Below are 113615 nucleotides of genomic sequence, written 5' to 3'. Positions count from 1 at the left end.
ATCGCGCACGGTGAGGCCCACCTCTTCGGCGATCTCCCGAGTAACGCAGGTCTCGAACGACTCCCCCGCTTCGACGAAACCCGCCAGCAGCGAGAACATCCGGTCGGGCCACACCGTCTGCCGGGCCAAGACCACACGGTCGGCACCGTCGTGCACCAGGCAGATGACCGCCGGGTCGATGCGGGGGAACTCCTCGTGGCCGGTGATCGTGTTGACCCGTGACCATCCACCCTTGATCGCCTTGGTGGGTGATCCGTCGATGGCACTGAAGCGGGCACTGTCATGCCAGTTGAGCAGCGCCGTGGCCGAGGCCACCAGCTGAGAACTGACATCGTCGAAAACCGTTCCGGCGCGGCGCAAATCGAGCACATGGGCATCAGAGCCGTCATCCGGTGGGGCGAGCTCGGCGCGCATGGCCCACACGTGACGGCCGCCCTCGATGCGGCCCAGGAACACCGCATCCTCCGGCGGGGTGTCACCCAGTCCGGCAGTGGAGCTCAGCACCACACGCCCGTCGGCGATCAGAACCTGGCCGCGGCCGTCGACGCGCAGGACCGCGGCCTCCGGCCAGCCCGCGACGCCGGCGTCGATGTCGGTACGCAACTGGTCGGAGCGATCCGCACCGACCCGGGACAGCAGTGGAACGTTCCGGAGTTGGAAGTCAGCCACGGTCTTCCTCTGCGTTGCGCACGTACAACAGCCTGTCTGTCGCCTCGATGGCGTCCACCTCCGGATCGCTGACCTGCTTGAGCTTGCCGTCACGCACCACGCCCAACACGATGTCCTTGAGGTGACGTGGTGAGCCGCCGACCTCCTTGGGTTCGACCTCGCGCTCGGCGATTGCGAAACCGGCGTCCGGGGTCAACAGATCTTCGATGAGCTCAACCACGTTGGGGGTGGTGGTGGCGATACCGAGCAGCCGGCCGGCCGTCTCAGAGGACACCACCACCGAGTCCGCACCGGACTGCTGCAGCAGGTGCTGATTCTCCGACTCCCGGATCGAGGCGATGATCTTGGCCTTGGGCGCCAGCTCACGGGCAGTGAGGGTGACCAGCACCGCCGTCGGATCACTGTTGGTGGCCACGATGATGGCCGCGGCATGCTGGGCGCCGGCCAGTCGCAGCACGTCGGACCGGTTGGCGTCACCGCGGACGGTGACCAAACCAGCCTGGCTGGCCCGGTCCAGCGACGCCTGGTCGGTGTCGACCACCACGATGTCGCCGGGTTTGACATTGTCACCGACCATCGCGGTGACCGCGGTCTTGCCCTTCGTTCCGTAGCCGATGACGATGGTGTGATTGCGCACGGAGTTCCTCCAACGCTGGATTTTGAGGGCTTGGCGTGACGCGGCGGTGAGGGTCTCGACGGTGGTGCCGATCAGCACGATCAGGAAGGCGACCCGCAGCGGCGTGATCACCAGGACGTTGACCAGCCGCGCTGTCTCGGTGACCGGGGTGATATCGCCGTAGCCCGTGGTCGACAGGGACACCGTGGCGTAGTACAGGCAGTCCAGGAACGACAGACCGCCCGGGACGGGCGCGCTTTCGATATCGCGGTACCCGTCGCGGTCGAGGTAGACGATGAGCACCGCCGCGAACAGCGCTCCCAGCGCGTAGAGAACGCGCATGAAGATCCTGCGGGCCGGGCTGACGAAGTTCTCCGGGATGTGGAGATACTCGACCAGCTCGGCATCCGGCCTGGCCGTCAGCGCCTCGTCGAGTCGTCGAAGCCTGCGCCGCAACCTATTTTTGGCCACGGTGCCCTATCTTCGCGTCCGATACAGGAATTTCCGGACCGAAATCCGGCTCTCTCATCGGGTCATCCCGGCGCACGACATCATGTAACCATGAGACTGGAGACATCATGACGTCGAACACCCTCGAGAGCACCGCCGGCAAGGCAAACCAGAACCGCGCCTACCGGATGGCAGCGATGCTGACCGGTATCGGGGTGCTGCACTTCGTGGCTCCCAAACCGTTCGATTCCATCATTCCCACCGAGCTGCCGGGCAGCCCCCGGTTCTACACCTACGCCTCCGGGGTGGCCGAGGTGGGCACGGCGGCGCTGCTGATCCCGCCGAGCACCCGCCGCCTGGGTGCGCTGGCCGCCGTGGTGCTGTTCCTCGGGGTGTACCCCGGGAACATCAACATGGTGCGGCTGTGGTGGGACAAGCCCTGGCCGATGCGGCTGCTCGCCATCGCCAGACTGCCGCTGCAGTTCCCGATGATCACTCAGGCCCTGAAGATCCGACGGGAATCCTGACCTCGCCGGGCCCGGGTTCCGACCCGGGCCCGGCCAGCAACGCACTCAGCTCCTCGCGCCCGGGCAGCACGTCCGGAGTGACGGTTCGGCCGCTGCGGACATAGTGGAACACCGCCCGCACCGAGGACTCCGGGCAGCCGTGCAACGCCGCGACCGCCAACCGGTACACGCCGAGCTGAATGGCGGCCTGCCGCTGGGCGTCCTCTCCCGCCGGTGGCGCACCGGTCTTCCAGTCCAGCACCGTCACGCCGCCGTCCTTGTCGGCGAAGACGGCATCGATGCGTCCTCGCACCACGTGCTCGCCGAGCGCCATCTCGAACGGCACCTCGACGTCGACCGGGGTTCGGGCCGCCCACTGCGAAGCCATGAACGCCGCCTGGAGTTCGGCGAGTTCCTCGGCCTCGGCGGCAGCCATCTCACCGTCGACCGCACCGGGCAGATCCTCCAGGTCGAAGAGCCGCTCAGCGCCGTAGAACCGTTGCACCCAATCGTGAAAAGCGGTACCGAGCAACGCGTTCGGGTCGGGCCGTACCGGCAGCCGGCGGTGGAACCGGCGAAGTGCGGCGGCCCGGTCACGTCCCAGCTCCACGAGGTTGCTGACCGAGAGCTGGCCAGGCAGCGTCGTGCTGGGCTCTTCGGGAGCACGCTCGCGTTCTGCCAGGAGTGCATCGACATCGGCCGACCAGGCGTCGTCCTCGTCGGCGGCTGGACCGTCACCGCGTAGGGCGGCCTGGACCAGCGCCGCTCCCCGCTCGATGTCTCCCCGGCGCAGCGAAGCCGGGTCCGCCGGCCACACCGCTTCGATCACCTTGTCGCGCAAGGGGTTCGACTCACCTTCGGACGGGGCCGGCGCCCAGTGCTCGACCACACCACAGGGTGCACCATCAGCGGCGGCGGCCTCGATGATGTCTTTCAACTCGACCAGGAAGTCCGAAGGGCCGCGAGGCTTGCTTTCGGTGGCGCCCCAGTGGTGCCCGGACAGCAGCAGGGTGTCCTCGGCGCGGGTGATCGCCACGTACAGCAACCGGCGTTCCTCGTCGACCCGGCGCTGATCGAGCTGCTTACGGTGTTCAGTCACCGTATCGGACAACTGCTTTCGGTCCGTCACCGTCGAGGTGTCCAGCACCGGGACACCATGCTCACCCAGGCCCGCCCGGTCACCGCGCAGCAGCGGCGGCAGTTCACCGGCGTCGGTGAGCCAGGTGCTGCGCGCCGCGGTGGAGGGGAAGACCCGACCCGCCAGGTGCGGCACCGCGACGACCTCCCACTCCAGCCCTTTGGCTGCATGCACCGTCAGGATCTGCACCCGGTCGGCGGCCACCGTGACCTCGGCCGGAGCCAGACCGTTCTCGACCTCCTGGGCCACGTCCAGATACGCCAGGAGGCCCGCGATGTCATTACCCGCACCGGTGGCCCCGCGGGCCGCATAGGCATCGACGACGCCGGCGAAAGCGTCGAGCTGTTCGGCGCCCGACCATCCGTCACCGCCGGTGGGCACCGCCCGGGCCTCGATGTCGATGCAGGTGATGCGGCGCACCTCGGCCACCAGGTCCGACACCGAATAACCGAGGTGGGCCCGCAGTGTCGTCAGCTCGTCCCCGAGCGCGCAGATGCGCTGGAACCCCGCCGCCGAGTAGGCCTCGGCGGGGCCGGGGTCGCAGATGGCGTCGGCGAGGCAGGCGGTGTCAGCCTCGGGTGAGGCCTGCGCGACAACGGCTTGCGGGCCCTCCGGTGCTGAGGTGGCGGCCGACCGCGGCCCCGCGTCGAGCTGGCGGGCCCGGCGCCACAGCGCGGCGATATCGCTGGCCCCCAGCCGCCAGCGCGGCCCGGTCAGCACCCGCATCGCCGCCGCACCGGCGACCGGATCTGCGATGAGTCGCAACATCGCCACCACGTCGGCGACTTCGTCGATCGCCAGCAGACCGGCCAGTCCCACCACCTCGACCGGCACGCCGCGGGCGCGCAGCGCGGTGGCCATCGGAACCGCATCGGCGTTGCGGCGAACCAGCACCGCGGCCGTGGGCGGGGGTGCGCCCAGATCGGCCGCCGCCTGATACCGCGCCGCGATCTGGTCGGCCACCCAACCTCGTTCGACCTCCACATCGGTGAACAGTGCGCACCGCACCGTGCCCTCGTCGGCGCCGGGTCGCGCGCGCAGCTCCCGCACCGCCACCGAACGGCGCCGGGCTTCAGCAGAAATCGCGTTGGCCACCCGCAGGGTGCTCGGCGGGTTACGCCAACTGGTCCGCAGTTCGAGCGACGGCGCCGGGGTGCCGTCGGCGTACGGGAAATCGGTGGTGAACCGCGGCAGATTCGTGGCCGAGGCGCCACGCCAGCCGTAGATCGACTGGATGGGGTCCCCGACCGCGGTCAGCGCCAGACCGTCGTCGGCGCCACCACCGAACAATCCGGACAGCGCCACTCGCTGGGCATGGCCGGTGTCCTGGTATTCGTCGAGCAGCACGACGCGGAAGCGCTGCCGCAGCTGCACCCCGACCTGCGGGTGCTCCGATGCCAACCGGGCCGCGGCAGACATCTGCATTCCGAAATCCATGGCTTTCTCGGCCCGCAACCTATCGTGCAGCGCCTCGATCAGGGGTACCAGCTCGGCCCGGTCGGTCTGGGCGGCCAGCAGACGCAACAGCCACTGACTGGGGCCCCGGTCACGCTGGTACGGCGCCGCGGGCAGCGTGTGCACCAGTCGCTCGAGCTCGAGGTGGGTGTCGCGCAGCTGGTCTGTGCTGACCAGGTGCTCGGCCAGCTGGCCGGACAACCGCAGCACCATCGCCGTCACCGCGGCCGGAGTCTTGCCGGTGTCCAGGTCACCGGGGTGACTGCACACCACGTCGTAGGCCAGCTGCCACAGCTCGGTCTCGGACAACAACCGGCTGTCGGGTTCCACCGGCAACAGCAGACCGTGCTCGCGCAGCAGCGTACCGGCGAAGGCGTGGTAGGTGCTGACGGTGACGGGTTCAGCGGATTCGACTGTGGCCAAACCGGTTCCGGCCAGCCGGCTCAGCCGGGAGCGGACCCGGCGCAGCAGTTGACCGGCCGCCTTACGGGTGAAGGTCAGGCCCAGCACCTGACCCGGTTCGGCGAAGCCGTTGGCGACCAGCCACACCACCCGGGCCGCCATGGTTTCGGTCTTACCGGCACCGGCACCCGCGATGACCACCAGCGGGCCAGGAGCCGCCGAGATGACCGCGGCTTGCTCGTCGGTGGGTTGCGGAAGGCCCAGGGCAGCAGCGAGTTCGGCGGGACTGAACCGGACGCCGACCGGCGACGACACCGTCATCAGGACTCCTGTCCACCGTTGTGGGCCGGGCAGAACGAGCGCACCGGGCAGTGCCCGCATCCGTCGTTGACCCGTGCAACATACTGCGGACCCGCAGTCGCGGCCGCGGCCTGGCGGATCTGGGTCCGCCATTCTTCACGACTCTGCGGTGTCATCGGGTCCTGGCTGCGCTCGGTGGCGCCGCCGGAGCTGGACTTACCGACATAGACCAGACGCGCTCCCCCGGGCTGTGCGCCGTCGGGTAGCACCCCCTCGGCGATGGCGAGCTGATACAACGCGAGCTGCGCATGCCGCTGCGCGTCATCCTTGCTCACAGGCGTCTTGCCGGTCTTGACGTCGACCACCACCAGCCGGCCTTCGGCATCACGCTCCAATCGGTCGACACGACCACGCACCCGCACACCCGGACCGTCGTCACCGGGGTTGACCACCACACCGTCGACATCCACCTCGACCCCGACCTCGGTCAGTTCATGACGGGTGTCGGCGTGCCACTGGGTGAAGGCGCTCACCATTTCCCGGTGCCGTGCCAACTCATTGCGGGCGAACCACTGAGCCTCGAACGGCAGTTGCTGCCAGATGGCATCGAGATCGGCCGTGAGCTGCGCCTCGGTGCGGTTGGGCTGGGCGACCAAGGCGTGCACGAGAGTGCCTATGGTGGAACGCAATTCACGAGCGTCACTACCCCCGTGGCGTTCCAGCAGCCACCGCAGCGGGCAGTCCTGCAGGGTCTGCAGCGTGGAGGGCGACAGCGTGACGGTGTGGCCGTCACCGCTCCACAGCGGAGCGTCGGTGCTCACCGGCGTCATGCCGTACCAGCGTCCGGGGTCCGCACCGGGCACCCCCGCCCTGGCCAGACGGGCGAGCTGCGCCGCAGCCCGGGTACGCAGCTGTGCGTCGACCACACCGTCGGGAGCGCAGACCACCGCACGCAGTTGCCCGACCACCGCGGGTGCCGACAACACCCGCGGCGCCACCACGGGCTCCGGGGGCGGCGCCGCGGTGTCCTCACCGGCGCCGAATGCGGCGATGTCGGTGAAGAACGGCGACGGGATGGCCAGGCCGTCGGAGTCCGCGCCATCACCTTCGACCGCGGTGACGACCAACCGGCGCCGGGCCCGACCCATCGCGGTGATCAGCAGCCGCCGCTCCTCGGCAACCAGCGGTGCTGTGGCCGAGACCTCCGCGCCGAGCCCGTCGAGGGTGTCCAGTAGCCGCTGGGTGCCCAGGATCCCGCCGCGCGGAACGGTGTTGGGCCACAGACCTTCCTGCAGCCCCGCCACGATGACGAGGTCCCATTCACCGCCGATCGCCTGGTGCGGACTGACGATGGTGACCGCTTCGGGCGTCTCGACGGGCTCGGGAGTGCGGACCGGAAGACCCAGGCCTTCAACATGATCGACCAGGCCGGCCAGCGACGCGCCCGCGGTCCGGGACACATAGCCGTCGGTGACGGCGAACAGCTCGGTCACGTGATCGAGATCGCGTTCTGCCCGGGCGCCGCCGGGGCCGCCGCGTTCACTGAGGGTCAGCAACCGCCGTTGCAGGCCGGACCGGTGCCACGCTTCCCAGAGCACTGAACGCGGATCCTGGCCATGCCCACCCGACACTGCCTGGAGCACCGCAGCAACCCGGCGCAGCGGGCGGGCGTGGGCCGGAGCGAGCCCGGCGGGAACGCCGTCGCGCAACGCGGTGGCGAGCAGCTCACCGAAGTCTGCCGTCGCGTCTCCACCGAGCCTGCGCAACGTCCGCCTCAACTGGCGCAACGACACTGGATCGACCCGGCCGATCGGGCCGGTCAGCAGGAATTGCGCACGTTCGCCGGTGAGTCCGTCGGATCCGGCCACCAAGGCCGTCAACAACGCCCGCACGATCGCGTTGTCCGGCAGCGGAGCGTGGCTGGACGGGGCCGCGACCGGCACGCCTGCGGCCATCAGGATCCGCGGCAAGCCCGCCGCGCGCGGTACCGAACGCACGATCACCGCCATCTGCGACCACGCGATGCCGTCCACCAGGTGTGCGCGCCGCAGGGTGTCGGCGATCAGCCCCGCCTCGGCGTGCTCGGAGGCCGCCAACCGCGTGGTGACCGAACCCGGTTCAGCGCCGCTGCCGGCGATGGCCCGCGCGGGCCCCGCTCCCGGTAACTGGGCCGCCACAGCACTGACCGCCGCCGCGATGGCCGGTGCGCACCGGTGGCTGGTCTCGAGGATGATGGCGGGCGAATCGCCGGCCAACAGCAGCGCCGGGTCGGCGCCCCGGAACCCGAAAACCGCCTGGTTGGGATCGCCGGCGAGGACCGTGAGCCCCACCCCGGAGGCCAAGGCGCGCACCAGACGCGCGGCTTGCGGGTCCAGATGTTGCGCGTCGTCGACAAGCAGAGTGCCGATGCGGGCGTGTTCGGCGGCCAGCAGGTCAGGGTCGGTGGCGAAAGCCTCCAGCGCCGCACCGACGAGTTCAGCGGCACCCAACGCGGGAACGGTGGCCTGGGGCGCGGCCATGCCCACCGCCGAACGCAGCAGCATCACCTGCTCGTACTGCTGCGCGAACTTGCCTGCCGCAGTCCATTCCGGGCGGCGCGACGCGCGGCCCAGCCGCTGCAGCTGCTGCGGGTCGATGCCACGTTCAGCGCAGCGCGCCAACAGATCACGCAGTTCGGTGGCGAAACCGGCGGTGCCCAGTGCGGCGCGCAACTGCGGTGGCCACCATTGCGCACCGTCTTCGATGTCTCCTTCCAGCAGCTCCCGGATGATGCCGTCCTGCTCGGCGCTGGTGATCAGGCGCGGCGGTGGGTCACCGGCGCGCTGCGCGGCCAGACGCAACACCGCGAACGCGTAGGCGTGCACCGACCGCACCAGCGGCTGGCGCACCACCGACTGGTGCTGCTCATCGGCGCCGGCAGCGAGCAACGCCGAGGTGAGGGCGGCTCTGGCCCGGGCGCCCGGACGGCCGGAACCGGTGAGCAGCAGCACCGATTCGGTGTCGGCGCCCGCAGAAATCCGTGCCACCGCGGTGTCCACCAACAGGCTGCTCTTGCCGGTGCCCGCACCTCCGAGCACCCGGACCACCCCGCCGCACTGCGGATCGAACAGTGCCGAGGCCTGGGTGGGCCACCGGGTGACGCTGTGCAGCCGCGCGGTCGAGGTCGGTGTGGTCATGACCGGAATGACACCACGGGGGTCCGACAAGTCGGTGCGAGCTGGCACCATCTAGAGCTGTGAGCGCAGAACTACACCTTCACCGCTACGGACCCGCCACCGCCCCCCAGGTCCTGGCCATCCACGGCTTGACCGGTCACGGTCGTCGCTGGGAGCACCTGGCCACCCGGCATCTGCCTGAGGTGGCGGTGGCGGCTCCGGACCTGCTCGGCCACGGGCGCTCACCGTGGCGGGCGCCCTGGACCATCGACGCCAACGCCGCTGCGCTGGCTGCAGCACTCGCCGAACCTGTTGTGGTGGTGGGCCACTCGTTCGGCGGCGCCATTGCACTGCACCTGGCCGCCACCCGGCCCGAACTGGTCGCCGGGCTGGTGCTCCTGGATCCGGCGGTGGGGCTCGACGGAGACTGGATGCGCGAGATCGCCGACTCGATGTTCGCCTCACCCGACTACACCGACAGGGCGGAAGCCCGCAACGAGAAGCGCTCGGGTTCGTGGGGCGACGTCGACGATGCCCAACTCGACGCCGAGCTCGACGAGCACCTGGTGGACCTGCCCAACGGCCGGGTGGGCTGGCGCATCGGGGTTCCGGCGATGATGTCCTACTGGAGTGAGCTGGCGCGGCCGATGTCGCTGCCTCAGAAAGGAACTCCGACCATCGTGGTGCGCGCCACCCGGACGTCACCGCCGTACGTCACCGGTGCGCTGCTCACCGGTCTGCAGGAGCGCCTGGGTGACGACTTCGAATTGGTGGACCTGGACTGCGATCACATGGTGGCCCAGGCCAAACCCGAGCAGACCGCCGCAGTCATCCGCAGCATCCTGGGCCGTAGATGATGGCGCCGATCACCGACGACCAGGTGGAGCGGGTACGCGCGCTGGTGGCGGCCATCCCGGCGGGCCGGGTGTCCACCTACGGTGACATCGCCTCTGCCGCTGAGCTTTCCAGTCCACGCATCGTCGCGTGGATCATGCGCACCGATTCCTCGGATCTGCCCTGGCACCGCGTGATCAGGAGTTCGGGCCGGCCGGCCCCGCATCTGGCCACCCGCCAACTCGAACTGCTGCGCGCCGAGGGAGTGTTGGCGACCGACGGGCGCATCCCGTTGGCCGACGTACGTCACGTGTTCTAGAGCGCCAGGCGAACCAGTGCCGCGGTGCGGGCCAACCCGGGGAACGCGGCCGCCGTCGACCGCGGATGCAGTGCGTGTACCGCGAGACGGAACATCAATGCCCGCAACAACATCTGCGGCCATTCGGGCAAGGCATTCCAGCGTTCGATCAGACCGTCGTCGGCTTCCCCCCAGGCCAGTGCGTCGACGACGGCGACGCCGGCCGCCCATGACGTCGGGCGCCAATACGGGGTGATGTCGGTGATCCCCGGCGCAGCGGTACCGGCGAACAGCACCGTGCCGTACAGATCCCCGTGCACCAACTGGTTCGGGCTCTTCGTCGGCTTGCGCAGTGTCGCCAGCTGATTGATGAGGTCGACCGACCGCTGTCCGTCCGCCGAGCCCGGCGACACCCGCGCACCGGCGGGCAAGGAGTGCAGCGGGCGTTCTTCCCACGCGGCGCGGTCCGCGGCGATGAACACGTCGACATCGGCCCACGGCGCCACCGGCGGTTGTGTCAGGAATCGCGGACGCTCCAGCGTGGCCGTGGCTTCGTGCAGACGCACCGCCGCCGACACCACTTCGTCATGCCGTGGTTCCGGAGTGCCCGCGACGAAGGTGTCGCCACGCCAGCCGGACACCACGTACCGGCCATCGGTCGAACGCACGGGCCGGGCCAGGCGGACTCCGTCGACGAACAGCGTCTCGCGCACTTTGGCCGACCATGCCGCACGTGCGTGGTCGGCGACCATGGAGAGCACCACTTCGCCGCAGCGCCAGCCACCTTCCCAGCTCGAACCCAGCGGCGTTGGCCGAACTCCCCCGAGCCCGAACGCCGCCAACACATGATCCGGCGGCGCATCGACAGTCATGGCGTCAGCCTATCGTCGCCGACCCGGCTAACCGGGTCGCTGATCAGCGTGTGCCGTGTTGTGTCGCAGTGATCTCCGTCAGTACGTCACTGCGCCGCCGGCCGGCCAAGGCACACCGTGCGTCCCAGATCGCCACTTACGTCAGTACGTCACTGCGCAGCCGGCCGGCCAAGCACACCGTGCGTCCCAGATCGCCACTTACGTCAGTACGTCACCATGTCGGGCTCGATTTGTTTTGCCCACGCCGCGATTCCACCCTGCAGATGCAGCGCGTCGGAGAACCCGGCCTTCTTGATCACCGCCAGCGCCTCCGCCGAACGAACACCGGTCTTGCAGTACAACACCGGCGTGCGGTCGTGCGGCAGCTTGGCCAGCCCGTCGCCTGCCTCGATGGCCGACTTGGGCACCAACTCCGCACCCTGGATGTGGTTGATATCCCACTCGACCGGTTCGCGGACGTCGATCAGGGCGATGTTCTTGCCCGAGTCCAGCAGCTCTCGAAGCTCACGCGGAGTGATCGTCGAGCCCGCAGCGGCATCGGCGGCGGCATCGGAGACCACACCACAGAACGCCTCGTAGTCGATCAGTTCAGTGATCTTCGGCGTCGCCGGATCCTTGCGGATCTTGATGGTGCGATAGGTCATGTCGAGTGCGTCGTACACCATCAGCCGGCCCAGCAGCGTGTCACCGATACCGGTGATCAGCTTGATGGCCTCGGTGCCCATGACCGACGCGATCGACGCACACAGGATGCCGAGCACGCCGCCCTCGGCGCACGACGGCACCATTCCGGGTGGTGGCGGTTCGGGGTACAGGTCGCGGTAGTTCAGCCCCAGGCCGTCCGGCGCGTCTTCCCAGAACACCGAGACCTGGCCTTCGAACCGGTAGATCGAGCCCCAGACGTAGGGCTTACCGGCCAGGACCGCGGCGTCGTTGACCAGGTACCGCGTGGCGAAGTTGTCGGTGCCATCGAGGATCAGGTCGTACTGCTTGAACAGATTGACCGCGTTCTCGGGTTCCAGACGCAACTCGTGCAGGCGCACCTCGACGAGCGGATTGATCTCGCGCACCGAATCCCGGGCGCTCTGCGCCTTGGACCGGCCGATGTCGGACTGGCCGTGGATGATCTGGCGCTGCAGATTCGACTCGTCAACCACGTCGAATTCGACAATGCCGATGGTGCCCACACCCGCGGCGGCGAGGTAGAGCAGCGTCGGCGAACCGAGGCCACCGGCGCCGATGACGAGCACCCGGGCGTTCTTCAGCCGCTTCTGTCCGTCGACACCCAGGTCGGGAATGATGAGATGCCTGCTGTAGCGCGCGACCTCGTCGCGGGTCAGCTCGGCTGCTGGCGCTACCAGCGGCGGTAACGACGACACCGTTGTTCTCCTCGATTGCATGGATGATGCGCCCGACTCGTGTCGAGTCCTAGGAACAACCGTAATCGCCCCTGGCAGCTTCCCGACAGTCCGGTGATGCGTCGAAACCGGCGTTCCGCCCGATCGCACTCGGGCGGATTCATACGGTCAGAGAAACATTTCTGAGCGTGGGGGTTTGCTGTGCCGAGTGGGGTTCCTGCGTCGCGGTCGTTGAAGCGGGCGTTGTTTGATCGGGTGTGTGCAGGACAGTCGGTGTCGGCGGCGTCGAAGGTGTTGGGCGTGTCGCATGGGACTGGTCATGAGTGGTGGCACAAAGCTGGCGGGATGGCGTTGGCAGCGGGCAAGCGTGGCGGTATCGGTGATGCTGTCGGTGGTGGCGGGCCGGGTGGGTCGGGGCACCGCCTCAATCTCGACGAGCGAGTCGCGATCATGCGGGGCCTCGACGATGGACTCAGTTACGCCGAGATCGGGCGGCGGATCAACCGGGACCGCTCGGTGGTGTGGAAGGAAGCCACCCGCAACCGCGGCGCCGACGGTGACTATCACGCGTTGATGGCCCATGCCCGCGCACACCATAAAGCCAGGCGCCCCAAAGCATTCAAGCTCAATGACCCCGACTTGTGCGCCGTGGTCGAGTCGTGGATGGATGACGGGTGGAGCCCCCGGTTGATCGCACAGGTGTTGGCCCAAGACCATCCCGATGACAAGCTCAAACAGGTGAGCCACGAAACGATCTATCAGTGCCTCTACGTGCAGACCCGTGGCCAGCTGCGCGCTGATCTGCATCAGTGCCTGTCGACCAAGCGGGCCACCCGCAAGACCCGCGGCGCGGCCGGCGGGCCGCGCGGGGTTTATGGCAGCGGCGACGAGTTCACGATCAGCGACCGGCCCGCCGAGGTCGCCGACCGGGCCGTGCCCGGGCACTGGGAAGGAGATCTCATCGTGGGGGCCGGCCACCAAAGCGCGATCGGCACGCTGGTGGAACGCAGCACCCGGTTCACCATCTTGTTGCACCTTCCGCTCGACCACACCGCCGAGTCCGTGGCCACCGCGATGATCGAGGCGATGAGGGAGCTACCTGAGCATCTGCGCCGATCGATTACCTGGGATCGCGGCTCGGAGATGGCTCAGTGGCCCCGGATTCATCTCGAACTCAAGGCCCCGGTGTACTTCTGCAACCCGCATTCACCCTGGCAGCGGGGCACCAACGAGAACACCAACCGCCTGCTGCGGTTCTGGTTCGAAAAGGGCACCGACCTGGCCGTGCACACCAAAGCCGACCTCAAACGCGTCCAAGACAAACTCAACTCCCGGCCCCGACCCACCCTGGACCTCGACACCCCAGCCCAACGCTTAGCCGCACTCGTTAGCCAAACCGCGTAAATGTTTCTTCAACCACTTGACTATGAGTCGATCTTTCGGGGCCCGTGTGTCGGTTTCGGCGGGATCAGGCGATCGGATACGGCCAGGGGTTGAACCGGCACGTCAATCCGTTGGCCGGGATCTGCCCCGGGTCGAACAGGGCGTTGTCGTTGTTCGCCGTCGAGAAGGTCTGCTGCATCATGATCGGCGCCAGATCGCCGTTGCCGGGACACGCTTCGTGCTGCTGGTAGCCGATCGCGTGGCCGACCTCGTGATTGATCAGATACTGACGGTAGGACCCCACGTCACCCTGGAAGGGCACCGCGCCGCGCACCCAGCGGGCCTCGTTGATGAACACCCGCGGCTCCGGGGCGGCGCCGGCGACGGCGCTGTAGGCCGGGTTGAAACAGGACGTCTCGATCTGGATCTCGTAGCCGCAGCCCTGCCGGATCGTCATCGGTGACGTGAGCGAGACCCGGAAATCGGGGGGTGCGCTGCCGTCGCTGCGGATGAACGCGAACTGCGGGTTGTGCACCCAGCTCTTCGGATTCGACAGCGTTTGGCTGACCATCTGCGCGAAGCCGTCGTCGCCGCCGAACGATGTGGTGTCCAGCCCGTCCTCGATCTCGACGGTATAGGTGAACACCTTCGCGGTGCCCTGCCCCACCTGCGGTTCCACCCCGGGTACGACGTGCCAGGTGTTGGCGCCCGCCTCGGTGAAGGGTCCGCCCGCCGGCAGGATCCCGGTGGGCAGGTTGGCGTCGAACTGCGTGAGTCCTTTGGGCGGCGCCCCGATGATGGCGGTGGATTCCACCCCGATGGTCGGTGGGCCCTGCACGGGTTCCTCGACGGCGGCGGGCGCTTCGGTTTCGGCCCCGGTGATGGTCTGGTAGACCACCAGCACGGTCACCACCATCAGAATGGGCAGTGCATACGCGCGCCATCCATAGGTGGACACGAACCGGCCGAGCCAGGTCTGCTTGCGCCAGCGCTGCCGCTCGTCGCGGTTGGATCTGACCCGCCCGGAATCCCCGGCCAGCGGGTCGCGTTGCGCGCGAAGGGGCTCCCGCCACTCGCTACGCAACTCAGGCGCGCGACTCGGCCCGCGACGCCCTGGGTCGAAGGTCACCGACCAAGAATGGCACAAACGTGCACCCAGCCGGTTCTCGGCGCGCCCGAGATGACGTGCCGGGCGATCGATTCGTGGGTTCAGCGGCAACGGGTAGTAATGTCGTCGCGATGGGCCTTCGCGGAACACCCGCGATGCGGCCTTGCACGAAATCAGATTGAGGAATTGATGAGCGAGCTCGCCAACAGAACCGAGCGGCGGGGCGCCAACGCGGGCGAGGGGAACCGACCGACGAGCGGGTCAGCAGGCACGAACCGACGCGGCAGCAGGCTCCCCCGGGACGAGCGCCGTGGCCAGTTGCTGGTTGCCGCCAGTGAGGTGTTCGTGGACCGCGGGTACCACGCGGCGGGCATGGACGAGATCGCCGACCGCGCCGGGGTGAGCAAACCGGTTCTCTACCAACACTTTTCCAGCAAGCTCGAGCTGTATCTGGCGGTGCTGGCCCAGCACGTCGACAACATGGTCTCCAGCGTGCGGCAGGCGTTGCGCACCACCACCGACAACCGGCTTCGCGTCCGGGCCGCCGTTGCGGCGTTCTTCGAGTTCATCGAGCAGGACGGCCAGGGCTACCGGCTGATCTTCGAGAACGACTACGTGACCGAACCGCAGGTGTCATCTCAGGTCAAGGTGGCCACCGAGGCGTGCACCGACGCGGTGTTCGATCTGATCAGCCACGACTCCGGCCTGGATCCGCACCGGGCCCGCATGATCGCCGTCGGACTGGTGAGCATCAGCGTCGACTCAGCGCGCTACTGGGTAGACAATGACCGCCCCATTTCCCGGGAAGACGCCATCGAAGGCACCGTCCAGTTCATCTGGGGCGGTCTGTCACACGTGCCGCTTACTCGCTCGTAGCCGGCGGGGTCACCGGACCGCTGCCGATTCCGAAGCCCACGCGGCGGCTGTCGGCGGCGCCGAGCTCCACGTAGGTGATCTTCGAGGCCTGGATCAGGAACCGCCGGCCCTTCTCGTCGGTGAGGCTCACCACACCGTCGCCCTGCGACAACGCGCTGGTCACCTGCTTCTCCAGCGCATCAGGTGTCTCCGCGCTGACGAACGCGATTTCGCGCGGGCTGTCCGTGACACCGATCTTGACCTCCACGCTGGACCCTTTCCTTCGAAGCAGTTACGTCAAGAAGGCTAGTGGACGCGCGGCCCCGGCTTCACATCACGGCGTTCGCGGTCAGCGAAGCGGCCGCCGACCAGCTCCGATAGTGACCCAATCGCAATCAAGGCCATACGCTTTCGTAGGCCAACAGGGGCATCCCCGCCGATACGATGCTGGTAAGCAAGTGACGTATGTGGCGTGCGTGAAAAGGATGGCACTGGCGGTGACCCGATGAGCAAGCCGTATTGGAGCGGTCAGGGCGGCCGCACGGGCAGTAGCTATGTCGACGATCACGACGACACCCCCACCCGCAGGATCAGCAGCTACGACAGCGGCGACCATGACCCTGGATACGGCAGCGGTTTCTACAGCAGCGGCGGGTACCGCAGCACCGAGGAGTACCGCTCCTCGCTGCGGGCGCACGACGACGAGTTCGATGACGACGAGGACTACGAGTACTACGAGCGCGACCTGCGCTGGCGGTGGATCGCCGGCTTGGCGGTCGCCGTGTTGTTGGCCGCGGTGATCGCCATCGTGGTGGTGACGCGCAGCGACAGCGCCACCCCGACGGCCCAGACCGAGACGCCGCCGGCCACCTCGACCACACCCCGGACCGTCATCGCCACCATTCCGCCGAGCCCGGCCGCGCCCCCGCCGCCGCAGCTGTCCCCCGAGACCGTCGTCACCATCACCACCACCCCGTCGGCCGTGGCCGCACCGCCGCCCGAGGTGGCACCGCCGCTGGCCCCGGAAGCGGCCCCCCCAGCACCGGCAGCGGTGGTGGACCCGCGCACCGTGACCTACACCGTCACCGGCACCAAGCAGATGTTCGATCTGGTCAGCGTCATCTACACCGACGAGCAGGGCCTGCCGCGCACCGATGTCAACGTGGCCTTGCCGTGGAGCAAGACCCTGGTGCTCTGGCCCGGCGTGGACTTCGAATCGGTGACCGCAACGAGCATCACAGGCCAGTTGAACTGCGCCATCACCGACGCAGCCGGCGCGACCCTGGTGGCGCAGACCAACAACTCGATGATCGCGACCTGCACCGGTTAGGCCGCGTCAAGCCAGTCCGAGCTCTGTCATGCGCTCGGCATGCGTGCGCTGCAGACGTTCGAAGAAATCCGCCATCTGCCCGAGTCCACCGGTGCTGGACAACACCAGGTCGACGAGCTCGTCACGGTCGGCGAGGACGTACTGCGCCTGCGTGATGGCCTCGCCGAGCAGCCGACGCGACCACAGCGCCAGCCTGCTGCGCTGCATATCGCTGGCCGCGACCGCCGCACGCACCTCGTCGACGACGAACTGCGAATGCCCGGTCTCGGACAGGACTCCACGGACCACCTCGGCGATCTCGTGCGGCAGGACATCGGCGATCTCGAGATAGAAATCGGCGGCCAAGGCGTCGCCGACATAGGTCTTGACCAACGCCTCGAGCCACGTGCTGGGCGTCGTCAGGCGGTGGTAGTTCTCCAGCGCCGACGCGTACCGCGACATCGCGGGCACCACGTCGACACCCCGGCGCTCCAGCGCGTCGCGCAGCAGCTCGTAATGGCCCATCTCGGCGGCGGCCATGCTCGCCATGTTGATCCGGCCGTTGAGGTTGGGCGCCATCCGCGCCTCTTCGGAGAGGCGGTAGAACGCGGCCACCTCGCCATAGGCGAGCAGCGCGAACAGTTCGTTGACCCCCGGATGATCGACCGACAAACCCGGCGCCGGCGGGCTGGACGCCAGGTCACCAGCACCCGTGGCGGGCTGCATCGAGCTCATGCGCACACTGTAGTTCGTGACACAGTGCCGGCCACGCCGGAGACGGTTTCCACCGGATTCCCGACGTGGCGACCAGCACTATTTGCGTAACCGGCTACCATGGGTACAGGAAGCGGTGTTTTCTCGCCGCTTCTAGGTAATGTGCGTGCACGCAGTTGGCCCACCCCGGTGACCCACTGTCATCGCACTGGGCCCAGCGAATCGGCTCGTGGTTTTCCCGCGGCGCCCGGTCTCGTTCCTCTCAGAACTCGTGCGCGCGTGACGACACGCCGTGATCCAACGAGCACTGATCTCGGACGAGACTTTGAAAGGCTGCACCCCTACCGTATGACTCTCATCACAAAAACCTTCGCCGACCTGGGCGTTCGCGACGAAATCGTGCGCGCGCTCGATGAGCAGGGCAAATCCCACCCGTTCGCAATCCAGGAGCTCACCCTCCCCATGGCCATGGCCGGCGACGACCTGATCGGTCAGGCCCGCACCGGCATGGGCAAGACGTTGGCCTTCGGTGTGCCGCTGCTGCACAAGATCACCAGCGACACCGAGCGCCCGCTGACCGGCGCCCCGCGCGCTCTCGTGGTGGTTCCCACCCGTGAGCTCTGCATCCAGGTGTACGGCGACCTCTCCGGCGCCGCCAAATACCTTCACGCGGGCCCCGGGACAGACACGGCCAGGCCGCTGTCGGTCGTATCCATCTACGGTGGCCGTCCCTACGAACCCCAGATCGAGTCGCTGCAGAAGGGCGCCGACGTCGTGGTGGGCACCCCCGGGCGCCTGCTGGATCTGGCCCAGCAGGGCCACCTGCAGATCGGCGGCCTGTCGGTGCTCGTCCTCGACGAGGCCGACGAGATGCTGGACCTGGGCTTTTTGCCCGATATCGAGCGCATCCTGCGGCTGACTCCCGACAACCGCCAGGCGATGTTGTTCTCGGCCACCATGCCGGACCCCATCATCACGCTGGCCCGCACGTTCATGAACCAGCCGACGCACATCCGGGCCGAGGCCCCGCATTCGGCGGCCACCCACGACAGCACCGAGCAGTTCGTCTACCGCGCGCACGCCCTCGACAAGGTGGAGATGGTCACGCGGATCCTGCAGGCCGAGGGCCGCGGCGCGACCATGGTCTTCACGCGCACCAAACGCACCGCCCAGAAGGTGTCCGACGAACTCGCCGAGCGCGGTTTCAAGGTCGGCGCCGTGCACGGCGACCTCGGGCAGATTGCGCGCGAAAAGGCCCTCAAGTCCTTCCGCACCGGCGCCATCGACGTGCTGGTGGCCACCGACGTCGCGGCCCGCGGTATCGACATCGACGACATCACGCACGTCATCAACTACCAGATTCCCGACGACGAGCAGGCGTATGTGCACCGCATCGGCCGTACCGGCCGCGCCGGTAAGACCGGCATCGCCGTCACGCTGGTCGACTGGGATGAGTTGGCGCGGTGGACGCTGATCGACAAGGCGCTGGGTCTGGACACTCCTGATCCTGCCGAGACCTATTCCAGCTCGCCGCATCTCTACGAGGAACTGCACATCCCCAGCGACGCCACCGGAACCGTCGGCACCCCGCAGAAGGTGTCGTCGAAGCGTCCGGAACGCAAGGAGCGCTCCGACAGCGACGGCGAGGACGACAAGCCGCGCACCCGTACCCGCAGCCGTCGTCGGACCCGGGCCGGCAAGACCGCAACCGGACACGTCGAGCAGCAGGCCGAGGTCGCCGAGTCCGGCACCGACACGGAGGCCGAGTCGGCCACCGGAGATTCCGCGCACGCCGGGCGGCGCCGTCGCCGGCGTCGCCCGCGCAAGGCCGCGGACACCGCCACCTCCACTGACGCTTCGGTCAACGCCGGCTGACCCACAGCGCCCGCCATGGTCAGACCCGAGCGCCGGACCAGAGGTGATGTGATCGCCGCCGTGGCCATCGCCGCGGCGGTGATCCTCACCGCAGGTGTCATCTGGTGGACGAGCGACGCCAGAGCCACCATCAGCCGACCGGCCGACAACGTGTCGACGGCACCGGCCGCCGCAACCGTCCTGCCGTCGCGATTGCAGGAGCTGTGGACTGCGCCCAGTCCCCACACCACCGTCCCCGTGGTGGCCGCCGGCACGGTGGTCACCGGCGACGGATCCACGATGGACGGGCGTGACCCGGCCACCGGCGCGGTGCGCTGGACGTACGCGCGGGATCGCGAATTGTGCGGCGTCACATGGGTTTACAACTACGCTGTCGCGGTGTATCCCGACGACCGAGGCTGCGGACAGGTCAGCACCGTCGACGCCTCGACGGGTGAGCGCGGCCCGGCACGTTCCGGTGTGGCCAGCCCCCACGTCGACCTCTCCGCGGACGGCACCACCATCCTGTCGGTGGGTGGGTCGAGGCTCGAACTCTGGCGCTCGGACTTGGTCCGGGTGATCGGGTTCGGCGAAGTGGATGCCCGCGTCAAACCGGTGCACGTGGGCACCGGGGCCGGATGCGCGCTGTTGTCGGCAGCCTCCAGCACTGACGCGGTGTCGGTGTTGCGGTTCTGCCCCGGCGAGACCGACCTGAAACTCTCACTGGTGCGGGCGTCCGACGAGGACGACGAACCCGAAGTGCGCGACGTCGCCGAACCCGGTGTCCTGGCGGACTCCGGAGCGCAGGTGCTGGCGGTGTCCGGATCCACCACCGCGGCCTACATCCCGGTTCCCGAACCCCATGTGCAGGTGGTCGATGACACCGGCAACGAGATCGGCAACTACCCACTGGCCAAGCCGCCGTCGTCCGCGTTTCCCGAGGGATCGGTGTCCAAGACCGGCGATCTGATCACGTGGTGGACCGGCGACTCCGTCATGGTGTTCTCCAACACCGATATCGCATACCGGTACACCATCGAGCGATCCGGTCCCGTGGTGCCGCTCGGACCCGGCGTCATGATGGCCGAGAAACTCCTGGTCCCCGTCACCGGCGGACTCGGGGTATACGACCCGGCCACCGGCGCCCGGGAGAGCATCCTCGCCGTTGATCGGCCACCTGCTGATACCGCCATCGTGCCTGCCGTCGTCGGGAACACCATCCTGGAACAACGCGGCCGCACCCTGGCGGCGCTCGGCGAGTAGCGGGCCCTTTCCTCGATGACTGCACTCGTTCTGGCTCTGTGCGGCCTGGCGCTGCTGGATTCTCTCAACGTGCTCAACATCGGCGCGGTGTCGGCGATCGTCTACGACAGCCGGTTGAACCGCCGCTCCCCTGTCCCCGGGGGGCTGAGCTACATCACCGGAGTTTTCGGGGTGCTGATCACCTTCGGCATCTGCGTGGTGCTGGGGCTGAGCTTCCTGACCGATCTCATCGACCTCGAGATCAGCCCGACCATGCGCTACCGGGCCGAACTGCTGCTCGGGATCGGGTTGATCGCGTTCGCCTTCTTCCCGCTGACCGCCCAGACCACCGCGCCAGGCTGGGCGTTGGGAGCCCTGGGCACCATGCGGCGACGGCCCTACCTGCTCGGCTTCGTCGGGTCCGCCGTCGGCCTGGGCCAGGCGCCGACCGCTGTCCCCTACCTGACCGGGCTGGCCATGATCGTGGCCTCAGACCCGCGGCCCATGTTGTGGCCGCTGCTGGTGGTCGGCTACTGCTCCATCGTGGTGTTGCCGTGCGCGTCGGTACTGGCGTTGTCGACCAGCCGAAACATGCAGGCCCAGCGGGCGCAGCGCTGGGTGGTGCGCAACGTCACCCGTTACGGCCCGATCGGTGTGCGTGCGTTGTTCCTGGTCGCCGGCGTCGCGCTCCTGGTCGACGCCGTGATCCATCACAGTGCGCTGTGGTGAGCTCAGAGCTCCGGGGTGAAGGTGGCCAGCTTCTTGCCCGATTTCCAGTGTTTGAGCAGGGCATCGGCGAGCTCCCGGTACGCCACGGCGCCCTTGTTCTTGCGGCCCGCGATCACCGAGGCCCCTGACGCGCTGGCCTCGGCGAACCGCACGGTCCGCGGGATCGGCGGAGCCAGCACCGGCAGGTCGTAACGGTCGGCCACATCCAGCAGCACGTCGCGGCTGTGCGTGGTGCGCGAGTCGTACAAGGTGGGCAGCGCGCCCAGCAGCTTGAGCTCCGAGTTGGTGATCTGCTGCACGTCGGTAACGGTGCGCAGGAACTGGCCGACCCCGCGGTGCGCCAGCGTCTCGCACTGCAGCGGCACGATCACCTCGTCGGCGGCGGTGAGCCCGTTGAGCGTCAGCACCCCCAGCGACGGAGGACAGTCGATGATCACCACGTCGAAGTCGTCGTTGACCTTGGCGAGCGCCCGCTTGAGCGCGTACTCGCGGCCGGCCCGCATCAGCAGCATCGCCTCGGCACCGGCCAAGTCGATATTCGCCGGCAGCAGCGTCATACCTTCGTCGGTCTGCACCAGGGCGGCGTTCGGTTCCACGTCGCCGAGCAGCACCTCGTGGACCGATACCGGCAGCTTGTCCGGGTCCTGCCCCAGCGAGAACGTCAAACAGCCCTGCGGGTCGAGATCGACCAGCAACACCCGCTTACCATTTTGGGCAATCGCCGCGCCCAGCGACGCCACCGTTGTGGTCTTGGCCACCCCGCCCTTTTGGTTGGCCACAGCCAACACATGTGTCACCACGGGTCCATCCTGGCATGTGAGACGGCTCTCGTCCTGGAGGCCGTCACTTGGAGGGCGCCATCTCCGGGAAAAGCGTCGGCATGGGGCAGAATCGACGAGCGTGAGCGTCGGCATGCATCGCCTGGTCCTGCTTCGGCACGGCGAAACCGAATGGTCGCTGTCCGGGCAGCACACCAGCACCACCGACCTGGAGCTCACCGACAACGGCCGAGAGCAGGCCGCGCTGGCCGCGCGGGCCCTCGACCACCTGGGGCTGAAGAACCCCATGGTGTTCTCCAGCCCACGCAAACGCGCACTCGACACCGCCGAGCTGGCCGGTCTGACGGTCGACGAAGTCACTCCGCTGCTGTCGGAATGGAACTACGGCGACTACGAGGGCGTCACCACCCACGACATCCGCAAGGATGTGCCCGGGTGGCTGCTGTGGACTTACGGATGCCCCGGCGGCGAAAGCGTCGATCAGGTCAGCATGCGCGCCGACCAGGCCGTGAGCTTGGCGCTCGAGCACATGGCCGAACGGGACGTGGTGTTCGTGGGCCACGGCCACTTCTCCCGCTCGGTGCTGACCCGCTGGGTGGAACAGCCGCTGCGGGAAGGGGCCCGCTACGGGTTCGGCCCCGCATCGGTTGCTGTCTGCGGATTCGAATACGGCCTGCGTCAACTCAAATCGCTGGGCCTGACCGCCCACCGCGAACCGGTCGCGACGTGAGCCCGGGTTTCACCGATCCCTCCTTCGTGTTGTCCGGCCCCACCGGCACGGTACTGGCCGACGGTATCCGCACCGGCTACGCCGACGTTGCCGCCGCCGACGCCGCACTGCGCACCGGTTCTGCACAGATTGTTTTGGGCGCGTTGCCTTTTGACGTATCCAACCCGGCCGCGTTGCACACCCCCGAACGGGTGGTGTTCACCGACGGGCTGCCCGAGTGGCCGTCCTCGGCGCCCACCGGTGTCCGGGTCGACGAGTCGGTGCCGTCACCGCAGGCGCACCGCGACCGGGTGGCCGAAGCGGTCCGGCGGCTGCGTGCACCGGGGTCGACCCTCGACAAAGTGGTGCTCGCCCGCGCCCTGCGCATGGTGGCCGACACCGGCTGGGACGTCCGCGCGGTGCTCACCCGGCTGCGCGCCGCCGACCCGGCGGCGTACGGCTACCTGGCCGACCTGGCACCGGCCGGCGCGCCCCATGCCGGGACGGTGTTGGTGGGAGCGAGCCCGGAACTGCTGGTGGCCCGTTTCGGAAATCAGGTGCGCTGCAGGCCGTTTGCCGGCTCGGCGCCCCGCTCGGCCGACCCCGACATCGACCGCGCCAACGGCGCGGCACTGGCCGCGTCAGGCAAGAACCGGCACGAGCACCGACTGGTGGTGGAGGCGATCCGTGACGCGCTGACACCGCTGTGCACGTCGCTGGACGTCGACGACGAGCCCCAACTGCACCGCACCGACGCGCTGTGGCACCTGAGCACTCGGCTCACCGGCACGCTCCGCGAGGAATCCACCACCGCACTGGATCTGGCGTTGGCGTTGCATCCCACCCCGGCAGTGGGCGGCTACCCCACCGCGGCCGCCATGGCGGCGATCACCGAACTGGAAGGCGACCGGGGTTTCTACGCCGGCGCCGCCGGTTGGTGTAACGCCGACGGTGACGGGCGGTGGGTGGTGTCGATCCGCTGCGCGCAGTTGTCCGCCGACCGTCGCACGGCGATCGCCCATTCCGGCGGCGGGATTGTCGCCGAGTCCGACCCGAACGACGAACTCGACGAGACCACAACGAAATTCCACACGATCATGACCGGGTTGGGAGCGCCGTATGAGTGAAGGGATCCGCCGGGCCCGCCCCGGTGACGAGGCCGAGATCGTCGCGATGATCCATGAGCTCGCCGAGTTCGAGAAAGCCGCCGACGAGTGCACGGTCACCGAAGAGCAGTTGCGGACAGCGCTGTTCGGCGAACAGCCCACCGTGCACGGCCACATCGTCGAGGTCGACGGGCAGGCCGCCGCGACCGCGCTGTGGTTCCTCAACTTCTCCACCTGGGACGGGGTGGCGGGGGTCTACCTCGAGGATCTGTTCGTACGCCCGGCTTTTCGCCGTCGCGGCCTGGCCGCCGCATTGCTGTCCGCATTGGCCCGCGAATGCGTCGACCACGGTTACAGCCGATTGAGCTGGGCGGTACTGAACTGGAATGTCGACGCGATCGCGCTCTACGACGGGGTGGGCGGCAAACCGCAGACCCAGTGGACCACCTACCGGGTCTCTGGACCGGAGCTCACGGCGCTGGCCGCCGGTTCGCCGAAGCGCTAGCGGCACAACTCATCCGCGCGTGGCGTACCAGTGCACGGCGGGCGGGCTGAACAGCAAGCCGAGGACCAGCAGTGCGAACAGCGCGACGAGGACGCCGTAGACCTCGTGGTGAGACGTGAAGACGTACCACGCCACGGGCAGCAGGAGCAGGTTGGTGGGGACGCCGATACCCCGGCCCCACCGGCGGCCCGAGATGAGCGCCCACCCGCCGGTGACCACTCCGGCGCCGATCAGCAGGAACCACAACGCGGTGCCGAATCCGCTGACGATGTGCTGGTCGGCGCCGCCGAGTCCGCGGATCAACAACACCGCGGCCATGATCAGGGCCGCGAGGCCCTCTGCTGCCACCAGAAAGCCGGCATAGCGCACCGCGGCGGGCTGTGTCGTGCTCATCCGTTGGTGCTCAGCCTGTCGGCAAGGAAGCGCACCGCCAGCTCATAGCCCAGCGGGCCGGCGCCGGCGATCACCATCTCGGCGACCGGTGAGACGTAGGAGTGGTGCCGGAACGCCTCACGCTTGTGGATGTTGCTCAGGTGCACTTCGGCCACCGGCAGCCCGACGGCCGACAGTGCGTCGGCGATGGCCACGGAGGTGTGGGTGAAGGCGGCGGGGTTGATGACGATGCCGACGCAGTCCGCGGCCGACTGGTGAATCGCGTCGACCAGGACACCTTCGTGGTTGCTCTGCACTGCCCGGACGGCGAACCCGAGCGCCGCGGCGGCGGCGGTGACCGCTTCTTCGATCTGCGGGAGCGTGGTGGACCCGTAGATCTCCGGCTCGCGGGTGCCGAGCAGGTTCAGATTCGGCCCGTTGACGAGAAGCAGACGGCGTTCGGTCACGCTCGTACCGTACCGATGCCCACCGCGCCCGGCCCAGAAGGCTGGAGCGGGCACTGCGCAATCCCTTATAGGGTTGGGGCTCGTGCGTGCCGTGCTGATCGTGAACCCCAATGCGACTTCGACGACGCCGGCGGGCCGCGACCTGCTGGCCCATGCGCTCGAGAGCCGAACCCGGCTGACGGTCGAACACACCAATCACCGCGGCCACGCGATCGAGATCGCCGAGCAAGCCGCACTCGACGGCGTGGACGTCGTGATCGTGCACGGCGGCGACGGCACGGTGAACGAGGTGGTCAACGGCCTGCTCGGTAAACCGGGCCCACTCCCCCTGGGGAACTTGCCCGCGGTGAGTGTGGTGCCCGGCGGCTCGGCCAACGTCTTCGCCCGGTCGCTGGGAATTCCCCAGGACCCGATCGACGCCACCAATCTGCTCGTGGACTTGCTCAGCGACTACCAGCGCACCCGGACCTGGCGCCGGATCGGCCTGATGGACTGCGGCGAGCGGTGGGGCGTGTTCACCGCAGGGATGGGCGTCGACGGCGAAGTGGTCGCAAGCGTGGAGGACAAGAGGAACCGAAGCCGCAAGCACACCGGGGTGACCGCCATGCGTTACATCAGCGCCGCGGTGCCGACCGTGCTGCGCAGCGCCCGCAAGGAACCGCGCCTGACCCTGCAGCTCGACGGCCGGGACGCGATATCCGGGGTGCATTTCGTCTTCGTCTCGAACTCCAGCCCGTGGACCTACGCCAACACGCGGCCGGTCTGGACCAACCCCGACACCGGCTTCGACACCGGCCTGGGTGTGTTCGCCACCACGAGCATGAGTGTGTGGCGGAACCTGGGCCTGGTGCGACAGATGCTCGCCAAGCGCCCCAAGTTGTCGGCGTCCCACCTGATCCGTGACGACGACGTCGCCTCGGTGCGGGTGACGAGCACCACGCCGGTGGCCAGCCAGATCGACGGCGATTACATCGGTCTGAGGGACGAGATGACGTTCCGGTCGGTTCCCGACGCCCTCGGCGTGGTTGCGCCACATCCTTGATTTCAGAAAAAAATCGCGACTACCTGCAGCTTCCCCCGGTGTGACGAACTCACGGGCCAGAATTTAGGGCGCAGGTGAGTTGATCGTAGTACAAACGAGTAAGGGGTTAGGAAACGGCCCTCGTGAGTGACATTGCACACGTGTTAACTCACGCTATTGACTTCTGTTGTGGCTCTGGAACGATCAGATGCAACAGTGCAGAAACATTTCGTGTGCACGCGTTAACAGCCGAAAAACAAAACCCGGCGCGCATCGCTGCGCGCATTAGTAAGGAGTCTGACTTATGGATTGGCGCCACAAGGCGGTCTGTCGCGACGAGGATCCGGAACTGTTTTTCCCCGTGGGAAACAGCGGCCCGGCCCTCGCGCAGATCGCCGACGCGAAGCTCGTGTGTAACCGTTGTCCGGTTACCACCGAGTGCCTGGCCTGGGCTTTGGAGTCCGGTCAAGACGCGGGCGTATGGGGCGGTATGAGCGAGGACGAGCGCCGCGCGCTCAAGCGTCGTAACGCTCGGACAAAGGCCCGCAGCGGAGTCTGATCGACTCGCAAGAGGACGTCGCGGCCCCGGCAGAAATTGCCGGGGCCGACTTTTTTGTGCGCAATTCGGTCATCGATTTCGTTATTGTGCCAATCTGGAGCGCCGCCCAATTGGCACCCGTAACACCACATCGGTGCCACCCCCGGGCGCTTCGTGCATACCCAGCGAACCGTCCAATTCCGCCGAAACCAGTGTCCGCACGATCTGCAGTCCGAGACGGTCGGACTTCTCCAGGCTGAACCCGTCGGGCAGCCCGCGACCGTCATCGTGAACGGTGACATCCAACCAGCGCGCCGACCGTTCGGCACGGATGCTGACACAGCCCTGCTTCGCGCCCGGGCCGAAGGCGTGCTCGATCGCGTTCTGCACCAGCTCGGTGACAACCATGATCAGGGCGGTGGCGCGGTCGGCGTCGAGCACACCGAGCGCACCGATCCGGCTGATCTTCATAGGACTGTCCACGGCGGCGACGTCGTTCATGATCGGCAGGATCCGGTCTATCACCTCGTCGAGGTTCACCTGCTCGTCGACGGACATCGACAGCGCGTCGTGCACCAGAGCGATGGACGACACCCGCCGCACCGACTCGATCAACGCCTCCCGACCCTCGGCGTTGGTGGTACGCCGCGCCTGCAGGCGCAGCAAGGCAGCCACCGTCTGGAGGTTGTTCTTCACCCGGTGGTGGATCTCCCGGATGGTGGCGTCCTTGCTCAACAGCGCGCGGTCGCGTCGTTTGATCTCGGTCACGTCGCGAATCAGCACGGCGGCGCCGACGGGGGCGCCATGTACCACCAGCGGGAGCGTGCGCAGCAGCACCGCGGCGCCACCGGCATCGACTTCCATGCGCATGCTGGAACCGCCCGACAGCGACTCCTTGACGTGCTCGGCGAGCTCCTGGGCCTCGAAAGGGTCGGAGATCAGCGGACGGGTGATGGCGACGAGGTTGTGGCCCTCGAGCTCGGAATTCAACCCCATCCGGTGGTACGCCGACAGCGCGTTGGGGCTGGCATATGACACCACCCCGGTGACGTCGAGCCGGATGAACCCGTCACCGACCCGCGGGCTCGACCGCGACATCGCGATGTCGCCGACGTTCGGGAAGGTGCCCTCCGACAGCATGTTCACCAGGTCCCCGGCACACGCCAGATAGGCCGTTTCCAGGGGCGAGGATTTCCGTAGCGCCGCCAGCGCAGTCTGGTGGGTCAACACCGCGACCACCTGGCCTGCGTGGCGTACCGGCACGGCTTCGACATTGAGGCCGGTCCGCTGGTCGGCCTGGTCGCCTTCCCGGGCGATGGCACCGGACCGGAAGGCTGCGGTGACCAGGGGCAGGTCGTCGGCGTCCGACATGGTGGCCACCGCGTCGCTGAGGAGCCCGGTGGGGGCGGTGTTGGGACGGCATTGCGCGACACAGACCAGCACACCGTCATCACGCCGGACCCACATCAAGTAGTCGGCGAAGGACAGATCCGCGATCAGCTGCCACTCCCCGACCACGGCGTGCAGGTGATCGACGGCCTCACCCGGCAGAACGGTGTGCTCGGCAAGCAGATCACCGAGCGTGGACATGAACCGCCTAGCTGATCACGGCAATGAGGTCGCCGGCCTGGATGACATCACCGACGGAGACACTGACCTTGCTGACGGTGCCGGCGACTTCGGCCAGCACCGGGATCTCCATCTTCATCGACTCCAAGAGCACCACGGTGTCGCCTTCACCGATCTGATCGCCCTCGTGGACCACGACTTCAAGCACGCTGGCCACGATTTCCGCGCGAACATCCTCGGCCATCTTCACCCACCTCTTCTGGTACTGCCGCTCTCTGAGGCTCTATCGAACCACAAAGGTGGGTGGACAGAGCACCATCTTCACCGTGAGACACTGGTATGCGACCGTCTGCCGGCGATTCGCCGAGCGGGCAACCCATCAGTTCACGACTACGGAGGTACACCATGGCCAAGCGTGGCCGTAAGAAGCGCGATCGCAAGCACAGCAAGGCCAATCACGGCAAGCGGCCCAACAGCTGACTAGCCCCTGATGATGGTGGTGCGGCTGATCTCCAGCCGTAACCGCTGTCGCAGGCTCTCAGGCGCTCGTTCGCCACTGCATTTGGTGGCGATGAGCGCCTTTATGCGTTCTTCGACCCCGTAGTGGCGCAGGCAGGCCGGGCATTCGTCCAGGTGCTGCTGCAACTTCTCCCGCGTGTCGACGGTGCATTCCCCGTCGAGCAGGGTCCAGACCTCCGCGATCACCGCCGCGCATTCCGGGTGCTCCGGATCCACCGGTCCTACCGGCGGACGCCAGGTGCGTTCGTCCTCGCTCATGACGACACCTCCTCGGGCTCATCGAGCTGCTGACCACGGATGAACCCGCGGTCTCTGGCCACGTCGGCCAGCAACTCCCGCAGCTGACGTCTACCTCGGTGCAGCCGGGACATCACGGTCCCGATCGGCGTATCCATGATCTCGGCGATCTCCTTGTAGGGGAAGCCCTCGACGTCGGCGTAGTAGACCGCCATCCGGAATTCTTCCGGAAGCGCCTGCAGGGCTTGTTTGATCTCGGTGTCCGGCAGGGCCTCCAGAGCCTCGACCTCGGCGGAACGCAAGCCCGTCGAGGAATGCTCGGCGTTGGACGCCAGCTGCCAGTCGGTGATCTCGTCTGTCGGATACTCCGCCGGCTGACGTTGCTTCTTGCGATAGCTGTTGATGTAGGTGTTGGTCAGGATCCGGTACAGCCACGCCTTGAGGTTGGTGCCCTCACGGAACGACCGGAAGCCCGCATATGCCTTGACCATGGTTTCCTGCAGCAGGTCTTCGGCATCGGCGGGGTTGCGGGTCATCCGCAGAGCACCGCCGTAGAGCTGGTCCAACAGTGGAATCGCATCGCGTTCGAAGCGCGCCGTCAGTTCGGCGTCGGTCTCCGCAGACGGGGCCGGCGAGGTTTCCTCGCCGCGCTCCACACCTGTGCTGTCTTCTATGTCGGTCATCTTGGTTGACACAGTCCCTTCCGTCGCGGAGGTCCAGATGATCAACGGTAGGTGCAGTGGCTGCAATGCCACCGACACTGGTCCTGACACCGGACGCTCCAGGCATACCGTCGACACCAAGTTCCCCTCTCGCAATCCTAAGGCTGTGACCGACAAACCCATGTCCATGGGCTGACAGTGAACTCAACAGCGGTGATGACCGCGCTATTTCCCGAGGTTCCCCCGAGGCTAGGCTGACCCGGTGGCGCGAGCGGCAACCCCGGCAATCGCGGCGTTGGTCGCCGCGGCAGTCCCCCATGAGGTGTTCCAGTACCACCACGACCCCCGCAGCCAGGCCTATGGCGACGAAGCCGTCGCCGAACTGGCCGCCGCCAAACAGGCCGAAGCAGAGCAGATCTTCAAGACGCTGGTGGTCGCCACACCGACGGGTTTGGCCGTGGCCGTGGTACCGGTACCGGCCAAGCTGTCGTTGAAAGCCGTGGCGGCGGCGCTGGGGGTGCCCAAGGCCGGGATGGCGGACCCGACCGCCGCCCAGCGATCCTCGGGCTACGTCCTGGGCGGCATCTCGCCGCTCGGTCAGCGCAAGCCGCTGCCCACGGTGATCGACGAGACGGCGCTGCTGTGGGACCGGGTGTGGTGCAGCGCCGGTAAGCGCGGCCTCGAGATCGGGGTGGCCCCGGCCGACCTGATTGCCTTGACCAGCGCGGTCACCGCTGACATCCAGGCCGACTGAGACCCATCACGGCCAGCGCCTCGGCTTCGAGCACGGGGCCGCACACCTCCACGCCGGCATCGCTGGCCGCGAGCACCTGCGCGCACGTCAGCCGGAAATGCGGCCCGTCCGGGAGAACAGCCGAGAACGCCGCGGTGGAGGCAGCGAACACGATCCGCGTGACACCGGCCCACACGCAGGCCGCCGCACACATCGGGCAGGGTTCGCCGCTGGCGTACACGACCGCCCCGGCCAGCCGGTCCGGGTCGGCGTGCCGGAGAGCGACCAGTTCGGCGTGCGCCGTCGGGTCGCCGCTGGAGGCCACCTCGTTGCGGCCCTCCGCCAGAACCTGGCCCGTGACACTCACCAGAACCGATCCGAACGGCCGGTTGCCGAGTTCGGCGGCCTCACCGGCCAGGACGATGCTGCGTTCGAGGAATCCGAGTTCCTGCGCTCTCATGCGCTCATCTCCACGACGGTGCCGATGCCCCGGGCCCGGGCGGCGTCCACCAGGGCGGCGGCGGTGACGAGGTCCTGCAGCCCGATGCCGACGGAGTTGAACAGTGTGACGTCGTCATCGCTGCGGCGGCCGCGCGACGCATCGGCGACCACATCACCGAGTTCGACCGCCACCGCCGACTCGCGCAGCCGCCCTTCTTCGATCGCCAGCACCACATCCCCGGACTTGGTGAGCGCGGTCAGCCTGCTGTCGACCACCAGACGCGCCGATGCCATACCCGCGCCGTCGATTTCGCGGTGGTCTGGACGGGGCGGCGCGCCGACGGCGTTGACGTGCAGGCCGGGCCGGAACCAGGCTCCCTCGACGATGGGATCCCTGGATGGGGTGAGGGTGCACACGACGTCGGCGGCCCCCACCACGTGCCGTGGCGACTCGGCGCGTTCGACCCCGAGATCCAGATCCTCGATGCGGCGGCGGAACTGGTCCACTGTGGCATCACTGCGCGACCACACGAACACCTTCTCGATCGGCCGGATCCGGGCGATCGCCCGGGTGTGTTCCACTGCCAGCGTGCCCGCGCCGATCAGTCCGAGTGTGGAACTGCCCACGCGTGACAAGTGCGCGGTGGCGACGGCACTGGCCGCCGCGGTGCGGATCGCGGTGACGAGCCTGCCGTCGAGCAGGGCTTCACATTCGCCGGTGTCGGCCGACATCAGCATGATCGTGGAACGTTGTGTGGGCAGGCCGGTCTCGCCGTTTGCGGGCATATCGGAGAGCATCTTGACCACACTGGAGCGCTGACGGGTGGCCGCGGCCACCATCGGCAGCGCGGCGGCTCCGCGTTCCAGGGGCATGACCGGGGGCGCCGGGTTCACCGCGGCGCCGGCACTGAGGTCGGCGTGGGCCTGTTCGACGACGGTGTAGACGGTGGGCCGGTCGATGAGGGCGGCGATATCGGAATGGGTCAGCACGAGTGTCATGGTTGTTGCCTTTCAGGTTTCGTCAGACGCGGCCGACGTACGGGACGGTCAAGCAGGTCGGCGCGCTGCGGCCGCCGACGAAACCGCTGATGGCGACGATCGCGATCACGTACGGCAGCATCACCAACACGGCATAGGGAATTTCGACACCCACCGCGGGCAGTGCGAACTGCATGGCCCTGGCGACACCGAAAAAGACCGCCGCCCAGAGGATTCCGACCACCTTCCAGCGCCCGGCGATCACCGCGACGACGGCCAGATAGCCCATCCCCGCGGTCATGTTCTCACTGAACGAGCGGACCTCCGACAGGGCGAGTTGAGCACCGGCCAGCCCGCCGGCACCGGAAGCGATCAGAACCCCGATCACCCGGGTCTTGTTGACGGCCAAGCCGGTCCAGCCCGCGGAGGTGGCGTCCTCCCCCACCGCATCGACCCGGATACCGGCCATGGTGCGCGGCGAGAACACGAGCGCCAGCGCCACCACGACCGCCAGGCACAGATACCCCAGAAATGTCTGGCCGAAGACAGCCGGGCCGATGATCGGCAGTTCGCCGAGCACCGGAATGTGCACGTCGGCGAAGGCCGGGACGTTCTGCCCGCGACCACCGTCGAGAAGGATCCGGGCCCCGAAGGTCGTGAGCCCCAGCGCAAGCGCGTTGGCGGCGATGCCGACGACGATCTGATCGGCGCGAAACCGGACCGACAGCAGCGCCTGAGCGATACCGAAGATCAGTCCGGCCAGCACGCCGGCCACCGCACCCAGGACGGCGGAACCGGTGCTCACCGAGGCCAGGACGCTGGCGAACGCCCCGGTGAGCATCATGCCCTCCATGCTCAGATTCAGCACGCCGGCACGTTCACTGATCGATTCACCACTGGCGGCAACCAGCAGCGGGATGGCGAAAGCGATTCCACTGGAGACTATTTCGGTGATCATGGAAAGGTTCATGCCGGCACTTCCTCACGGGCGGGCTTGGTGGAGACGGGTCGTGCGCTGGTGGTCCACCAGGCTGCGCCGGCGATCACGATGATCAGGACACTCTGCACGACGGTGACGGTGGAGGCCGGCACGCCGGCAGCCAGTTGCAGGTTGATGCCTCCGGAGACCAGGAAGCCGAACAGTAGGGACACCGCGGCGACGGCGGTCATGGACCCACGGGCGAGCAGTCCGACGACCAGGCCGGCGAACCCGAAGCCGGACGAGAAGCCGTCGACGAGGATGAACGGCGCCGAGGTGACCAACAGTCCGCCGGCGAGACCGGAGAAGCCACCGGCGGTGGTCAGAGCCAGGAACCCGGTGCGGTCGACGGAGACCCCGAGGCGTGCCGAGGCGGTGCCCGAAAGCCCGACGGCACGCAGCCGTAGACCGGTTGCACTGTTGCGCAACATGATTCCCACCAGCGCCACAGCCAGCACGGCGACCACGATGGCGATGGTGGCCGGGTTCTTGGAGAGACCCAGCAGCGGCAGGTGCGCCGACGCTGCGAGCGCTTCGGACTGCGGCAGCGTCTCCGAGGAGGTCATCGGCTGCCGTAGCAACGACGGCTCCTGCACCATCAGCACCACGAGGGCGAGTCCGACGAAGTTGAGGAGCAGGGTGGTGATGATTTCGCTGGTACCGCGGTGCACGCGCAGCCAGGCGGCGATTGCGGCCCAGAAAGCCCCGGCGAGCACCGCGGCTCCCAGGGTCGCCACCAGACCGATCGGCAGCGGCATCGTCTCGGGCATCGCGACACCCACTGCGGTGGCGGCGATTCCGCCCAGGCACATCTGACCCTCACCACCGACGTTGACCAGACCTGCCCGGTAGGCGATGGTGAAGCCGGCGGCCACCAGCATCAGCAGGGCGGCGTTGTTCAGCGAGGTGCCGATGGCAAACGGCGAGCCCAGGGTTCCCTCGATCAGGGCGTCGATGACCTCGACCGGGCCGGCGCCGGCTATTGCCGCCAGCGCCAGGCCCACGCTCGCCGCGACCACCAGGGCAGCCAGCGCCACCACCAGTGGATGACGGGAATGCAAGCGGGTGATCATCGGGGCACTCCTGTCATCAGGGCGCCGATTTCTGTTGCGGCACTCGGTGAATCGGTTCGGACGGAGCCCAGCAGGGTTCCGCGGTAGGCGACCACGATGCGGTCGCAGACGGCGATCAACTCGTCGATTTCACTCGAGGTGATCAGTACTGCCGCGCCGGCATCAGCAGCGGCACGCAGCCGGTCGAGCACGAAGGCGACGGCCCCGGCGTCGAGGCCGCGAGTGGGCTGGGCCGCCACCACGGCCCGCAGGCCCGGCGTCGACAGTTCTCGGGCGAGCACCACCTTCTGCTGGTTGCCGCCGGACAGCGATCCGATCGGCGCGTCGGGTCCCGGTGCCCGGATGGAGTACTCGGAGATGGCGGCCTCGGCGTCGGCCCGCATACGGCCGCGGTCGAGCAGGCCCCAGCGGCGGTACTGCCGCAGCCGGGGCATCGCGATGTTCTCGGCGATCGACAACTCGCCGACCATTCCCTCGGCATGGCGGTCCTCGGGGATCACCGCCAGGCCGGCCGCGGTGCGTGCAGCCGGCGTCGCGGTGGTGAGGTCGGTGTCTTCCAGGACGACGGTGCCGCGGTCCGGTGCCAGCGCCCCGGACAGGACGGAGGTCAACTCGGATTGCCCGTTGCCCTCCACGCCGGCGACACCCACGATCTCACCCCGACCGACCACGAGTTCCACCTGTGCGAGTGCGGTGCTGCCGTCGGCCCGGGTCACGGTGAGGCCGTTGACGTTCAGACCCTTCGAGGTCGGTGGTGCGGTACGTCGTCGGGGTGCGGCGCTCAGTGGCTTGGTGTCGCCGAGCATCAGCTCGAGCAGCGACGGCAGCGACACCTCGGCGAGGCGGCCGCCGCCGACCACAGTGCCGGCGCGCAACACCGTCGCCTCGTCGGCGGCGCGGGCCACCTCACCGAGCTTGTGGGTGATGAGCACCACGGACTTGCCGCCCTCGGTGAGGGCCGCGCAGGTGGTGATCAGTGCGTCGATCTCTTGCGGGTCGAGCACGGCGGTGGGCTCGTCGAGCAGGATCAGCTGCGGGTCGCGTAACAGCGCCTTGACGATCTCGACGCGCTGCCGGGCACCCACCGTCAGTTCGCGGACCGTGGCGGCGGCGTCGACCGTCAAACCGTAGCTGTCGGCGATCCGCTCCAGATCGGACGTGAGTTGCTTTCGCGGAGGACGGAATCCGTCGCGGCCCAGCAGCAGGTTGTCGGCCACTGTCATGGTGGGCACCAAGGAGAAGTGCTGGTGCACCATCGCCACCCCGGCCCGCAACGCGTCCGCCGGATTGCGCGGCTGGTAGGTCGTGCCCGCCAGCGTCATGCTCCCGGTGTCCGGGGAGACCGTCCCGTAGATGCTGTTGCACAGTGTCGACTTGCCGGCTCCGTTCTCACCGAGGATGCAGTGCACCGAACGAGGTTTGACGTTCAGCGTCACCGCATCCAGGGCGCGCACGGATCCGAAAGACTTCCCGATCCCGTCGAGTGTGAGCAGCGCTGTGTGACTGGGCTTTTCAGCGGTGGTCATTGGGTCAGCAGCGATCGTCATCGGTCCGGGTCCTCAGTACGGTGTGATGGAACCGGCGATGATGGCCGCCTCGGCCTTGTCCACTGCAGCGGCCACGGCGGGGTCGTCGCCGCAGACGGTGAAGTCGCTGCCGCCCTTGTCGGTGGTGACCCCGAAGGGCACCTGCTCGGCCGTCCAGGTCCCGTCGAGCACGGAGGACACCGCGTATTCGATCTCGGTGCCGATGTCGGTGCGGACGTAGCCGGCGTAGACGCCGTTGGAGCAGTCACCCGGGATCGGGCCGCCGATCATCCGGTTGCCCGACTCGGCGGCCGCCTGCTCCATTCCCTGCTTGCCCAGGTTGACGATCTGGCCGAGTACGTCGGCACCGCTGGCGTAGGCGGTGCCGGCGGCCTGCTTGGCCTTGGCCGGGTCATTGAAGTCGCCGACGTACTGTGGCGCGAGCACGGTCACGTCCGGGCGGGTGAAGCGGGCTCCGTTGGCGAAGGCCTTGGCCGCGTTGACGATAGCGGGCAGTTCGACTCCGCCGACGAATCCGACGGTGCCGCTCTTGGACACCGTGGCCGCGGCGGCGCCGGACAGGAATTCCGCTTCGGCCTGCTGGGGGTCGTAGTACGCCAGGTTCGGCAGCGGTTCCGCATCCGAGGGTCCACCGATCTCGACGAACTTGACCTCGGGGAACTGCGGGGCCACCTTGCGCACGTCGGCGTCGGTCTGCCCCCCGACCGAGATCACCAGGTCGTTCTCCGAGGCGAAGCGCTGCAGGGCCTGCTGATAGTCGGCAGCGGCCACCTGCTCGACGTAACTGGCGTCGACCTGATCGCCGTACTTCTCCACGACCCGCTGGTAGCCGAGAAAACCGGACTGCATGAAACCGGTGTCGTTGATGGAGCCGGGCAGGAACACACCTACCGACAGTGCGTCACCTGCGCCGGGGTCGTCGTCCGCTGAGCCGCATGCGGTCAGGCCCATGGCGATCGCGGTCGCCCCGAGCAGCGCTGTTGAAGTTTGAAAACGTGGGAGTCTCATCGAGCTTCCTCCTGGGGTCAGTGGCTACCACTTAGCGGTATACCGTTAGAAGGAGCATCGGCTCGAACTATTACCAACGCATTAACCGACCGTAAGGATCGAGTTACTGGTATACCGTTAACTCGCCTGTCGCTATGCTGGGCGAAGCCGCACAACAAGAAAGGTCGACGTGACCACCGCCGCGACTGAGGACGCCCCGAAATCTCTGCGCGAACGCGCGTACGACGAACTGCGGGCCCGCATCGTCGGACTGGAGCTGGCGCCGGGCACCCGGCTCATCGAACGCGATCTCGCCGAAGAGCTTGCGGTGTCGCGGATTCCGCTGCGCGAGGCCATGCAACGCCTACAGCAGGACGGGCTGGTGGTGATGGTCCCGCGGCAGGGCGCGATCGTCTCCCCGTTCACGGTGGACGATGTGCGTGACCTGTTCGACGTCCGCGAGAGTCTGGAGGTGCTGGCCGCCCGCCTGGCCGCTGAGCGTGCCGATCAGGCGGGCCTCGCCGCGCTCGAAGCGCAGCTCGACACCGCGCGCACAGCCACTGAGCGCCAGGACAAACCGGCCATCGCCGCCGCGAACGCCGGTTTCCACACCATCATCGTCGACCTGGCGGCCAATCCCCTGCTCGAGTCGATCCTCCGCCCCCTGGAAGCCCGTACCCAGTGGTTGTTCCATCTGACCGGTGATCGCGATCCCGGTGTGCAGTGCCTCGAGCACGAGGACCTGTTGGCCGCCATCGCGGCGCACGATCCGGACCGGGCCGCCGAATCGGCGTTCCACCATGTGCATTCAGGGCGAGACGCCAGCCTGGCCATGGCCGCGGAATGGTCCGGCGGCGACATCGATCCGATCCAGCTCACCAAGAGCCGACGCCGCGGGACGGCGTGAGGCTGTTACGTTGGGGCCATGTCGACGATCTGGGCCGCGGGCCGCTATGAGGCGGTAGCCGAACGCATCGCCGGGATCGCCGACGTCGTGGTCACCGCCGTGGACCGGCGCCTGCCCCTACGCGACCAGGCGGTGGTGGACCTTGCCTGCGGTACCGGCAGCGCCGCCCTGGCCGCCGCCCGCCGGGGTGCGGACGTCACCGGCATCGACATCACACCGGAGCTGGTGGCCATCGGTGAGCGCCGCGCCCGTGACGAGGGCCTGGACGTCGACTGGCGCACCGGCGACGCCGCCGCGACGGGCCTGCCGGACGCGGCGTTCGACGCCGCTGTGTCGAACATGGGCATCATCTTCGTCGAACCGGTCAGCCAGGTCGCCGAACTGGCACGAATACTGAAATCCGGTGCGGTGTGCGGCTTTTCATCGTGGGTGCGGGATGCGGTGAACCCGTTTTACGATCCCATCCTGAGCGTTCTCGGCCCGCCGCCGGCGCGTGGTTTCTCGCCGGATCAATGGGGCGATCAGAGCACCGCAGCACAGCGCCTCGGCGCTGACTTCGTCGACCTCGAATTCACCCCTGGGTCGTTGACCTGGCGGTTCGACTCCCCTGCCGACGCGTTGACCTTCATCACCAAGGAATCACCGATGCATGTCGACGTCCTGGCCCGCGTCGAAGGTCCGCAGCGCGATGCGTTGCTGTCCGCCTTCGACAAGGCGCTCACCGCCCAGGCCGACCAGGAAGGCCACGTGGCCTTCGACGCGTCCTACGTGGTGGTGACGGCCGTCCGGCGCTGAGTCATCCCCACGCCGCGGTAGCCGAGGCGTGGACACCGTTGCCGGAGATCACCGCCAGCTTCGCGGCAGGCCCGTCCAGTGTGCCCTGCACCTCGATGGGGTCGCCCACGAAAACCGGCTGACTGAGCCGGAATTCGAAGGACCGAAGCATGTGCCCGCGGCACCTTGCCAGCTCTGCCATGTACATCGCCAGCAGCGGCCCGTGCACCACCAGCCCGGGGAAGCCCTCGACGCCACCGGCGTACTCCTGGTCGTAGTGGATCCGGTGCGCATTGGCGGTCAGGGCGCTGAACCGGAACAACAACGCCGGATGGGTGTGAGGGTGCGTCGACCAGGGCACCGACGAGACCGGCAACGGGTCGGTCGCGCGACTGAACGCGGTGGCGGACCCGTCATCGCTGCGGTAGACGATGTCCTGTTCCTCGATCAACCGCAGTTCACCGTCCTGGTGAAATTCCTGGCGTACGGTCACGAACAACAGCTCACCGGTGCGCCCGGACTTGACCCGGATGTCGGTCACCGCCGCGTGCCGTTGCGCGGTCAGCCCGAGCCGCAGCGGCGCGGTGACGGTCAGCCGGCCGCCGGCGAACATGCGCCGGCGATTCGGGACGGGCGGCAGGAAATGCCCGGCCAGCGGGTGACCGTCGGGCCCCAGCGCGGCGGTGACCGGCCACTCGGTGAAGTACACCCAATGCCACAACGCCGGCAATTCCGTTCCGGCGCTGAAGTTTTCGTTGATGTCGAGGGTGGCGGCCAACCGCGCCGCGGTCTCCGGCACCAGCGGGTCATCGGTGTGCAGCGGTTGCGGGCGCCAGTCTGCGACGTACTGCTCGAGGCCCATCAGAGATCCAGCCCTCCGCGCTTCACCAGTTGTTTGGCGATCACACCCTTCTGGATCTCGTTGGTGCCCTCACCGACGATCATCAGCGGCGCGTCACGGAAATACCGCTCGACGTCGTACTCGGTGGAGTAGCCGTACCCGCCGTGGATGCGTACCGCGTCCAACGCGATTTCCATCCCCACCTCGGACGCGAACAACTTGGCCATGCCGGCCTCCATGTCGACACGAGCACCGGAATCGAACTTCTCCGCGGCGCTGAGCAACAGGGCCCGGGCGGCGGCCAGCTTGGTGCCCATCTCGGCCAGCATGTTGCCCACGGACTGGTGCTGCCAGATCGGCTTACCGAAACTCTCGCGCTCCTGGGCGTAGCGCAGGGCGTCGTCGAAGGCTGCGCGCGCCACCCCGGTGGCGCGGGCGGCGACCTGCAGCCGCCCCACCTCCAGGCCCTTCATCATCTGTGCGAAGCCGACACCTTCCTCCGTGCCGAGCAGCGCGTCGGCGGGCACCCGGCAGTTGTCGAAGTTCAGCTCGCAGCTCTCGACACCCTTGTAGCCCAGCTTGGGCAGATCCTTGGAGATGGTGAATCCGGGGCCCTTCTCCACCAGCAGGATCGACACACCTCTGTGCGGCGGCTGTGCGCGTGGATCGGTTTTGCACAGCAGGGCTATCAGACCGGCGCGGCGGGCGTTGGAGATCCAGGTCTTGCTGCCGTTGATCAGATAGCCGCCCTGGTCGGGGCGTGCCTCGGTGCGCATGGCTTGCAGGTCGGATCCGCCGCCGGGTTCGGTGAGCGCCATGGTGGCGCGCAACTCCCCGGTGGCCAGGGCCGGCAGGTACTTCTGTTTCTGCTCGTCGGTACCGAACAGCAGGATCAACTTCGACACCACGGTGTGCCCACCCATGGCACCGGCCAGGCTCATCCAGCCCCGCGCCAACTCCTCGGTCACCTGTACGTAGCAGGGCATGGACACCGCGCCGAAACCGTAGGGCTCAGGGATCGCCAGTCCGAAGATCCCGATCTGCTTCATCTGCTCGATCAAGGCCTCGGGGTAGGTGTTGGCGTGCTCCAACTCCCGTACCACCGGCCGCACCTGCTTGTCGACGAAGTCGCGCACTGTCGCGACGATCGCGTCTTCCTCAGCTGTGAGCCCCATTCGAAGCAACGTACATTCACAGCGACGGAGCCGACTACAACAGCACGCCCTGTTCGGGTTGCGGTTCGGCCGGCTCGATGAGCTCGGGGCCGTTGTTGCGGATGCTGTTGACCAGTGTGGAGACCTCACGGATGGCGATGCGGTCCAGATCGCCGTGGCCGCGCAGCAGTCCCTCGTCGATGGGGGCGTCGGGGTCGAGCCACCGGTCCCAGTCCGCTGCGCTGATGGTCAGCGGCATTCGGTCGTGGATCTCGGCCAGCGGGCCGGCGGAGTCGGTGGTGATGATGGTGCAGCTCACCAGCGGTTTGGCGTCCTTCGGCGCCCCCTTGGGCCGCCAGGTGGACCACAGCCCCGCCATGAACAGCATCTCGCCGTCCTCGCCGTACATGTAGAACGGCGTCTTCGGCGCTTTCTTGCCGGAGGCGAGCTCGGGGTTGGGCCGCCACTCGTACCACCCGTCCATCGGAACCAGGCAGCGCTTGCTCTTGGCCGAATTCCGGAACGCCGGCGACTCGCTGACCTTCTCGGCGCGGGCGTTGATCAGCAGCGGGCCTTTGTTGTCGGGGTTGCCGTCCTCGGCGGTCTTCACCCAGGGCGGGATCAGCCCCCAGCGCATGGCCCGGACCCGCCTGGTCGACTGGTCATCGGGTTCGGAATGCCGTTTCACCACGGTGGTGATGGTCTGCGTCGGCGCGGTGTTGTAGTTCGAGCCGGACTTGGCACCTTTCTCCGCACCGGATTCACCCGTGGCTTCGTCGATGGCCTTGATCTTCTCGGCCAGCAGGGCCGGGTCGGTGGTGACTGCGAAACGTCCGCACATATCTCCCATGGTTCCAGAAGTGGCTGACACCCGAAATCGAGGACAGGGCAGGATGGAGCCGTGACGACATGGACGGCCCCCTGCACCCCGATGCCCGTGCACGCGACCGTCGCGATCCCGGGCTCGAAATCACTGACCAACCGCACCCTCATCCTGGCGGCGCTGGCCGCCGCTCAGGGCCAGGGCAGCTCGACCATCAGCGGGGCACTGCGCAGCCGTGACACCGACCTGATGATCGGTGCGTTACGGACCCTGGGCCTGTCCATCGACGGGGACGCCGCCGAACTCACTGTCGGCGGCAGCCTGTCCCCCACCGACGGCGCCACCATCGACTGTGGCCTGGCCGGTACGGTGCTGCGCTTCGTGCCTCCGGTGGCGGCGTTGAGTACCGCAGCGGTGGTGTTCGACGGCGACGAGCAGGCCCGCTCGCGCCCCATCGCACCCCTGCTGGGTGCACTGCGCTCCCTGGGCGTCGACATCGACGCCGACGCCATGCCGTTCCGGGTGAGCGGAGCCGGCGCCGTCAAGGGCGGCACCGTCGAGATCGACGCCTCCGCGTCCTCTCAGTTCGTGTCCGGGCTGCTGCTCTCGGGTGCGGCCTTCGATGACGGCCTGACGGTGGTGCACACCGGGGACTCACTGCCGTCGGCGCCGCACATCTCGATGACGACGCAGATGCTCGAGCTGGCCGGCGTCGAGGTCGACGCGACCACACCCAACCGCTGGCGGGTGGCTCCGGGGAAGGTCGCGGCGCGGCACTGGGATGTCGAGCCCGATCTGTCCAACGCGGTGCCCTTCCTGGCTGCCGCGGTGGTGTCCGGCGGCAGTGTCCGGATCACCGGCTGGCCCACCCCCAGCCTGCAGCCCGCCGACACCATCCTCGAGCTACTCGAGATGCTCAATTCGACTGCCACGCATGCCGATACACACCTGGAGATCCACGGTTCGGCGAACTACGACGGGTTCGACGTCGACCTGCGCGCGGTCGGCGAGCTGACACCGGCGGTGGCGGTGCTGGCCGCCTTGGCCACCCCGGGCTCGGTCTCGCAGTTGCGCGGTGTCGCGCACCTGCGCGGCCACGAGACCGACCGTCTGGCGGCGCTGAGCACCGAGATCAACGGCCTGGGCGGCGACTGCCAGGAGACCGAGGACGGGTTGCGGATCACCGCCACCGAGATGCACGGCGGAACGTGGCGCTCCTACGCCGACCACCGGATGGCGACCGCAGGTGCGCTGATCGGACTGCGGGTGCCGGGCGTCGAGGTCGACGACATCGAGACCACCGCCAAGACGCTGCCCGAATTCCCCGAGCTGTGGGCGGACATGCTCGCCGGGCAGGACTTCTAGCGGTCATGAGCGCGCGTTGAGCGGTCGCCAGTACGACGAGTCCGACGTCCGGATCCGACCGGGCAAGGGCTCGCGGCCGCGCACCAAGACCCGCCCCGAACACGCCGACGCCCGGGCGGCCATGGTGGTGACCGTGGACCGCGGCCGCTGGGGGTGTGTGCTCGACGGCGACCCCACCCGGCCCGTCACCGCCATGCGCGCCCGGGAACTGGGCCGCACGCCCATCGTCGTCGGTGATGACGTCGACGTGGTGGGCGACCTCTCGGGACGCCCCGACACCCTGGCCCGGATCGTCCGGCGTGGCGAACGACGAACGGTGTTGCGCCGCACCGCCGATGACACCGACCCCACCGAGCGGGTGGTGGTGGCCAACGCCGATCAGCTCCTCATCGTGGTCGCGCTCGCCGACCCACCGCCACGGACCGGTTTCGTGGAACGGGCATTGATCGCCGCGTACGCCGGTGGGCTGCAACCGATTCTGTGCTTGACGAAGAGTGACTTGGCGCCGCCCGAGCCGTTCGCCGCCCAGTTCGCCGATCTGGATCTGCAGGTGGCGATCGCCGGGCGCGACGACCCTCTCGACACGGTGGAGCCCCTGCTGGTCGACAAACTCACGGTGCTGTTGGGCCACTCCGGGGTGGGTAAGTCGACTCTGGTGAATCGTATTGTCCCCGAGGCAGATCGAGCCATCGGCGACGTGTCGGGGGTAGGCAAGGGACGGCACACGTCCACTCAGTCCATCGCGTTGGCGCTGCGCGACGGCGGCTGGGTGATCGACACCCCGGGCATCAGGTCATTCGGGCTGGCGCACATCGCACCCGACGACGTGCTGCTGGCGTTCTCCGACCTGTCCGAGGCCATCGCGGACTGTCCTCGCGGGTGCGGGCACATGGGTCCGCCCGCTGATCCCGAGTGCGCCCTCGACGAAAAGACGGGAGCCGCCGCGGCGCGGGTGAACGCGGCGCGACGGCTCCTGTCAGTGTTGCGTGAGGGCGCTGGGCCCGGTAATTCCTAGGCGGTACGACGCTCCTGCACGGCGGCAACCGGAGCCGACGGGCGCGAGCCCGACCGGCGCCACTTGCGCACCGTCGCGATGGCCGTCTTGAGGCCGCGGCGGCGACCCGACGTGTTGTCGACGCCGGCGAAATCGGGCCCCAGGTCACTGAACATCCGCTCGCTCCGGGTCTCCGGTGCGTTGTCGGCGGTGTCGCGGAGGTACTTGTTCGGCAGCGACAGCTTGGCGATGGTGCGCCAGGCCTTGCCGTACTGCAGCAGGAACGACCCGGTGGTGTACGGCAGGTCGTACTTGTCGCAGATCTCCTTGACCCGGAACGAGATCTCGTGGAGCCGGTTGCTGGGCAGGTCCGGATACAGGTGATGCTCGATCTGATAGCACAGGTTGCCGCTCATGAAGCGCAGCACCGGACCGTTCTCGAAGTTGGCACTGCCCAGCATCTGGCGCAGGTACCAGTGGCCCTTCGATTCACCCACCATGTCGGTCTTGGTGAATTTCTCAGCGCCGTCCGGGAAGTGGCCACAGAAGATCACGGCGTTGGCCCAGACGTTGCGGATGACGTTGGCCACCGCATTAGCCTTCATGGTCTTCGTGAACGTCGCACCCGGGGACAGCGACGTCAGCGCCGGATAAGCGACATAGTCCTTGACCAGCTGGCCGCCGGCTTTGGCACCGAACTCGCGCACCCGCACCAGGGTGGCGGCCCGGTCGTCACGGCCCTTGGAGATCTTGCCGAGCTCCAGGTGCTGCAGGCCGACGCCCCACTCGAATCCGGCGGCGAGCACGGTGTTGTAGAAGAGGTTGCCGAGGTTGAACGGCTTCCACTTCTGGTCCCGGGTGACGCGGATCAGGCCGTAGCCCACATCGTCGTCCATGCCCAGGATGTTGGTGTACTTGTGATGCATGAAGTTGTGAGTGAAGCGCCAGTGCTTGGAGGCGCCACTCATGTCCCACTCCCAGCTGGAGGAGTGGATCTCGGGATCGTTCATCCAATCCCACTGGCCGTGCATGACGTTGTGGCCGATCTCCATGTTCTCGATGATCTTGGCCACGCCGAGGGTGACGGTGCCTGCCCACCACGCCGATCGCTTCGAACTGGCGGTCAGCATCAGGCGGCCGGCCAACTCCAACGCGCGCTGTGCAGCGATGGTGCGCCGGATGTAGCGCGAATCGCGCTCCCCGCGGGAGTCTTCGATGTCCTGCCGGATGGCGTCGAGCTCAACGGCCAGGCTCTCGATATCCGCGTCTGTCAAATGGGCGAACTCTGGGACGTCTGTGATTGCCATTGTTTCCCTCCTTCCGGGGGTTCCTACGCTAGCGTAACCTACGATGCCGTAGGTTACTAGTCAGTAAATCTCACACGTCCAGTGTGCAATCACCCGAAGCGGCCGAAACACACGTCTGGATCCTGGTGCCGGGCTCGTGCTCGACACCCGTGCGCAGGTCCCGCACGTGGCCGTCGACCAGGCTGACCACACAGGACTGGCAGATGCCCATCCGGCAGCCGAATGGCATCTGCACCCCGACCTGCTCACCCGCATCCATCAGCGGGGTGGCGCCGTCGACTGCCAATGTCTTGCCGGTGCGCTCGAACGTCACCGTGCCCCCGCTGCCATGCGGTGCGGCACGGGTGACGGCGAAGCGCTCCAGGTGCAGCCGCTCCGGGATGCCCGCGGCGGCCCACACCTTCTCGGCCTCGGCGAGCAGTCCCTCCGGACCGCACGCCCAGACCTGCCGTGACCGCCAGTCGGGCACCACGGCGTCGAGGCTGTTGAGATCGAGCCGTCCTTCGGTCCGGGTAGCCCGAACGCTGAGCCGGTAATCAGGATGCCTGTGTCCCAGCGCGGCGAGTTCTTCGGCGAACATCAGGTCACCGGCCGTCGGCACCGAGTGCAGATGGGCGATGTCGGTGATCTGATCTCGGCGCTCCAGCGTCCGCAGCATCGACATGATGGGGGTGATCCCCGATCCCGCTGTGAGGAACAGCACCGAAGCGGGCGCCGGGTCCGGCATCACGAAATTGCCCTGCGGGGCGGCCAATCGGACGATCGTGCCGGGCGTCACCCCTCCGACGAGGTGGCTGGACAAAAAGCCTTCCGGCATCGCCTTGACCGTGATGGTGATGGTGCGCGCTCCCGTGAGCGCCGGCGAGGTCAGCGAGTACGACCGCCAGCGCCACCGGCCTTCCACCATGACCCCGATGCCGATGTACTGGCCAGGTTGGTAGTCGAAGGAGAAACCCCAGCCCGGCTTGATCACCAGGGTGGCGGAGTCCTCGGTCTCGCGACGGACGTCGACGATCCGCCCGCGGAGCTCGCGCGCTGACCACAGCGGATTCGCCAGGTGCAGGTAATCGTCGGGCAACAGCGGATGGGTGATCTTGCTGGCGAGGGTGCGCAGCGCGTGCCAGCCCGGATGTTTGTCGGCACCGGCCACGGTCGGACGTATGGTGTCGACGACCTTGGCACCGGTCTTGATCTGATTCTTGGCCATGGCTCTCCTACCCGAGTCGCGGCATGCCTAACCTACGGTACCGTAACTTACGGTCGCGTATCCAGTCTTCAGAGCAATTCGAGTAGGAACGGCAGTTCTTGGGTGGCGTACCACGCAAGGTCATGGTCTTGGGCGTCGCCGACCGCCAGTTCGGCGTCCTCGTCTCCCAGATCCGCGGCGTCGATGACCTCGACCGCGGCGCGTACCGCGGCCTCCGCGGCTGCGGTGTCCACGTACACCGCCACCACGTTGTCGAGTGTCACCGGGTCACCGACGCGGACCACCGCGTCATCGAGATCCGGTCGGGCCTTTGCATTTTCAACGTCAGCCACCAGGACGGACCGGCGCAGCGGCAGGTCGTCGTCCGAGTCGGTGGGGTCGTCGGCGGCGAGCAGGCGCAGCGACCCCAGCGCGGCGTCACGCAGCGCCACTTCGGCGAGTTCGTCGTCGTCGCCCTCGGCGTACGCCTCACGCAGAGTCGGCGTGACGGCGAATGCGGTTCCGCTGACCGGGAACAGTGAACCGTCGGCGACGAGTCGCTGGAGCATCGCCAGCGTCGCCGGGATGTAGACCCGCATAGTGGACGAGGCTAACAGCGGGTCGGTCGCGGAGCCCGAGGCACGAGGGCGACAGCGGGCCGACCCCCGGAGACAGCGGTCGGTCGCGGAGCCCGAGGCACGAGGGCGACAGCGGGCCGACCCCCGGAGACAGCGGGTCGGTCGCGGAGCCCGAGGCACGAGGGCGACAGCGGGCCGACCCCCGAAGACAGCGGTCGGTCGCGGAGCCCGAGGCACGAGGGCGGGCCCCGCTATTCGCGGTCGCCGATCAAGGTGGCGACGTGGTCGGGGACGTAGGTGGACAGTTCGCGGGGCGGTCGTTCATAGTTCCCCGAGAACACGGGCCGCTCGGGCAGTTCAACCTTGGGGTGGCCCACATCGTGGTAATCGATGCTCGACAGCAGATGGCTCATCATGTTGAGCCTGGCGTGCTTCTTGCTGTCGGACTCCACCACGAACCACGGGCTGAATGTCGTGTCGGTGTGCACCATCATCTCGTCCTTGGCCCGCGAGTAGTCCTCCCAGCGGTACACCGATTCGAGGTCCATCGGCGAGAGCTTCCACTGCCGCACCGGATCGTTGAGTCGCGACCGGAACCGGCGCAGCTGCTCGTCGTCGGACACCGAGAACCAGTACTTGCGCAGCTGGATGCCGTCGTCGATCAGCATCTGCTCGAAGATCGGGGTCTGCCGCAGGAACAGTGAGTGTTCCTGCGGGGTGCAGAACCCCATCACCTTCTCGACGCCGGCCCGGTTGTACCAGGACCTGTCGAACAGGACGATCTCCCCTTTGGTGGGCAGATGTTCGATGTAGCGCTGGTAATACCACTGGCCCCGTTCGCGGTCGGTGGGCGCGGGCAGCGCGGCGATCCGCGACACCCGTGGGCTGAGGTACTCGGTGATCCGCTTGATCGTGCCGCCCTTGCCCGCCGCGTCACGACCTTCGAAGATCACCACGATGCGAGCGCCGGTGTGTTTGGTCCACTCCTGCAGCTTCACGAATTCCGTTTGGAGACGGAACAACTCAGCTTCGTAGACATCCTTCGACAGCTTCGGTCGTGCTTTGCCCATCCAGGAATCGTAACGCTCAGCGCGCGTCGGGATCCTTTTCGACCGAGATCACGAAGTCGTCACCGTGCTGCTTGACACCCGTGACCACCGCCGCCTCCACGGCTTCCACCGCGTACTTGCGGCGCACCACCAGCGGATCCAGGCGCAGGTCCTTGACTAGCGCCACCGCCATCGCCACCATCACGGCGGCAAAAGGCACCGCGGCGATGATGGTGATGGTCTGCAGACCCGTCAGGGCGTCCTCTCCCCCGACCAGCAGCATCACCAACGCCACCGCACCCATCGCCACACCCCAGAAGATGACCGTGCCCCGCGACGGCTTGAGGGTGCCTCGCTCCGACAGCGACCCCATCACCACGGAAGCGGCGTCGGCGCCCGAGACGAAGAAGATGGCGACCAGCACCATCACCAGCACACTGGCGACCGTGGCTAGGGGGTAGTTGCCGAGCAGGCCGAACAGCTGTTCCTCCTGGCTGCCCTGATCGGCCAGGTCCACGCCCTCCTGTTGCGCCCTGATCGCCGCGCCGCCGAAGATCGCGAACCACACCAGCGACACCAGGCTGGGCACCAGCAACACGCCCGCGACGAACTGGCGGATGGTGCGGCCGCGCGAGATCCGGGCGATGAACATCCCGACGAACGGGGTCCAGGAAATCCACCACGCCCAGTAGAAGATGGTCCACGACTGCAGCCAGGTGTTGACCACATCGCCTTCGGCTCCGGTGCGTGCTGCCATGGCGCCCAGCTCGCCCGCGAAGCTGCCCAGCGTGGTCGGCACCAGGTTGAGAATGAAAACCGTTGGGCCCAGCACGAATACAAACAGCGCCAACAGGACCGCCAGCACCATGTTGATGTTGGACAACCACTGGATGCCCTTGGCCACTCCGGATACCGCCGACAACACGAAGGCGATGGTCAACACGGTGATGATCACCACCAGGATGGTGTTGCCGGTCTGTCCAATACCGCCGACGATCTGCAGCCCGCTGCGGATCTGCAGGGCGCCCAGCCCCAGGGACGCCGCTGAGCCGAAGAGGGTGGCGAAGATCGCCAGCATGTCGATGACCTTGCCCCAGGGGCCGCCGGCCCTGGACCCCAATAGCGGCTCGAACGTGGCGCTCACCAGCTGCAGCCGGCCCTTGCGGTAGACGCCGTAGGCGATGGCCAGACCCACCACCGCGTAGATGGCCCACGGATGCAGCGTCCAGTGAAACAGCGTGGTGGCCAAGGCATTCTGAACCGCGGCCGGGTTGCCTTCCGGTCCCGTTCCGGGCGGAGGCGTGACGAAGTGCGTCAACGGTTCGGCCACACCGAAGAACATCAGTCCGATGCCCATCCCGGCGCTGAACATCATGGCGATCCACGACACGCCGCGGAACTCCGGCTCCTCGTCGTCGCGGCCCAGCGGAATGTTGCCGTACCGACTCAGCGCCAGCCACAGCACGAACACCACGAAGCCGCTGGCGGTCAGGACAAAGAACCAGCCGACGTTGTCCATCACCCAGGTCAGCGCCGTGCCAGAGGCTCCGGCGAGGGAGTCGGTACTGAGGAAGCCCCAGAGCAGGAATCCGACCGCGATGGCCGCGGTGACACCGAACACCACCCAGTCCATGCTGCGGCGCTGCAGAGCTGCCTGGTCATCGACGGGTTGGTCCAATACGGGGTGCACGACGGTCTGCGCCTCGGCGATCGCGTCGGCGGCCTTGACTGCTCGTCGCACCGGCCGCTGGGGTTGGTTTTCTGCTGTTGCTTCATCATCGGAGCGCACACTCATGGTGCACCAATTCGAACCGTTGTCGACTTATCGAGTCAACTCCGCCGGTCAGGGGTTCACTGGGCAGCGTCCAGCAGTTCGTCGAGCGACTCTTGCAGTAGCGCGGGCAGCACGTCCACATCGCTCATGGCGTCGCGGTCGGCGTTGATGCCGAAGTAGAGGTTGCCGTGGTAGGACGTGATGCCGATGGCGAGCACCTGGTTGGTCAGCAGCGGGGGCACCGCATAGGTCTCGAGCAACTTCGTGCCCGCCACGTACATCTGGGACTGCGCACCGGGAACGTTGGTGATCAGCAAATTGAACAGTCGCGCCGAAAAGCTGGACGCCACCCGGATGCCCATCGCGTGCAGCGTCGGTGGCGCGAAACCCGACAGTGTCACGATGGTGCGGGCATCGACCAGGCTCGCGGCGGTCGGATGCGTTTCGGTGGCATGGGCGATCTGTGACAGCCGCACCACCGCGTTGCCCTCGCCCACCGGCAGATCCACCAGGAACGGCGCCACCTCGCTGATCGCCTGCCCCGGCCCGGCACTGGAGTCGAGGTCGGGGTCGGTGTACACCGACATGGGCGCCATGGCCCGGACCGTCGAGCTGGGCGTGACGGGTTCGCCGCGTGAGAGCAGCCAGTTGCGCAGCGCGCCCGCGATGACGGCCAACACCACGTCATTGACATCGCAGTCGTAGCGGGCCCGCAGATGCCGGTAGTCCTCGAGCTTGCCGCTGGCCACGGTGAAACGCCGGTTGCGGGACACGGTGGTGTTCAGGGGGCTGTTGGGCGCGGTGCCCCGCGCGACAGTGCGGGCAAACTCCAATGCGCGCCGGCCCGCCTCGGCCAGCTCACCGGAATTGGTCACCACACCGGTGATTGCGGACTGCACCACTCGCGCCTGCTGGCGCGGTCGCGACACCCAGTCACCGACAGCGCCCAACAGCAGGCCGGCGGTGCCCGGTTCGCGCGCGGGAATCCAGATGTCCTCCCCGAACACCGGCGGCTTCTGCGTCCGGTCGGCGATCACATGCCCGATCTCCAGCGCCGTCATGCCGTTGACCAGCGCTTGATGCGATTTGGTGTAGATGGCGACGCGGTTCTTGGTCAGCCCCTCGACCAGGTACATCTCCCACAGCGGTCGCGACTTGTCCAGCGGCCGCGACCCCAGCCGGGCCACCAGGTCGTGTAACTGGGCGTCGCTTCCCGGCGAGGGCAGCGCCGACCGCCGGATGTGATAGGTGATGTCGAAGTCGCGGTCGTCGATCCAGACCGGGCGCCCCAGCCCCCAGGTGACCTCGCGGACCTTCTGGCGGTACCGCGGGATCTGCGGTAACCGCTGCTCGACAGTGGCCAGCAGGGTCTCGTAACTCAACCCAGCCCGCGGCTTGCGCAGGATGGACAAGGTGCCCACGTACATCGGCGTCGACGTGTTCTCCAGCTGATAGAACGACGCGTCGGACGCCGACAACCTAGCCACCATGTCGACTCCCCCCTCGAGCCCCTCCCTTGCCCCTGAGGGCCGAGGTCACCGTAACCGGCCGCCCTGTGAGCGCGCAGCGCGGGTGCACACGCAAACCTGGCCGCTGTGCCATGATCACCGCGTCTGTCACTCTCCAGCAGGCGAGTCCGTAGCGTCGCGTCCCCTGGAGGTCGAGCATGACCGCACCACCGAGCCCTGTCGTCATCCCGGTCGTCGACTACGAACCGCCGGCCCGAAGTCAACCGACCGACCCGGCCGCTGCACGAGTGAAGAGTGCCCCCGCCCGCGAACGACATCTGCACGCGGTGCCCGCCGTCTCACCGCAACGGCAGGCCGCTGCCGCGTTCACCGACGCCGCGCTGCGCAGCATCCTGGAAGTGATCGACCAGCGCCGCCCGGCGACACAACTGCGTCCGCTGCTGGCCGGTGGACTGGCCGACACCGTGGTGGCCTTGAGCCGAGCCCATACCGACGCCAAGGGCCACAGCCGGGCCGCCGCGGTACTACGCCGGGTCCGGCTTCAGTCCGCCGAGCCTGGCGACACGTCGTTCGAGGTGGCGGCGGTGTACTCCCGTGGCACACGCGTGCACGCGCTGGCATGCCGGGTGGAGCTGACGACGACGCCGCGGGGCTCACGCTGGCAACTGGTCGCGCTTCACCTGGGGTGAGCGGTGCGGTGGAGTCAGCCCTTCCGGGACTTCGCCGCGCGGCGAGCGGCCTCGCGACGTTCACGCCGGGTGGTGCCGCCCGCGCCGGCTGCGGCGCCGTCGCCGTTGTCGCGACGCTGCACCTCGGCGCTGCCGTCCTCGGACGGACCGACGTAGGTCAGCGGCGGCGCCTTGTCCTCGATCCCCTTGGCGCGCACCGCGGTTCCCGCCGACGCGCGGGCCCCGGCCGGCGCGTCCTGCTTGCGGGCCGCGGCTGCGGCGGCGAATTCGGCCAACCCTTCCGGGGCGGCCTGTGTCGCCACGGCCGGCGCCGTCGGAGCCGCCTCGACCTGCACGTTGAACAGGAAGCCGACCGACTCCTCTTTGAGGGCGTCGAGCATGCCGCGGAACATGTCGTAACCCTCGCGCTGGTACTCCACCACCGGGTCACGCTGCGCCATGGCGCGCAGGCCGATACCTTCGCGCAGGTAGTCCATCTCGTAGAGGTGTTCGCGCCACTTGCGGTCGAGCACATTGAGCAGCACATTGCGTTCCAGCTGGCGCATCGCACCCTCGCCGGCGATCTCCTCCAGTTGCGCTTCCCTTGCCGCGTAAGCCTTTTCGGCGTCCTCGAGCAGAGCGGCCAGCAACTCTTCCCTGGTCAGCTCACCGGCCTCGCCCACCGCATCGGAGTCGATCAGGTCGTGATGGTCGATGGACACCGGGTACAGCGTCCGGAGCGCTTCCCAGAGCTTCTCGAGATCCCAGTCCTCCGAATACCCTTCGGCGGTGGCGCCGTCGACGTAGGCGGTGATCACGTCGACCAGCATCTGGTGCGCCTGGTCGGCCAGGTTCTGCCCTTCGAGGACCATCTTGCGCTCGGCGTAGATCACCTTGCGCTGCTGGTTCATCACCTCGTCGTACTTGAGGACGTTTTTACGGACCTCGAAGTTCTGCTGCTCCACCTGCGTCTGAGCACTCTTGATGGCGCGGGTGACCATCTTGGCTTCGATCGGCACGTCGTCGGGCAGATTCAGCCGGGTCAGCAGGGACTCCAGCGTGGCGCCGTTGAAGCGCCGCATCAGTTCGTCGCCCAACGACAGGTAGAACCGGGACTCCCCCGGGTCACCCTGGCGGCCGGCGCGACCACGCAGCTGGTTGTCGATACGTCGGGATTCGTGGCGCTCGGTACCCAGCACGTACAGACCGCCGACGTCGCGGACGTCCTTGGCTTCCGCGCTGGCCTCGTCCTTGATCTTGTTGAGCGTGTCGTCCCAGGCGGCTTCGTATTCCTCGGGCGTCTCCACCGGGTCGAGGCCCTGTTCCCGCAGTCGCTTGTCGGCCAGGAAGTCGACGTTGCCACCGAGCACGATGTCGGTACCGCGGCCGGCCATGTTGGTGGCCACGGTGACCGCGCCCAGGCGACCCGCCTCGGCGATGATGTTGGCTTCCTGCTCGTGGTACTTGGCGTTGAGGACGTTGTGCGGGATCTTGCGCTTGGTGAACTGGCGCGACAGGTACTCGGAGCGTTCCACGCTGGTGGTACCGATCAGGACCGGCTGCCCCTTCTCCCACCGCTCGGCCACATCGTCGACGACGGCGATGTACTTGGCTTCCTCGGTCTTGTAGATCAGATCCGACTGGTCCTGGCGGATCATGTCCCGGTTGGTCGGGATGCTGACGACACCCAGCTTGTAGATCTCGTGCAGCTCGGCGGCCTCCGTCTGCGCGGTACCGGTCATCCCGGACAGCGTCTCGTAGAGGCGGAAGTAGTTCTGCAGCGTGATCGTGGCCAGCGTCTGGTTCTCGTTCTTGATCTCGACGCGTTCCTTGGCCTCGATGGCCTGGTGCATGCCTTCGTTGTAGCGGCGGCCCACCAGCACGCGGCCGGTGAACTCGTCGACGATGATGACCTCACCGTTGCGGACGATGTAGTCCTTGTCGCGGGTGAACAGCTCCTTGGCCTTGAGGCAGTTGTTCAGGTAGCTGACCAGCGGCGAGTTGGCGGCTTCATACAGGTTGTCGATGCCGAGCTGGTCTTCGACGAATTCCACGCCGAGCTCGTGCACGCCGATGGTGCGCTTGCGGATGTCCACCTCGTAATGGACGTCCTTCTCCATCAGGGGCGCCAGCCGCGCGAACTCGGTGTACCAGCTCGAGGCGCTGTCGGCGGGGCCGGAGATGATCAGCGGGGTCCGGGCTTCGTCGATCAGGATGGAGTCCACCTCGTCGACGATCGCGAAGTTGTGGCCGCGCTGCACCAGGTCTTCGAGACTGTGCGCCATGTTGTCGCGCAGGTAGTCGAACCCGAATTCGTTGTTGGTGCCGTAGGTGATGTCGGCGGCGTAGGCGGCGCGACGCTCGGCGGGTGTCAGCCCCGAGAGGATGACACCGACGGACAGGCCGAGGAACCGGTGTACGCGGCCCATCCACTCGGCGTCACGTTTGGCCAGGTAGTCGTTGACCGTGACGACGTGCACACCCTTGCCGGAAAGCGCGTTGAGGTAGGACGGCAGCACCGCGGTCAGGGTCTTGCCCTCACCGGTCTTCATCTCGGCGACGTTGCCGAAGTGCAGCGCGGCGCCGCCCATCACCTGGACGTCGAAGTGTCGTTGCGAGAGCACCCGCCAGGCCGCTTCCCGGGCGACGGCGAACGCCTCGGGCAGCAGGTCGTCGAGGGTCTCGCCGTCGGCGATCCGCTTCTTGAACTCGTCGGTCTTGGCGCGCAGCTCCGCGTCGGAGAGTTTCTCGACGTCGTCGGACAAGGTGTTGACGTAGGCAGCCACGCCCTTGAGGCGTTTGACCATGCGACCTTCACCGAGTCGCAGCAGCTTCTGCAGCACTGATATATCCCCTACAGGATTGGAGTCTTAGTGCGGTCCATCGTAGGTGACTCTGCTGTAAGCCCTGAGCGCGCTGCGGTGAGTCGGGCCCTGCGGAGGCGCAACGTGGGCGGGATCCCGGTTGGAATCCCGCCCACGGCGTCGTGTTGTCAGGCCAGCCGGATCAAGCCGTAGTCATAGGCGTGACGGCGGTAGACCACCGTCGGCTTGTCGGTTTCCTTGTCGTGGAAGAGGAAGAAATCGTGGCCGACGAGCTCCATCTCGTAGAGCGCGTCGTCGACGGTCATCGGCCGATCCGGATGCTCCTTGGTGCGGACCACCCGCCCGGGGACGTGTTCGTCGGCGGCCGCCGCGGCGACGGCCGGGTCGGTTTCGCCGGCCGACGTCGTCGGCGGGTCGAAGTCGGGCGGGATGGCCGCGGTGGCCTCGGCGACGGAGACCGGTGTCTTGTCGCCGTAGTGGATCTTGCGGCGGTCCTTGCCGCGGCGCAGACGAGCCTCGAGCTTCTGCACGGCCGCTTCGAGTGCGGCGTAGAAGCTGTCCGCACACGCCTCGCCGCGGACAACCGGGCCACGGCCCCGTGCCGTGATCTCGACGTGCTGACAGTTCTTGCGTTGTCGACGGTTCTTCTCGTGGTCGAGTTCGACGTCGAACATGTAGATGGTTCGGTCGAAGCGCTCCAGCCGAGCCAGCTTCTCCGCAACGTGTATCCGGAAGTGATCCGGAATCTCCACATTGCGACCCTTCACAACCACTTCAGAGCGCGGCTCCGGTGCGGGTTGTTCCTCGGTATCGGCCAGCATTTGGGCGGATTGGCTTGTCATGCTTGACAACTCGTTACTCCTCTGCGTCGAACGCAAGCGCGTGTCTGGCGAGTAGATACATGCGCCGAGGGGATAAACGAATTCGCACACCCGCCGGCGCTAGGGGTCGGATATCACCTCCCTACCGCCTCGGGCGACGTGGCTCGAGGCTGTCGAGAATGGCTCTGGCCTTCGAGTCCGGCTGCGAGTGCTTCACAGCGTGTTGTTCCCGAAGGTAGTCCGAGTTCACCCAAACGTGCCACCTTTTTCTCGCACCTGTTGCCAGTTCTTTCGACCCCCGTTACAAGGACCTTCGTCGGTTGCGGGCCGAGAGCCGATCAGGCGTGGGCCAGGGCGAGAACACCCGCCACCCGGGCTCCGACCGACTGCAACATGCGCACTGATTCGCAGGCAGTGGCACCGGTGGTCACGATGTCGTCCATAAGGAGTACGTCGGCACCTTCGCCGAGTTTGCTGGAAGTGACTCGGATGCGCCCGGCCAGGTTCCGCTGCCGGGCACTGCTGCTGAGTCCAACGGAGTCTCTGGCCGCGCCCTTGAGCCGGAGCACGGGCGCGACGGTGATCTCGGGATGGGCGGCCACCGCAGCGGTGAGAAGCCGGGTCACCGGGTCACCGCCGCGGCGTCGGGCGGCGAGCCGTCGGGTAGGTGCGGGGACGACGGCCAGGGGCAGCTCCAGCACTCCCCACGCCAGCAGGCGGTGGATGCCCACCGCCATGGCGTGCGCCAGCGGCGGGATCAGATCGGTGCGGCCGTCCTCCTTGAGCGCGACGATGGCGTGTCGGCGGATGCCGGCGTGGCGGCCGAGCACGAAGACGGGGACGCCGGGGTCCAGCCGCGGGGAGATGACATGCGGCTCGTCGGTGGCCACGCTGAGCACGCCCGCGCACGTGGCGCACCAGCGGGTGGCCGGGGCGCCGCAGCCGCCGCACTCCAGCGGCAGGACGAGATCGAGCATGGCTGCAGTGTGGCGGGAGGGGGTGACAGAAGGGGATCAGCCCGGCACCGGTTCAGCCGCCGCGCGGCGAGAACCGGCCCGGCGAATGGATCGGCACGGCCGGGGCCCGCAATGCGGCACCGACTTGCTGCGTGACCACCTCGCGGAGTTCAGCGGGGCCGGCTGGGAGCTGAGGCGCTTCGCCGGGTTCGGCGAAGAGCGCCACCGCGTTGTCCAGACCGTCGACAGTCACCGACCCGACCGGCAATAGCACCGTCCCGGGAAGCAGCGCGATCTCCTGCTCGTCGGGGTGCTGGGACAGCGGCGCAATGTAGCGGCCCGTGATCGTGACGATCGCCGTCAACCGCTCAGCGGTGAAATTCTCACTGGCAACCCGCGGACTCAGAGAAGTGGGTAGGACGTTCGACAGCGTGATCGCATGCAGTGATGGCTCCCCGGTCAACCCGCGGTAGGTGATGGCCGGAGTGGCCGGCAGCTGCAGGAGGGCTTGCTCGAGGCCCGCGGTCATAGATTCCTCTTCCTTGCATCGATGGCATCGACGATGGCATGTGCGGCAAGCCGAACGAATTCTGGTGTGCGCGCCTCGCTGTGGATGTCCCACTGCCAGCTGCCTATGTAGGTGATGTCACCGGTTGGCTGGCCGGGAAATCCGATCTGCACCACGTCACACTCCGGTAGGGACGCTGGCGGCTGCCCCAGCTTTTGAATGATCTGAGCCAACACCTCCGACGAGTTCGTGACGTAGGCCGGCAGATCTTCTGTTCCCACAAAAAGCGCGTACTCCGTAGGGGGTCCGTCCCCCAAGTCCGTTCTGCCGGCGGCAACGATGACACCCTGATCTCCCACCCCGACATGCACTCCACGGGGCGAAGCTCTCACTTCGAAGCCGGAGGCGTGCAGATCAGACCCGAGCTTTCCCAGGCGATCCGTCGGCCAGGTGGCCAGAAAATGGGTCGGCTCACATCCCCCCAAGGACCACCGTCGACGGTATGGAGCACTCAGAGAGAAGTCGGAGCGGATGTGTTGGCGCAGCCAGCCAGCGATCTCTTCTCCGGATTCCAATAGCTGCGGGGTCATTCCTTCTGCCTCAAAACAACTCTCATAACACCATTTTCATCGAGTTGAGCCGAAATCACCTCGAACCTCGACGACCTTGGAAACAGGATCTCCGACTCATCGGCATACTTTGACAACTGCGTGACGTCAACCCCAGTGTGTCCCTCCACCCTCAAGAGCAAGGGCGTCTCGTCGGCCGCTGCGCCCCTTGCAAATGACTCAGCGACGAACTGATCTTTACTAGTGCTAAAGAAGGCCTGTTCAGAGAAGGTTTTCCCAACGTCGAACTTTTCGAGGAGCTCATCAGAAGCGCGCAATCCGCGCCATGTGGTGGACGTAGCATCAGCTGCATCAGCGCGATATGGGGGTAGGGACGCCAAGCCCTCGTCCGCCTTCTGAATCTGTGCCTCGAGCACCGAGCGCTGCTCAGAGGTTAAGTCAGCGACAGACCGTGCTCCGAGGCTGTACTTCTGCGACTCGGACAATTCGTCAACATCACGCAAGTACGCGTTGAACGCGTTGTAGTCCTGAGTTGTGTATCGATAGATTCCCTCAACTCCCTCCTTCGAGATAGTTGGGTAGGCCTCCGAAACTTTCGTCGCCCACTCATCGAATCGATTCGGATCGACAGGCCCGTTCGGCAACCGATACTCGTTGTTGATCTCGGTGAGGTCAGGAAACTCGACGCCGGGCGGCGCGTTGTTGGCCGGCGGATCGCTCAAGCCGGTGTGCGGTGGATTGTTGGTACCGTCCCCTGGAGAACCGTTAGCCCCATGGGACGTGCCGTCAGGCGACTGCCCGTCGGGTCCGCCACCGGATGCGCCGGAGGGCGTCTGCCCGTCGGTTGGATCAGCCGGGCCAGAACTGTTCCCGCCACCGAAGGGGCTGTCGGCACGGGTTCCGTTGTGACCGGGTTCGAACGGGGCTCCTCCTGGCGCCGGTGAGCCGCCTCCCGAAGGCGAACCTCCTCCGACGGACGGGCCTGCACCGCCCCCTCCCGATCCGAGCCCACCTGCCGGACTCGAAGGTGGCGACGGCGGAGCGGCGCCTGAGCTTGCCGGCGCCGGCGCGGACGCGGCAGCACTGTCGGAGGCAGAGGCCGACCCGGCTGGAGCGGGCTTGTGTTCGGTAGGACCGAGCGGCGTCTGCGGCGGAAGTGGCGCCGAGACCGGGGCACCCGGCTTGAGCTCGGGTGCCTTCGGCGGTTCAGGTAGCGGTGCCGGTGTGCCGCCGGCGGGAACTTTCGGCGGTTCCGCAACCTTGGGAAGATCGAGAGGTTTCGGCAGCTCTGACGGTCTCGGAACGGCGAGATGAGGCGCCGCGCGGGTTACCGCCTCGGCAGTCTCTGCGACACCATGACCCACCGTGCCGATCTTGGTCAGGCCACCTCCGGGCACGAAAAACGTGGCGACGTCGAACACGCTGCGCCCCAGGGCTTCTGCAGGATTGGTCTTCCACAGTTCCCAGTGCAGAGTCTCCTTGCCCACCTGCAACCACGCGTCACCTGTTCCGGTCCAGCCGTCTTCGTCGGCCCCCACCAGCGGCGCCATGCCGCTGATCAGTTCGCGATAGTCGTTGAAACTTCCTTGCGGGTCGACGACAGCCCGTTGCGGACTATAGGTCCACGCGCCCTCCACAAGCTCCCATGCCTGCAACCCGAAACCCTTGGTGACCTGGGACATGTCGTCGATAATCTGACCGACAGGGTTGCCTTGAAGAAACTGTTCCCACTCTTTGTCAGCGAACTTCAGCATGCCCTCCGCGATGGTGGCGGCCGCATCCACCATGGGTGCGAGCCCTGCCATCAGCGCTGACACCTGTGCGGCGAAGTTGTCCACCACGGTCTTGATGTCGTCGGCTATCTGCTTGATCTCGGACTCGTCCTGGTCGGTCAGGAAATCCCAGACGATCTTCGCCCCGGTCAAGGGATCGCAGATCCGAGCCAACAGGTCCATGATCGCGACGTGCACCTCGTCCACCTTGTCGGCGTACGAGATCAGCTTGGCGGCAACAGAGTTGGACTGCGCCATCAGTTCAGAGGCCGCTTTGAGCGAGTCGGCGAACGCCTGTCCCATCGCCTCTGCTTCTGGGATCTGCTGGGCGCCGATGACACCCAGGGCGGGTGCCGCCGTCGTCTGAGTCACCAACAACTCGGTGCCAGCCGCCATCCACGCGCCAGCGGCGGCCCGCAGCTGAGCCGAATCGGCCGTGGGCCAAATCATTCCGATGTACTTGCTCACCCACCCGAAGCCCCGTGGTGCTGGAATGCTGCCACCCACCGAAGTCGGCGGTTCCACGGCCGCGATCGCCCCGCTGGCGGCTGGCAGCGGGAGGGGCTCGGCGCGCCCCCTGCCGTCGGACAGCGCCTCGGCCATGGAATAGTTATGCGCCGACATCCGCACGCCGTCACCAAGATTGACCACACCGTTGCGTGATGCCGCGAATGCTTTCACCAAGCTGGCCGCCGCTGAGTCGTAGGACTCGCCGATGGCCTCGCCGACGGGATCGTCACCGCACATTGCCCCACAGCCGGACAGCGCACCCGACAGGGTGGATAGCGTCGACCCGATGTCCCTACCGACATCGGTCAGCGTGACACCGGCACCATCGAGTGCGGCAGGGTTGACGGCCAGCGGAGCCATCGGCTATGCCGACCACATCTTCGCGTTGAGAGAACTGGCGCCAGAGTAGTTGTCGTGCGCTCCCCCACCGGCGGTGTGCAGCTTCCCCAGCGCCTCGCGCATGGTCGCGGCACCTTCGGTCCACAACTGGTGCGCAGCCTGGTGCGCTGCGGCGGCCTCACCGTTCCAGCCCAGGTGCAGGTTTTTGACCACCGAATCGATCTCGGAGAGCAGCCCGTCCAGGATGGTTTGAAACGTCGCCATCCGCTCAACGGCGTCGGCCAGCCCCTCGGGATCCACCGAGAACGCCTCAGCCATGCAAGCCATCCAACTGGACACGGGCGGTGGCGTCCTGGCTGGCGAACTCCCTTCCCGCGTGCCCCAATAGGTCGGCCATGATGGCCAGCCCTTTCTCCACCTCGTCGGCCCCCGCGGACCACATCACGTACGCCTCTTTGTAGGTTCCGCCGGAATGCCCGCGCCAGGACGCCAGCATCCCCTCCACCTGCGAGTCCAGCGTTTGCAGCTGTTTGAGCAGGTGATCGGCTGCCGCCGACAACGACGAACAGGTGGCCGCCAGCACCGGAGGATCGACCCGCAATTCCCCACCCGATTCACTCACAGGAGCAAACGTATCGACTTGACGGAAGCCGTTCAATTCACCTTTGCCCCGCCACCGCTGCACGACAACGACGGGATGTCAGCGCCGGTTGATGCCCGTTGCTGCTCGTCTATCGCGCGCCCTGCTGGGACCCCCCAGAGCTCAGCCCGGCAGCACAGGCACCGCGCCGCCCACCAACAGCGGTTGCACGCCCACCCACGTGAGCTGGTTCTCCGGCCCGGACGCCGACAGCTGAATCACGCCGCGGCGGTCGGCGACGTACACCGTCGAGGGGCTGGCCGCGACCGTCGTCACCGGGTTGGTGAGGTTCTGACTGGGGCCGTCGGAATTGACCCCGTCGAGATTGACGAACGAGACGGGATGGGCACCGTCGTTGCGGCTCACCACGATGTCATCGCCGGTGCGCCACGACAGTGACACCACCGACTTGCCGAGACCGAACCCCAGCCGGCGCGGATGCGTCAACGCGAACTCACCGCCGGGCAGTTGCTCGACGCCGGCCAGGATCACCTGGCCGTCGATCACCATGGCGGCCCGGGTGCCGTCTCGCGAGAGCTGCAGCTCGGTGATGGGCCCCGGGAACTTGGCCGCTATCGCGGAGGCGTCGACCGGGATCTGGGCGGGCTCGCCGGAGGCCGCCTCCCGGATGACGCGCAGCACGATGTTGCCGTCGACGACGATCCACACCGCCTCATCAAGAGCCCACGTCGGACGCGTCAAACTGCGCGCCACAGTGGCCCTTTCCCCGTCACGCCCGAGCGGGCCGATCCACACCGACGACTCCTGATCGGGTGCACCCACACGCACCACCGTGACGGAGGCAACCTGGATGCCGTCGCGGGACAACGACGCCGACCGCTGCTCGGGCATCTGCCCAAAAGAGCCGGGTACCCGGGCCGACCTCTGCCCGTCCAGGAAGTGCAGCGAACCGCCCACCAGAGCGTGCAAGCCGGCGGCCGCACCGTCGGCCGCGCCGGGATCGGTGGCCGCCACGTCAGAGGTGTTCCAGCCGTCGGCGAAGCGCTCGTCGAGCGCCGCTCCATCGATGTCGATAACGTACGGACCCTTGATATCGGCGCGCGCCAGCGTCCAGATGATCTGCGCGGCAAGCAATTGCCTGCTGTGCGGGTCAGTGGTCGACAGGCTCTCCAGCTCGATGCGGGCACCGCCGTACCCCCGCCCGATCCCGGTCTTGCCGCCGTCGGCGCGCGTCACCGGCCCCCGCAGCCGAAGCGGCGGGCCCAACATGTTGCGCACGGTGTTGGTCATCTCGGGTCGTGGCCCCGAAATCATCTTGGTGACCAACTCGGTGGCCAGCTGATCGGAGTCCGACACCGCCACATAGCGCGGATCGGGCACCATGGTGGCGCCGGTCGGGTCCACGAAATACAGGGTGTGCCGCTTGTAGGTCGCCTGGAACTGCTGCCAGTCCAGGAAAACCCCGTTGGGCAGCCGGTCGATCCGCCAACCGTCCTCGGTCTTGACGAGCTCGATCGGGCCGGGGTCGGGCAGCGCACCCTCGGCGGTCTCGAACACTCCGAGATCGGACAGCGAGCCCAGGATGTCGGCGCGCATGGTCACCGAAACCCGGTCCGCACTGCGGGTTTCGACGAATACCACCCGGTCGATCAGCAGTGCGCTGCCCGCGTCGTCCCAGTCGTTGGAGGCGGACTCGGTGAGAAACTGCCGCGCCGCCAGATGGCGGTTGGCGGGGTCGGCCGTCGCCTTGAGGAACTCTCGCAGCAGCAGGTCCGGTTCCATTCCCGGGGTCGGCTTGGGCAGGCTCTGCGGCGCCGACCGCTCGACGGTGCCGATGGCTTGTGGCGCAGAAGAATTCGGAACACCCGCACATCCCGATACCACCAGGGCAAGGCAGGTCAGCAATGCGACGGCGGCGCGCTTCACACGCTTTTCCCGGCGTGTTCGCGGCTACGCGACTGCGGCGTTGCGCCTCGGCCGTTGCGTTCCGGCGCAATGGGTTTCAGCGGCAGCGGGCTGGTGGTCACCTTGTGGCCACGGACCAGCGGCAGGGTGAGACGGAAGCACGCCCCCATGCCGGGCTCACCCCAGGCCTCGAGCCGGCCCTGGTGCAGCCTGGCGTCCTCGATACTGATCGCCAGACCCAGGCCGGTGCCGCCGGAGCGGCGCACCCGCGAAGGGTCGGAGCGCCAGAATCGGCTGAACACCAGCTTCTCCTCCCCCGGGCGCAGGCCGACACCGTAGTCACGCACGGTGACGGCCACCGTGTCCTCATCCGAGGCCATCCGGATCCGCACCGGTTTGCGCTCGGCATGGTCGATCGCATTGGCGATCAGGTTGCGCAGAATGCGCTCCACCCGCCGCGAGTCGACTTCGGCGATCACCTCGTCAGCGGGCATGTCGACCAGCAGCTCGATGCCGGCGTCGTCGGCCAGGTGCCCGACATTGCCGAGCGCGCTGTTGACCGTCGAGCGCAAATCGACTGCCTCGACCGACAACTCGGCCACCCCGGCGTCATGTCGTGAGATCTCGAGAAGGTCGTTGAGCAGGGTCTCGAACCGGTCCAGCTCGTTGACCATCAGTTCGGTCGACCGCCGCAGGGCCGGGTCCAGTTCCTCGCTGTGGTCGTGAATCAGGTCAGCGGCCATCCGCACCGTGGTCAGCGGGGTGCGCAGCTCATGGCTGACGTCGGAGGTGAATCGGCGCTGCAGATTGCCGAACTCCTCCAACTGGGTGATCTGGCGGCTCAGGCTCTCGGCCATGTCGTTGAACGACACCGCCAGCCGCGCCATGTCATCCTCGCCGCGCACCGGCATGCGCTCGGTCAGATGCCCCTCGGCGAAGCGTTCGGCGATCCTCGACGCCGACCGCACCGGGAGTACCACCTGCCGCGACACCAGCACCGCGATGCCGGCCAGCAGTACCAGCAGCACCACACCGCCGGTGGCCATGGTGCCGCGCACCAGCGTGATGGTGCTCTCCTCGCTGGACAGCGGGAAGATCAGGTACAGCTCCAGATTGGTGACCCGCGAGGACGTGGGGCTGCCGATGATCAACGCCGGACCGGAGAAGCCGTCGGTACGCACCGTGGCGTACTGATAACTGACCTGCCCGGCTTTGACGAATTCCCGTAACGCCTCGGGGATCTGGTCTACCGGGCCGGCGGCCGTCGCAGCCCGCGGCCCGTCGCCGGGCACCACCAGCACCGCATCGAACGCACCGGCCAGTGCCGATCCCGCGGCGGGATCAGCCTTCGAGGTCAACGTGTTGCGGGCCAGCTGCAGGCTGCTGTCCAGCGACCGGGTCTCTTCGCCGCCGACGATGCCGCTGACAGTGGTGCGCGCCCGCTCGATCTCCTCGGTGGCCGCGCGAACCTTGACGTCCAACACCCGGTCGGTGATCTGGCTGGTCAGCACGAAGCCGAGCACCAGGATCACCGTCAGCGACAGTCCCAAGGTCAAGACCACGACCCGCAGCTGCAATGACCGGCGCCAGGCAACGCCCACCGCTCGACTCAGCGCGCTCAGACCGCTCAGCAGAGGGCCGGTGCGGCCCCAGCGACCGCGAGTGCGCCGCTTCGAGCGCAGAATCACGGCGGTCCGATCTTGTTCGCCGCATTCCCGTCACTAGCTGAGCGCAGAATCACGGGGGTCCGGCCTTGTATCCCACCCCTCGAACGGTCAACACCACCTGCGGGTTCTCCGGATCCTTCTCGACCTTGGCCCGCAACCGCTGGACGTGCACGTTCACCAAGCGGGTGTCGGCGGGATGGCGGTAGCCCCACACCTGTTCGAGCAGCACATCCCGAGTAAACACCTGCCTCGGTTTACGCGCCAACGCCACCAACAGGTCGAACTCCAACGGGGTCAACGAGATCTGCTCACCGTTGCGGGTGACCTTGTGTGCGGGGACGTCGATGTCGACATCGGCGATCGACAACATCTCCGCGGGCTCGTCCTCGTTGCGGCGCAGCCGGGCGCGCACGCGTGCCACCAGTTCCTTGGGCTTGAACGGCTTCATCACGTAGTCGTCGGCGCCTGATTCCAGACCCAGGACGACATCGACGGTGTCGGTCTTGGCGGTGAGCATCACGATGGGCACACCGGAATCGGCGCGCAGCACCCGGCACACGTCGATGCCGTTCATCCCGGGCAGCATCAGGTCCAGCAGCACGAGATCGGGCCGCAGCTCACGCACCGCCGTCAGGGCCTGGGTGCCGTCACCGATCACGGCGGTGTCGAATCCCTCCCCCCGCAGAACGATGGTGAGCATTTCGGCCAGCGATGCATCGTCATCGACGACCAGGATCCTTTGCCTCATGGTGTCCATGGTGTCACCGATACGCGACAAAACTCCGGTACCACACGCGCAAAATCCTGCCGATCTCCACGAACGCCAAGTCGACGGCCCCGGGAACAACGCGGACACCGCCGCGGTTACACCGGTCACGATGCTTATGTAACGTCGTTCTACAAGGCACCGACACACTCGAACGGCACTGAAGTCAGGAATGCACCATGACCAACGTCGTCTTCATCCATGGACTGTGGATCGCACAGAGCGCGTGGCAGCCCTGGATCGAGTACTTCGCCAACGCCGGCCACCAGGCCGTCGCCCTGCCCTGGCCCGGCGAAGCCGATTCCGTCGAGGCCACTCGGGCCAACCCCGACGCCCAGGCGGGGTTCGGCATCAACGAACTGACCGACCACTTCGCCTCGGCGCTCCAGCAGTTCGACACCCCGCCGGTGGTGATCGGGCACTCGTTCGGCGGCCTGATCGCACAGAAGCTGCTCGCGCAGGACAAGGCGGCCGCCGCCGTCGCGATCGACCCGGCGCCGATCAAGGGCGTCAGACCGTTGCCGCTGGCCCAATTACGCTCGGCATTCCCGGTTCTCGGCAACCCGCTCAACCGCGGACGCGCGAAGGGGCTGACACGGGACCAGTGGCGCTTCGGCTTCGGCAACGCACTGGAGGCCGCCGAGTCCGACGCCCTGTGGGAACAGTGGTCCATCCCGTCCCCCGGTAAGCCGTTGTTCGAGGCTGCGACGGCGAACTTCACCCCCAACTCACCCGCCAAGGTCGACACCGCCAATGCCACCCGCGGTCCCCTGTTGATCACCGCGGGCGGTGCTGATCACACCGTCCCCGCCGTCAGCGCCAAGGCTGCCCACCGGCTCTACCGGAATTCCGCGGCCGTTACCGATTTCCATGAGTTCGCCGACCGTGGCCACTCGTTGACCATCGATCACGGGTGGCGCGACGTCGCCGACACCGCCCTGGCCTGGATGGCCCGGCGCGGGGTCGACGCACCGGCTCGACGATGACCCGTCGACGAACCGCCAGCGAGCAGGTCTCGGCCGCGCTTCTCCAGGCGGCCGAGACCGTCCTTGACCGCGACGGCACGGACGGGGTGACCGTCCGTGCCGTCGCCAAGGAAGCCGGCGTCGCACCGATGGGTGTCTACAACCGGTTCGACAACAAGGAGGGACTGCTGGCCGCCCTGGCCACCCGGGCGTTGGACGAACTCGCGGCCGCGATCGACATCAACGCCGAGGTGGAGCCGGTCGAGCGGTTCCGGCTCGCGTGCCGCGGCTATCGCGCGTTTGCACTCGAACATCCCGCTCGTTACACGCTGATCTTCGCCACCGGCAGCCCGCTCAGTGACCAGTCGTCGGCGGTGGCCGGGCACGGGCGCGCCGTGTTCGGCGTTCTGGTCGAGCTCGTCACCGCGCTCAACCCCGCGGACCCGGTCGAAACCGCGGAGTCGGTCTGGAGCGCCATCCACGGAGCCGTCGCCATCGAACACGCTGGGATCGGCCAAACACCCGATGCAGGAGCATCTTTCGAGCACCTGCTCGACCTGTTGGTCCGCGGCATTGTGGACCACTAACCGAGGTTGCGGACGATCCCGGCGGCCACGGCGCGCGGGTCGTCGTCAGGGCCGACCACCAACCAGCTCCCACCCCAGCCGGCTTCGGCCAACTGGCCGTACACCGCGCCGGTCCGCCGCTGGAGCCCGTCGTCGCGCTCGTAGGCGTCGCGGGCACGACTCGGGTCCAACTCGGCGCGCGAGCGGGCCCGCTCCCCCGCCAGTTCGATCGGAACATCAAGCAGCAGTTGAAAATCCGGGTTCGGCAGCTGCAGCCGCTGATACTCGAGCCGGTACACCCAGTCGACCACCTCTCCGGTGGCGTCCTGATGCAGCCTCGCCGCGCTGTAGGCGGCGTTGGAGGCCACGTAGCGGTCCAGGATCACCACGTCGTGCGCGGCCCGCAGCGCGGTCAGCTCCTCGACGGCGCCGGCGCGGTCGAGGGCGAACAGCATCGCCATCGCATACACCGACTCCGCCAGGTCACCGTGATCGCCGTGCAGCGCTTCGGCGGCGACATCGGCCGTCACTGACTGGCCGTACCGCGGGAAGGCCAGCGTCGCCACGGTTTTACCGGCTGCGCCGAACGCGTCTTGCAACGCAACGGACAGCGTGCGTTTCCCGGCGCCGTCGACGCCTTCGATTGTGAGGAGCACGGCGCGAGCCTAGCCGCTGGAGCGGTGCACCGCGTTGATGCAGAACTCAGACAACGGTTTCAGCTGAGACTCACCCCGGGTCGCTGGGGTGAGTCCCGAGCGGGCGCACAGTCAGCGTCATGAACATGTGCATCGGGAGCGTTGCGATGACCGCGCGCAGGTGGTCCTCGTCGTCGGCGCGCCACAGCCCGAGATTGCGCCACCCCGGACCGTCCGGGCGCCACAACCGCACGAGGTGCCCGGCGGCGGCGAGCTCGGCGGCGCGGACACCCTCGGCCGCGCGACGGGTCGCCAGGTCGTCCGCGGGATGGTCGTCCGGCACGTCGACGGCGATCTCGACCAGGAACTCGCTCATCGGGCCGGTGCCGGTCCGGTGGACTCGCGGACCACGAGATCCATCGGCTCGGCCACCACCTCGGTGATGGTGTCGGTGGCCGACGCGGTGGCGATCAACTCGATCGCACGCGCACCCAGTTCGGTGAGCGGCATGCGCACGGTGGTCAGCCGCGGGTTCACGAAGTCGGCGATCTCCGCGTCGTGGATTGCAACGACGGACGCGTCGTGCGGGACACTGCGCCCCGCATCGCGCAGGGCCTCGAGCGCACCGAGTGCGCTCGGGAGGTTGGCGGCGACGACGGCGGTGAACTCCAGACCGGCCTCGATGCCCGCGCGCAACGCGTCACGACCACCGGAAGCGGTGTAATCGCCCTGGACTTCGAGTTCGCGGCGCAGGGGCAACCCGGCCGAAGTGAGGGCGGCGCGATAACCCTCGCGGCGCCGGGTCGCGGTGTCAGCGGTCGTGGGGCCATCGAGGAACACGACGTCGTGATGGCCGAGCGCGACCAGGTGCTCGACGGCCATCTGCCCCGCTTTGCGGTCATCGAGCACCACATAACGCTCGACACCGCTGAACGTCCGGTTGACCAGGATGTAGGGCACCCGCAGATTGGCCAGGTCGATCGCCGAACCACCCGCGATGAGAAGCCCGTCAACGCGGCCACCATCAAGCGCCTCATACCAGTGCGCGCGCTCCCAGCCGGCGCCACTGGCCGTCATCATGACGCTGTTGCGGCGCGCGGCGGCCGTCTCGGCTCCCGCGATGATCTGCGCGAACACGGGGTTGGTGAAATCCGGGATGATCAGGCCGTAGGCGCCGGCGTGCGAGCTGCGCAGGCTGCGCGCGATCGCGTTGGGACGATAACCCAGGGTGTCGGCGTGGTGCCGGATCCGGTCACGCGTCTCCTCACGCAGCCGCACCGACTCGCCGCGCAGCACCCGGGAGACCAGCGAGACGTCCACGCCGGCGGCCTTGGCCACGTCGGCCAGGGTCACGCGGGCTCGCGAGCCCATGTCGTCAGTTCTCCGTGGCGTCAGGTTCGTTCTCCCGGCGAGGAGGTTGGACCAGCTCGAGGGTGATCTGGTCGGGATCCAAAAAGTAGCAGGTGTATCCGCCTTTGTTCGCCCCTGCGGTGATTTCCTGTGGCGGGGAGATGAATTCGACGCCCAGCGCGGTCAGGCGCGCGTGCTCGGCAATCGCATCCTCGACCACGAACGCCATGTGCGACGCACCGGGGCGGTGCCGTTCGGGACCGAACGGCTCACCGCGCGGAACGACGTACTCGACGAGCTCGAGGTCATGGCTGGACAGGCCCCGCGGCTGACCCGGGACCGCGAACTGCGCCACCCGCAGACTCGCGTCGTCGTAACCGACGAGCCGGCGGGTGTAGGCGTTGTCCTGGTCCTGACGGTGAATCAGGTCGAGCCCGAGGACCCCCTGGTAGAACTGCACCGACTTGTCCATATCGGCGACGGTGAAACTGAAATGCCACACTCCTAGCATGGCGCAGCGCCCACCGACTGGCGCAGAGCCGCGACGATGTCGTCGACCTGCGGGAGGAGCCGAGCGGCCAGGTGCGGCGCGGACGGCAGTCGAGAGTCCTTGAGGCCCAGACGGATCGGCGCACCCGTCAGCTGCGCGCCCGACTCGACTACTCGGGTGATGACCTCGGCGCCGAAGCCGCCGGTGCGGGCCGCTTCGTGCACCACGATCAGCCGCCCCGTCTTGGCGACGCTCTCGAAGATCGCGGTGTCGTCCAACGGGTTGAGCCACACCGCCTCGATGACGTCGGCGCTGATCCCGTCGATGCCGACGAGGTCGACCGCCTTGAGGACCTTGGTGGTCATGGTCCCCCACGTCACTATCGTGACGTCGGATCCGTCGCGCCGCTTACGGTGACCGCCGATGGACTGAATGGGGCCGTTGACGGCCACCTCCTCCTTGGCGCCCGCGTACAGCGTGCGGTTCTCGATCACGATCGTCGGGTCGTCGCACGCGACCGCCGACAAGACCAGGTCATAGGCGTCCTGCGGCGTGGTCGGCATGCAGACCCGGATACCCGGAATGTGCAGCAGCAGCGCCTCCAGGTTCTGCGAATGCTGGGCGCAGGCGCCGGGACTGTTGCCCTGCTGGGTGCGGATGGTCAGCGGCGCCGAGGTGCGGCCCGCCGAGACATACCGGACATTGGCGGCCTGGTTGACGATCTGGTCGAACGCCACCAGCGAGAAGTCGATCCACATGATCTCGACGATGGGACGGCGACCGAACGACGCCGCACCCACGGCCGCACCGAGCATCGCGGTCTCGCTGATGGGGGTGTCGAACACCCGGTCACCAAAGCGCTTCTGCAGTCCCCGGGTGACACCGAAGACGCCGCCGGGTTTGGCGAGATCCTCACCGTAGAGCAATGTTTCGGGCATCTCTTCGAGTGCGCGGGCCAGCGCGGCGTTGACGGCGCCGCCGAAGTTGAGTTTCACGGTGTCGGGCATTTTCGCCTCCTTAGGCATAGAGGTGCTCCCCTGCGGTTTCGGGTGCGACCAGCGGATCGGCCAGGGCCGCGGCGGCGGCGGTGTCCATCTCTTCGCGCGCGCGTTGCTCACAGCGGTCCAGTTGGGCTTCGGTCGCACCGGCGGAGGCCAGTTCGCGGCGCAGCCGGGCGATGGGTTCCACCTGGGCGTCGGCCTCGAGTTCACCGGCAGGCCGGTACTGCTCGGCGTCGCCGATGTAGTGGCCGACGATGCGCTGGGTGTGCGCCTCGATGAACGACGGGCCGCGACCCGAAATGGCCGCCTCCAGCGACAGTTTCACCGCGGTGCGGACCTGAGCCAGGTCATTGCCGTCGATCCGCACGGCCGGGATGCCGAGCGCCGTCGCCCGCTGCGACAGATCGGGATTGGCCACCATGTCGTTGATCGGTGTCAGCTCGGAATACCGGTTGTTCTCGCAGATGAACAGGACGCCGATCTTGAGTGCGGCGGCGAAGTTCATCGCTTCGGCCACTGCACCCTGGTTCATGGCGCCGTCGCCGAAGACCGTCACGGCGACGCGACCGGACCCGTCGAACTTGCCGGCCAGTGCGGCACCGGTGGCGATGGGTGCGCCGGCGCCGACGATCGAGTTCTCCCCGTGAAAGCCGTACTGCGGTGCGGAGAAATGAGCTGACCCGCCGCGGCCACCGTTGACCCCGGACGTGCGGCCCATGAGTTCACCGAAGATCTCGCGGGGCGGTACACCTCGGGCGACGGCCCAGCCGTGGCCGCGGTAGGTGGCGTACAACGCGTCCCGCTCCCGCAGCTGACTGCACGCGGCGACGGCGATGCTCTCCTGACCGATCGCCAGATGGACCGAGCCCACAATGTCCTCGCTGTAGCGCAGGTCGCGGATCTTCTCCTCGAGCGCCCTGATGCGCCACATGGCGTGCAGGTCGTCGAGTCCCTCGGTGATGCGGGTGTTCATCGGGTTTCCTTCCACGGACGAGGGTTGCTGGTGAGCGAGGCGGTCCAGGCCTCGACTGCGGCGCTGCAGATCTGGGTGGCCTGACCGACAGACTGCTCGCCGGCCTCGATCTCGATGAGCGGGATCTCCGGATGCTCGGCCAGCCAACCGCTCAGGACCTCGGTGAACGATGTCTTCGTCGCCCGGGATTTCAGTGCCAGCTCGTAGACCACATCATGGGCATCCTCGCGACCCAGGTGGGGGGCCAGCGAGATCATCACGGCTTCGCTCATGATCAATCCGCCGTCCACAGCGAGGTTTTCGCGCATCCGCTCCGGGTAGACGGCGAGTTCGCGGGTGAGCTCGACGCTCAGCTTCAGCGCCGAACTGACGTTGACGAACAACGCCGGCAGCAGCGTCCACTCGACCTGCCACTCGCCCGTCGACCGTTCGTGGCCGGCCTCGGCGGCCCGGGAGACGCCCGCCGCGGCCGAGCGGGCGGCGACGGACAGACCGATGATCGACTCGCAGTAGATCGGGTTGGCCTTCTGCGGCATGGTCGAGGAGGCCCCGCGGTGGTGGCCCTTGGCCTCACCCAGTTCGCCGATCTCGGTGCGGGACAGGTCGGCGATCTCGCGGGCCAGGCGCGTCGTGGTCGCCGCAGCACCCGCGGCGATGTCGGCGGCGTGCAGGATCGAGTCCCGCGCCACGTGCCACGGGATCACGGTGTCGACCAGTCCCAGCCGCTCGGCCACCAGGGTGCGGATCTGGGCGGCGTCGTCGCCCAGGGCGGCCGACGTGCCGCCGGCACCGAACAGGGAGACGCAGCGGACGTCGTCGCGCGCCGCCAGCAGCCGGAGCCGGTGCCGCGTGACCTCTGCGAGGAACACCGCCAGCTTGGCGCCCAACGTCGTCGGGACGGCCTGCTGGCCGTGGGTGCGTCCGGGCATCACCGTCATGGTGTGCTCGGTGACCAGAGCTGCCAGACCGGAACCGAAGTCGGCGAGCCGCTGCTCGAGCAGCGCCAGTGCCTCGTCGAGCTGCAATGCCAATCCGCTGTCCATGATGTCCTGCGTGGTGGCGCCGAGGTGGACGCTGCCGCGGTCTTCTTCCGCCAGGGCCGCGTCGATCTGGCGCACCAGGCCCAGGATGGGGTAGCCGACCGTGCGAGCGCTCTGCCACAGCGATTCGTGGTCGATGCTGTCGGGATCGGCGCACACCGCTTGGATCGCGGACGTCTTGTGCTCGGGGATGATCCCGAGCGTGCCCTGCGCGTGGGCCAGGGCGCCCTCGACGGCCTTCCACGACTGGACCGTGCGGTCGGCGGAGAACAATTCGGCCATCTCGGCGTCACCGTAGAGGTGTTGCAGGAGGTCGAAGGGTGTCGCGTTCTGCGTCATCAGTTCATTTCCAATCCACCGTCGACGTTGATCGCCTGTCCGGTGATGAAGGCGGCGAGATCACTGGCCAGGAAGGCCACGACCCCCGCGAGTTCGGCGGGTTGCCCGACCCGCCCCAGGGCGGTCTTGTCGGCGATGTCGTCCAGGTAGCGCTGCCCCGCGCCGGCCCCGAACTCGGCATCGCGGTCGGCGATGATGCCCGCCCACATGTCGGTGAGGAACACCCCGGGGCAGACGGCGTTGACGCGGACGGCAGGACCGTAGGCCAGCGCCGCCGACTTCGTGAAGGACAGCAGGGCGGCCTTGCTGGCGGCGTAGTCGGCTGCGTTGGGCCGACCCGAGCGGCCCGCGACGGACGACAGGTTGATGACACTCGACCCGGGCCGCATCCGCTCGACCGCAGCCTGCGTGGTGGCGAAGACCCCGTTGAGATTGATCGTCAATGTCCGCGCCCACTGTTCGGGCGTGAGGTCGGCGATCGGTTGAGTGCGCATGACGCCGACCGCGTTGACCAGGACATCGAGTGACACGGCACCGACGGCTTCGCAGGCCAGTGCAGGGACCGCGCCGCACACGGCCAGATCCGACAGGTCCACGGCCACGGCGACCGCCTTGCCCGACTCGGACAGACTGGCCACGGCGGCGTCGAGCCGGGCCGACGGCAGATCGGCGAGCGCCACCGTCGCACCGTGTTCGGCGAAGATCCGCGCGCAGGCCAGCCCGAGACCACCGGCGCCACCGGTGACGAGCACGACCTTGTCGGCAAAGTCGAAAACAGGTGTGGTCATGTGCGCGGCACCTGGGCCTCACCGGTTTCCATCGAGGTGTACAGCGCCTCGACCAGAGCCAGCGTCTTGACGTTGTCCACCGCGGCCGTCGGAGCTTGCTCGCCCGTGGAGATCCAGCGCAGTAGTCCGGCCATGGGCCCGATGAACGCGTCGGGGATCCAACGCCGGGTCACCGGGTAAGGCAGCCAGCCATCCGTCGGCAGTGTGCGGCTGAAGATCTCGGCCGTATCAGGGCGGCCGCGCGGGTAGTCATACAGCAGCCCGAGGGTGCCGCGCACCGCTCCCTGCGACCCGTCGAGGCGAAACTCCGCGCGGTGGTCGCCACCCAGGTTCTCGTGATTGACGTGCAGGGTTGCGGTGCGGCCGTCGGCGTAGATCAGGGTGGACATGGTGCGCGTCTCCCCCGTCGCGATCTGTCCCGGCCTGCGACTGCCGGCACAGAACACCTTCACCGGATCACCCAGGATCGAGCGGATAGCGTCGAGGTAATGGATTGAGTGGTAACTGATTTCGAGCCTCTCGGACACCACGAGCCAGGGCCACGCCGCCCAGTCGGTGGCGATGTCGACGTTGAAGCTCATGGTGGTGGCCTCGCCGATCCAACCCGCCTGCAGAGCCGCACGGGCGACGCTGATGCCTTCATCGAAGCGCATCTGCTGGTTCACCGCGATCTTGCGGCCGTGCCGGGCCGCCCGGGCGAGGAGTTCGTCGGCGGTGTCGAGGTCAGGAGCAAAAGGCTTCTGGCACAACATGTCCTTGCCGGCAGCGATCGCCGCCCGCACGATGTCGGGTTGCGCGTGGGCGATCACCGCGATGTCGACGACGTCGACCTGCGGGTCGGCCAGCAGCTCTTCGAGCGACGAGTAGACCCGCGGGAGGTCGAACATCTCCGCCACCGTCTTCGCGCGCACACCGTCGAGGTCGAAGATGCCGATGACCTCCAGACCGGCGGCGCGGTAGGCCGGCAGGTGCGCGTTCTCGACGATGGCGCCGGCACCCACGATCGCGATACCCCGGTGATGCTCCTCCGGCACATGGATGTCGACGGCATCGACGAGGGCGGTCAATTGCTGGACGCCGTTCACGATGCGCCACCTTCCTGGGATTCGAGGGCATACACGCGGGCGGCGGTGCCCGCATAGATCGCCGAGCGGTCGTCCACCGTGAGCGGGTCGAGCACCTCGGCTGACACATCCCACCAGCGGGCGTAGCCGCCCGCGAGCGTGCTGACGGGCCAGTCGCTGCCGAACATCAGGCGGTCGGCCCCGAACCGGTCCAGCGCGTGCTGAATGTAGGGCTCCAGATCACTTGCGGCGTAACCGGTTCCGGCCGCGGTGTCCAGGCCGGAGATCTTCGCCGTCACGTTGGGTGCCGCGGCGGCCGCACTCAGCAGCGATGCCCACGGCTCCCAGCCTTTTTCGGCAACGGCAGGTTTCGCCAGGTGGTCGATCACGATCCGTAGGTTCGGGAAGGCTGCGGCCAGGCGTGGCACATGCTCGAGATGGCGCGGCAGCACGGCGACGACGTCGTAGGCCAGGCCGGCCTGTTCCACGAGCCGTAGCCCCTCGAAGACCTCGTCCCGCAGGATCCAGTCGGGGTCGGGTTCGTCGTGGATCTGATGCCGGATACCGACGATGCGGCTGTCCCGTTGGTAGCGCTCGAGAGCCTGCGCGGCCTCGGCCGGGTCATCCAAAGGCAGCCATGCGACGATACCCACCACGCGCTCCCACCGGTCGGCGATGGCGATCATCGCGTCGGTGTCGGCGTAGGAACCGGCCGCCTGGACCAGGATCACGTCGTCGACAGGGCTGGCTGCCACCTGCGGCTCGACATCGACGACATCAAACGTACGGTGAATCGGCCCGAGTTCGGCGGTGAGCCAGGGGTAGTCAACTCTGTCGAGATCCCAGAAGTGCTGGTGCGCATCGATGACGCGGAAGGTCTCATTCACTCGGCACGCCGCTTTTCTGCGCATGCAGCGACCATACGAGTGAGAGCTCACCGAACGCCGGTACCTCGTCGAGCTCGACCCACCCATTGACGAACGCGAGCATCTGCTGCTGCCAGCGCTCGTTGGCGGGGTCATCGGCCAAGGCCGCTTCCACGGCGGCGTAGTCGTCGGTGTCGATGAGGTGGAACAGATCGCCACCGTTTCGCCAGATCGCCCAGTCCCGCACTCCGGCCGACGTCAGGCTCGCCAACAGGTCGGACGGGACGCGGTGGTGCGCCTCGACGTAGGCCAGTTCCTGGCCCGGGATCAGCGTGCTGTGCAGTGCGGTCACTCGCAGGCCCGAGCTCATGACCGCGGCGCGCTGCCCGCGGCAGCGAGTTCGGTGGTCGACTTCGGATCGACCGGCTCAGAGGGGATCTCGTTGATGGTCCGGATCCGTGTGCGCTGCTGGCGGCGCAGCGCGACGGTGTACATGCCGGCGGCGACGATCAGCACGACACCCTCGATGAGGCCCTGGTAGTTGGCGCCCAGGTTGAGGATGTTGAAGCCGTTGGCCAGTGTGATCAGGATGAGGGCGCCGACAAGGGATTTCATCACGTTGCCGAGGCCACCGAAGAGCGACGTACCGCCCAGGATCGCCGCGGCCAGGGCGGTGAGCTCGAGGCCGGTGAGGCCGGTCGGGTTGATCGACCCGAGGCGGGCGGCGTAGACGACACCGACAAACGCGGCGGCCGTGCCGTTGAGGACAAACGCGAGCACGCGGTAGCGGTCGACGGCGATGCCCGACAGGCGGGCGGCTTCGGGGTTGCCGCCGGTGGCGTAGAGGCGGCGACCCACCGTGGTGTAGCGCAGCACCAACGCCGCGATCAGGACGATGACGATGAGGTACATGACGCGCTGGGTGAGCTCGACGGTGAAGATCACGCCGGGAACCAACGACATCGCGGTGAGCACGGCACCGAGGCCGGCGAACACCAGGACGCCGGGGCGGCGCCAGTTCTGTCCGGCCCGGCGCGCGGACCAGATCTTGAACGCACCGATGGCCAGCAGCACCACACCGAAGACGAGGTAGAGGTTGGGGGTGATGAGGCGGCCGGAGTCCATGGCGCGCAAACTGTCTCGGGCTGCGCCCTCGGCGGCGGTGACGGTGCGGCCGTCGGTGATGATGAGGACGAGGCCGCGCACCGCGGTCAGCGTTCCGAGCGTCACGATGAACGCGTTGATGCCGATGTACTGCACCACCACACCGTTGAAGAGACCGATAGCCGCGCCACCGATCAGGGCCAGCGCGAACGCGGGCCAGAAGCCGATGGTGTCGAGCATCGACAGGCAGATCGCCGCCCCCAGTGCGGCCACCGAGCCCACCGAGAGGTCGAAGTTGCCGGTGATGAGCACGATGGTGGTGGTCACCGCGATGATGCCGAGCAGCGCCGCCTGGTCCAGGATGTTCGAGATGTTGTTGGGCGAGAGGTACGAAGGCTGACCCTGGCTGGCGGTGGCGAAGCTCAGCACCACGATCAGGACCGCGAATGCGTACACCACGCCGGCATTGCTGGGGTGCAGCCAGCCTGGTAGCGCGATTCGCGCGGGAGATGAGGTGTCAGACATGAACAGCCTTTCGGGTGACATCGGACTCGAGTCCGTGAGCCAGCATGATGAGTTCTTCTTCGTTCGTGTGGTGGGCGGGGATGTCGGCGACGATGCGCCCACCCCGGACCACGAGGATGCGCGTCGCGACCGACAGCAGCTCCTCGAAGTCGCTGCACGCCAACACAACACCGCGCCCCTCGGTCGCCAGCTTGCCCACGATGCCCAGCAAATCGGCCTTGGCGCCCACGTCGACACCCGCCGTGGGCTCGTCGAGCAGCCAGACCCGCGTGTGCGCGTACAGCCATTTGGCGAACACGACCTTCTGCGCGTTACCGCCGGACAGCTCACTCGGCAGCGCGTCGACCCCCGAGGCGACGATGCCCAGGTCGTTGATCGCCTGCTGCGCGCGGGCACGTTCCCGGCGCTCCTGCGGGAGGAAGCGGCGCAGTGAGAGCCGGCCGAGGTCGGTGAGGCTGATGTTCTTCCAGATCGGCTGATCCATGTGCAGACCCTGGTCGATCCGGTCCTCGGGGACGTAGGCGATCCCGGCCTTGACCGACGCCCGCGGCGAGCGGGCTATCAGAGCGCCGTCGACCCGCACCTCGCCCGTCGCGGAGGCGTCGCTGCGGAAGATCCCGTTGAGGATCTCGGATCGGCCGGAGCCGAGCAATCCGGCGAGGCCGACCACCTCTCCGGCGCGCACGTCGAATGAGATACCGCTGATGCCGTTGGCGGCGTTCAGGTTTCGGACCTCGAGCACCACGTCGCCGATACCGCCGCCGGGCACCCCACCTTTCTGCAGCGCGAGCAGCTCGCGGCCGGCGATCGCCTGGATCAGGCTGTCCTCGGTGAGGTCGGTGGTCAACTCGTCGAGGATCGCGCGGCCGTCACGCAGGACGGTCACGTGGTCGGTGATCTCGAGGATCTCGTCGAGGAAGTGGGAGATGAACAGGAACGTGGTGCCCGCGGCGGCGAGGCGCTGCACCGCGTCGAGCACGATACGGCGTTCGGACTCCGACAGTGATGCCGTCGGCTCGTCCATGATCACGAGCTCGGCACCCAGCGCCAGTGCCTGCAGGATCGCGATCATCTGACGGGTGCCGATCGGCAGTGTGCTGACCGTCGCATCGGGATCGATCTCGTAGCCCAGGCGATCGACGAGCTCGGCGAACCGGGTGCGCATGTCGGCGGTGGCGCGCCACGGCCCACGTTCGCCGAGGAAGACGTTCTCCAGGGCGGAGATGGTCGGGACGAGCGGGACGTGCTGATGGATGGTGGCGAGCCCGGACCGCTGCGCATCACCCGGGTCGCGCCACGTGCGGGCCTTTCCGTCCCAACGCATCTCGCCTGTCGACGGCGGCTGGACGCCGCACACACACTTGATGAGCGTCGACTTACCGGCGCCGTTGGCGCCGACCAGGCCGTGCACCGACCCCCGTGCCACGCGCAGGCTCACCCCACGCAGGGCGGTGGTGCCGTTCGGGAACGTCTTCGTGATGTCGACGAGTTCCAGGATCGGCGGTCGGTTCTCGGTGTTGTGCATGCTGGGGCGTCCTTCGCTTTTTGTTCGGTACCGACGATCAGGGCGCGGCTACCACTGCGGGTCGCAGTCGGCCACGTTGTCGGCCGTGATCGCCGGTGTCTCGTAGGTGACGAATTCCGCTTTGTCGGTGGTCTCGCCGGTGAGGCGGTCGTACATGGTCTGCATGGCCAGCTCGCCGAGGTCGAACGGCTTGTAGCAGACCGTGCCGTACAACGTGCCCGCCCTGACACCCTCGATGCCGAGCTTCGCGCCGCCGATGCCGATGACCTTGGCTTTCGAGCCGGCCGACTTGACCGCCTCGGCGCAGCCGACGCCCATGTCGTCACTTTCGGCGTAGAACAGGTCGATATCGGGGTGCGCGGCCAGCATGTTCTGGCAGGCCGACTGTGAGGCTTCCGTGGTCCAGTCACCGGGCTGCTTGGCCACCACATCGAACGTCACGCCCGCGGCCTTGGCCGGGTCCAGGAACCTGGCGAAGCGCAGCTCCACCTCGGCGAAACCGGCCGCGCCCTCGACGACCGCCAGCTTGCCACCCTGTGGGAAAGCCTGCAGCGCAAGCTCACCCGCGGTGGCGCCGGAGTTGAGCTCCTGCTGTGTCACCAGTGCGTCCAGTGCCGGGTAGACGTCTTCGAGCTCGCGCTCGCTGGGGTCGCCGACCTGCGAGGCCACTGCGATAGTCGGGATGTTCGCCGCGGCGAGTTGATCGACCAGGCCGGTGGCGACACCCGAGTCGACGGGTAGCAGCAGCACACCGTCGGGCTTCTGGCCGATGAGGTCCTGGACGTCGTTGGCCTGCTTCTCGGTCTCGCCCTGGGCGTCGAGCTGTACGACCTTCACGCCGAGCTCGTCGGCTTTGGCCTTGATGCCGTCGCCGATGGATGACGGGAATGGGAAGCTGAGCCCCAGGTTCGACACACCGACGGTGAAATCCTGTGCCGCGGATCCGGAGTCGCCGTTCCCCCCGGGGGCGCCGGCCTGGCCGCAGGCCGAGAGGGTGAGCAGCAGGCTCGCCGCGGCCGCGATGACGAGGGAGTTCTTTCGCATCCGTTTCTCCATTTCGAGGGGTGCGCACGTGCGCGGTGCCGGGATCAGGTTGGTGCGCCCCGGTGCGGTCACCCGAGTGGTCCGCCAGGGTTGCCGGGGTGTCCAACCGTCTCCTCGCGCTGAGGCTCAAGCCCGTGATCAAACGTTTGAACACGCCTACCGTAGGTGACTCACTTCATACTTGGCAAGCGCTTCGCCGAATTGTTTGTGAATGGGGTCACGCAGGCTCTGCGCCGCAGTCCACCGTCCGCTGCGCCGGCAGAGGCGTCCCGACATCTTGCCCACCCCGGGGGCGCGCCCGGCAGTACAAGGCGGCTACTGCGGGGCCGTCACCAAATTCCTGGCCCGACAACGGCAAGCGACTGCCCCGTAAACTGCTGCGGTTCAAGGATTTTGAAAAACAGAAAACCGAGCGCCACCTTGCGGCGACGCTCGGTCCTGTTGTCGTTCTCACGCCGATATCGACGTAAACGCGCTGCTACCCCGGACTCTCGCGCCCGTCGGGGGTCGGGTCAGTACCGGTAGTGCTCCGGCTTGTACGGGCCTTCGACGTCGACGCCGATGTACTCGGCCTGCTCCTTGGTGAGCTTGGTCAGCGTGCCGCCGAGTGCCTCGACGTGGATGCGCGCCACCTTCTCGTCGAGGTGCTTGGCCAGGCGGTAGACCTCGTTGTCGTACTCGTCGTTCTTGGTCCACAGCTCGATCTGCGCGATCACCTGGTTGGAGAAGCTGTTGCTCATCACGAACGACGGGTGACCCGTCGCATTGCCCAGGTTCAGCAGACGCCCCTCGGACAGCACGATGATGGACTTGCCACTGTCGAAGATCCACTGATCGACCTGCGGCTTGATGTTGAGCCGGGTGGCGCCGGACCGCTCGAGGGCAGCCATGTCGATCTCGTTGTCGAAGTGACCGATGTTGCCCAGGATCGCCTGGTCCTTCATCGACTTCATGTGCTCGAGGGTGATGATGTCCTTATTGCCCGTCGAGGTGATGACGATGTCGGCCTCGCCGATCGCCTCTTCGACGGTCTTGACGTCGAAGCCGTCCATCAGCGCCTGCAGGGCGTTGATCGGGTCGATCTCGGTGACGGTGACCCGCGCACCCTGGCCGGCCAGCGACTCGGCGCAACCCTTGCCCACGTCGCCGTAACCCGCGATCAGCACCTTCTTGCCGCCGATCAGCACGTCGGTGCCACGGTTGATGCCGTCGATCAGCGAGTGGCGGGTGCCGTACTTGTTGTCGAACTTGCTCTTGGTGACCGAGTCGTTGACGTTGATGGCCGGGAACGCCAGCTCGCCGGCGGCGGCAAACTGGTAGAGCCGCAGCACACCGGTGGTGGTCTCCTCGGTGACACCCTTGACCGCCTCGGCGATCTTGGTCCACTTGGTCTTGTCGGTCTCGAAACGCTGGCGCAGCAGGTTGAGGAAGACCTTGTACTCGGCGGAGTCGTCGTCTTCGGCGGGCGGAACCACGCCGGCCTTCTCGAACTGAGCACCGCGCAACACCAGCATGGTGGCGTCACCGCCGTCGTCGAGAATCATGTTCGCCGGCTCGCCTTCCCAGGTGAGCATCTGCTCGGCGGCCCACCAGTACTCCTCCAGGGTCTCGCCCTTCCAGGCGAACACGGGGGTGCCCTGTGGTTCCTCGACGGTGCCGTGCGGGCCGACGACGATCGCGGCCGCGGCGTGGTCCTGCGTGGAGAAGATGTTGCAGGAGGCCCAGCGGACCTCGGCGCCGAGCGCCGTCAGCGTTTCGATCAGCACGGCGGTCTGCACGGTCATGTGCAGCGAGCCCGAGATACGGGCACCCTTGAGCGGCTGGACATCGTGGTACTCGCGGCGCAGCGCCATCAGGCCGGGCATCTCGTGCTCGGCGAGGCGGATTTCCTTACGGCCGAACTCGGCGAGCGAGAGATCGGCGACCTTGTAGTCGATGCCGTTGCGGCTATCGGCGGTCAATGTTGGTGCAGTCATGTAGAGCCCCTTGTCGTCGTCATCAACTGTGGACGCGCCGAAACAGCTCGGGCGACATCCATCCAGATATCCCTAGCCTGCGGGCTCGCGGGACAGGCGCTTCGGCGCTCTGACAGCTACGGGATATCTATGACACCGTATCGTTCGGCGAACGGCGTCATCAATCGGGCCAGATCAGCGGCCACATCGTGGTCGGCCTCCGGCGGCATCGAGACGTAGCTCATCGCCAGTCGCACGATCGCGCGGGCCAGCACGCCGGCGTCGTTCTCACTGCACTGCACCCAGCCGTGCATGAAGATCTCCGTCAGCCGCGTCGACGAGCGGGCGATGATGGGCGCGCTGTCGGTGGTGATGATCTGCAGCAGGTCCGGCTTGGCCGCCCCGGTGAGCAGCGAGATCACCAGCGGATCGGCGGCCGATTCGACGAAGAAGGCGCGGAAGCCCTCCAGGAACGCGGCCGAGATGTCGCCGACGTTGCTCGCCATGGCCTCGTCGACGGCATCGACCAGCCGGTCGGCCAGGCGCAACGCATAGCCCTGCGCCAGGCCCTGCCGTGAGCCGAACTCGTTGTAGATGGTCTGGCGGCTGATCCCCGCCATCTTCGCCACGTCGGACAGCGTGATCGAGGACCAGTCCTTGGCGAGCAGCAGATCACGCATGGCATCGAGCACCAGATCGCGCAGCAGCACCTTGGAAGCCTCGGCGTACGGAACGCGCACCGGCTTACCCTCGCTGCGCCGTCGTGCCACACGGGCGACACTGGCAGTTGAATGGGCCTGCGTCAAATGGGCGCGGCGGTCAGGAACGTGAGACTTCGACCATGTCGAAGTCGGATTTGGCGGCACCACAGTCGGGGCAACTCCAGTCGTCGGGGATGTCGTCCCACCGGGTCCCGGGGGCGATCCCGTCCTCCGGCCAGCCCTTAGCCTCGTCGTACTCGAATCCGCACTGCACGCAGACGAACAGCTTGTACTCGGTGTCAGTCATGTTGCGACTCCTTGGAAATCGGGTTTCTCTCGTACCGCGCAGTCCGGGCAGCACCAGTCGTCGGGCACGTCGTCCCAAGCTGTTCCGGCCGGAAAGCCTTCGCGCGGTTCACCTCTGGCTTCGTCATAGAGATAGCTGCAGCCCGGGCAGCGGTACGTGCTCATGACCCGTACCGGGCCAGCACCTTGTCGCGCACCCGCGGGTGGATGTTGACGCGGGTGATGTCGCCGCCGTAATGGGCCAGCACCCGGTGATCCATCACCGCGCGCCACAGCGGCGGGAAATAGGTCAGGCCGATCATCGAGGCGTAGCCGCTGGGCAGGTTGGGTGCACCGTCCACACTGCGCAGCGTCTGGTAGCGCCGCGTCGGGTTGGCGTGATGGTCGCTGTGGCGCTGCAGGTGGTACAGGAACAGGTTGGTCACGATGTGGTCGGAGTTCCAACTGTGTTCCGGAGTGCAGCGCTCGTAGCGACCGCCGGCCGTCTTCTGCCGCAGCAGGCCGTAGTGCTCGAGGTAATTGACCGTCTCCAGCAAGGTGAAGCCGTAGACCGCCTGGATCACCATGAACGGAATGAGCGCGGGTCCGAACCCCGCGATCAGCACGCCCCAGAACAGCACCGACATCGCCCAGGCATTGAGCACGTCATTGGAGGGATGCCACGTGTTCTTGCCGGCCCGGTCAAGGCGCTTGGCCTCCAGCTCCCAGGACGACTTCAAGCTTCCCCACACGCTGCGGGGAAGGAACTCCCAGAACGTCTCCCCGAAACGCGCCGATGCCGGATCTTCCGGAGTGGCGACACGGACATGGTGGCCGCGATTGTGCTCGATGTAGAAGTGGCCGTACCAGGTCTGCGCCAAGGTGATCTTCGACAGCCAGCGTTCCAGCGAGTCCTTCTTGTGGCCCATCTCGTGGGCGGTGTTGATCCCCACGCCGCCGAGCACGCCGACCGACAACGCCAAGCCAATCTTCGCCGGCCAGCCCAGACCGCCGTCGAAACCGAGCCAGCTCAGGTCCGAGGCCGTGAAGAGGTACGCGCCGACGATCACACTGGCGTACTGGAACGGGATGTAGGCGTACGTGCAGTAGCGGTAGTACTTGTCGTTCTCCAGCCGCTCCATCACCTCGTCCGGCGGGTTCTGCCCGTCGGGCCCGAACCGCAGGTCGAGTGCCGGCAAGAGCACGTACACCAGCAGCGGTCCGATCCAGAACGGCACCTGCGCGGCGGCGTGCCAACCCCAGTGGTTGAACGCCCACACGAGCGGCAGCATCACGAACAGCGCGGTGGGCGCGATCAGCCCCATCAACCACAGGTAGCGCTTCTTGTCGCGCCACTGCTCGATATCCGGGGTCTGCTCAGCGTCGATCTGTGCGGTCACAGCGGGTCACCTCCATGTGAAAACCATCACCTGACGGATTTGACTCTAGGAGGTAATTTGTCCCCTGTCTAGACACAGAGCGCTGCTTTGTAAAACCGGGTGGGCACATGACGGGCACATATATGTGGTTTGCGACGCGACACGCCGCTCAGGTGTAGCTGCACGCATATATGTCCGGCGTCAGCCTCAAACCCCGCCCACATATATGTGGCTCACCGACGCGACACGCCGCACAGCCGTAGCTGCACGCATATATGTCAGGCGTCAGCCTCAAACCCCGCCCACATATATGTGGCTCACCGACGCGACACGCCGCACAGCCGTAGCTGCACGCATATATGTCCGGCGTCAGACAGAGGCTTCGCGGCGCCCCAGCACCGAATGGCGTCGGCCGTAGAGGAAATAGACCACCACGCCGATGCCCATCCAGATCAGGAAGCGGATCCAGGTCAGACCGGTGAGATTGAGCATCAGCCATACGCACGCGACGATCGACAGAATCGGCAGCAGCGGCACCAAGGGCGCCCGGAACCCTCGCTTGAGGTCGGGGCGGCTTCGGCGCAACATGATCACACCCGCCGACACCAGGACGAACGCGAAGAGCGTCCCGATGTTCACCATCTCCTCGAGCTTGCCGATCGGGAACACCGACGCCGCGATCGCCACCAGTGCACCGACGATCAAGGTGATCCGAACGGGAGTGCCGTGCTCACCCGTCTTGGCCAACTGCTGCGGGATCAGCCCGTCGCGCGACATCGCGAACAGCACCCGCGTCTGCCCCAGCATCAACACGATCACCACGGTGGTCAGACCTGCCAGTGCACCGATCGAGATGAGCGTCGCCGCCCAGTTGATGCCGTTGGCCTCGAACGCTGTGGCCAGATTCGGCGACTCGGCGTCGCGCAGCACCGTGTAGGACACCATCCCGGACAACACCACCGACACCGCGACGTAGAGCACCGTGACGATGGCCAAGGAGGTCAGGATGCCGCGGGGGACGTCTCGCTGCGGATTCTTGGTCTCCTCGGCGGTGGTGGCCACGATGTCGAAGCCGATGAACGCGAAGAACACGATCGAGGCGCCGGCCAACAGCCCGTACCAGCCGTATGCACTGCCTTCGGCGCCGGTGACCAGCGAGAACAGCGATTGTTCTGTGCCCGATCCGCCGTGGCCGGGCTCGGCGGGCGGGATGAACGGCGTGTAGTTGGCGACGTTGATGTAAAACGCACCGACGGCGACCACCAGCAGGACAACCGCCACCTTGATCACGGTGATCACCAGGCTGACGCCGGCCGAGAGCTTGGTTCCGCGGGCCAGCAGGAACGTCACGAACGCGATGACCACCAGCGCGCCCCAGTCGAAAGAGACGCCGCCGATATCGGTGATGCCGCCGCCGAACCCGAACACCGTGCCCAGATAGCTGGACCAGCCCTTGGCCACCACCGCTGCGGCCACGGCGAATTCGAGGATGAGGTCCCAGCCGATGATCCAGGCGACGAACTCACCGAAGGTGGCGTAGGAGAACGTGTAGGCACTGCCTGCGACAGGCACTGTGGAGGCGAACTCGGCGTAACACAGCGCAGCCAGCCCGCAGGCGATGGCGGCCAGGATGAACGAAATCGAGATCGCAGGACCGGTCAGGTTGCCGGCGGTGGAGGCGGTGATGGTGAAGATGCCGGCGCCGATGACGACCGAGACGCCGAAGACAGTCAGATCCCACCAATTCAGGTCTTTGCGAAGCCGGGTACCCGGCTCGTCGGTATCGGCGATCGACTGTTCGACGGATTTGGTCCGCCACCGTCCGGTCATAGTCTCGTCACCTTCCGATCGGCTTGATTCCGGCAATGTACCCATTACGTTGGAAATCAATGGGGAGGAACGGCGAAGCCGCCTGTGGTCATGTTGTCGTCATCGGCGCCAGCATCGCGGGGCTGTGCGCCGCGCGCGTGCTGTCCGACTTCTACGAGCGCGTGACGGTACTGGAACGCGACGAGCTGCCGACGGTGCCCGCAAGCCGGTCCGCTGTGCCGCAGGACCGCCATGTGCACCTACTGATGGCGCGCGGCGCGGCAGAACTCGAGGGGCTGTTTCCCGGGCTGCTCGATCGTATGGTCGCCGATGGTGTGCCCATCCTCGAGAACCGGCCCGATTGCATTCACTTCGGCGCAGCCGGGCACGTCCTGGGCACCAGACACACATTGCGCGACGAGTTCACCGCGTACGTGCCGAGCCGGCCGCACCTGGAGTGGCAGATCCGGCGACGTGTGCACGACATCGCGAACGTCGAGATCCAGCACCGGCTGGTGACGGAGCCGGCCTTCGATCCGGCACGTCAGCGGGTCACCGGCGTGCGCACCGACGACGGTGACACCGTCACCGCCGACCTGACCGTCGACGCCACCGGCCGCGGTACCCGGTTGCCGAAATGGTTGCAGCAATGGGGTTTTCACCCGCCGCCCGAAGACACGGTCGATGTCGGTATCGACTACTCGACGCACCGCGTGCGCATTCCCGACGGCGCGTTCGAGGAGAAAGTGGTGGTGGCGGGCGCCTCCCGCTCACAGCCGCTGGGACTCGGGATGCTGTATTACGAGGACGGCATCTGGGGGCTGACCACGTTCGGCACTGCGCGCGCCGAACCTCCCGGCGATTTCGCCGGGATGGTGGCCCTGGCCGAGGAGGTTCTGCCTGCCCACGTCGCCGCGGCGGTACGCAGAGGCGAACCGGTGGGTGAGGTGGCGCGCCACAAGTACCCGACCAGCAGGTGGCGCCGGTACGACAAGCTCGACCGGTTTCCGGCCGGGATCATTCCGCTGGGCGATGCGGTGGTGAGCTTCAATCCCACCTTCGGCCAGGGTATGACGATGACGTCGATCCAGGCGGCCAACCTCCGCGCGGTACTGGAATCGGGTACCGAGGACATCGCCCAAGCGCTGGCGCAGCGGACCGCGAAGACCACGTTCCCGGTCTGGACCATGAACGCCATCGGCGATCAGGTGTTGCACAATGCACCCGGACCGCGGCCGTGGTGGTTTCGCCCCGTGGGCAACCTGTTCGATCAGTTTCTGGGCGCCGCTGAGACCGATCCCGTTCTGGCCGAATGGTTTCTGCGCCGCTTCAGCCTGCTCGACAGCCTGTACATGGTGCCGTCGGCGCCCTTGGTCGGCCGCACCGTCCGGCACAACCTCAAGCTCTGGCTCGCAGAGCGGCGAGCAGCGCGGGCTGGGTGATCAGTCCAGCCCTCTCGCACGCTGGGGCACACCCGCGCTCACGTCGTCGAGCGGGCTCTAGATACCGACCGTCGCGCGGAACAACCTGGTGGGTTGGTCGGCGGTCAGCCGGATAGGGCCGTCGTCGGCGGCCACCCAGGCTGCCGCACCGCGATCCAGGGTCAGCGTGTCGGCCTTGGCCCGCACTACGGCAGATCCCTCGGCGCACAACAGGATCTGCGGCCCGTCGTGCCGGCTCGGCGCATCGACTTCATGCCCCAGGTCGTCGCCGTCGAGCACCAGCACCGACACCGTGAATTCACCTGCGGGCGTGCGGTAGGTGGACTCGAAGCCGTCGCGGTCGACCGGTGACAGCAACATCGACTCTTCGGCCGGGGTGAAGTCCAGCACACGCAGGAGTTCGGGCACGTCGACGTGTTTGGGTGTCAGACCACCCCGCAACACGTTGTCGGAGTTGGCCATCACCTCGATGCCGACCCCGCGCAGGTAGCTGTGCAGGTTGCCCGCGGGCATGTAGAGAGCCTGTCCGGGTTCGAGGTGCAGCAGGTTGAGCAGCAGCGCCGCCAACACGCCCGCGTCACCGGGGTACCGCTCACCGAGCTCGAGGACCGCCTTGGCCTCCGCATCGAATTCCGTTGCATCCGAACGCAAGTAATTGATGGCTCCGTCAAGCACCGCAGGCACCAGTACGTCGAGATCGGGTTGCGGTGCGGTGATCCACGTGGTGAAAAGAGCGCGCAGTCCATTGGCATCGGGTTGGCCGGCCAGCAGATGCACAAACGGATCCAGATCCGAGACCGCCAGCGCGTTCAGGAACTCGACAGTGCGCGCCACCGGCCGGAAACCGGCCAGCGCGTCGAAGGGTTCGAGTGCGACGAGCAGCTCCGGCTTGTGGCTGCGGTCGCGGTAATTGCGCACCGGCGAATTGAGCGGAACCCCCATCCGCTCCTCGCGTTCATAGCCTTCGACGGCCTGCGCAGAACTCGGGTGCGCCTGCAGCGACAACGGCTCGTCGGCGGCCAGGACCTTCATCAGGAACGGCAGCGTATCGCCGAACCGCGCGCGCACCGTCGGGCCCAGTTGACCTTCCGGATCGGTGCGCACCGCCTCCAGCAAGGAGACCTCGCCGGAGTCGGTCTGCAGGAATGCCGGATCGCCGGGGTGCGCCCCCAGCCACAGTTCGGCCTCCGGATGGTTGGTCGGCACGGTACGACCGGTGAATTCGGCGATCGCGGTCCGTGAACCCCAGGCGTACGTGCGGATTGCTCCCCGCATGGACTCCATGTTCTGTTATCCCCCTGTCATCCCCTCGCGAGTCTCACATAGACCGCAGCCATCTCCAGCCGCACTGCGAGAACCGCCAATTGCTGTTCCGGACGCCCGGCGTCCACGGGTGCAGCGATGAGTTCTCCCCCATCCCAGCGCTCGGACCCGGGCCGGGCTCGGCCTTCTCCTCGGTATCCATGGTCGGATCCCGGCCGAGGACGCTCCGCGCCGCGGCCTTCTCCTCCGTCCGGCACATCCTCGGTGCCCACCAGGTCGACATCACCCACACCCGCCACGCGCGCCGAGACCACGGCACGTTCGGCGGCCAGGGTGAGAGCGAGCACCCGTGGCCGCTGAGGCAGCGGCCCGTCCAATTCCTCGTCGTGGAACAACGAGTCGAAATCGTTTGCGCCCGAGCCGGTTCCGGCGCCCATACCGTCACGCAGCGCCACCACCGCGTCCGCGAGACCACTGGCAGCAGCGGTCTGATGCGCCACCCGCAGCAGCACCATCGACAGATGTCGCGCCAGTGCCAGGGTGGCGGCGTTGTCCCCGGCAAGCACCACCGCGCGTCCGGCCATCCGCTGTGCCAGAGACTTTGCGGCGTTGGTGAACACCTCACGCCCGGCGCTGTTGCGCAGCGCCTCGGCGTCGAGTTCGTCGGCGAGGGCGGGCAGATCGATGTGCAACGCCGCGGCTCCCGTCTCGGCTGCTTGCAGCGTGGCCAAACCCACCGCCAGGTACCGGCACAGCCCGAATTCGTCGCGCACCCACAGCCGCGGCTCCAGAACCGCGACCCGGCCGGCGGTCGCGTCGCGCAACGGACCTTCATACGGTGCCGCGACCACCACGCGTGCACCTCGACGCACTCCGGTGGCCGCCGCCGATACCAGCGTCGGGTCGGCCGGATCGTCACCGGCCACCACCAGGACATCCAGCGGCCCGATCCAGGGCGGAACCTCTGAGGCAATGACAATCGGTTCGGCCGCCGACCCACCGAGCACCGCGGCCAGCATGGCGCCGGCGGATTCGGCGGCGCCCCGGCCGGCCACCCAGATCAGCGAGCGCGGGCGTTCGCCGGTGCGCACGCTGTCCAGAGCGCCTTCGTCCACTGCCGCGGCGGTGGCCCGAACCTGCGCACCGGACATCGATGCGCCGTGCAACAGGCCCTGTCGATCTGCGCCGATCAAGCCGTCGCTGTCGTCGAGATCGATGGTGGCCCGGGTGGCACTCATGGCTCCGCCTGGGCCGCTTCGATCTCGGCGGCCACCGTGGCGACGACGCCGTTGACCTCGTCGGTGGTGCGGGCCTCGACGTTGAGTCGCAGCAGCGGTTCGGTGTTGGACGTCCGCAGGTTGAACCACTTGCCGTCGCCCAAGTCCACCGTCACACCGTCGAGGTGGTCGATGGAGTGAATGCCGGTGCCGAACGACTTCAGCACCGCTTCCACACACGCCGCGGCATCCTTGACGGTGAAGTTGATCTCGCCCGAGGCCTCGTAGCGCTGATAGTCGGCCGCCAGCTCCGACAGCGGGCGGTCCTGCCCACCGAGCTCGGCCAGCACATAGAGCGCCGCAAGCATTCCCGAGTCGGCGCCCCAGAAGTCACGGAAGTAATAGTGGGCCGAATGCTCGCCACCGAAAATGGCGCCGGTCTCGGCCATCAGTCCCTTGATGTAGGAGTGCCCGACCCGCGACCGCACCGGCGTGCCGCCGCGTTCGATCACCAGCTCGGGCACCGCACGGGACGTGATCAGGTTGTGGATCACCGTGGCGCCGATCTCGCGGGTCAGCTCACGCGCGGCCACCAGCGCGGTGACCGCGGACGGAGACACCGCCTCGCCGCGTTCGTCGACGACGAAACAGCGATCGGCGTCGCCGTCGAACGCGAGTCCGATGTCGGCGCCGGTTTCCAGGACGAAGCGCTGCAGATCGACCAGGTTGGCCGGGTCCAGCGGATTGGCTTCATGGTTGGGGAAGGAGCCGTCGAGCTCGAAATACAGCGGCAGCACCGTCAACGAGCTGATCTGGCCCAACACCTCGGGTGCGGTGTGGCCGGCCATACCGTTACCGGCGTCGACAGCCACCCGCAGCGGCCGCAGCTCGGTGACGTTGACCAGCCCGCGCAGGAACGCGCCGTACTCGGCCAGGACATCTTTCTCGGAGACCGAACCGTGCGGACCGTCGAAGGCGGGGACACCGTCGACCACCTCCGCGCTGATGGTTGCGAGACCCGTGTCGCGACCGACCGGTTTGGCGCCCGCGCGGCACAGTTTGATCCCGTTGTAGGCGGCCGGGTTGTGGCTGGCGGTGAACATGGCGCCGGGACAGTCGAGCAAACCTGACGCGAAGTACAACTGGTCGGTCGACGCCAGGCCGATACGAACGACATCGAGCCCTTGGGCGGTGACGCCGGACGCGAATGCCGCGGCCAGCGCGGGCGAACTCTCCCGCATGTCGTATCCGATGACCACCTGAGTGCTGTCGCCGCGGACCAGCCGGGCGAACGCCGCGCCCACCTCGGAGACGAACTGCTCGTCGATCTCCTCGCCGACGAGGCCACGAACGTCGTAAGCCTTGATCACACGGGCAACCGCGTCAGCGGATCGAGACATTGCGGGACTCCTGACTACGGCTGGGGGCGGGGTTCGGCTGCCTCTACCAGCCTAGCCGTTCCCGCCGTCAGAATTGCCGGGCAACTACACACGAAACTTCGCTACCGGGCGCTTTACAGAGTGCGGGGTGCTACTCGGAGGGATCCGGCAAAACCCGCAGATGCCCCCGCCGGCGACCGGTGCCGGTAGGGCGCTGGGCGGCCGAGGCGAACACACCCGCTGCAGGGGCGGCGCTGGAGACGGGATGGGGATCAGAGAAGCCGTGCACCGGGGCGCCCGCGGCAACACCGTCGCGGCCCTCCCGGACTGCGTCGGCGAGTGCGACGAGATCGTCCTCGTCGGGGTGCGACGGCAACGGTCCGGCGTGGCGGACCAGCTCCCAGCCGCGTGGCGCGGTGATGCGGCCCGCGTGGGTCACGCACAGATCCCACGAATGCGGCTCACGGACGGTGGCGAGCGGCCCGACTACGGCCGTCGAGTCCGAGTACACGAAGGTCAGCGTCGCCACGGCATAGTGAGGGCACCCAGGCCTGCAGCAGCGACGGGGAACATTCACGCGAGTGAGGCTATCGCGCTGTCGTGCCCGCGACACGGCGGACACGCGCAGCCGGACCCGGCACAACTGAACCGTTATCTGTTGATGCCGGACCGTTACGATCGGCGGGTGGCTCAATCGGGCAGCTCTCGGCATCGACCGTCGGGGAGAAAATGGGGCACCCGGCACGGCCGGGAGATCCGTGGTCCGCTGCTGCCCCGCGACGTGCCGGGGTGGCGCAGCCGGGCCGAACGGTTCGACATGGCGGTGCTCGAGGCCTATGAACCGATCGAGCGCCGGTTCTCCGATCGGGTGTCGGCCCTCGACGTCGCGGTCGACGAGATTCCGCGGATCGCCCCGCGAGATCCGGAGAACGTGCAGTTCCCACCCGAGGTGATCGCTGACGGGGCGATCGCGCTGGCCAGGCTCATCCCAGCCGGGGTGGACGTCCGGGGCAACAACACCCGGGCACGAATCGTGTTGTTCCGCAAGCCAATTGAGCGGCGGGCGAAAGACACGACAGAGTTGACGGAGTTACTTCACGACATTCTGGTGGCTCAGGTGGCCACCTATCTGGGTGTCGAACCGACGGTCATCGATCCGACACTCGACGACGAGTGAGGCTCGCCCTCGGCTAGATGATGCCGCGCTTGATGCGACGGCGCTCACGCTCGGACAGTCCACCCCAGATGCCGAAGCGCTCGTCGTTGGCGAGTGCATATTCGAGACAGGCGTCCTTCACCTCGCAGCCGAGGCAGATGCGCTTGGCCTCACGAGTGGAGCCACCCTTCTCCGGGAAGAACGCCTCAGGGTCGGTTTGCGCGCAGAGCGCGCGCTCCTGCCACTGGTCGTCGGCGGGCTCGGGTTCGGGCTCGAAGCGCTCGGGCACGAGGCTCAAGTGCGGACGTCCCCCCATCTCGATTCCCCCCTCGGTTGCCGGTTCCATGTTGGTGTGCGGGATGCTGCCCATAGCTCCGATCAGGTGCTGATAGGACATGTTCCGCCTCCTCACATTTTTGATAGTCGATCCATCGATGTCGCCCACTATTGATCTGTGGCCATCCCTATTCGAACAGGTGATCGAATCTCGGTCTGCGACACCGGAACCGGCCGGCCAACCGGGAAATGACACTGATGTGATTAGACACGGGTTAGCTGGTGAGGTCAAGCCGTGGAACGGAAATTCATACCATTTGAGACCGACATTTCCGCGAGTCGGTACGCGGGCGTGTCGCAGACGTGACCGTGCTGATATCTCGACCGGCAACAACGCCTACTCTCGTTCGATGTGAAGGTCACCGTTTTGGTCGGCGGCGTCGGCGGCGCGAGATTCCTGCTGGGCGTTCAACAGTTGCTGGGATTAGGGCAATTCGCCTCTGACCCTGAGGGTCAAGCTGAGGTCCAGCATGAGCTGACCGCAGTGGTCAACATCGGCGACGACGCCTGGATGCACGGGGTACGGATCTGCCCCGATCTCGACACGTGTATGTACACCCTCGGCGGCGGAATCGATCCCGAACGCGGGTGGGGCCACCGCAACGAAACCTGGCATGCCAAGGAGGAACTCGCCGCCTACGGCGTGCAACCGGACTGGTTCGGTCTGGGCGACCGCGACCTGGCCACCCATCTAGTACGTAGCCAGATGCTGCGCGCCGGGTACCCGCTCTCGCAGGTGACCGAAGCCCTGTGCAAACGCTGGAGCCCCGGCGCACGCCTGCTGCCGGCCAGTGACGACCGCAGCGAGACCCACGTGGTGATCACCGATCCCGAGACCGGCGATCGTAAGGCAATTCACTTCCAGGAGTGGTGGGTGCGCTACCGCGCAAAGGTGCCCACCCACAGTTTCGCGTACGTAGGCGCCGAAAAGGCAACGCTGGGACCTGAAGTCGCCGACGCGATCGCCGAAGCCGACATCGTCTTCCTCGCCCCCTCCAATCCCGTGGTGAGCATCGGCCCCATCCTGGCCATCCCCGGCGTCCGCGGGGCGCTGCGGTCCACCACCGCGCCCGTGGTCGGCTACTCACCCATCATCGGCGGCAAGCCGTTGCGCGGCATGGCCGACGAATGCCTGACCGTCATCGGAGTGGAATCGACGTCCGAGGCGGTGGGCCGGTACCACGGTGCCCGCACCGCCACCGGCATCCTCGACGGCTGGCTCGTCTCCGAGCAGGACCACGCCGAGATCGACGGTGTGGCAGTGCGGTCGGTCCCGCTACTGATGACCGATCCGAAAGCCACCGCCGAGATGGTGCGTGCCGGCATGGATTTGATGGGCGTGAGTCTGCGATGAGCGGTCCCGAGCACGGTGCCGCGGCGGCCGTCGAAATTCTGCCGGTCCCAGGTCTTCCCGAATTCCGCCCCGGCGACGATCTGGTGGGCGCCCTGGCCGAGGCTGCGCCGTGGTTGCGCGACGGCGACGTGATGGTGGTCACCAGTAAGGTGCTTTCCAAGACCGAAGGCCGCATCGTGGCCGCGCCCGCCGATCCTGAAGAGCGAGATGCGCTGCGCCGCAAGCTGATCGACGCTGAGGCGGTTAGAGTGCTGGCTCGCAAGGGACGCACTCTGATCACCGAGAACGCACTCGGGCTCATCCAGGCCGCCGCCGGAGTGGATGGATCCAACATCGGCAGCACCGAACTGGCGTTGCTCCCCGTTGATCCCGACGGCAGCGCCGCCGCCCTGCGCGCAGGGTTGGCGCAACGCCTCGGAGTGGACGTCGCCGTCGTGATCACCGACACGATGGGCCGCGCCTGGCGAAACGGTCAGATCGACCAGGCCATCGGCGCGGCCGGGCTGCCGGTGTTGCACGGCTACGCGGGCGCGGTCGACAAACACGGCAACGAGCTGGTGGTGACCGAGGTTGCTGTGGCCGACGAGATCGCCGCCGCGGCCGATCTGGTGAAAGGAAAACTGACCGGTATCCCGGTTGCCGTGGTGCGTGGGCTGCGCCTGCGTGACGACGGCTCCCGCGGACGGGATCTGCTGCGGCCCGGCGAAGACGATCTGTTCTGGCTCGGCACCGCCGAGTCGATCGAGCTGGGCCGCAAGCAGGCCCAACTGTTGCGTCGCTCGGTGCGCCGGTTCACCACCGAACCGGTGCCCGCCTCCGTCATCGAAGAAGCCGTCGCCGAAGCGCTCACCGCGCCCGCGCCGCATCACACCCGGCCGGTCCGGTTCGTCTGGCTCACCGCATCGCGGCGCACTCCCCTGCTGGAGGCCATGCGCCAGCAGTGGCGGGCCGATCTCGCCGCTGACGGAAAGCCGGCCGATGCGATCGAACGCCGCGTCGCACGCGGGCAGATTCTCTTCGACGCGCCCGAGGTGGTGATTCCGGTCATGGTTCTCGACGGCGCTCACGACTACCCCGACCGGGCGCGCACCGAGGCCGAGCGCACCATGTTCACCGTCGCCGCGGGCGCAGCCGTACAGGCGCTGCTCGTGGCGCTGGCTGTGCGCGGGGTCGGCAGTTGCTGGATCGGGTCGACGATCTTCGCCCCGCAGTTGGTGCGCGACGAGCTCGAGCTGCCCGCGGAGTGGAATCCCATGGGGGCCATCGCGATCGGCTACCCCCTCGACGACACCGGACCCCGCGACCCCGCCGACACCGCCGGACTGCTGGTCCGCCGGTGACGCTGCGCGATTCGGTGATCTCGACGCTGAGGCACTGGCAGGCACCGGATCCCGACCAGGACGCGCTGCGCGAGGCCGTACTCGGATTCGTGCTGGCACGCCCCGACTCGTGTGAGCGCGCCTGCGAACCCGGGCACATCACCGCCTCGGCGGCGGTGCTGAACGCCGCAGGAACCGAGGTGTTGCTGACGTTGCATCCACGGCTGGGCCGCTGGGTTCAGCTCGGCGGCCACTGCGAACCCGCAGACGCCGACATCGAGGCCGCGGCGTTGCGGGAAGCCACCGAGGAATCCGGTATCACCGGACTGGGCCTCGAGCGGCTGGCCGCGATCCATGTTCACCCGCTGACCTGCTCGCTGGGGGTGCCCACCCGTCACCTGGATCTGCAGTTCGTGGTGCGGGCACCGGCCGACGCCATGATCACGATCAGCGACGAGTCATTGGATCTGCGGTGGTGGCCCGTCGACGGTTTGCCGCCGGGCACCGACCACGCGGTACACGCTCTCGTCGCTGCGGCGTCTCAGAGGTCGCTGGAGTAGCGGATCCCGTGATCGGGCAGGACGACTCCGGGCCACACCCGGGCGCCGCGGAGTAGTTCGCAGCGCGCGCCGATGCTGGCGCCGTCGCCGATCACACCGTCACGGATCAGTGACCGCGGCCCGATGTGCGCACCGTGCCCCACGATCGAGCGTTCGATGACGCAGCCGGCCTCGACGCGCACGCCGTCGAAGATCACCGCGCCGTCGAGCCGGGCGCCCGCCCCGATCTCGGCGCCCCGGCCGATGACGGTGCCGCCGATCAGCACCGCGCCGGGCGCCACCGAGGCCCCGTCGTGTACCAGCGATTCACCGCGGTGGCCGTTGAGCGCGGGTGACGGTGCCAAGCCGCGCACCAGGTCGGCCGACCCGCGCACGAAGTCCTCCGGGGTGCCCATGTCCCGCCAGTAGGTGGCGTCGACGTAGCCGCACACCTTGACCCCGTCGGACAGCAGCTGCGGGAACACCTCACGTTCCACCGACACCTCGCGGCCGGTGGGGATGCGGTCGATGATGTCGCGATTGAAGACGTAGCAGCCCGCGTTGATCTGATCGGTGGGCGGATCCTGCGTCTTCTCCAGGAAGGCCTCGACGCGATGGTTCTCATCGGTGGGCACCGAACCGAATGCGCGCGGGTCGCCGACACGCACCAGGTGCAGCGTCACGTCCGCCTGGTTGGCGTGGTGATGATTGAGCAGCGCTCCGAGGTCGGCGCCGGAGAGCACATCACCGTTGAAGATGACCGCGCGGTCGTGCCGCAGCTTGGGCACCACATTGGCGATACCGCCACCGGTGCCCAGCGGCTCCTCCTCGAAGACATACTCGATCTGCAACCCGAGTTTGGACCCGTCGCCGAATTCGGCCTCGAACACCGACGCCTTATACGATGTGCCGAGGATCACGTGCTCGATCCCGGCTGCGGCGATACGTGACAGCAGGTGCGTCAGGAACGGTAATCCCGCCGTCGGCAACATCGGTTTCGGCGCGGACAGGGTTAACGGTCGCAGCCGCGTGCCTTTGCCGCCCACCAGGACAACGGCGTCGACCTTGGACGGATCGACGACTTCCAGAGTGCCGCTCATGACCTAACCCTCTCCCCCAGGTGTCAACCGCGGTGCCGTCGTGCACCACGTACTACCAGGCCTGATCGTACGGCCAAAGCCGCTCGCATGGCCCATCTCAGCGGAGCTCGGTGCCAACCGCTGTGCCGGTCCGACAGATACAGATAGGTACTGCGGTGGTGCGCGGCGAGGTTGCGGGCGGGGTCCCGACCGGTGGAATGGCCTTTGGCATGCAGGATCTCGGCGTCGGGGACGTAGACGTTGAGCCAGCCGGCCCGCCCCAGACGGTCGCCCAGGTCGACATCCTCCATGTACATGAAGTACCGCTCGTCGAATCCGCCGATCTGGTCGAACGCCGACCGCCGCATCAGCAAACACGATCCTGACAGCCAGCCGACCGCCCGCTCACTGGGCTCCTGCCGCTCCTGACGGTACGCCCGGGTCCACGGGTTGTTCTTCCAGAACGGCCCGACGACGGCGTGCATACCGCCCCGGACCACACTCGGCAGGTGCCGCGCGGACGGGTACACCGAACCGTCGGGATCACGGATCAACGGTCCCACCGCGCCCGCGGTCGGCCAGCGGTGCATCGCCTCCAGCAGGGCGTCGATACTGCCGGGACCCCACACCACGTCGGGGTTGGCGATCACCAGGAACTCCGAGTCGCGTTCCAGCGAGGCCACTCCGCGGTTGACGGCGGTGCCGTACCCCACATTGCCGCCGGTACGCAGCAGCCGGGTGTCGGCATACCGCTCGACCGCGCTTTCCGGGGCGCCGTCCGTCGAGCCGTTGTCGGCCAGCACCACCGTCACCGGGCGATCGGTGGCCAGGCTCAGCGACGACAGGAACCGCTCCAGATGCGGGCCCGGTGAGTAGGTCACCGTCACCACCGGCAGTTCGTCACTCACGGCGTAGAGGGTAACGGTCTTTCACACCCGTGACCGACTCAGCGCCTCCGCCAACGCCTCCGGCCACGGCCGCAGCGGGGTGAGGCCGGCCCGCGCGGTCGATTCGCCGCCCAGAGCGGAATACGGCGGGCGCGGAGCGGGCCTCGGATGGGCGTCGGAGCTCACCGGACGGACGCGTTCAGGGTCGGCGCCGACGCCCGCGAACACCGCCCTGGCCAGCTCGAACCGGCTGGCCGGGCCGCTGTTGGCGACATGCAACACCGGGCTACGCACGCCGCCGTCGGTGATCTCCAGCAGCGCAGCACACAGATCGCCGACGTAGGTGGGCGATCCCACCTGGTCGGCCACCACGTCGACCGTGTCCGCGGTGGCGGCTCTGGCCCGCATGACCGCGACGAAATCCGCGCCGCTGCCGCCGGTGTAGACCCACGCGGTGCGCGCGACGACGGCCCCGGGAAGCGCGGCCAGGACGGCTTCCTCCCCTGCGAGCTTGCTGCGGCCGTAGACCGACGTGGGCCCGGTCTGGTCGTCGGGTTCGTACGGTCGGGGTTCGCCGGGGAACACACCGCTGAACACGTAGTCGGTGGAGATGTGGATCAGGCGCGCGTCGGCTTTCGCGCACGCGCGGGCGACGTTCCCGGCGCCGGTGGCGTTGACGGCGAAGGCCCGCTCGGGGTCCTGTTCGGCGGCGTCGACGGCAGTGAGAGCGGCGCAGTTGACCACGACGTCGCCGGGTTGCACAACCGCCTCGGCGGCCTGCGGGTCGGTGATGTCCCACTGCGCCGACGAGTACGCCGCAACGCGGTGACCTCGGGTTTCAGCGAGCTCGGCCAGGAACCGGCCGACTTGTCCGCCGGCGCCGGTGATGACGATTCTGGGCTTGTCGTTGAAGGTGTCGGCCACATCGCAGAGTCTGGCACGCCGGAGCGGGCTACCCGGTTCCCGGCGGTGTCCCCAGTAGCCTGGGCAGGTGCCAGCCCGGGTGATACGCGTCGTCTCGACCTTGATTGCAATCGCGATCGTGGCGGGCACCGGCGTGGCTTGGAGCACCATCCGGTCGTTCGAAGAAGGCATCAACCACATCAGCGCTGAGGCGCTGGGTGGGGGCGGCGAAGACGGTGCAATCGACATCCTGTTGGTGGGCGTCGACAGCCGCACCGACGCCCATGGCAATCCGCTGTCGCCCGAAGAGCTGGCGATGCTGCGTGCCGGCGACGACGTGGCCACCAACACCGACACGATCATCCTCGTGCGTATCCCCAACAACGGGAAATCCGCGACGGCGATCTCCATCCCGCGCGACTCGTACGTCCAGGCGCCGGGGCTGGGCAAGATGAAGATCAACGGTGTCTACGGCGAGGTCAAGCTCGACACCATGAAAGAGCTGATCGAGAACCAGGGCATGGACCCTGCAGAAGGTGAGAAACGCGGCGTCGAAGCCGGCCGCGAACGGCTGATCGAGACGGTGGCCAATCTCACCGGCGTGACAGTCGACCACTACACCGAGATCGGCCTGCTGGGGTTCTCGCTGATCACCGACGCCATCGGCGGCGTGGACGTGTGCTTGAAAGCGCCGGTCTACGAACCACTTTCGGGCGCCGATTTCCCCGCGGGCTGGCAGCGGCTGAGCGGGCCGCAGGCGTTGAGCTTCGTCCGGCAACGTCACGACCTGCCGCGCGGCGACCTGGATCGGGTGGTGCGCCAGCAGGTGGTGATGGCTTCGCTTGCCCACCAGGTGATCTCGGGCAAAACGTTGTCGAGCCCCACCAAGTTGAGCGCATTGCAGAATGCCGTTCAGCGCTCGGTGGTGCTCTCCGACGGCTGGGACATCATGAGCTTCATCTCCCAGCTGCAGGAACTGGCGGCGGGCAGTGTCGCTTTCGCCACCATCCCGGTACTCGACGAAGCCGGGTGGAGCGACGACGGCATGCAGAGCGTCGTGCGCATCGACCCCAGTCAGGTCAAGGACTGGGTGACGAGCCTGCTGGAGGACCAGGACCAGGGCAAGACCGAAGAGCTGGCCTACTCGCCGGACAAGACCACCGTCGAGGTGGTCAACGACACCGAGATCAACGGTCTGGCCGCCGCCGTATCCGATGTGTTGACCGGCAAGGGTTTTGCGCAAGGCAACGTCGGCAACAACGAAGGCCCCAAGCCGCCCGCCAGCCAGGTCCTGGGCCACAGCACCGATGACCTGGGCGCCCAGGCGGTTGCCGACGAACTCGGTGGGCTACCTGTGGTGGCCGACGAGAGCCTGCCGGAGGGCACGGTGCGGGTGGTGCTGGCCGACGACTACACCGGCCCCGGCTCGGGTCTGGAGTCCGATCCCGCACTCCAGGGTGATGTCATGCAGCAGGCCGCGGGTGAGGTCACCGCACCGCCTCCCCCGTCACCGATCTTGACGGCCGGTTCCGACGATCCCGCGTGCGTCAACTGACCATGGCAGGCACCGTCTCCGGAGCGCTCCTGGATCCGCTGCTGCGCAGCGATCCCGTCGGCCCACGCATCACCTACTACGACGACGCCACGGGCGAACGCATCGAGTTGTCCGCGGTGACACTGGCGAACTGGGCGGCCAAGACCGCCAATCTGTTGCGCGACGAACTCGGCGCCGGGCCGGGCAGCCGGGTCGCGGTGCTGTTGCCCGCGCACTGGCAGACGGCGGCGGTGTACTTCGGCCTGTGGTGGATCGGCGCCGAAGCCGTTCTCGGTGGCGGCGAGGCCGATGTCGCACTGTGCACCGCTTCTCGCCTGGACGAGGCCGACGCCGCCGTCGGGATGGGCGAGATCGCCGTGCTCTCACTCGACCCTTTCGGCAAGCCGGTGCCCGGCCTGGCGGTCGGGCTCACCGACTATGCGACCTCGGTGCGGGTGCACGGGGACCAGATCGTTCCTGAATCGGCACCGGGCCCCGCGCTGGCGGGCCGATCGGTCGAGGACGTCCTCACTGCCGCCCGCGACAGCGCGGCGGCCAGGGCGCTGACGGCCGGCGATCGGGTGTGGTCGGACGGCGCCTGGGACACCCCCGAACTCCTGACCGACAATCTGCTGGCAATCTTCGCCGCGGGCGGGTCGCTGGTTCAGGTGGCCAATCCCGACCCTGCTCTGCAGGAGCGGCGGCGGTCAACCGAAAAGGTCACCCGTTCACTCGCGTAGTTGCTGGATCCGCAGACCTAGAAGCTACAAGGCCTGGTACATCGGAACAATCGCTGGTACAACCGTTTTCTGGGCGAACTCTCAGACTTCGGACTGGCTTCACCAGAATTCGCCAGATATGTTACTGATTAGTTACTCGTGTTCTGTTCGAAACGGCGCCGTCAAGACGGACACTGGTACTCAGCGATTCCGTCGACGTAGCCGGGAGAACTTCATGGTCACGACTGTGACTGCCATCGGGGTAGCGCTCGCGCTGCTCGCCATGGACAGATACATCCGCCGACATCCCGCATGGGATGTCAGCACTCGCGCGCGATACTGCGTCAGCATCGGATATCCGATGGCCGCCATCGCCGCGTATTTCTTCGTCGGGGCCCCCGCCCAGACCGGGTGGGACTGGGTCTTCGGATTGGCCTGGGCCCTGGCCGCCCTCGCGTGCTTCGCCACCGGATTCGCGGCACTCCAGCGGGTCCTGCGACGGCAACAGCGCGCGTCGTTGTCCATGGAGACCATCACCCCCACCGCTGCCGTCTAGTTCGTTCGCAGCCCGGCCCGGCGTCTAGGCTCGCCTGCTGTGAGCGTCGAGTCCCGAACTGCCCTTGATGCGACTGCGTTGCGCGCCCGCCTCGGTTCGGCGTGGCGCCGAGTCGATGTGGTGGCCGAAACCGGTTCCACCAATGCCGACCTCCTGGCTCGCGCTGCCGCCGGCCACGACATCGCCGGAAACGTGCTGCTCGCCGATTTCCAGAATTCGGGCCGCGGCCGGCACGGTCGGCAGTGGTCGGCGCCGCCGCGGTCGCAGATCTCCATGTCCGTCGGCGTCGCCACCGATGGGGTGCCCGCCGATGCGTGGGGGTGGCTGCCACTGCTGACCGGTGTCGCCGTGGTCGACGCCGTGGCCCAGGTGTGCCCCGTGCCCGTCGGCCTCAAATGGCCCAACGATGTTCTGGCCGGGCCGGGGAAGCTGGCCGGCATCCTCGCCGAGGTCGCAGCGCCGTCGGCGCGCATCATCATCGGCCTGGGGCTCAACGTCTCACTCTCGGCCGAGGAGGCTCCGGACCCGCGGGCGACGTCGCTGACCTTGCTCGGAGCCGAGGCGGTTGACCGCACCGCACTGGCCGCCGCCATCCTCGACACGCTCGCCGACCGGATCAGTCGTTGGCAGGCCGGCGGAGGCGCCGATGAGTCCCTGGTGGACGACTACCGCGCCCACAGCCTGACACTGGGCACGCATGTCCGTGCGACGTTGCCCGGGGATCGGGCCATCGTCGGGACGGCCACGGACATCGATGCGCTGGGCCGGTTGATCATCGACGACGGCGAAAACGCCACCACGGTGGCCGCCGGCGACATCACACACCTTCGCCCGGCCTCCTCGTGAGCCGTGGAATCTCAGCGGTGCCGAGACTCCACAGATCCCGCGGTCACTTCAGCAGTGCGCGGCTCATCACCACACGCTGGATCTGGTTGGTGCCCTCATAGATCTGGGTGATCTTGGCATCACGCATCATCCGCTCCACCGGGAAGTCCGCGGTATACCCGGCCCCGCCGAACAACTGCACCGCATCGGTGGTGACCTCCATGGCGATATCAGAGGCAAAACACTTCGACGCCGCCGAGATGAACCCCAGATTGCCCTCACCACGCTCGGCCCGCGCCGCCGCCGAGTAGACCATCAGCCGAGCCGCCTCGACCTTCATCGCCATATCGGCCAACATGAACTGCACACCCTGAAAATCACTGACCGACTTGCCGAACTGCTTGCGGCCCCTGGTGTAGTCGATCGCCGCATCCAACGCACCCTGGGCAATCCCCACCGCCTGGGCACCAATGGTCGGACGCGTGTGATCCAACGTCGCCAACGCCGTCTTGAACCCGGTACCGGGCTCCCCGATGATCCGATCCCCCGGAATCCGGCAATTCTCGAAATACAACTCGGTGGTCGGCGAACCCTTGATCCCGAGCTTGCGCTCCTTCGGCCCGACGGTGAACCCCTCGTCGTCTTTGTGAACAACGAACGCCGAGATGCCGTTGGCGCCCTTGTCCGGGTCGGTCACCGCCATCACCGTGTACCACGACGACTTGCCACCATTGGTGATCCACGCCTTGGTGCCATTGAGGATCCAGTCCTCCCCGTCGGCCTTGGCACGCGTGCGCATCCCGGCCGCATCACTGCCCGCCTCACGCTCAGACAACGCATAGGAGGCCATGGCACCGTTCACCAGATCCGGCAGCACCGTCTTCTTCAGATCCTCCGAACCCCGCAGGATCAGCCCCATGGTGCCCAGCTTGTTGACCGCCGGGATCAGCGACGCCGAGGCATCCACGCGAGCCACCTCTTCGATGACGATGCACGCCGCCACCGAATCCGCGCCCTGGCCGCCGAACTCCTCCGGGATGTGCACGGCATTGAAACCCGAGGCGTTCAGCGCGTCGAGGGCCTCCTGCGGAAACCGCGAATTCTCATCCACATCGGCGGCATACGGAGCGATCTCCTTCTCCGCGAGCGCCCGGATCGCCGCACGCAACTCGTCGTGCTCCTCCGGCAACGCAAACAAATCAAATGACGGATTACCGGCCCAACCAGCCATCGTGCCTCCTGCACATTCAGCCCGGCCCCGCCTCCCCGGCTCCTTCGTCGCCGCATCGGCGACCGGGCTAGCTACTCGTCAGTAACTTTACTAGCCTGATGCGTCTCCGAGTAGTCGATCCCGCAGCGCGGCATCCTTCTTCAGCACCATCGCTTCGAGATCAGCCTGGAAGGCCACCATTCGCGCCCGCAGACCGGCGTCGGAAGCGCCCAGGATCCGCACCGCCAGCAGGCCCGCATTACGCGCCCCACCGATCGAGACGGTGGCCACCGGCACGCCCGCCGGCATCTGGACGATCGACAGCAGCGAGTCCAGGCCGTCGAGGCGTGCCAGCGGTACCGGCACCCCGATGACCGGCAGCGGGGTGGCCGAGGCCACCATGCCCGGCAGGTGCGCGGCACCACCGGCGCCGGCGATGATGACTTCGATGCCACGGTCGGCGGCACGCTGGGCGTAGTCGAGCATCCGGCTTGGTGTGCGGTGGGCGGAGACGACACCCACCTCGAACGGGATCTCGAACTCGGCCAGCGCGTCGGCGGCGTCGGACATCACTGTCCAGTCGCTGTCGCTGCCCATGATCAGCCCAACCCGGGGGCCCGTGCCAGTCATCAGTGTCCGTCCCATCCGTCGGTCCATTCGGCGTGCGACAGCCAGTGTGCCGCGCGGTTGGCGCGTTCTCTGATCTCCGCGACGCCCTGGCCGGGCACTCCGACGATGTTGACATGGCCGAGCTTGCGCCCGGGCCGCTCGCCCTTTCCGTAGAGATGCACTTTGGCCTCGGGCATCCGGCCGAACAGGTGATGAACCCGCTCGTCGACGCTCATGGTCGGAATCTCCGGAGCCCCAAGCACATTGGCCATCACCGTCACCTCGGCGCGGGCAGCGGTATCGCCCAGTGGATAGTCGAGCACCGCGCGCAGATGCTGCTCGAACTGGCTGGTGACCGAACCGTCCATGGTCCAGTGCCCGGAGTTGTGCGGCCGCATCGCCAGCTCGTTGACCAGCAGCGAGCCGTCCTCGGTCTCGAACAGTTCGACCGCCAGCACCCCCACCACACCGAGCTCGTTCGCCAGTCGCAGCCCGAGTTCCTGCGCCGCCGCACCCAATCCGTCGGGTAACTCCTGGGCCGGGGCGATGACCTCGACGCAGATGCCGTCGCGTTGCACGGTTTCCACCACCGGCCAGGCCGCGCCCTGCCCGAACGGCGAACGCGCCACCAGGGCTGCCAGCTCCCGGCGCATCGCCACCCGCTCTTCGATCATCACCGGCACACCGTCGGCGAGATACCGCTCGGCGATCGCCCGCGCGGCGGCGGCGTCGTCGGCCATCAACACCCCGCGCCCGTCGTAGCCGCCGCGCACGGTTTTGAGCACCGCCGGGCCGCCGATCTTTTCGGTGAACGCGGCCGCGTCGTCGGCGGTCTCGACCGCGGCGAATCGCGGCACCGGCGCGCCGAGTGCGCTCAGGCGCTGCCGCATGAGCAGTTTGTCCTGTGCGTGCACCAGGGCCTGCGGCGGCGGAGCGACGTTGACGCCCTCGGCCACCAGCTTGTCGAGCAGTTCGGTGGGCACGTGCTCGTGGTCGAACGTCAGCACCGTGGCGCCGGTGGCGGCCCGGTGCAGCGCGTCGAAGTCGGTGTGGGAGCCGATCACCACGTCCGGGCTCACCTGGGCGGCGGGATCACCGGAATCGACGGCCAGGACACGCAGCGTCTGGCCCAGCGCAATGGCGGCTTGATGGGTCATTCGGGCCAACTGGCCGCCACCGATCATGGCGACGACAGGGGCGTCTTTGGAAGATCTCGGCACGCCAACATGGTGTCATGACGGTCGCGGCCGGGTTAAGCCGGTGAACAGCGGCGATGTTCGACGATTACGCGGCCACAGGGGCGCTACGTACACTGCCTATCTATGTCCTTCGCTGATGCCACGATCGCGCGGTTGCCTCGCCCGGTCCGCCCGTTCGCCGAACGGCATCACGAACTCATCAAATTCGCCATCGTCGGCGCCACGACGTTCGTCATCGATTCGGCGATCTTCTTCACCCTCAAGCTGACCATCCTCGAACCCAAGCCGGTGACCGCGAAGATCATCGCGGGCATTGTCGCGGTCATCGCGTCCTACATCCTGAACCGGGAATGGAGCTTCCGGGACCGGGGCGGACGCGAACGGCACCACGAGGCACTGTTGTTCTTCGGCGTGAGTGCCGTCGGGGTGCTGCTGTCGATGATCCCGCTGTGGATCTCCAGCTACATGCTGATGTTGCGGGTGCCGGTGGTGTCGCTGACCATCGAGAACATCGCAGACTTCATCTCGGCCTACATCATCGGCAACCTGCTCCAGATGGCGTTCCGGTTCTGGGCGTTCCGCCGGTTCGTGTTCCCCGATGAGTTCGCGCGCAATCCGGAGAAGGCGCTGGAGTCGACGCTGACCGGCGGCGGTATCGCCGAGGCGCTCGAGGACGAATACGAACTGCGCCACGGCCTCGCCGAGGACTCGGTGGGCGACGGCACCGTCACCCCGTTGCGCCGGCGGCCGCCCGATCAGCTGGGCGACTCCTCTGAGCCGAGGGTGTCGAAGACCTCGTGATACAGCAGCGAGTGGACCTGCTCCACTCGCGGGATGTCGTAGAACTCCAGTGGGTCCTGCGACGCCGATTCGATGATCAGCGTTCCGGTCCGAAGGATTCGGTCGAGTAGGCCGTGGCGGAATTCGACACTGTTGACCCGGGCCAACGGGATGTCGATACCGCTGCGGGTGATCAAGCCGTGCCGGAACATCACCCGCCGGTCGGTGATCACGAAGTGGGTGGTCCACCAGTTGAGGAACGGCCACACCGTCAGCCATCCGACGATGATCAGCCACAGCGCCGCGATCACCACCGAGACCACGGTCTTGGCCGTCGCCTCCCAGTCGGTGTTATTCACCACCGCGGCGCCGAAGGCCGCCAGGGCGGTGACGAGCACCAGGATGAAGATGGGGCCGACGAGCCGCTTCCAGTGCGGGTGCCGGTGCAACACCACCTGTTCGTCTCTGGCAAGAACGTTATCCGGGTAGCCCACGCTGGCACCTTACCCAGGGAATCCGCCGCCGCGGCTCGATCCGGGCTGGTCAGTACGTGTCACAGGAGTTCACGACGCGCACTCCGGACACCGATGAACGCCCGACGCGCCAGGAACCGCCCGACGTAATGGCCGTCAGAATCCTGCGGTACTCCTCGACACCCTCGCCGACTGACACCGCGAGTGCGATCACGTCAGCGCGCCTGAGCCGATATCGGCGATCTCCATGGGTTCGTCGCGATGTGGCGCGTCACCAAGGCATCGGACCACCTCGCGGCGGCGCAGGGACACGGCATGCGCCACCGCGGCGGGATGACGGCTGCCGGCGAGCTCAGATTACTTCCCGGCGCGAGAACAGCAACCCTTAGTCATGAGTTGAACTCACATTGTTCCTGCTGCTAGATCGCATTTTCTAGGCCCATTGGATTAAACGTTAGCAAACCATCAGGCGAAGATGCCTGCAAAGTCAACCAACGAACGCTCAAGGTTGCCCGACTTCGTTTTCCGTGTTCTCGAGGGCCACGCCGACGCCCGGATCTCCATCCCTAACGGAACTCTAAGAACGCAGCCGATACCATCGAGTGCCATGACGAGTGTTACCGAGCCTGACGCCGGGGTTCCCGCCGAGAGCAAGGTCGATATCCACACCACTGCAGGCAAGCTGGCCGACCTGCGAAAGCGGGTCGAAGAAGCGCAGCATCCCGTCGGCGAAGCCGCCGTGGAGCGGGTGCACGCCAAGGGCAAGCTGACCGCCCGGGAGCGCATCTTCGCCCTGCTCGACGAGGGCTCCTTCGTCGAACTCGACGCGCTGGCACGCCACCGCAGCACCAACTTCGGGCTGGACAAGAACCGCCCGGTCGGTGACGGCGTGGTGACCGGCTACGGCACCATCGACGGCCGCGAGGTCTGCATCTTCAGCCAGGACGCCACGGTGTTCGGCGGCAGCCTCGGCGAGGTCTACGGCGAGAAGATCGTCAAGGTCCAGGAGCTGGCCATCAAGACCGGCCGCCCGCTGATCGGCATCAACGACGGTGCAGGCGCCCGCATCCAGGAAGGCGTGGTGTCCCTGGGCCTCTACAGCCGCATCTTCCACAACAACATCAAGGCCTCCGGCGTGATCCCGCAGATCTCGCTGATCATGGGTGCCGCCGCCGGTGGGCACGTCTACTCCCCCGCGCTGACCGACTTCGTCATCATGGTCGACCAGACCAGCCAGATGTTCATCACCGGCCCGGACGTCATCAAGACCGTCACCGGCGAGGACGTCACCATGGAAGAACTCGGTGGCGCCCACACCCACATGGCCAAGTCGGGTACCGCGCACTACGTCGCCTCCGGCGAGCAGGACGCCTTCGACTACGTGCGGGATCTGCTGTCCTACCTGCCTCCCAACAACTACGCCGAGCCGCCGCGCTACCCGGCGCCCCCGCATCCCGGCGCGGTCGAGGACAACCTGACCGACGAAGATCTCGAACTCGACACGCTGATCCCGGATTCGCCGAACCAGCCGTACGACATGCACGAGGTGATCACCCGGATCCTCGACGACGACGAGTTCCTCGAGGTCCAGGCCGGGTACGCGGGCAACATCGTGGTCGGCTTCGGCCGGGTCGACGGCCGCCCGGTCGGCATCGTGGCCAACCAGCCCACCCAGTTCGCCGGCTGCCTGGACATCAATGCCTCGGAGAAGGCCGCCCGGTTCATCCGGACCTGCGACTGCTTCAACATCCCGATCGTGCTGCTGGTCGACGTGCCCGGGTTCCTGCCCGGGACCGATCAGGAGTACAACGGCATCATCCGGCGCGGCGCCAAGCTGCTCTACGCCTACGGTGAGGCCACCGTCGCCAAGATCACCGTCATCACCCGCAAGTCCTACGGCGGCGCCTACTGCGTGATGGGCTCCAAGGACATGGGCGCCGATGTCGTGGTGGCCTGGCCGACGGCACAGATCGCCGTGATGGGCGCCTCCGGGGCGGTCGGTTTCGTCTACCGCCAGCAGCTCAAGAAAGCGGCCCAGGACGGCGAAGACGTTGATGCCCTGCGCCTGGAGCTGCAGCAGGACTACGAGGACACCCTGGTGAACCCGTACGTCGCCGCCGAGCGTGGCTACGTCGATGCGGTGATCCCGCCGTCCTACACCCGCGGCTACATCGGCACGTCGCTGCGGCTGCTGGAGCGCAAGATCTCGCAGCTGCCGCCGAAGAAGCACGGCAACATCCCCCTCTGACCCCGCGATTTCGGCGCGCCCGTAACCGCTGAGCGGTTACCAGCGCGCCGAAATCCCTGAAGGGAACACACATGTCTCAGCACGTCGACATCACCGAGGTCAGCGACCCGCGCGATATGACCATCGACGATCCTGCCCCGGCACCCACCGAGATCAAGATCGTCAGCGGCGAGCCCACCGATGAGGAGATCGCCGCGCTGGTCGCCGTGTTCGCGGCGACCGGGGGCGGCACCGGCGACCCGGGCCCGCAGGAGCTCAACCCCTGGGGCCATCCCGTCGACAAGCTGCGCTACGGCCTGACCAGCTGGCAGCGCGTCACTCTGCTGGAGCGGACACATATGCGGCGATGACGCGGCTGGTTCTCGCGTCAGCCTCTTCGGGGCGGTTGAAGGTTCTGCGCCAGGCCGGTGTCGATCCCCATGTGATGGTCTCCGGGGTCGACGAGGACGCCGTCATCGCGGCACACCCGGATGCACCCCCGGCCGAGGTGGTGACGGCCCTGGCCACCGCGAAAGCGCGTGATGTCGCCGCTGGTCTGCCTGCGGACATCACGCGCGATTGTGTTGTGATCGGCTGTGATTCGATGCTCCTGTTGGACGGCCGGTTGCGCGGCAAACCCGGCACGCCTGAGGCCGCGCGTGCGCAATGGCGGTCCATGGCCGGCCGCAGCGGACAGCTGTTCACCGGCCACTGCGTGCTCAGGATCAACAAGTCGGAAAGCCAGCAGCGCGCCGAATCAGGCTGCACCACAGTGCATTTCGGCGATCCCACCCCACCCGATCTCGATGCCTACGTAGCCTCGGGTGAGCCGTTGTTCGTCGCCGGGGCCTTCACCCTCGACGGCCTCGGCGGCTGGTTCATCGACCGCATCGATGGTGATCCGTCGAATGTGATCGGCATCAGCTTGCCGTTGATTCGCCGGCTGCTGGCCGACCTGGATGTGTCGGTGGCCCGGCTGTGGGCCTCCAACCCCGCCTCGCCCCGGTAGGCTCGTCATCGTGCCGCTACCTGCAGATCCCAGCCCCAAGCTCAAGGACTACGCCCACCCCGAGCGCCTGGTCACCGCCGACTGGTTGTCGGCACACCTGGGCAGTAAGGGTCTGGTGATCGTCGAGTCCGACGAAGACGTCCTGCTCTACGACATCGGCCACATTCCCGGCGCGGTGAAGATCGACTGGCACACCGACCTCAACGACCCGAACGTCCGCGACTACATCACCGGCGAGCAGTTCGCGGAACTGATGGACCGCAAAGGCATTTCGCGCGACGACACCGTGGTGATCTACGGCGACAAGAGCAACTGGTGGGCGGCCTACGCACTGTGGGTGTTCACATTGTTCGGTCACGAGGACGTCCGGCTGCTCAACGGTGGGCGCGATCTGTGGATCTCCGACGGCCGCGACACCACGCTCGACGTGCCGACCAGAACCACCACCGGCTACCCGGTGGTCGAGCGTAATGACGCACCGATCCGCGCCTTCAAGGACGACGTGCTCGCGACGCTGGGCACCGAGACACTCATCGATGTGCGCTCCCCGCAGGAATACACCGGCGAGCGCACCCACATGCCGGACTACCCGGAAGAGGGCGCGCTGCGCGGCGGCCACATCCCCACCGCGGTCTCCGTCCCCTGGGCCAAGGCCGCTGACGACCACTCCCGGTTCCGCAGCCGTGCCGAACTCGACGAGATCTACAGCTTTGTCGGCGAGGCCGGCAAACCGGTGATCGCCTATTGCCGCATCGGTGAACGTTCCAGCCACACCTGGTTCGTGCTCACCCACCTGCTGGGCGTGGAGAACGTCCGCAACTACGACGGCTCCTGGACCGAATGGGGTAACACCGTGCGGGTCCCGATCGTGGCGGGTGAGGCGCCGGGAGACGCGCCCGTGAGCTGAGTGAGCGGAACGAGCGCCAGCGAGAGACGGGAACGAAGCGAACAATCAAACCCGTGAGCTGAGTGAGCGGAACGAGCGCCAGCGAGAGACGGGAACGAAGCGAACAATCAAACCCGTGAGCTGAGTGAGCGGAACGAGCGCCAGCGAGAGACGGGAACGAAGCGAACAAGGAGGGCCCCGTGAGCATGCCCGCACCTCTGGCTGAGGTGGTGTCCGACTTCGCCGAGATGCAGGGTCAGGACAAGCTCCAGCTCCTGCTCGAATTCGCGCAGGACCTGCCCGAACTGCCCGGCGATCTCGAAGAGGCGGCCATGGAGCCGGTCCCGGAGTGCCAGTCGCCGCTGTTCCTGCACGTCGACGCCGCCGACCCGGCGCGGGTGCGGCTCTTTTTCAGTGCGCCCGCTGAAGCACCCACCACCCGGGGGTTCGCCTCGATCCTCGCCACCGGGCTGGACGGGCAGAGCAAAGACGACATTCTCGCCGTACCCGACGACTTCTACTCCGAACTCGGGCTGGCGGCGTTGATCAGCCCGCTGCGGTTGCGTGGCATGTCGGCGATGCTGGCGCGCATCAAGCGCCGACTGCGCGACGGGTAGGCGCCCGGGGCCATCCACGGCGCGCGGGTCGAGACGGCCCCGCAGTACAGCTCCGCTGATTTGCTGTGCCGTCACAGCGACTCGTCATCTGCTGTTGAGCGCTGCGTTCCGGCCTGTCCGGCAAGTGCGCCAGACAGGCCTGCAGTTACCCGGGCAGGAGCCACTTAGCGAACGAAGGTTCAGCAATAACCTGTGGTGGGAACACTGCCACTATGATCGAGCAAATGACCGAGACGCGTAGCGGGCGTCGCAGCGACGTCATCGCAGCTCAGCTCGCCGGGCACGTCAGCCATACCCGGCAGGATCTCGACCGCGAGGGGCTGGTCCACCTTGCGGGCGTCATCTCCGCCGACTGGCTGACCGCCGCGCGTGCGGACATCGACGGTTACATCGCTCGGCACGGGTCGGGTGAACACAGCCTCGTCGACACCGACGACTGGGAGTGCCCCACCATCGAGGAGTTCGCGGAGGACGAGCGAGTCGAAGCCTTCCTTCACGGCCTCACATCGCTGTCCAACGACGCCGGTTATGCCGGCTATCGCCAGCGAGTGCTGCGCATCCTGGACGGCTCAGCGGTTGATTCGCCACCCTTTGACTGGCACTACGACGCCAACGCGGTGACGATGCTGGTTCCCCTCGTCATTCCCCAGGACGGATCCGGTCACGTCGCGATGTTCCCCGACCATCGCCCACACCGGCGCTGGGCGATGCTGAGTGCGGCGGAGCGGCTCGTGGTGCACAACAAGGCCTATGGCCGCCGGCTGCGGCGGCGCTACGAGGACGACCCGGGGGCGTTCACACTGCGACTCACGCCCGGCGATGTGTACCTGTTCCGCGGTTATCGCGCGCTCCACGCCACCCTGCCGTGGCCGTCGGACACGCTGCGGGTGACGCTCATCCTCCAGTACGGCCATCCGTACGGACCAGAGGGCTCGCTTGTGCGGGCCGTGCGGGCGCGGCGCGCCCACATCAGGAATCGACGCACCGGCGACGGCGTGCACCAGAATCCGGTGCACTGACCACACCCCTGACAACGCTCGATGCAACTTACTTTGCAGTAACCGGCACCGCCTCACGCCGGCTTCAGGCGGGGCGCTTAAACTGCCCGATAGATTCTTAAAGACGTTTCTTAGACACGGCCGCCCTCGGCCAACAGACTTAACTCAGTAGGAGGCGCAGTGCCTAGTCACGCCAGCTCGAGCATCTCCAAGGTTCTCGTCGCCAATCGCGGCGAGATCGCGGTCCGGGTGATCCGTGCGGCCAAAGATGCCGGCCTGGCCAGCGTGGCCGTCTACGCCGAACCCGACGCCGACGCCCCCCACGTGCGCCTGGCCGATGAGGCCTTCGCCCTCGGCGGCCAGACCTCGGCCGAGTCGTACCTGGTGTTCGACAAGATCCTCGACGCCGCTGCCAAGTCCGGCGCCAACGCCATCCACCCCGGCTACGGCTTCCTCTCCGAGAACGCCGACTTCGCCCAGGCCGTCCTGGACGCCGGCTTGATCTGGATCGGCCCCAGCCCTCAATCCATTCGTGACCTCGGCGACAAGGTCACCGCCCGCCACATCGCCGCCCGCGCCAAAGCCCCCCTGGTGCCCGGCACCCCTGACCCGGTCAAGGACGCCGACGAGGTGGTCGCCTTCGCCAAGGAGTACGGCGTGCCCGTCGCGATCAAGGCCGCGTTCGGCGGCGGCGGCCGCGGCATGAAGGTCGCCCGCACCCTCGAAGAGATCCCCGAACTGTTCGAGTCCGCCACCCGTGAGGCGGTGGCCGCCTTCGGGCGCGGTGAGTGCTTCGTCGAGCGCTACCTGGACAAGCCCCGCCACGTCGAGGCACAGGTCATCGCGGACACCCACGGCAACGTGGTGGTGGCAGGCACCCGCGACTGCTCGCTGCAGCGCCGCTTCCAGAAACTGGTCGAAGAAGCCCCCGCGCCCTTCCTCACCGAGGCGCAGCGCAAAGAGATCCACGAGTCCGCCAAACGCATCTGCAAGGAAGCCGGTTACTACGGCGCCGGCACCGTGGAATACCTGGTCGGCCAGGACGGCCTGATCTCCTTCCTGGAGGTCAACACCCGCCTGCAGGTCGAACACCCGGTCACCGAGGAAACCGCCGGTATCGACCTGGTGCGCCAGCAGTTCCGCATCGCCAACGGCGAAGCCCTCGACATCACCGAAGACCCCACCCCGCGCGGGCACTCCTTCGAATTCCGGATCAACGGCGAAGACGCGGGCCGCGGCTTCCTGCCCGCCCCGGGCCCGGTGACCAACTTCGTCCCGCCCACCGGCCCCGGTGTGCGCCTGGACTCCGGCGTGGAAACCGGCTCCGTGATCGGCGGCCAGTTCGACTCCATGTTGGCCAAACTGATCGTCTCCGGCGCCACCCGCGAAGAGGCCCTGGAACGCTCCCGCCGCGCCCTGGCCGAATTCACCGTCGAAGGCCTGGCCACCGTCATCCCGTTCCACCGCGCCGTGGTCTCCGACCCCGCCTTCATCGGCGACGAGAACGGTTTCACGGTCCACACCCGCTGGATCGAGACCGAATGGGACAACACCATCGAACCCTTCACCGGCGGCGGAGCCGTCGACGAAGAGGAAGCGACACCCCGTCAGACCGTCATCGTCGAGGTGGGCGGCCGTCGGGTCGAGGTGTCACTGCCCGGGGATCTCGCCCTCGGTGGCGGCGCCCCGGCCGGTGGCAGCGGCGTCATCCGCAAGAAGCCGAAGCCGCGCAAGCGTGGCGGTGGCGGCGGCGCGGCAGCCTCTGGTGATGCGGTGACCGCCCCGATGCAGGGCACCGTGGTCAAGGTGGCCGTCGAAGAGGGCCAGCAGGTCTCCGCCGGTGATCTGATCGTGGTGCTGGAAGCCATGAAGATGGAGAACCCCGTCACCGCGCACAAGGACGGCACGGTCACGGGCCTGTCGGTGGAGGCCGGTGCGGCCGTCACCCAGGGCACCGTCCTCGCTGAACTGAAGGACTGACCTCTTCCGTCCGCGCGCCGAGTCAGCGGTCCGATCCACCTGGTGAGGACCGCTGACTTCAGGAAATTCTCCTGTATCGCCACATTTGGCAAACAGCTCGGTTAACGTTGCCCGAATT

General features: G+C 67.3%; 114 protein-coding genes (1 of these 114 cut by a window edge). 40 read left to right on the top strand and 74 right to left on the bottom strand.

From position 1 onward, the window contains the following. Nucleotides 1-669, bottom strand: the 5' portion of a protein-coding gene (gene nudC, locus NL241_RS10695) for an NAD(+) diphosphatase (protein ID WP_487695650.1). It extends 264 nt beyond the left edge of the window; 669 of the gene's 933 nt are visible here — the first part of the coding sequence; it begins with the start codon at nucleotides 667-669; the stop codon falls past the left edge of the window. Next, nucleotides 662-1756 carry a potassium channel family protein gene (locus NL241_RS10690; RefSeq protein ID WP_494397495.1) on the bottom strand — a complete coding sequence of 365 codons (1095 nt, stop codon included), beginning with the start codon at nucleotides 1754-1756 and terminating at the stop codon, nucleotides 662-664. Before NL241_RS10690 ends, nudC begins: the two co-directional genes overlap by 8 nt. Nucleotides 1757-1863: 107 nt before the next feature. On the opposite strand from NL241_RS10690, the gene NL241_RS10685 reads away from it, so the two are divergent. Further along, nucleotides 1864-2262, top strand: coding sequence for a DoxX family protein (locus NL241_RS10685; protein WP_487695652.1), 399 nt, complete (start codon nucleotides 1864-1866; stop codon nucleotides 2260-2262). On the opposite strand, the gene NL241_RS10680 is transcribed toward NL241_RS10685, so the two are convergent. Both NL241_RS10680 and NL241_RS10675 read right to left on the bottom strand, forming a co-directional pair. After that, nucleotides 2228-5617: an ATP-dependent DNA helicase gene (locus NL241_RS10680; RefSeq protein ID WP_494397494.1), complete on the bottom strand. Its 3390-nt coding sequence runs from the start codon at nucleotides 5615-5617 to the stop codon at nucleotides 2228-2230. The genes NL241_RS10685 and NL241_RS10680 overlap by 35 nt on opposite strands. Further along, entirely contained in the window at nucleotides 5557-8712 is a 3156-nt protein-coding gene (locus NL241_RS10675; protein WP_494397493.1) for an ATP-dependent helicase, read from the bottom strand. Before NL241_RS10675 ends, NL241_RS10680 begins: the two co-directional genes overlap by 61 nt. Before the next feature lie 59 nt (nucleotides 8713-8771). On the opposite strand from NL241_RS10675, the gene NL241_RS10670 reads away from it, so the two are divergent. Then, nucleotides 8772-9548 (top strand): alpha/beta fold hydrolase, encoded by a 777-nt coding sequence (locus NL241_RS10670; RefSeq protein ID WP_487695657.1) that lies wholly within the window; start codon nucleotides 8772-8774, stop codon nucleotides 9546-9548. Beyond that, a complete protein-coding gene (locus tag NL241_RS10665) occupies nucleotides 9548-9844 on the top strand; it encodes an MGMT family protein (protein ID WP_487695791.1) in 297 nt (98 codons plus the stop codon). Before NL241_RS10670 ends, NL241_RS10665 begins: the two co-directional genes overlap by 1 nt. Here the strand turns inward: NL241_RS10665 and NL241_RS10660 are convergent. Next, nucleotides 9841-10695: a TIGR02569 family protein gene (locus tag NL241_RS10660; RefSeq protein WP_487695658.1), complete on the bottom strand. Its 855-nt coding sequence runs from the start codon at nucleotides 10693-10695 to the stop codon at nucleotides 9841-9843. The genes NL241_RS10665 and NL241_RS10660 overlap by 4 nt on opposite strands. Nucleotides 10696-10898: 203 nt before the next feature. After that, nucleotides 10899-12095, bottom strand: coding sequence for an adenylyltransferase/sulfurtransferase MoeZ (moeZ, locus tag NL241_RS10655; protein ID WP_494397492.1), 1197 nt, complete (start codon nucleotides 12093-12095; stop codon nucleotides 10899-10901). Between the two features lie 159 nt (nucleotides 12096-12254). Between moeZ and NL241_RS10650 the strand changes: the two genes are divergently transcribed. Further along, nucleotides 12255-13457 carry an IS30 family transposase gene (locus tag NL241_RS10650; RefSeq protein WP_487697449.1) on the top strand — a complete coding sequence of 401 codons (1203 nt, stop codon included), beginning with the start codon at nucleotides 12255-12257 and terminating at the stop codon, nucleotides 13455-13457. Between the two features lie 64 nt (nucleotides 13458-13521). Here NL241_RS10650 and NL241_RS10645 read toward each other — a convergent pair whose 3' ends face one another. Beyond that, a complete protein-coding gene (locus NL241_RS10645) occupies nucleotides 13522-14565 on the bottom strand; it encodes a DUF3152 domain-containing protein (RefSeq protein WP_494397491.1) in 1044 nt (347 codons plus the stop codon). A gap of 168 nt (nucleotides 14566-14733) precedes the next feature. Here NL241_RS10645 and fasR point away from each other — a divergent pair, with 168 nt between their 5' ends. Further along, nucleotides 14734-15420 (top strand): HTH-type transcriptional activator FasR, encoded by a 687-nt coding sequence (fasR, locus tag NL241_RS10640; protein ID WP_487695663.1) that lies wholly within the window; start codon nucleotides 14734-14736, stop codon nucleotides 15418-15420. Here the strand turns inward: fasR and NL241_RS10635 are convergent. After that, the gene (locus NL241_RS10635; RefSeq protein WP_487695665.1) at nucleotides 15407-15667 is read right to left on the bottom strand and encodes a DUF3107 domain-containing protein; all 261 of its coding nucleotides are present in this window, start codon (nucleotides 15665-15667) and stop codon (nucleotides 15407-15409) included. The two genes, fasR and NL241_RS10635, sit on opposite strands and share 14 nt — an antisense overlap. Before the next feature lie 237 nt (nucleotides 15668-15904). Here NL241_RS10635 and NL241_RS10630 point away from each other — a divergent pair, with 237 nt between their 5' ends. Then, nucleotides 15905-16729, top strand: a complete 825-nt coding sequence (locus tag NL241_RS10630) for a hypothetical protein (RefSeq protein ID WP_494397490.1) — start codon at nucleotides 15905-15907, stop codon at nucleotides 16727-16729. 6 nt (nucleotides 16730-16735) lie between these two features. Here NL241_RS10630 and NL241_RS10625 read toward each other — a convergent pair whose 3' ends face one another. Further along, a complete protein-coding gene (locus NL241_RS10625) occupies nucleotides 16736-17443 on the bottom strand; it encodes a ferritin-like fold-containing protein (protein WP_494397489.1) in 708 nt (235 codons plus the stop codon). A gap of 327 nt (nucleotides 17444-17770) precedes the next feature. On the opposite strand from NL241_RS10625, the gene NL241_RS10620 reads away from it, so the two are divergent. From NL241_RS10620 to NL241_RS10610, 3 genes are read left to right on the top strand one after another with little or no spacing between them, the layout of a single operon-like run. Continuing rightward, the gene (locus NL241_RS10620; RefSeq protein ID WP_487695668.1) at nucleotides 17771-19297 is read left to right on the top strand and encodes a DEAD/DEAH box helicase; all 1527 of its coding nucleotides are present in this window, start codon (nucleotides 17771-17773) and stop codon (nucleotides 19295-19297) included. A gap of 15 nt (nucleotides 19298-19312) precedes the next feature. Beyond that, nucleotides 19313-20539, top strand: a complete 1227-nt coding sequence (locus tag NL241_RS10615) for an Rv3212 family protein (RefSeq protein WP_494397488.1) — start codon at nucleotides 19313-19315, stop codon at nucleotides 20537-20539. 15 nt (nucleotides 20540-20554) lie between these two features. Continuing rightward, nucleotides 20555-21247, top strand: coding sequence for a GAP family protein (locus NL241_RS10610; protein ID WP_487695671.1), 693 nt, complete (start codon nucleotides 20555-20557; stop codon nucleotides 21245-21247). A gap of 2 nt (nucleotides 21248-21249) precedes the next feature. Here the strand turns inward: NL241_RS10610 and NL241_RS10605 are convergent, their stop codons facing one another. Then, entirely contained in the window at nucleotides 21250-22044 is a 795-nt protein-coding gene (locus tag NL241_RS10605; protein WP_487695794.1) for a ParA family protein, read from the bottom strand. A 103-nt stretch (nucleotides 22045-22147) separates the two neighbouring features. On the opposite strand from NL241_RS10605, the gene NL241_RS10600 reads away from it, so the two are divergent. The 3 genes from NL241_RS10600 to NL241_RS10590 are packed head-to-tail and all read left to right on the top strand — an operon-like array spanning nucleotide 22148 to nucleotide 24346. Then, on the top strand, nucleotides 22148-22756 hold the full coding sequence (locus NL241_RS10600; protein WP_494397487.1) for an acid phosphatase: 609 nt from the start codon (nucleotides 22148-22150) through the stop codon (nucleotides 22754-22756). Continuing rightward, nucleotides 22753-23862, top strand: coding sequence for an isochorismate synthase (locus NL241_RS10595; protein ID WP_494397486.1), 1110 nt, complete (start codon nucleotides 22753-22755; stop codon nucleotides 23860-23862). The genes NL241_RS10600 and NL241_RS10595 overlap by 4 nt, the downstream gene beginning before the upstream one ends. After that, nucleotides 23855-24346 (top strand): GNAT family N-acetyltransferase, encoded by a 492-nt coding sequence (locus NL241_RS10590; protein WP_494397485.1) that lies wholly within the window; start codon nucleotides 23855-23857, stop codon nucleotides 24344-24346. Before NL241_RS10595 ends, NL241_RS10590 begins: the two co-directional genes overlap by 8 nt. Before the next feature lie 9 nt (nucleotides 24347-24355). On the opposite strand, the gene NL241_RS10585 is transcribed toward NL241_RS10590, so the two are convergent. Together NL241_RS10585 and aroQ are read right to left on the bottom strand one after the other, a co-directional pair. Then, nucleotides 24356-24739: a hypothetical protein gene (locus tag NL241_RS10585; RefSeq protein WP_487695678.1), complete on the bottom strand. Its 384-nt coding sequence runs from the start codon at nucleotides 24737-24739 to the stop codon at nucleotides 24356-24358. Continuing rightward, the gene (gene aroQ / locus NL241_RS10580) at nucleotides 24736-25185 is read right to left on the bottom strand and encodes a type II 3-dehydroquinate dehydratase (RefSeq protein ID WP_487695680.1); all 450 of its coding nucleotides are present in this window, start codon (nucleotides 25183-25185) and stop codon (nucleotides 24736-24738) included. The genes NL241_RS10585 and aroQ overlap by 4 nt, the downstream gene beginning before the upstream one ends. Nucleotides 25186-25267: 82 nt before the next feature. Here aroQ and NL241_RS10575 point away from each other — a divergent pair, with 82 nt between their 5' ends. Then, on the top strand, nucleotides 25268-26227 hold the full coding sequence (locus tag NL241_RS10575) for a diacylglycerol/lipid kinase family protein (RefSeq protein ID WP_494397484.1): 960 nt from the start codon (nucleotides 25268-25270) through the stop codon (nucleotides 26225-26227). 283 nt (nucleotides 26228-26510) lie between these two features. Beyond that, nucleotides 26511-26765 carry a transcriptional regulator WhiB1 gene (gene whiB1 / locus NL241_RS10570; RefSeq protein ID WP_068915926.1) on the top strand — a complete coding sequence of 85 codons (255 nt, stop codon included), beginning with the start codon at nucleotides 26511-26513 and terminating at the stop codon, nucleotides 26763-26765. Nucleotides 26766-26846: 81 nt separating this feature from the next. Here the strand turns inward: whiB1 and NL241_RS10565 are convergent, their stop codons facing one another. Further along, complete coding sequence (locus NL241_RS10565) at nucleotides 26847-28334, bottom strand: two-component system sensor histidine kinase PdtaS (protein ID WP_494397483.1); 1488 nt, start codon at nucleotides 28332-28334, stop codon at nucleotides 26847-26849. A 7-nt stretch (nucleotides 28335-28341) separates the two neighbouring features. After that, a complete protein-coding gene (locus NL241_RS10560) occupies nucleotides 28342-28557 on the bottom strand; it encodes a biotin/lipoyl-binding carrier protein (protein ID WP_083740725.1) in 216 nt (71 codons plus the stop codon). A gap of 161 nt (nucleotides 28558-28718) precedes the next feature. Between NL241_RS10560 and NL241_RS10555 the strand changes: the two genes are divergently transcribed. Further along, nucleotides 28719-28793, top strand: a complete 75-nt coding sequence (locus NL241_RS10555; protein WP_085976515.1) for a 50S ribosomal protein bL37 — start codon at nucleotides 28719-28721, stop codon at nucleotides 28791-28793. Here the strand turns inward: NL241_RS10555 and rsrA are convergent, their stop codons facing one another. Together rsrA and NL241_RS10545 are read right to left on the bottom strand one after the other, a co-directional pair. Beyond that, nucleotides 28794-29090 (bottom strand): mycothiol system anti-sigma-R factor, encoded by a 297-nt coding sequence (rsrA, locus tag NL241_RS10550; protein ID WP_487695684.1) that lies wholly within the window; start codon nucleotides 29088-29090, stop codon nucleotides 28794-28796. It lies immediately after the preceding gene. Further along, on the bottom strand, nucleotides 29087-29752 hold the full coding sequence (locus NL241_RS10545) for a sigma-70 family RNA polymerase sigma factor (protein ID WP_487695686.1): 666 nt from the start codon (nucleotides 29750-29752) through the stop codon (nucleotides 29087-29089). Before NL241_RS10545 ends, rsrA begins: the two co-directional genes overlap by 4 nt. A 241-nt stretch (nucleotides 29753-29993) precedes the next feature. On the opposite strand from NL241_RS10545, the gene NL241_RS10540 reads away from it, so the two are divergent. Next, on the top strand, nucleotides 29994-30485 hold the full coding sequence (locus tag NL241_RS10540) for an aminoacyl-tRNA deacylase (RefSeq protein ID WP_494397482.1): 492 nt from the start codon (nucleotides 29994-29996) through the stop codon (nucleotides 30483-30485). Here the strand turns inward: NL241_RS10540 and NL241_RS10535 are convergent. Genes NL241_RS10535 through NL241_RS10510 form a run of 6 tightly spaced genes read right to left on the bottom strand, consistent with a single transcriptional unit; the run spans nucleotide 30460 to nucleotide 36490 of the window. Beyond that, a complete protein-coding gene (locus NL241_RS10535) occupies nucleotides 30460-30924 on the bottom strand; it encodes a nucleoside deaminase (protein WP_494397481.1) in 465 nt (154 codons plus the stop codon). The two genes, NL241_RS10540 and NL241_RS10535, sit on opposite strands and share 26 nt — an antisense overlap. Beyond that, nucleotides 30921-31904, bottom strand: a complete 984-nt coding sequence (locus NL241_RS10530) for an ornithine cyclodeaminase family protein (protein ID WP_494397480.1) — start codon at nucleotides 31902-31904, stop codon at nucleotides 30921-30923. Before NL241_RS10530 ends, NL241_RS10535 begins: the two co-directional genes overlap by 4 nt. A 22-nt stretch (nucleotides 31905-31926) precedes the next feature. After that, on the bottom strand, nucleotides 31927-32853 hold the full coding sequence (locus NL241_RS10525; RefSeq protein ID WP_494397479.1) for an ABC transporter permease: 927 nt from the start codon (nucleotides 32851-32853) through the stop codon (nucleotides 31927-31929). After that, nucleotides 32850-33935, bottom strand: a complete 1086-nt coding sequence (locus tag NL241_RS10520) for an ABC transporter permease (protein WP_494397478.1) — start codon at nucleotides 33933-33935, stop codon at nucleotides 32850-32852. The genes NL241_RS10525 and NL241_RS10520 overlap by 4 nt, the downstream gene beginning before the upstream one ends. Continuing rightward, nucleotides 33932-35482 carry an ABC transporter ATP-binding protein gene (locus tag NL241_RS10515; protein WP_494397477.1) on the bottom strand — a complete coding sequence of 517 codons (1551 nt, stop codon included), beginning with the start codon at nucleotides 35480-35482 and terminating at the stop codon, nucleotides 33932-33934. Before NL241_RS10515 ends, NL241_RS10520 begins: the two co-directional genes overlap by 4 nt. 12 nt (nucleotides 35483-35494) lie before the next feature. Continuing rightward, the gene (locus NL241_RS10510; protein WP_494397476.1) at nucleotides 35495-36490 is read right to left on the bottom strand and encodes a BMP family protein; all 996 of its coding nucleotides are present in this window, start codon (nucleotides 36488-36490) and stop codon (nucleotides 35495-35497) included. Between the two features lie 169 nt (nucleotides 36491-36659). Here NL241_RS10510 and NL241_RS10505 point away from each other — a divergent pair, with 169 nt between their 5' ends. Together NL241_RS10505 and NL241_RS10500 are read left to right on the top strand one after the other, a co-directional pair. Then, nucleotides 36660-37376 (top strand): GntR family transcriptional regulator, encoded by a 717-nt coding sequence (locus tag NL241_RS10505; RefSeq protein ID WP_487695699.1) that lies wholly within the window; start codon nucleotides 36660-36662, stop codon nucleotides 37374-37376. A gap of 18 nt (nucleotides 37377-37394) precedes the next feature. Further along, on the top strand, nucleotides 37395-38171 hold the full coding sequence (locus NL241_RS10500; protein WP_494397475.1) for a class I SAM-dependent methyltransferase: 777 nt from the start codon (nucleotides 37395-37397) through the stop codon (nucleotides 38169-38171). A gap of 1 nt (nucleotide 38172) precedes the next feature. Here the strand turns inward: NL241_RS10500 and NL241_RS10495 are convergent, their stop codons facing one another. The 3 genes from NL241_RS10495 to NL241_RS10485 are packed head-to-tail and all read right to left on the bottom strand — an operon-like array spanning nucleotide 38173 to nucleotide 40986. Next, entirely contained in the window at nucleotides 38173-39012 is an 840-nt protein-coding gene (locus NL241_RS10495) for an HTD2 family dehydratase (RefSeq protein ID WP_494397474.1), read from the bottom strand. Next, nucleotides 39012-40166, bottom strand: a complete 1155-nt coding sequence (locus NL241_RS10490; protein WP_487695704.1) for an acyl-CoA dehydrogenase family protein — start codon at nucleotides 40164-40166, stop codon at nucleotides 39012-39014. Before NL241_RS10490 ends, NL241_RS10495 begins: the two co-directional genes overlap by 1 nt. A gap of 34 nt (nucleotides 40167-40200) precedes the next feature. Beyond that, complete coding sequence (locus NL241_RS10485) at nucleotides 40201-40986, bottom strand: SOS response-associated peptidase (RefSeq protein WP_494397473.1); 786 nt, start codon at nucleotides 40984-40986, stop codon at nucleotides 40201-40203. Between the two features lie 90 nt (nucleotides 40987-41076). Between NL241_RS10485 and aroA the strand changes: the two genes are divergently transcribed. Continuing rightward, nucleotides 41077-42333, top strand: a complete 1257-nt coding sequence (gene aroA / locus NL241_RS10480) for a 3-phosphoshikimate 1-carboxyvinyltransferase (RefSeq protein WP_487695797.1) — start codon at nucleotides 41077-41079, stop codon at nucleotides 42331-42333. A gap of 16 nt (nucleotides 42334-42349) precedes the next feature. Next, nucleotides 42350-43348, top strand: coding sequence for a ribosome small subunit-dependent GTPase A (gene rsgA, locus NL241_RS10475; RefSeq protein WP_494397472.1), 999 nt, complete (start codon nucleotides 42350-42352; stop codon nucleotides 43346-43348). Here rsgA and NL241_RS10470 read toward each other — a convergent pair. The 6 genes from NL241_RS10470 to NL241_RS10445 all read right to left on the bottom strand — a co-directional run bounded on the left by NL241_RS10470 (nucleotide 43345) and on the right by NL241_RS10445 (nucleotide 50711). Next, on the bottom strand, nucleotides 43345-44634 hold the full coding sequence (locus NL241_RS10470; RefSeq protein ID WP_487695709.1) for a fatty acid desaturase family protein: 1290 nt from the start codon (nucleotides 44632-44634) through the stop codon (nucleotides 43345-43347). The genes rsgA and NL241_RS10470 overlap by 4 nt on opposite strands. A 70-nt stretch (nucleotides 44635-44704) precedes the next feature. Beyond that, complete coding sequence (locus NL241_RS10465; protein ID WP_494397471.1) at nucleotides 44705-45841, bottom strand: ferredoxin reductase; 1137 nt, start codon at nucleotides 45839-45841, stop codon at nucleotides 44705-44707. Between the two features lie 68 nt (nucleotides 45842-45909). Beyond that, the gene (locus NL241_RS10460) at nucleotides 45910-46419 is read right to left on the bottom strand and encodes a DUF6912 family protein (RefSeq protein ID WP_487695712.1); all 510 of its coding nucleotides are present in this window, start codon (nucleotides 46417-46419) and stop codon (nucleotides 45910-45912) included. 230 nt (nucleotides 46420-46649) lie between these two features. Then, nucleotides 46650-47468 (bottom strand): polyphosphate kinase 2, encoded by an 819-nt coding sequence (gene ppk2, locus NL241_RS10455; protein WP_487695714.1) that lies wholly within the window; start codon nucleotides 47466-47468, stop codon nucleotides 46650-46652. 16 nt (nucleotides 47469-47484) lie between these two features. Beyond that, nucleotides 47485-49242, bottom strand: coding sequence for a BCCT family transporter (locus tag NL241_RS10450; RefSeq protein ID WP_487695716.1), 1758 nt, complete (start codon nucleotides 49240-49242; stop codon nucleotides 47485-47487). A 56-nt stretch (nucleotides 49243-49298) separates the two neighbouring features. Next, nucleotides 49299-50711 carry a WS/DGAT/MGAT family O-acyltransferase gene (locus NL241_RS10445; protein ID WP_487695718.1) on the bottom strand — a complete coding sequence of 471 codons (1413 nt, stop codon included), beginning with the start codon at nucleotides 50709-50711 and terminating at the stop codon, nucleotides 49299-49301. Between the two features lie 176 nt (nucleotides 50712-50887). Between NL241_RS10445 and NL241_RS10440 the strand changes: the two genes are divergently transcribed. Beyond that, complete coding sequence (locus NL241_RS10440; protein ID WP_487695719.1) at nucleotides 50888-51379, top strand: Rv3235 family protein; 492 nt, start codon at nucleotides 50888-50890, stop codon at nucleotides 51377-51379. A gap of 14 nt (nucleotides 51380-51393) precedes the next feature. On the opposite strand, the gene secA is transcribed toward NL241_RS10440, so the two are convergent. The 11 genes from secA to mtrA all read right to left on the bottom strand — a co-directional run bounded on the left by secA (nucleotide 51394) and on the right by mtrA (nucleotide 64588). After that, nucleotides 51394-54201: a preprotein translocase subunit SecA gene (gene secA / locus NL241_RS10435; RefSeq protein WP_487695721.1), complete on the bottom strand. Its 2808-nt coding sequence runs from the start codon at nucleotides 54199-54201 to the stop codon at nucleotides 51394-51396. A 149-nt stretch (nucleotides 54202-54350) separates the two neighbouring features. Further along, complete coding sequence (hpf, locus tag NL241_RS10430; RefSeq protein WP_487695723.1) at nucleotides 54351-55025, bottom strand: ribosome hibernation-promoting factor, HPF/YfiA family; 675 nt, start codon at nucleotides 55023-55025, stop codon at nucleotides 54351-54353. Nucleotides 55026-55342: 317 nt separating this feature from the next. Further along, nucleotides 55343-55981, bottom strand: a complete 639-nt coding sequence (locus NL241_RS10425) for a ComF family protein (protein WP_494397470.1) — start codon at nucleotides 55979-55981, stop codon at nucleotides 55343-55345. 52 nt (nucleotides 55982-56033) lie between these two features. Then, entirely contained in the window at nucleotides 56034-56489 is a 456-nt protein-coding gene (locus NL241_RS10420) for a hypothetical protein (protein ID WP_487695726.1), read from the bottom strand. Continuing rightward, on the bottom strand, nucleotides 56486-57058 hold the full coding sequence (locus tag NL241_RS10415) for a hypothetical protein (RefSeq protein ID WP_494397469.1): 573 nt from the start codon (nucleotides 57056-57058) through the stop codon (nucleotides 56486-56488). Before NL241_RS10415 ends, NL241_RS10420 begins: the two co-directional genes overlap by 4 nt. Continuing rightward, complete coding sequence (locus tag NL241_RS10410; protein ID WP_494397468.1) at nucleotides 57055-59679, bottom strand: ADP-ribosyltransferase; 2625 nt, start codon at nucleotides 59677-59679, stop codon at nucleotides 57055-57057. The genes NL241_RS10415 and NL241_RS10410 overlap by 4 nt, the downstream gene beginning before the upstream one ends. Before the next feature lie 3 nt (nucleotides 59680-59682). Then, on the bottom strand, nucleotides 59683-59976 hold the full coding sequence (locus NL241_RS10405; protein ID WP_487695731.1) for a WXG100 family type VII secretion target: 294 nt from the start codon (nucleotides 59974-59976) through the stop codon (nucleotides 59683-59685). Then, nucleotides 59969-60280, bottom strand: coding sequence for a WXG100 family type VII secretion target (locus tag NL241_RS10400; RefSeq protein ID WP_487695733.1), 312 nt, complete (start codon nucleotides 60278-60280; stop codon nucleotides 59969-59971). The genes NL241_RS10405 and NL241_RS10400 overlap by 8 nt, the downstream gene beginning before the upstream one ends. Before the next feature lie 141 nt (nucleotides 60281-60421). Continuing rightward, on the bottom strand, nucleotides 60422-62185 hold the full coding sequence (gene lpqB, locus NL241_RS10395) for an MtrAB system accessory lipoprotein LpqB (RefSeq protein ID WP_494397467.1): 1764 nt from the start codon (nucleotides 62183-62185) through the stop codon (nucleotides 60422-60424). Then, the gene (mtrB, locus tag NL241_RS10390; RefSeq protein ID WP_487695735.1) at nucleotides 62182-63852 is read right to left on the bottom strand and encodes an MtrAB system histidine kinase MtrB; all 1671 of its coding nucleotides are present in this window, start codon (nucleotides 63850-63852) and stop codon (nucleotides 62182-62184) included. The genes lpqB and mtrB overlap by 4 nt, the downstream gene beginning before the upstream one ends. 49 nt (nucleotides 63853-63901) lie before the next feature. Then, the gene (mtrA, locus tag NL241_RS10385; RefSeq protein ID WP_197380550.1) at nucleotides 63902-64588 is read right to left on the bottom strand and encodes a two-component system response regulator MtrA; all 687 of its coding nucleotides are present in this window, start codon (nucleotides 64586-64588) and stop codon (nucleotides 63902-63904) included. A 188-nt stretch (nucleotides 64589-64776) separates the two neighbouring features. Here mtrA and NL241_RS10380 point away from each other — a divergent pair, with 188 nt between their 5' ends. Together NL241_RS10380 and NL241_RS10375 are read left to right on the top strand one after the other, a co-directional pair. Then, a complete protein-coding gene (locus tag NL241_RS10380; protein WP_487695737.1) occupies nucleotides 64777-65583 on the top strand; it encodes an alpha/beta hydrolase in 807 nt (268 codons plus the stop codon). Continuing rightward, nucleotides 65580-66149, top strand: coding sequence for a TetR/AcrR family transcriptional regulator (locus NL241_RS10375; protein ID WP_487695739.1), 570 nt, complete (start codon nucleotides 65580-65582; stop codon nucleotides 66147-66149). The genes NL241_RS10380 and NL241_RS10375 overlap by 4 nt, the downstream gene beginning before the upstream one ends. Here the strand turns inward: NL241_RS10375 and NL241_RS10370 are convergent. The 20 genes from NL241_RS10370 to NL241_RS10275 form a co-directional block, all read right to left on the bottom strand. Continuing rightward, the gene (locus tag NL241_RS10370) at nucleotides 66146-66784 is read right to left on the bottom strand and encodes a dTMP kinase (RefSeq protein WP_487695741.1); all 639 of its coding nucleotides are present in this window, start codon (nucleotides 66782-66784) and stop codon (nucleotides 66146-66148) included. The genes NL241_RS10375 and NL241_RS10370 overlap by 4 nt on opposite strands. Nucleotides 66785-66854: 70 nt before the next feature. Next, nucleotides 66855-67139, bottom strand: a complete 285-nt coding sequence (locus NL241_RS10365; RefSeq protein ID WP_494397466.1) for a muconolactone Delta-isomerase family protein — start codon at nucleotides 67137-67139, stop codon at nucleotides 66855-66857. After that, the gene (locus tag NL241_RS10360; protein WP_487695744.1) at nucleotides 67136-68134 is read right to left on the bottom strand and encodes a LacI family DNA-binding transcriptional regulator; all 999 of its coding nucleotides are present in this window, start codon (nucleotides 68132-68134) and stop codon (nucleotides 67136-67138) included. Before NL241_RS10360 ends, NL241_RS10365 begins: the two co-directional genes overlap by 4 nt. Before the next feature lie 4 nt (nucleotides 68135-68138). Then, a complete protein-coding gene (locus NL241_RS10355; RefSeq protein WP_487695746.1) occupies nucleotides 68139-68615 on the bottom strand; it encodes a VOC family protein in 477 nt (158 codons plus the stop codon). 2 nt (nucleotides 68616-68617) lie between these two features. Continuing rightward, complete coding sequence (locus NL241_RS10350) at nucleotides 68618-69610, bottom strand: alpha-ketoacid dehydrogenase subunit beta (RefSeq protein ID WP_494397465.1); 993 nt, start codon at nucleotides 69608-69610, stop codon at nucleotides 68618-68620. Nucleotides 69611-69620: 10 nt separating this feature from the next. Further along, complete coding sequence (locus NL241_RS10345; protein WP_487695749.1) at nucleotides 69621-70577, bottom strand: thiamine pyrophosphate-dependent dehydrogenase E1 component subunit alpha; 957 nt, start codon at nucleotides 70575-70577, stop codon at nucleotides 69621-69623. Continuing rightward, nucleotides 70574-71956, bottom strand: a complete 1383-nt coding sequence (locus NL241_RS10340) for a class-II fumarase/aspartase family protein (protein ID WP_487695750.1) — start codon at nucleotides 71954-71956, stop codon at nucleotides 70574-70576. The genes NL241_RS10345 and NL241_RS10340 overlap by 4 nt, the downstream gene beginning before the upstream one ends. Beyond that, nucleotides 71956-72744, bottom strand: a complete 789-nt coding sequence (locus tag NL241_RS10335) for an SDR family NAD(P)-dependent oxidoreductase (protein WP_487695751.1) — start codon at nucleotides 72742-72744, stop codon at nucleotides 71956-71958. The genes NL241_RS10340 and NL241_RS10335 overlap by 1 nt, the downstream gene beginning before the upstream one ends. After that, entirely contained in the window at nucleotides 72741-73829 is a 1089-nt protein-coding gene (locus NL241_RS10330; protein WP_487695753.1) for a Gfo/Idh/MocA family protein, read from the bottom strand. The genes NL241_RS10335 and NL241_RS10330 overlap by 4 nt, the downstream gene beginning before the upstream one ends. Then, the gene (locus NL241_RS10325; protein ID WP_494397464.1) at nucleotides 73826-74695 is read right to left on the bottom strand and encodes an amidohydrolase family protein; all 870 of its coding nucleotides are present in this window, start codon (nucleotides 74693-74695) and stop codon (nucleotides 73826-73828) included. The genes NL241_RS10330 and NL241_RS10325 overlap by 4 nt, the downstream gene beginning before the upstream one ends. After that, nucleotides 74688-75026 (bottom strand): L-rhamnose mutarotase, encoded by a 339-nt coding sequence (locus NL241_RS10320; protein ID WP_494397463.1) that lies wholly within the window; start codon nucleotides 75024-75026, stop codon nucleotides 74688-74690. Before NL241_RS10320 ends, NL241_RS10325 begins: the two co-directional genes overlap by 8 nt. A 14-nt stretch (nucleotides 75027-75040) precedes the next feature. Further along, entirely contained in the window at nucleotides 75041-76303 is a 1263-nt protein-coding gene (locus NL241_RS10315; protein ID WP_494397462.1) for an ABC transporter permease subunit, read from the bottom strand. Next, nucleotides 76296-77828 (bottom strand): sugar ABC transporter ATP-binding protein, encoded by a 1533-nt coding sequence (locus NL241_RS10310; RefSeq protein WP_494397461.1) that lies wholly within the window; start codon nucleotides 77826-77828, stop codon nucleotides 76296-76298. Before NL241_RS10310 ends, NL241_RS10315 begins: the two co-directional genes overlap by 8 nt. Nucleotides 77829-77876: 48 nt before the next feature. After that, complete coding sequence (locus NL241_RS10305; protein ID WP_494397460.1) at nucleotides 77877-78872, bottom strand: sugar ABC transporter substrate-binding protein; 996 nt, start codon at nucleotides 78870-78872, stop codon at nucleotides 77877-77879. 512 nt (nucleotides 78873-79384) lie between these two features. Next, nucleotides 79385-80848: an adenosylhomocysteinase gene (gene ahcY, locus NL241_RS10300; protein WP_494397459.1), complete on the bottom strand. Its 1464-nt coding sequence runs from the start codon at nucleotides 80846-80848 to the stop codon at nucleotides 79385-79387. Between the two features lie 116 nt (nucleotides 80849-80964). Further along, nucleotides 80965-81597 (bottom strand): TetR family transcriptional regulator AlkX, encoded by a 633-nt coding sequence (gene alkX, locus NL241_RS10295; RefSeq protein WP_487695764.1) that lies wholly within the window; start codon nucleotides 81595-81597, stop codon nucleotides 80965-80967. Between the two features lie 49 nt (nucleotides 81598-81646). Further along, nucleotides 81647-81835 (bottom strand): rubredoxin, encoded by a 189-nt coding sequence (locus tag NL241_RS10290; protein WP_487695765.1) that lies wholly within the window; start codon nucleotides 81833-81835, stop codon nucleotides 81647-81649. Next, nucleotides 81832-81999: a rubredoxin gene (locus NL241_RS10285; RefSeq protein WP_487695766.1), complete on the bottom strand. Its 168-nt coding sequence runs from the start codon at nucleotides 81997-81999 to the stop codon at nucleotides 81832-81834. The genes NL241_RS10290 and NL241_RS10285 overlap by 4 nt, the downstream gene beginning before the upstream one ends. Beyond that, nucleotides 81996-83138, bottom strand: a complete 1143-nt coding sequence (locus NL241_RS10280) for an alkane 1-monooxygenase (RefSeq protein ID WP_487695800.1) — start codon at nucleotides 83136-83138, stop codon at nucleotides 81996-81998. The genes NL241_RS10285 and NL241_RS10280 overlap by 4 nt, the downstream gene beginning before the upstream one ends. A gap of 423 nt (nucleotides 83139-83561) precedes the next feature. Then, nucleotides 83562-85022: an amino acid permease gene (locus NL241_RS10275; protein ID WP_487695768.1), complete on the bottom strand. Its 1461-nt coding sequence runs from the start codon at nucleotides 85020-85022 to the stop codon at nucleotides 83562-83564. Nucleotides 85023-85081: 59 nt separating this feature from the next. Here NL241_RS10275 and NL241_RS10270 point away from each other — a divergent pair, with 59 nt between their 5' ends. Next, on the top strand, nucleotides 85082-86443 hold the full coding sequence (locus tag NL241_RS10270) for an FAD-dependent oxidoreductase (protein ID WP_487695770.1): 1362 nt from the start codon (nucleotides 85082-85084) through the stop codon (nucleotides 86441-86443). A gap of 57 nt (nucleotides 86444-86500) precedes the next feature. Here NL241_RS10270 and manA read toward each other — a convergent pair whose 3' ends face one another. The 4 genes from manA to NL241_RS10250 form a co-directional block, all read right to left on the bottom strand. Next, nucleotides 86501-87727, bottom strand: coding sequence for a mannose-6-phosphate isomerase, class I (manA, locus tag NL241_RS10265; protein ID WP_487695772.1), 1227 nt, complete (start codon nucleotides 87725-87727; stop codon nucleotides 86501-86503). Nucleotides 87728-87744: 17 nt separating this feature from the next. After that, a complete protein-coding gene (locus NL241_RS10260; RefSeq protein ID WP_494397458.1) occupies nucleotides 87745-88944 on the bottom strand; it encodes a TobH protein in 1200 nt (399 codons plus the stop codon). Beyond that, nucleotides 88941-90323: a phosphomannomutase/phosphoglucomutase gene (locus tag NL241_RS10255; RefSeq protein ID WP_487695775.1), complete on the bottom strand. Its 1383-nt coding sequence runs from the start codon at nucleotides 90321-90323 to the stop codon at nucleotides 88941-88943. The genes NL241_RS10260 and NL241_RS10255 overlap by 4 nt, the downstream gene beginning before the upstream one ends. A 130-nt stretch (nucleotides 90324-90453) precedes the next feature. Then, nucleotides 90454-90879 carry a DUF3499 domain-containing protein gene (locus NL241_RS10250; RefSeq protein ID WP_487695777.1) on the bottom strand — a complete coding sequence of 142 codons (426 nt, stop codon included), beginning with the start codon at nucleotides 90877-90879 and terminating at the stop codon, nucleotides 90454-90456. Between the two features lie 177 nt (nucleotides 90880-91056). Between NL241_RS10250 and NL241_RS10245 the strand changes: the two genes are divergently transcribed. Then, nucleotides 91057-91479, top strand: a complete 423-nt coding sequence (locus NL241_RS10245; RefSeq protein ID WP_487695801.1) for a metallopeptidase family protein — start codon at nucleotides 91057-91059, stop codon at nucleotides 91477-91479. A 13-nt stretch (nucleotides 91480-91492) separates the two neighbouring features. Here the strand turns inward: NL241_RS10245 and NL241_RS10240 are convergent, their stop codons facing one another. Continuing rightward, nucleotides 91493-91855, bottom strand: a complete 363-nt coding sequence (locus tag NL241_RS10240) for a WhiB family transcriptional regulator (protein WP_487695779.1) — start codon at nucleotides 91853-91855, stop codon at nucleotides 91493-91495. Between the two features lie 291 nt (nucleotides 91856-92146). Here NL241_RS10240 and cofD point away from each other — a divergent pair, with 291 nt between their 5' ends. Genes cofD through NL241_RS10225 form a run of 3 tightly spaced genes read left to right on the top strand, consistent with a single transcriptional unit; the run spans nucleotide 92147 to nucleotide 95027 of the window. Next, the gene (cofD, locus tag NL241_RS10235) at nucleotides 92147-93148 is read left to right on the top strand and encodes a 2-phospho-L-lactate transferase (protein ID WP_487695780.1); all 1002 of its coding nucleotides are present in this window, start codon (nucleotides 92147-92149) and stop codon (nucleotides 93146-93148) included. Then, nucleotides 93145-94488, top strand: coding sequence for a coenzyme F420-0:L-glutamate ligase (locus NL241_RS10230; protein ID WP_494397457.1), 1344 nt, complete (start codon nucleotides 93145-93147; stop codon nucleotides 94486-94488). Before cofD ends, NL241_RS10230 begins: the two co-directional genes overlap by 4 nt. Continuing rightward, entirely contained in the window at nucleotides 94485-95027 is a 543-nt protein-coding gene (locus NL241_RS10225) for an NUDIX hydrolase (RefSeq protein WP_487695782.1), read from the top strand. Before NL241_RS10230 ends, NL241_RS10225 begins: the two co-directional genes overlap by 4 nt. On the opposite strand, the gene manB is transcribed toward NL241_RS10225, so the two are convergent. The 3 genes from manB to rfbD are packed head-to-tail and all read right to left on the bottom strand — an operon-like array spanning nucleotide 95009 to nucleotide 97896. After that, on the bottom strand, nucleotides 95009-96106 hold the full coding sequence (gene manB, locus NL241_RS10220; RefSeq protein WP_494397456.1) for a mannose-1-phosphate guanylyltransferase ManB: 1098 nt from the start codon (nucleotides 96104-96106) through the stop codon (nucleotides 95009-95011). The genes NL241_RS10225 and manB overlap by 19 nt on opposite strands. Nucleotides 96107-96129: 23 nt before the next feature. Continuing rightward, nucleotides 96130-96993: a glycosyltransferase family 2 protein gene (locus NL241_RS10215; protein WP_494397455.1), complete on the bottom strand. Its 864-nt coding sequence runs from the start codon at nucleotides 96991-96993 to the stop codon at nucleotides 96130-96132. A gap of 21 nt (nucleotides 96994-97014) precedes the next feature. Further along, complete coding sequence (gene rfbD / locus NL241_RS10210) at nucleotides 97015-97896, bottom strand: dTDP-4-dehydrorhamnose reductase (RefSeq protein WP_494397454.1); 882 nt, start codon at nucleotides 97894-97896, stop codon at nucleotides 97015-97017. A 67-nt stretch (nucleotides 97897-97963) separates the two neighbouring features. On the opposite strand from rfbD, the gene NL241_RS10205 reads away from it, so the two are divergent. The 4 genes from NL241_RS10205 to NL241_RS10190 all read left to right on the top strand — a co-directional run bounded on the left by NL241_RS10205 (nucleotide 97964) and on the right by NL241_RS10190 (nucleotide 101530). After that, a complete protein-coding gene (locus tag NL241_RS10205) occupies nucleotides 97964-99430 on the top strand; it encodes an LCP family protein (RefSeq protein WP_487695785.1) in 1467 nt (488 codons plus the stop codon). 2 nt (nucleotides 99431-99432) lie between these two features. Further along, nucleotides 99433-100149, top strand: coding sequence for a TIGR03089 family protein (locus NL241_RS10200; RefSeq protein ID WP_494398279.1), 717 nt, complete (start codon nucleotides 99433-99435; stop codon nucleotides 100147-100149). A 214-nt stretch (nucleotides 100150-100363) separates the two neighbouring features. Continuing rightward, entirely contained in the window at nucleotides 100364-100684 is a 321-nt protein-coding gene (locus NL241_RS10195; protein WP_487695786.1) for a hypothetical protein, read from the top strand. Nucleotides 100685-100723: 39 nt separating this feature from the next. After that, complete coding sequence (locus NL241_RS10190; RefSeq protein WP_487695787.1) at nucleotides 100724-101530, top strand: biotin--[acetyl-CoA-carboxylase] ligase; 807 nt, start codon at nucleotides 100724-100726, stop codon at nucleotides 101528-101530. A gap of 43 nt (nucleotides 101531-101573) precedes the next feature. On the opposite strand, the gene NL241_RS10185 is transcribed toward NL241_RS10190, so the two are convergent. From NL241_RS10185 to NL241_RS10175, 3 genes are all read right to left on the bottom strand, one after another. Continuing rightward, entirely contained in the window at nucleotides 101574-102740 is a 1167-nt protein-coding gene (locus NL241_RS10185) for an acyl-CoA dehydrogenase (RefSeq protein ID WP_494397453.1), read from the bottom strand. Nucleotides 102741-102830: 90 nt separating this feature from the next. Then, a complete protein-coding gene (purE, locus tag NL241_RS10180) occupies nucleotides 102831-103349 on the bottom strand; it encodes a 5-(carboxyamino)imidazole ribonucleotide mutase (RefSeq protein WP_487691435.1) in 519 nt (172 codons plus the stop codon). Further along, complete coding sequence (locus NL241_RS10175) at nucleotides 103349-104548, bottom strand: 5-(carboxyamino)imidazole ribonucleotide synthase (protein ID WP_494397452.1); 1200 nt, start codon at nucleotides 104546-104548, stop codon at nucleotides 103349-103351. Before NL241_RS10175 ends, purE begins: the two co-directional genes overlap by 1 nt. A 102-nt stretch (nucleotides 104549-104650) precedes the next feature. On the opposite strand from NL241_RS10175, the gene NL241_RS10170 reads away from it, so the two are divergent. Beyond that, nucleotides 104651-105328, top strand: a complete 678-nt coding sequence (locus NL241_RS10170) for a GtrA family protein (protein ID WP_487691433.1) — start codon at nucleotides 104651-104653, stop codon at nucleotides 105326-105328. Here NL241_RS10170 and NL241_RS10165 read toward each other — a convergent pair. Beyond that, nucleotides 105283-105801 carry a PH domain-containing protein gene (locus NL241_RS10165; RefSeq protein ID WP_487691432.1) on the bottom strand — a complete coding sequence of 173 codons (519 nt, stop codon included), beginning with the start codon at nucleotides 105799-105801 and terminating at the stop codon, nucleotides 105283-105285. The genes NL241_RS10170 and NL241_RS10165 overlap by 46 nt on opposite strands. Before the next feature lie 586 nt (nucleotides 105802-106387). Between NL241_RS10165 and NL241_RS10160 the strand changes: the two genes are divergently transcribed. The 7 genes from NL241_RS10160 (at nucleotide 106388) to NL241_RS10130 (ending at nucleotide 113497) form a co-directional block, all read left to right on the top strand. Then, nucleotides 106388-108028: an acyl-CoA carboxylase subunit beta gene (locus tag NL241_RS10160; RefSeq protein WP_487691431.1), complete on the top strand. Its 1641-nt coding sequence runs from the start codon at nucleotides 106388-106390 to the stop codon at nucleotides 108026-108028. A 71-nt stretch (nucleotides 108029-108099) separates the two neighbouring features. Beyond that, on the top strand, nucleotides 108100-108378 hold the full coding sequence (locus NL241_RS10155) for an acyl-CoA carboxylase subunit epsilon (protein ID WP_487691430.1): 279 nt from the start codon (nucleotides 108100-108102) through the stop codon (nucleotides 108376-108378). Next, nucleotides 108375-109016 carry a Maf family protein gene (locus NL241_RS10150; protein ID WP_494397451.1) on the top strand — a complete coding sequence of 214 codons (642 nt, stop codon included), beginning with the start codon at nucleotides 108375-108377 and terminating at the stop codon, nucleotides 109014-109016. Before NL241_RS10155 ends, NL241_RS10150 begins: the two co-directional genes overlap by 4 nt. 10 nt (nucleotides 109017-109026) lie before the next feature. Then, nucleotides 109027-109923 (top strand): sulfurtransferase, encoded by an 897-nt coding sequence (locus NL241_RS10145; RefSeq protein ID WP_487691427.1) that lies wholly within the window; start codon nucleotides 109027-109029, stop codon nucleotides 109921-109923. A 185-nt stretch (nucleotides 109924-110108) separates the two neighbouring features. Further along, nucleotides 110109-110519: a SufE family protein gene (locus tag NL241_RS10140; RefSeq protein WP_487691460.1), complete on the top strand. Its 411-nt coding sequence runs from the start codon at nucleotides 110109-110111 to the stop codon at nucleotides 110517-110519. 224 nt (nucleotides 110520-110743) lie between these two features. Further along, nucleotides 110744-111538, top strand: a complete 795-nt coding sequence (locus NL241_RS10135) for a hypothetical protein (RefSeq protein ID WP_494397450.1) — start codon at nucleotides 110744-110746, stop codon at nucleotides 111536-111538. A gap of 159 nt (nucleotides 111539-111697) precedes the next feature. Continuing rightward, on the top strand, nucleotides 111698-113497 hold the full coding sequence (locus NL241_RS10130; RefSeq protein ID WP_487691424.1) for an acetyl/propionyl/methylcrotonyl-CoA carboxylase subunit alpha: 1800 nt from the start codon (nucleotides 111698-111700) through the stop codon (nucleotides 113495-113497). The last annotated feature ends 118 nt before the right edge of the window (nucleotides 113498-113615 follow it).

The organism is Mycolicibacterium sp. SMGY-1XX (assembly GCF_059132455.1).
Note: the sequence above shows the minus strand (reverse complement) of the source record. Positions and strands in the feature narration are given on the sequence as shown.

Excerpts from the sequence above, each read along its gene's own strand:
- NL241_RS10685 (WP_487695652.1), top strand. The coding sequence starts at position 1,864 with ATGACGTCGAACACCCTCGAGAGCACCGCCGGCAAGGCAAACCAGAAC.
- NL241_RS10680 (WP_494397494.1), bottom strand. The coding sequence starts at position 5,617 with ATGCGGGCACTGCCCGGTGCGCTCGTTCTGCCCGGCCCACAACGGTGG.
- NL241_RS10675 (WP_494397493.1), bottom strand. The coding sequence starts at position 8,712 with ATGACCACACCGACCTCGACCGCGCGGCTGCACAGCGTCACCCGGTGG.
- NL241_RS10665 (WP_487695791.1), top strand. The coding sequence starts at position 9,548 with ATGGCGCCGATCACCGACGACCAGGTGGAGCGGGTACGCGCGCTGGTG.
- NL241_RS10660 (WP_487695658.1), bottom strand. The coding sequence starts at position 10,695 with ATGACTGTCGATGCGCCGCCGGATCATGTGTTGGCGGCGTTCGGGCTC.
- moeZ (WP_494397492.1), bottom strand. The coding sequence starts at position 12,095 with ATGCAATCGAGGAGAACAACGGTGTCGTCGTTACCGCCGCTGGTAGCG.
- fasR (WP_487695663.1), top strand. The coding sequence starts at position 14,734 with ATGAGCGAGCTCGCCAACAGAACCGAGCGGCGGGGCGCCAACGCGGGC.
- NL241_RS10630 (WP_494397490.1), top strand. The coding sequence starts at position 15,905 with ATGAGCAAGCCGTATTGGAGCGGTCAGGGCGGCCGCACGGGCAGTAGC.
- NL241_RS10625 (WP_494397489.1), bottom strand. The coding sequence starts at position 17,443 with ATGAGCTCGATGCAGCCCGCCACGGGTGCTGGTGACCTGGCGTCCAGC.
- NL241_RS10620 (WP_487695668.1), top strand. The coding sequence starts at position 17,771 with ATGACTCTCATCACAAAAACCTTCGCCGACCTGGGCGTTCGCGACGAA.
- NL241_RS10615 (WP_494397488.1), top strand. The coding sequence starts at position 19,313 with ATGGTCAGACCCGAGCGCCGGACCAGAGGTGATGTGATCGCCGCCGTG.
- NL241_RS10610 (WP_487695671.1), top strand. The coding sequence starts at position 20,555 with ATGACTGCACTCGTTCTGGCTCTGTGCGGCCTGGCGCTGCTGGATTCT.
- NL241_RS10590 (WP_494397485.1), top strand. The coding sequence starts at position 23,855 with ATGAGTGAAGGGATCCGCCGGGCCCGCCCCGGTGACGAGGCCGAGATC.
- NL241_RS10585 (WP_487695678.1), bottom strand. The coding sequence starts at position 24,739 with ATGAGCACGACACAGCCCGCCGCGGTGCGCTATGCCGGCTTTCTGGTG.
- whiB1 (WP_068915926.1), top strand. The coding sequence starts at position 26,511 with ATGGATTGGCGCCACAAGGCGGTCTGTCGCGACGAGGATCCGGAACTG.
- NL241_RS10565 (WP_494397483.1), bottom strand. The coding sequence starts at position 28,334 with ATGTCCACGCTCGGTGATCTGCTTGCCGAGCACACCGTTCTGCCGGGT.
- NL241_RS10560 (WP_083740725.1), bottom strand. The coding sequence starts at position 28,557 with ATGGCCGAGGATGTTCGCGCGGAAATCGTGGCCAGCGTGCTTGAAGTC.
- rsrA (WP_487695684.1), bottom strand. The coding sequence starts at position 29,090 with ATGAGCGAGGACGAACGCACCTGGCGTCCGCCGGTAGGACCGGTGGAT.
- NL241_RS10545 (WP_487695686.1), bottom strand. The coding sequence starts at position 29,752 with ATGACCGACATAGAAGACAGCACAGGTGTGGAGCGCGGCGAGGAAACC.
- NL241_RS10535 (WP_494397481.1), bottom strand. The coding sequence starts at position 30,924 with ATGAGAGCGCAGGAACTCGGATTCCTCGAACGCAGCATCGTCCTGGCC.
- NL241_RS10530 (WP_494397480.1), bottom strand. The coding sequence starts at position 31,904 with ATGACACTCGTGCTGACCCATTCCGATATCGCCGCCCTCATCGACCGG.
- NL241_RS10525 (WP_494397479.1), bottom strand. The coding sequence starts at position 32,853 with ATGAACCTTTCCATGATCACCGAAATAGTCTCCAGTGGAATCGCTTTC.
- NL241_RS10520 (WP_494397478.1), bottom strand. The coding sequence starts at position 33,935 with ATGATCACCCGCTTGCATTCCCGTCATCCACTGGTGGTGGCGCTGGCT.
- NL241_RS10515 (WP_494397477.1), bottom strand. The coding sequence starts at position 35,482 with ATGACGATCGCTGCTGACCCAATGACCACCGCTGAAAAGCCCAGTCAC.
- NL241_RS10510 (WP_494397476.1), bottom strand. The coding sequence starts at position 36,490 with ATGAGACTCCCACGTTTTCAAACTTCAACAGCGCTGCTCGGGGCGACC.
- NL241_RS10500 (WP_494397475.1), top strand. The coding sequence starts at position 37,395 with ATGTCGACGATCTGGGCCGCGGGCCGCTATGAGGCGGTAGCCGAACGC.
- NL241_RS10495 (WP_494397474.1), bottom strand. The coding sequence starts at position 39,012 with ATGGGCCTCGAGCAGTACGTCGCAGACTGGCGCCCGCAACCGCTGCAC.
- NL241_RS10490 (WP_487695704.1), bottom strand. The coding sequence starts at position 40,166 with ATGGGGCTCACAGCTGAGGAAGACGCGATCGTCGCGACAGTGCGCGAC.
- NL241_RS10485 (WP_494397473.1), bottom strand. The coding sequence starts at position 40,986 with ATGTGCGGACGTTTCGCAGTCACCACCGACCCGGCCCTGCTGGCCGAG.
- aroA (WP_487695797.1), top strand. The coding sequence starts at position 41,077 with ATGCCCGTGCACGCGACCGTCGCGATCCCGGGCTCGAAATCACTGACC.
- NL241_RS10470 (WP_487695709.1), bottom strand. The coding sequence starts at position 44,634 with ATGGCAATCACAGACGTCCCAGAGTTCGCCCATTTGACAGACGCGGAT.
- NL241_RS10465 (WP_494397471.1), bottom strand. The coding sequence starts at position 45,841 with ATGGCCAAGAATCAGATCAAGACCGGTGCCAAGGTCGTCGACACCATA.
- NL241_RS10460 (WP_487695712.1), bottom strand. The coding sequence starts at position 46,419 with ATGCGGGTCTACATCCCGGCGACGCTGGCGATGCTCCAGCGACTCGTC.
- ppk2 (WP_487695714.1), bottom strand. The coding sequence starts at position 47,468 with ATGGGCAAAGCACGACCGAAGCTGTCGAAGGATGTCTACGAAGCTGAG.
- NL241_RS10450 (WP_487695716.1), bottom strand. The coding sequence starts at position 49,242 with ATGAGTGTGCGCTCCGATGATGAAGCAACAGCAGAAAACCAACCCCAG.
- NL241_RS10445 (WP_487695718.1), bottom strand. The coding sequence starts at position 50,711 with ATGGTGGCTAGGTTGTCGGCGTCCGACGCGTCGTTCTATCAGCTGGAG.
- NL241_RS10440 (WP_487695719.1), top strand. The coding sequence starts at position 50,888 with ATGACCGCACCACCGAGCCCTGTCGTCATCCCGGTCGTCGACTACGAA.
- hpf (WP_487695723.1), bottom strand. The coding sequence starts at position 55,025 with ATGACAAGCCAATCCGCCCAAATGCTGGCCGATACCGAGGAACAACCC.
- NL241_RS10425 (WP_494397470.1), bottom strand. The coding sequence starts at position 55,981 with ATGCTCGATCTCGTCCTGCCGCTGGAGTGCGGCGGCTGCGGCGCCCCG.
- NL241_RS10420 (WP_487695726.1), bottom strand. The coding sequence starts at position 56,489 with ATGACCGCGGGCCTCGAGCAAGCCCTCCTGCAGCTGCCGGCCACTCCG.
- NL241_RS10415 (WP_494397469.1), bottom strand. The coding sequence starts at position 57,058 with ATGACCCCGCAGCTATTGGAATCCGGAGAAGAGATCGCTGGCTGGCTG.
- NL241_RS10410 (WP_494397468.1), bottom strand. The coding sequence starts at position 59,679 with ATGGCTCCGCTGGCCGTCAACCCTGCCGCACTCGATGGTGCCGGTGTC.
- NL241_RS10405 (WP_487695731.1), bottom strand. The coding sequence starts at position 59,976 with ATGGCTGAGGCGTTCTCGGTGGATCCCGAGGGGCTGGCCGACGCCGTT.
- mtrA (WP_197380550.1), bottom strand. The coding sequence starts at position 64,588 with ATGGACACCATGAGGCAAAGGATCCTGGTCGTCGATGACGATGCATCG.
- NL241_RS10380 (WP_487695737.1), top strand. The coding sequence starts at position 64,777 with ATGACCAACGTCGTCTTCATCCATGGACTGTGGATCGCACAGAGCGCG.
- NL241_RS10375 (WP_487695739.1), top strand. The coding sequence starts at position 65,580 with ATGACCCGTCGACGAACCGCCAGCGAGCAGGTCTCGGCCGCGCTTCTC.
- NL241_RS10365 (WP_494397466.1), bottom strand. The coding sequence starts at position 67,139 with ATGAGCGAGTTCCTGGTCGAGATCGCCGTCGACGTGCCGGACGACCAT.
- NL241_RS10360 (WP_487695744.1), bottom strand. The coding sequence starts at position 68,134 with ATGGGCTCGCGAGCCCGCGTGACCCTGGCCGACGTGGCCAAGGCCGCC.
- NL241_RS10350 (WP_494397465.1), bottom strand. The coding sequence starts at position 69,610 with ATGCCCGACACCGTGAAACTCAACTTCGGCGGCGCCGTCAACGCCGCG.
- NL241_RS10345 (WP_487695749.1), bottom strand. The coding sequence starts at position 70,577 with ATGAACACCCGCATCACCGAGGGACTCGACGACCTGCACGCCATGTGG.
- NL241_RS10340 (WP_487695750.1), bottom strand. The coding sequence starts at position 71,956 with ATGACGCAGAACGCGACACCCTTCGACCTCCTGCAACACCTCTACGGT.
- NL241_RS10335 (WP_487695751.1), bottom strand. The coding sequence starts at position 72,744 with ATGACCACACCTGTTTTCGACTTTGCCGACAAGGTCGTGCTCGTCACC.
- NL241_RS10315 (WP_494397462.1), bottom strand. The coding sequence starts at position 76,303 with ATGTCTGACACCTCATCTCCCGCGCGAATCGCGCTACCAGGCTGGCTG.
- NL241_RS10310 (WP_494397461.1), bottom strand. The coding sequence starts at position 77,828 with ATGCACAACACCGAGAACCGACCGCCGATCCTGGAACTCGTCGACATC.
- NL241_RS10305 (WP_494397460.1), bottom strand. The coding sequence starts at position 78,872 with ATGCGAAAGAACTCCCTCGTCATCGCGGCCGCGGCGAGCCTGCTGCTC.
- ahcY (WP_494397459.1), bottom strand. The coding sequence starts at position 80,848 with ATGACTGCACCAACATTGACCGCCGATAGCCGCAACGGCATCGACTAC.
- NL241_RS10290 (WP_487695765.1), bottom strand. The coding sequence starts at position 81,835 with ATGACTGACACCGAGTACAAGCTGTTCGTCTGCGTGCAGTGCGGATTC.
- NL241_RS10285 (WP_487695766.1), bottom strand. The coding sequence starts at position 81,999 with ATGAGCACGTACCGCTGCCCGGGCTGCAGCTATCTCTATGACGAAGCC.
- NL241_RS10280 (WP_487695800.1), bottom strand. The coding sequence starts at position 83,138 with ATGGGGCTGATCGCGCCCACCGCGCTGTTCGTGATGCTGCCGCTCGTG.
- NL241_RS10275 (WP_487695768.1), bottom strand. The coding sequence starts at position 85,022 with ATGACCGGACGGTGGCGGACCAAATCCGTCGAACAGTCGATCGCCGAT.
- NL241_RS10270 (WP_487695770.1), top strand. The coding sequence starts at position 85,082 with ATGGGGAGGAACGGCGAAGCCGCCTGTGGTCATGTTGTCGTCATCGGC.
- manA (WP_487695772.1), bottom strand. The coding sequence starts at position 87,727 with ATGGAGTCCATGCGGGGAGCAATCCGCACGTACGCCTGGGGTTCACGG.
- NL241_RS10260 (WP_494397458.1), bottom strand. The coding sequence starts at position 88,944 with ATGAGTGCCACCCGGGCCACCATCGATCTCGACGACAGCGACGGCTTG.
- NL241_RS10255 (WP_487695775.1), bottom strand. The coding sequence starts at position 90,323 with ATGTCTCGATCCGCTGACGCGGTTGCCCGTGTGATCAAGGCTTACGAC.
- NL241_RS10240 (WP_487695779.1), bottom strand. The coding sequence starts at position 91,855 with ATGTCCTATCAGCACCTGATCGGAGCTATGGGCAGCATCCCGCACACC.
- NL241_RS10230 (WP_494397457.1), top strand. The coding sequence starts at position 93,145 with ATGAGCGGTCCCGAGCACGGTGCCGCGGCGGCCGTCGAAATTCTGCCG.
- manB (WP_494397456.1), bottom strand. The coding sequence starts at position 96,106 with ATGAGCGGCACTCTGGAAGTCGTCGATCCGTCCAAGGTCGACGCCGTT.
- NL241_RS10200 (WP_494398279.1), top strand. The coding sequence starts at position 99,433 with ATGGCAGGCACCGTCTCCGGAGCGCTCCTGGATCCGCTGCTGCGCAGC.
- NL241_RS10195 (WP_487695786.1), top strand. The coding sequence starts at position 100,364 with ATGGTCACGACTGTGACTGCCATCGGGGTAGCGCTCGCGCTGCTCGCC.
- NL241_RS10185 (WP_494397453.1), bottom strand. The coding sequence starts at position 102,740 with ATGGCTGGTTGGGCCGGTAATCCGTCATTTGATTTGTTTGCGTTGCCG.
- purE (WP_487691435.1), bottom strand. The coding sequence starts at position 103,349 with ATGACTGGCACGGGCCCCCGGGTTGGGCTGATCATGGGCAGCGACAGC.
- NL241_RS10170 (WP_487691433.1), top strand. The coding sequence starts at position 104,651 with ATGTCCTTCGCTGATGCCACGATCGCGCGGTTGCCTCGCCCGGTCCGC.
- NL241_RS10160 (WP_487691431.1), top strand. The coding sequence starts at position 106,388 with ATGACGAGTGTTACCGAGCCTGACGCCGGGGTTCCCGCCGAGAGCAAG.
- NL241_RS10155 (WP_487691430.1), top strand. The coding sequence starts at position 108,100 with ATGTCTCAGCACGTCGACATCACCGAGGTCAGCGACCCGCGCGATATG.
- NL241_RS10150 (WP_494397451.1), top strand. The coding sequence starts at position 108,375 with ATGACGCGGCTGGTTCTCGCGTCAGCCTCTTCGGGGCGGTTGAAGGTT.
- NL241_RS10140 (WP_487691460.1), top strand. The coding sequence starts at position 110,109 with ATGCCCGCACCTCTGGCTGAGGTGGTGTCCGACTTCGCCGAGATGCAG.
- NL241_RS10135 (WP_494397450.1), top strand. The coding sequence starts at position 110,744 with ATGACCGAGACGCGTAGCGGGCGTCGCAGCGACGTCATCGCAGCTCAG.